Below are 115343 nucleotides of genomic sequence, written 5' to 3' on the forward strand. Positions count from 1 at the left end.
AAAAGAGCCAAACAACACCGCTCTTTCAACTCCTTCTGGGCTTCGATGAGCTGAAGCAACTCGCTGTCGAAAACTGCGTAACTCATTGTTTACCAAGGAGTTTTCCGTTTCGACTGCGCCGGAAGTGGGGCGAATTATAGACTTCCAGAATCTGCCGTCAACACCTAATTATGCTTTTCTTTCAGAAGGTGTCTTTTTAGCTATTAAACGCGGAATTCGACGAGCGACAGGCGGTAACCGCAACACCAATAGCAGTGCGCCTATAGAGGCATAGACAGCCCACTCCTTCAGATCGGCACGCACGATCCACAACATATGCAGCAAGCCAAGACCGAGAACACCATAAGCCAGTCGATGCAGCTTCTTCCAGCCAGCCCCCAGCCGACGTTGACTGTAGCGGTTGGAGGTTATCGCCAACGCCAGCAAACAAAGGAACCCCAGCACACCGACAATAATGTACGGCCGCTTGCGCAACTCGACACCCAGCTGCGACCAATCAAAGCCAAGAATGAACGCTATATAGCCACTCAGATGGAGAACTACATAAGCGAAGCACCACAAACCCAGCTGCCGTCGGACAGCAATCCACCCCGCCCAACCGGTGAGCTTCAGCAACGGCGTGAAGCTCAATGTAATAAGCAGCAGTACAAGCGTCCCCAACCCCAACCGATCAACCAGCACCTTGCCGGGATCCGGCCCCAGCACATCCGCCCAAGCCTGATAGAGCCAGAGCAGCGGCCATACCGCAGCAGCGATGAAGACACTCACTCGCCAGAACGGATATCGCATCAGTAGTTCTTCCGCAGATCGAGCCCTGTATATAGAGAAGCAACTTCGTCCGAGTAGCCGTTGAACATCTGCGTGTCACGCACATTGGGCTTGAACAGACCGCTTGGCAGCCGCCGCTCCCGAGCCTGCGTCCAGCGCGGATGATCGACTGTCGGATTTACGTTGGCATAGAAGCCGTACTCGTCCGCAGCAATGCTTTGCCAGGTGGTTTTCGGTTGCTCGCTGACCAGACTGATCCGCACGATGGATTTGACGCTCTTGAAGCCGTACTTCCACGGCACCACCAGGCGCAGAGGCGCGCCGTTCTGGTTAGGCAACTCACGCCCGTACATGCCCACTGCAAGAATCGCCAACGGATTCATCGCCTCGTCCAGACGCAGCCCTTCTACATAGGGCCAGTCGATCAGGGCAAAACCAGAGCGCTGCCCTGGCATGGTCTTAGGGTCCTGCAGCGTTTCGAAGCGAATGAATTTTGCCTTGGAGGTTGGCTCAACAACATTGAGCAACGCAGAGATGGGAAATCCGATCCATGGAATGACCATCGACCAGGCCTCTACACAGCGAAGACGATAGATGCGCTCCTCCAGCTGATAAGGCTTCATGAAGTCCTCCAGCGCATATCGCCCCGGCTTACCCACCTCCCCGTCCACCACCACGCTCCACGGTTCGGTTTTCAGAGAACCGGCGTTGGCGGCCGGATCACCCTTGTCGGTACCGAACTCATAGAAGTTGTTGTAGTGGGTCGCATCCTTGAACGGCGTGATCGCCTCATCCTTGACGGTGACCGCCCCCCACTTGGTAGAAGGGAGTTTTTCGGCAAACCAGGATGGCGCGTTGCCCGCCTCGACATCCGCGTATCGCGCGGCATCGTCAGCACTAGCCCAACGCGGCAAGCTGCTCACAGCCAAGCCGGCAACGGCGGCACCCAAGACATTACGACGAGATAGATAGAGGGATTCAGGCGTGACATCCGACTCATGGCAGTCGGATGACTTGGGGACTTTGATCAGCATGGCAACTCCGCAGCATTGGAGGACAGATGCACCAATAGACTGCGGAGTATGAGGGAAATTACACGCTTTTGTGCCGACGAAGACGTAACAGGTATTGAACCGGGCCAGACGCTGCATAGGCGAGGAAAACCAGCAGCAGGATGCGCGGCGGATCACTGAACACGACGGCAAACACCAGCACCACGGCAAGGATCGCCACGAAAGGTACACGTCCTTTCAGGTCCAGCTCCTTGAAGCTGTTGTACTTGATGTTGCTGACCATCAGCATGCCGGCGGCCGCAACCATCAGCGCTACCAGGAAAGACATCTTGGAACCCTGAATGCCGTAATCGCTGAACGCCCAGACAATACCCGCAACCACACCCGCCGCAGCCGGACTGGCCAGGCCGATGAAGTAGCGCTTGTCGGCGGTGCCCACCTGCGTGTTGAAGCGTGCCAGGCGCAACGCAGCGCCAGCGACATAAATAAAGGCGACCATCCAGCCGACCTTGCCCATATCGCCCAAGGCCCAACCAAATGCCAACAGTGCCGGCGCGACACCGAAGGCGACCATATCGGACAGCGAGTCGTACTCGGCACCGAAAGCACTCTGGGTGTTGGTCATACGGGCTACGCGACCGTCGAGACCGTCGAGCACCATGGCGACAAAAATGGCGATCGCGGCAAACGCAAAATACTTGCTCGCGCCAATCGCATCACCTGCACTCAAGGCACTCTGGGCACTCATTGAATTGATGATGGAATAGAACCCTGCGAACAGGTTCGCAGTGGTGAACAGATTCGGCAGAAGATAGATACCACGATGCCGGACTTTACGGCCTTCAGCGTCATGCCCTTCTTCGACGTGTTCATCGATGGGCAGCAGGCTTTCGGCGTCAGAAGCCTGGTTTGGCTCTTCGGGACGTTCGCTCATGGACATTACCTTGCAACGGGGTGGAAAGTTTCGACAGGTGTCTGGGACGACGGTTCGGCCACAAACGATGCAGCTTTATACCAGAACCGGCCTCCTAAACGAAAAAACGCGGCCTAGGCCGCGTTTTCCGTACAAGTGTGCGACTTAGTTTTTGGCTTTGTCGACGATCTTGTTGGCACCGATCCACGGCATCATGGAGCGCAGTTGCTCGCCGATGATTTCGATACCGTGAGCGGCGTTGTTACGACGCTTGGCGGTCATCGAAGGATAGCCGGTTGCGCCTTCGCTGATGAACATCTTGGCGTATTCGCCGTCCTGAATACGTTTCAGGGCGTTGCGCATGGCCTGACGGGATTCGGCGTTGATCACTTCCGGACCAGTCACGTACTCGCCGTATTCAGCGTTGTTGGAGATCGAGTAGTTCATGTTGGCGATACCGCCTTCGTACATGAGGTCAACGATCAGTTTCAGTTCGTGCAGGCATTCGAAGTAGGCCATTTCTGGCGCGTAGCCAGCTTCAACCAGGGTTTCAAAACCGGCTTTGACCAGTTCAACGGTACCACCGCACAGAACGGCTTGTTCGCCGAACAGGTCGGTTTCGGTCTCGTCCTTGAAAGTGGTTTCGATGATACCGGTACGACCGCCACCAACGCCGGCAGCGTAGGACAGTGCAACGTTTTTGGCGTTGCCGGAAGCATCCTGATAGATAGCGATCAGGTCAGGGATACCGCCGCCTTTGACGAACTCGGAACGCACGGTGTGGCCCGGTGCTTTCGGCGCGATCATGATCACGTCGAGGTCAGCGCGCGGAACAACCTGGTTGTAGTGGATCGCGAAGCCGTGGGAGAAGGCCAGGGTGGCGCCTTTCTTGATGTTCGGCTCGATTTCGTTTTTGTACAGGGAGGACTGGAACTCGTCCGGGGTCAGGATCATGACCAGGTCGGCAGCCGCAACAGCGGAAGCAACGTCGGTCACTTTCAGGCCGTGAGCTTCGGCTTTGGCAACGGTCGCCGAACCTTTACGCAGGCCAACAGTGACGTCAACGCCGGAGTCTTTCAGGTTGCACGCTTGAGCGTGGCCTTGGGAACCGTAACCGATGATGGCAACTTTCTTGCCCTGGATGATCGACAGGTCGCAGTCTTTATCGTAGAAAACTTTCATGAATTTCCCCTATATATCCAGGCCGTTCAGGCCATTCGCTAATTTGGTTTAGATGCTGAGTACTTTGTCGCCGCGAGCAATACCGGTTACGCCGCTGCGGACGGTTTCCAGGATCGACGCGGTGCCGATGGACTGAATGAAGCTGTCGAGCTTGTCGCTGGTACCGGTCAATTGAACGGTATACACGCTAGCGCTGACATCGACGATCTGCCCACGGTAAATATCGGTGGTGCGCTTGATCTCGGCGCGCTGGGCGCCGGTGGCCTTGACCTTGACCAGCATCAGTTCGCGCTCGATGTGAGCACTTTCCGACAGGTCGACCAGTTTGACCACTTCGATCAGCTTGTTCAGGTTCTTGGTGATCTGCTCGATGATCTCATCGTGACCAACGGTGGTCAGCGTCAGACGCGACAAGGTCGGGTCTTCGGTTGGCGCCACGGTCAGGCTTTCGATGTTGTAGTTGCGCTGCGAGAACAGGCCGACTACACGCGACAGAGCACCGGGTTCGTTTTCCAGAAGCAAGGAAATAATGTGCCGCATGATTAAGTACGCTCCGTCTTGCTCAGCCACATATCGCGCATGGAGCCGTCTTTGATCTGCATCGGATAGACGTGCTCGCTGGTGTCGACAGCAATATCGATGACCACCAGGCGATCCTTCATGGCGAATGCTTCTTCCATCTGCGACTTCAGATCTTTCGAGTCGGTGATGCGCACGCCGACATGGCCATAGGCCTCTGCCAGCTTGACGAAGTCAGGCAACGATTCCATGTAGGAGTGCGAGTGACGGCTACCGTAGCTCATGTCCTGCCACTGACGAACCATACCCAGAACGCCGTTGTTCAGGATGACGATTTTGACCGGCAAGCCATATTGCAGACAGGTGGACAGCTCCTGAATGTTCATCTGGATACTGCCCTCGCCCGTTACGCAGGCGACGTCGGCATCCGGAAAGCTCAACTTGATACCCATGGCCGCCGGGAAACCGAAGCCCATGGTGCCCAGGCCACCGGAGTTGATCCAGCGGTTCGGCTTGTTGAACTTGTAGTACTGCGCCGCGAACATTTGGTGCTGACCCACGTCGGAGGCAACAAAGGCATCGCCCTTGGTCACTTCGCACAGGGTTTCGATCACGGTCTGCGGCTTGATGACACTGCCGTCGCCCTTGTCGTAAGGGAACAGGCCGCGATCACCGCGCCACTCATCAACTTGCTTCCACCAGCTGGCAACGGACTCCTTGTTCGGGGTCTCGCCGATTTCCTTGAGGATCGCGACCATTTCGGTCAGGACGCTTTCCACCGGACCAACGATCGGCACGTCGGCCTTGATGGTCTTGGAGATCGAAGCCGGGTCGATGTCGATGTGAATGATCTTGGCATTCGGGCAGAACTTCGACGCGCCGTTGATGACACGATCGTCGAAGCGTGCGCCGACTGCGAGGATCACGTCAGCATGGTGCATCGCCAGGTTGGCGGTGTAGCTGCCGTGCATGCCGAGCATGCCGATGAACTGACGGTCGGTGCCAGGGTAGGCACCCAGACCCATCAGGGTATTGGTCACTGGCAGGTTGAGCATCTTCGCCAACTCGGTCAGCGGCGCGGAGCCACCACCAAGAATCACACCGCCGCCTGCGTACATCACAGGGCGCTTGGCCGCCAGGAGCATTTCGGCTGCCTTGCGGATTTGTCCGGAGTGACCGCGAACGGCCGGGCTGTAGGAACGCAGCTTGGCTTTTTTCGGGAAGATGTATTCGAACTTCTCGGCCGGGTTGGTCATGTCTTTCGGGATATCGACAACGACCGGACCAGGACGACCGGATTGCGCCAGGTAGAACGCTTTCTTCATGACTTCCGGGATTTCCGACGCGTGCTTGATCATGAAGCTGTGCTTCACGATCGGCCGGGAGATACCGATCATGTCGGTTTCCTGGAACGCATCGGTGCCAACCATGTTGCTAGGCACCTGGCCGGAAATGACCACCATCGGAATGGAGTCCATGTAGGCCGTGGCAATACCGGTAATGGCGTTGGTTGCGCCCGGGCCGGAGGTCACCAGCACCACACCGGCTTTACCGGTGGCACGGGCGTAGCCGTCAGCCATATGGGTCGCAGCCTGCTCGTGACGAACCAGGATGTGGGTCACTTCCGGTTCTTTGAACAGGGCATCGTAAACATGAAGAAGAGCACCACCCGGGTACCCGTAGATGTACTTGACGCCTTCGTCACGCAAAAAGCGGACGAGCATCTCACCGCCAGATAAAAGCTCCACGTTGTTCACCTCTAAAACGCCAGAATACCGCCCACATACAAGAGGACGGGTCTTAATAGGTTTACTTCTCGGCAGAGCATGAGCGACGGTGGTCGCCGACTACGTCAGCACTGACTGAGCAAGTATTGGGATCGTCCCAAGTGTTGCGGGGCTTTCCCACCCAGCGCGAGGTAACGCGTTGCGGGTGTAACAGGTCGGCGCGGATGTGCGCCTCATGATCTGCCGAGTGGGTCTGCTTCTGGCAGTCCCTCTACAGCGGACTTTGGATTCTTCTGTTTCGTCCCCTGCAAGTCAAGTCGTCAATGTGCTTTATTGAAGTAAGCACATGAGAAAGCAAGAAAAAACCGCTAAACAGCAACTGTGTTAGCTTCAATTGCGCAACCCAATACAAGGAAATGGCATGCGAACGTTTTTCCTGACCGCCAGCTTGCTGATCGCCATCAGCCCTTTGTGCATGGCCGCTCAGATTTACACGTGGGTCGATGAACAAGGCGTTACCCACTTCGATGCGCAACCGCCCCAGGGCCGGCAAGCCACGACCGTTGTCACGCCCTCCTCTGCGAACAAGCCGGCTACGCTGCCCCGCAGTAACGCCATTGGCGATCAACAGGCCATCGATAAGACCGTTAAAAAACAGGTCGCCGAGCAGCAAGCGCAGCTAAAGGTATTCTGCGAGCAGGCGCGGACGAACCTGGCTCAACTGCAGAACAATCCGCGGATACGGGAGGATGTCGAGGGTGAGATGCGCCGCCTGACCGACGAGCAACGTCAGGATCGAACTGCTGAAGCACAAAGACAGATCGCTGAAAACTGCCAGTAGATACCTGTAGGAGCAGAGCTTGCTCGCGAAGGCGGCGTAACATTCAACATATCTTTTGAATGTTACGCCGCCTTCGCGAGCAAGCTCTGCTCCTACAAGAAATCGGGGTCAGCGGGAGGCGGTGATCAGTTGGTCGAACTCTTTGAGCAGAACCTGCAACTGCCGATCCTTGCCCTGGACATTGCGGCCGGCGAAGACCATTTCCGCCATCTCCTGAATGCCCGAGGCATTGGGCAGCGGCAAATCCTGCTCGAGGATCGCTTTCATGCGCGGCAGGAAGATCCATTGCAGCCACTGCTCGAAATCCAGCGTATCGACCGAGAACGGCTCGACACTGGACAGCGCTTCAACCGATGGCGAGACCTCGTCCCACCACCCCTGAACCCGCAACTCGCGCTCGATCAACAGCAGCTGCTCGGCAATTTTCGGAAAGCGTGCGTCCATCACAGCGAAACCTTGGCCTTCTGACGGGCCAGTGCAGCGCCAGCGGAATCACCCTGCTTATCACGTGCCTGACCGATCAATTCCCACAGACTGGCCTGAAGTGCCGGACGCCCATTGGCGAGGGTCAGACCACGACGAGCGAACTGCTCGGCTTGTGCCGCATCACCTTGGGCCATGCGAACCTGCGCCAGACGATAAAGCACTTGCGGCTCACGCGGTGCAACACGCTGGGCGCGCTCCAGACTGGAAGAAGCACCGTTGAGGTCACCGCCAGCCTGTTGCTGCTGAGCAGTGGTCAGCAGCGCCAATACCGGACCGTCCAGTTGTTCATCGGCTGACAGGCCACCGACGCTCGACGAAGGAATCCCGCTCGGTGTCGATGGCATGCTGTAGCTGCCCTGATTGATCGGGGCCGACTGGACTGGCGAAGTGTCGATCGGACCCGAAGTGATCGGGCCTGGCGTAATCGGCGAAGTGCTGATCGGTGCCGATGCAACTGCACCGCCACCCGGCACCATCACCACGACGCCGGTGTCACCTTGCGGGATCGCCTGGGTCTGGGATTGCACAGGACGTTTAACCGTTGTTTGACGAAAACCGCCATTGGCCGAAACACGTTCACTGTTGGAAACGGCGCTGCCGGAATCCACAACCGGAATCGAACCACGCTGTACGCTGGAGCAACCGCTGAGCAAAGCCACGGCGGCAACCGCTGGAATCAACCATTTGTTCACTTGAAACCCTCTTTGCTTAATTCATCCAGCCCTTGACCCAATCCATCACCGTTTCACCGTTAATAGGGCTTTCGCCACCACAAGCAGCGCCGGGAGGCGGTTCGCTGCCGCGAATATACGGCATCTGCACGGCGCCTGGGCAGTTGGCATCAGAGCCTTGTCCGGTACGTGAATCGACCCAAGCCTGAACCACATTATCCGGCTGCGGCATGTCCAGCGGCAACGGATCGGCCTTGCGCATGAAACTGGTCCAGACCTGCAACGCGCCAGTGGCACCGGTAAACGGTGTCTTGCCGTTGTCATCGCGCCCCAGCCACACCACCGCCAGCAAGTCCTGACTGAAACCGGCGAACCAGCTGTCTCGCGAATCGTTACTCGTACCGGTCTTGCCCGCCAGCGTCAGGGTTTTCGGTAACACGTTGTAAACCGAACTGCCGGTGCCTTCGCGCATGACCCGCTGCATGGCACTCTGGATCAGGTAAATGGACGCCGGATCGAAACGCTGCTGAATCTGGAACGGATACCGCTTGAGCGGCTCGCCTTCCGCCGTCAGCACGCTACGAATCCCGCGCATCGGCGTATTGAAGCCACCGTTTGCGAGGGTCTGGTACATGGTCGCCACTTCGATCGGGGTCATGCCGCCGGCACCCAGCAGCATCGACGGGAATGCCGGAAACTCGCGACTCACCCCCAGGCGCGCCAGCGTCTTCAAGACATTCGGCACGCCCACCGCCAACCCGAGACGCGCGGTCGACAGGTTGTAGGAGTGCGCCAGGCCCTGATAAAGGAAAACAGTGCCATGGGAGCGGCGATCATAGTTTTGCGGTTTCCAGACCTGCCCGTCCGCGCCTTTTACCGAGAAGGATTCGTCTGACAGCCAACTGGTCAACGTGTACTGGCTAGGTTTCTCAAGGGCTGTCAGATAAACCGCCGGCTTGATCAACGAACCGATCGGTCGCACAGCATCCAGCGCCCGGTTGAACCCGGCGAAGCTTGCCTGGCGACTGCCGATCATGGCCTGGACTTCACCGGTTTCCGGGTTGGTCACGACCATCGCTGCTTCAACGTCATCGGAGCCTTTGCGACCGGACAAGCGCTTGAACGTATCGTTGACCGACGCTTCAGCTTTCATCTGCAAAATAGGATCGAAACTGGTGAAGATCCGCAGGCCTTCTTCGGTCAAGTCTTCGTCGCGATAGTCTTCGCGCAGTTGACGTTTAACCAGGTCGAGAAACCCAGGGAACGAACTGTCGGCCAGTTTGCCGCGCGTCGTCACGCCCAAAGGCATTTTCTTCGCCGCAGCGACCTGCTCGGCGGTGGCGACGCCTTGCTGCTCAAGCACATCGAGCACCAGGTTGCGCCGCTCGAGCGCCCGCTCTGGATTGCGACGCGGGTTGTAATAGGACGGTCCCTTGACCATGCCCACCAGCATCGCGACTTGATGCAGTTTCAGCTCGGACAACGGCTGCCCGAAGAAGAACTGGCTGGCGAGGCCGAAACCGTGCACCGCGCGCTGGCCATCCTGACCGACGAACACTTCATTGAGGTAGGCCTCAAGAATCTCCCGCTTGTCGTAATGCAGTTCAAGCAGCATCGCCATCATGGCTTCGGTGAGTTTGCGGCTCAGGCTGCGTTCGCTGGTCAGGTAGAAGTTCTTGACCAACTGTTGCGTCAGGGTACTACCGCCCTGGGTCATCTTGCCGCCAGAGGTGTTGACCCAGATGGCGCGGACAATCGACTTCGGCGACACGCCCCAGTGGCTATAGAAGTCCCGGTCTTCTACAGCGACCAGGGTCTCCAGCAGATACGGCGGCACCTGATCGATGTTGATCAGAATGCGGTCTTCGAGATTCTTCGGATAAATCCCGCCGATCAGCAGCGGTTCCAGCCGCACCACAGAAAGCTTCGAACCGTTGGTCGCCGAAAGTTCAGCCACGTAGTCGCCGGAGAAGCGCACGCGCACGGGCTGGGCGTTCTCCATGCCTTCATAGAACTGGAAACCACGGGTATTCAAGTCAACGGTGTTGCCGTTGACCGATGCTGCGCCGGGGCCGTTGCTCACGCTTTCGCGGCGATAGCCCAGGGCGTCGAGTTCGGTGAGGAAGTCTTCCTTGCTCAGCTTCTGGCCGGTGAACAGCTCGAGCGGGCGCGCATACACCTTGGCCGGGATAGTCCAGCGCTTGCCGGAGAACTTCTCCTGGACAATAGCGTCGAGGTAAACCGCGAACCCGGCGAGCACCACAAGGCCGACCAGACTGAGTTTAAGGGCCCAGCCCAGCCAAGGGCGCAGGCCCCTGGAAGGTGGTTTTTTGGGGGTACGGGGGGATCGAGTACGAGTCATGGCGCCGGATTATACGCACTTTATTCATACTCAACAGGAGCCCGCCGAGGTTTGCGTCGGGCGGACTTGCGGCCATAATGGCGGCCGTGAATTTTCCCAGACTCTGAAGGAACGCCTGTGAGCCAGTCCCTGATCGCCGCCCTGCAAAACCCGGCCCTCTACCCGCACCCGGTAGACGGGTTTCAGCTCATCGAAACCCACATCTCCTGGGTCATTCTCACAGGCGCTTTCGCTTATAAAGTGAAGAAGCCAGTCAACTTCGGCTTCCTCGACTTCACCAGCCTCGATGCCCGCGAGCATTTCTGTGGTGAAGAACTGCGCCTGAACCAGCGCCTGACCAATGATTTGTATCTCGAAGTGTTGCCAATTACCGGCAGCGCCGAAGCGCCACAACTGGGCGGCGACGGCCCGGTCATCGAATACGCGCTGAAAATGCGTCAGTTCCCACAGAGCCAACTGCTCAGCACGCTGCAAGCCAACGGCGAATTGACCACCGCGCACATCGACGAGATGGCCGCACAGATTGCGCAATTCCACCTCACCGCACCAAAGGTGCCTGCGGAACACGAAGCCGGCACGCCGGACAGCGTCATGGCGCCAGTGCGGCAAAACTTCGAGCAGATCCGCCCGTTCCTGAGTGACAAGGCGGACCTGCTGCAACTCGATGCCTTGCAAGCCTGGGCCGAAAGCAGCTTCGAACGCCTCAAGCCACTGTTTGCCCAGCGCAAGGCCGAGGGGTTCATCCGCGAGTGTCACGGTGACATCCACCTGGGCAACGCCACCGTGATCGATGGCAAGGTCGTGATCTTTGACTGCATCGAATTCAACGAGCCGTTCCGCTTCACCGACGTCTATGCCGACACCGGTTTCCTGGCGATGGACCTTGAAGACCGTGGCCTGAAGAGCCTGGCCCGTCGCTTTATCAGCCAGTACCTGGAGTTGACCGGCGATTATCAGGGCCTGGAACTGCTGAACTTCTATAAAGCCTACCGTGCGCTGGTTCGCGCCAAGGTCAGCCTGTTCAGCATGCCGGCCGAGGCCGACCCGGTGCAGCGCGCCACGACCCTGCGCCAGTACCGCAACTATGCAAACCTGGCGGAAAGCTACAGCACCATTCCTTCGCGCTTCATGGCCATCACCCACGGCGTTTCCGCTGTTGGCAAAAGCCACGTGGCCATGCGCCTGGTGGAAGCGCTGGGCGCAATTCGCCTGCGCTCCGACGTCGAACGCAAACGCCTGTTCGGCGAACAAACTGTCGCCAACGATCCGCAAGCCGGCATTTATAGCGCCGACGCCAGCGCCGCAACCTACACTCGCCTGCATGAAATCGCCGCGGTCATCCTGCGCGCCGGTTTCCCGGTGGTGGTCGATGCCACTTACCTCAAGCGCGACCAGCGTGACGGCGCGGCGAAAATTGCCGAAGCCACCGGCGCGCCGTTCCTGATCCTTGATTGCAACGCGCCACAAGCGGTGATCGAAAGCTGGCTGGCCCTGCGCCAGGCAGACAAAAAGGATCCATCCGACGCCAATCTGGCCGTTATCGAAGTGCAGCAAGCCAATCGTGAAGCCCTGACGCCAGAAGAGATTCTGTGCAGCAAACGCGTGCAGACCAATGAAAGCGGGACCCTCGACACCGTCGTTGCGCAAATTCGCCAACGCCTGCCGGGCCTGTAAGAAAGTATTTCAGCCGTGGAGCCTTCGCTGGCTTCACGGCTGTCAAATAGTGGCACTATACTGGCGTCATAAAACCAACAGGTGATGTGACATGAGCCAGCCGAAACTTCTCGACACCCCGCTTTATGCCTTACTGCACAAAGACGACATCACAGGTTTCAACAACGAACGTCCAAAAGACGGACCTATCGACATGGTCGGTGGTGACTTCCGAGGCCTGGACCTGCGTGAACTGAATGCCGACGGCATCGACTTTACCGATGCTTACTTCCGCTCTGCCGACTTGCGCGGCATCGATTTCAGCAACTCAAACCTGGAAGGCGCAAGCCTGGCCCACGCGCAGATCTCCGGCGCCTACTTTCCACGAGAGCTGAGTGCCGACGAAATTCTGATGTCGATGAATTTCGGTACACGCCTGCGTTATCGAACCCGTTAAAAACGACCGATAACTGACATGTCCAGTGCTCAGCCTTGGCGCCCCCCGCCTTGCGCTGGACTGTGGGTGTTTTCAGCTAGAGAACTTGACGCCCTTCCGCCTTTTCCTACCTTGCTCGCGTATTTTTACGCTGCACATCGGAGTCGCTTCTTAGAAGCATTTGCTCCGAAACCGACCAAACAATCACGCTTTTCCTACTGATGGCTACACTCCTCAGAAGCTTGCCCACGCACCGTTCGGCCGTCGCAAGGAGGCTTGATGAATGATGAACTGCAGCACCTGAAGAATCTTGGCAAGACATCGGCGCAGTGGCTGCATGCCGTGGGCATCCACAGCGCCTCGGACTTGCGTCGCCTGGGGGCTGTGGATGCCTATCGGGCTGTGCGCACGCGCGGGTTCCGGGCATCCAAGGTGTTGTTATATGCGATCGAAGGCGCGCTGATGGATGTGCATTGGAACGACATCCCCGCCGAGCGCAAGGAAGCCCTGAATAAACAGTTGGAAGCGATCTCGTCACGCCACAAGAATTGAACGGGAGCGAAGGAGAGTTTCTCAGCCTCACTCAAAGCAATCCGAAGATCACCTACAGCCTGATCGAGAGCGTGGACCGACGCATTGACCTGCTGAACAAGCACACCACGCAGCTGAGTTCATCAGGAATGTAGTCTGAAGCCCAATGATTACGGGGCCTCTCGCCAAGAAACTGACAATTTTCGAGGAAATGAAAAATCAGCGGTTGACTTGGTAATGAGAATCGCTATGATTATCACAACTGGTCGCGAGACTGGTCGATATTTGAAAAGCCCTTGGTTCGGACTCTCAGATATCTCCTCATCAGGCTAATCACGGTTATTTGACCCGGCTCTTGCCGGGTCTTTTTTTGCCTGTGAAAAAGTCCCCGGCAAAACCGATCCCCTGTAGGAGCCGGCTTGCTGGCGATGGCGGTGTATCAGTCAACGCATTTAGTGACTGAACCATCGCCATCGCCAGCAAGCCGGCTCCTACAGGGGGATCTGTTGCCGTTGTTTAGGGTTTTGATTCTGGCTGGCCCTTGCGCATCTCTGCACAGTAATCCGGCGCTGGCGTGGCAGGCGTGTACCAGACGTAATCGGCCATCGCCGCTGTGACTTCGCCGCCCTGCTGCGCCAGCATTAAAACCACGGGCGCTTCGGGCGCTCCCAGATCAAGTGCATGGATCGGCACGCCGACATCCTTTCGCGCGTGGTAAGCGCCGGCGAACAGCAATGCAGGAGTGGGTGCAGCCAACAGCCGCTCGGCCATGCGCCGGTCACGTTGCTGCTGGACGGCGAGCATCGCCGGCATTTGCGATTCGGGCAGCAGGCCGCAATGGGAACCGCTGATCTGTGCCAGCAACTCATCCTTGACCGACGTGGCATTGGAGCGAGCGCCGCTTAATGTCGGCGGCCGGGCGTAAAAAGCACGCACCTCGACTGTGTCCAGATTGGCAGCCAGCAGCGGATACGGTTGGGCCAGGGCGAAACGAACGATCGGCCCATACAGATTCCAGTCCCAGCCAGGTTGCCAGGCTAATGCACCTGGCAAATCCGAGGGCAGCGTCGAGGCGTGGCGAATGTCGTCGACGCGCAGCTGTTGATCCGGCGTGAGCATTTCCAACAGCAGACTGCCTTGCGGGCGCTGTTCTCCCAGCGCCTGCAATAACCAGCGTTGCAGTTCATGGTGATCGCGATTGTCATGCTGTTCCCCCACGATCAATCGCGACGGCTTGGCCAGACGCGCCAGCAGCTCCTGCGCCGTCAGCGTCTGACCACTGCGCAAGTCGCGAATCTCGCCGGTGACCGGCGGCGTCGAAACATGCTGACAAGCACTCAGCATCAGCACCGCCAGAATCACCATCACACGCATACCCACACCCTCTATCAATGACTCAGCGGGCGATGATCAGCGGATGCCCACGCTCCGGGTGCTGCTGCACCAAGACGTCCAGCCCGAATACCGCCTTGAGCGGTTCCGGACGCAACACTTGCTCCGGGGTATCGAGCGCGACCGGCCGCCCGCCTTCGAGCAGTAACAGGCGATCACAATAACGCGCCGCCAGGTTCAGATCATGCAGGATCACCAACACGGACGCGCCGCGATCTGCGAACTCGCGCACCGCTTGCAAGGTGGTGTGTTGATGCAGCGGATCAAGCATCGAAGTCGGCTCGTCGAGCAACAGCGTTTGCCCCGCCTCGCCCGGCCAGAGTTGCGCCAGCACCCGCGCCAGATGCACGCGCTGACGTTCGCCGCCGGACAACGCCAGATAGCTGCGACCACTCAAATGCCCGGCATCGGCGGCCTGCAATGCGGCGGCGACGATTTCGTCATCGCGGACCCGGCCGGTCTGGTGCGGCAAGCGCCCCATGCCGACGACTTCCTCGACGCGAAAGGCGAAGTTCAAGGTCGAGACTTGTGGCAATACCGCCAATCGTTGTGCTCGTTGCGCGCCGGTCCAGTCACGCAACTCGCGCTCATCGAGCCACACGCTGGCGTGATCAGCCTGCAACTCGCCGCACAAGGCGCCCAGCAACGTGCTTTTGCCCGCACCGTTAGGCCCCAACACGCCGAGGACCTCTCCCGGTTTGAGCTCAAGCGTAATATCCATCAGGACAATCTTGCGGCCTCGGCGGATGTGCAGATTTTGCGTTCGCAACATCAGGCACGCCCTCGCAGCAATAGATAAAGAAAGACCGGCGCACCGATCATCGCAGTGACGATTCCGATCGGCAGCTCCGCCGGCGCCAAGGCCAGTCGCGCCACCAGATCAGCGAACAACAGGAGACTGGCGCCCGCCAGCACCGAGGCCGGCAGCAAAACCCGATGATCGGGACCGGCCAGCAGACGCACCAGATGCGGCACCACCAGCCCGACAAAGCCGATCATCCCCGCCGCTGCCACCGCCGCGCCGACACCCAACGCCGTGCAAAGCACCAACTCACGCTTGAGCTTTTCGACGTCGATGCCCAGGTGTCCGGCCTCCGACTCGCCCAGCAACAACGCATTCAACGCCTTGGCGCGACGCGGCAACCACAGCGCCACGCAGGCACTGATCAACAGTAACGGCCAGAGTCGCGAATAACTGGCACCGTTCAGACTGCCCAGATTCCAAAAGGTCAGCGTTCGCAGTGTCGTGTCATCTGCCAGGTAGGTAAACAGCCCCACGATCGAGCCGGCCAGCGCCGTCAAAGCGAGACCCGCCAACAGCATGGTTGCGACATCGGTTTGCCCGTTGCGCCGACCCAGTCGATACACCATCGCTGTCACGCCGAGCCCGCCGAGAAACGCGCACAGCGATAAAAGGTACGGCCCGAGGAATTCCGGCAATCCACCAAACGCCGAGCCGCCGACAATTGCAATGGCCGCGCCCAATGCCGCGCCACCGGAAACGCCCACTAACCCCGGATCGGCCAATGGGTTGCGAAACAAGCCCTGCATCGCCACACCCGACAACGCCAGCACACCACCCACCGCCAATCCCAACAAGGTACGCGGCAAGCGAATCTGCCCGAGGATCAGCTCAGCCTGCTCCAGTCCGTCAGGCGCAAAAGGCAGGCCGATCATGCGTAACGCTGCACGCAAGGTATCGAGCAACGGCAGGCTCACCGGCCCGAGCGCCAACGACAACCAGATCGCCAGCAAACACAGCAGGCTCAGCCCGATGAACAACGCCCGGGGCTTTACCAGGACGGTCATTGAGCAACAGTGCCGGGATAGAAACCATCACTGATTTTTTTCAACGCCTCGGGCAATCGCGGGCCTAGCCCACCCACCAGCAGCGTTGGATCGAGCTCCATGACGCGCCCGTCCTTGGCGGCGCGGGTGGAAGACAGAATCGGGTTCTCCTTGAACAGCGCTGCGCGCGCCGCTTCACCGGTCAATGCGCGGTCGGCAAACACCAGCACCTCGGGGTCCAGGCTGATCAAGGATTCATTGGAAAAAGGTTTGTAACCGGTGTGCGTCGCCAGGTTGTGCCCACCGGCCTTCTGGATCAGCCAATCAGCAGCGGTGTCCTTGCCAGCGATAAGAGGCTTGCCGCCCGCATGACCGAGCAGCACCAGCACACCCGGTGAGGGCTGCGTCAGCTGCGCATTGGTGACCCGAACCTTTTGCTGATCGAGCTGCTGTTGATAGCCCTGGAACAGTTGCGCAGCCTTGTCCTCGGCGCCGAGCAATTTGCCCAACTGCTGCAAGTTCACGTGCAACGTCGGCAGATCAGGCTGAGCCGAAAACAGTTCGACTTGCACCCCCGCCGTGCGAATCTGCGAAATCACCGGCGGCGGCCCCATTTCTTCGGTGCCGACCAGGATCTGCGGGCGTAAGCTCAAGATGCCCTCCGCCGACAGCTGCCGCTGATAACCGATGCTCGGTAACGCCTTGAGCGATTCCGGGTGCTGGCTGGTGGTGTCGACACCGACCAGTTTCGATTCGCCGCCGAGCGCGCTGACCCACTCCGACAAGGCCCCACCGGCACTGACCCAGCGTTGTGGCAACTCGGCCGCTGCGGCGTGGTGGCTGACGAGAAGTCCGGCACAGAGCGCAGCAACGCGGGTACTCAGGCGCATAAACAGCTTCCTTTAATGGTTTTCCCAGGCATTGAAGTGACAGGCCAAGTATCCTCGGCATCCGGCACCTGCACCCGACGGGCGAAGCGGCCATTTGATAATTGTTTGCATTTGAACGTCAAGCTCGGACATATCCAGTCACGAGCCGCCGCACTTGAGGATAGACATGAAGTTTCTTTGCGCAGGCGCTGAGCTGGCCGAGTCCAGCAGCCGCGGTTTCGAGATCGACGGCGAGAAGCTATTCGCCGTACGCCGGAACGATCAGGTCTACGTGTATATCAACCGTTGCCCGCACCGTGGCGTCGGGCTGGAATGGACACCCGACCGGTTTCTCGACCCCAGCAACAGCCTGATCCAGTGCGCCACCCACGGCGCACTGTTCCTGATCGAAGACGGCGAGTGCGTCGCCGGCCCATGCGCCGGGCAATCCCTGACCACTGTTGAAAGTCGCGAAGACGCTCAAGGAATCTGGGTCAGCCTCTAACCGTTGAGCAACACCTCCAGACGCCGCTCGACCCGCATTTCCTCGTGGGTCAACCGCACGCCGTAAGCCAGGACTTCAACACCGCACGCCACCGCTTCTCGCAAAGCGGCCGCGTAGGCCGAATCGATTTCCTCAGCAGGACGCACGGCATCGATGCCGGTGAGGTTCACGCAATACAACTGCACCGCACGAATCCCATCCCGCGCCAGATGCGCCAGTTCCCGCAAATGCTTGGCACCACGCTGGGTGACCGCATCGGGAAACGCCGCCACCGATGAGCCATCGAAGCCCAACGTGACACTTTTGACTTCCACATACGCCGGCCCGCTCGGGTAATCGAGGCGAAAGTCGATGCGACTGTTCTCCTGCCCGTAGGCCACTTCGCGTTTCAGTTCAGTGAAGCCGTTGAGCTCAGCAATGACGCCGCCCCGCAGTGCTTCCTCAATCAAACCGTTGGCGCGCGCGGTGTTCACGCAGAACAAGCGACCTTGAGGGGTCTCGCCGATTTCCCAAGTGCCGGGTAATTTGCGCTTGGGATCATTGGAGCGACTGAACCAGACCTGCCCGCCCTCCACCTGACAATTGAGCATCGAGCCAGTGTTCGGGCAGTGAATGGTCAGCAACTCGCCGTGAACGGTTTCGATATCGGCGAGAAAACGCTTGTAACGTCGGATCAGTCGACCTTCTTCGAGGGGAGGATTGAACCGCATCAGCCTTGCCAGCTCTTCAAGCCGCGAGCGATGCGTTCGACCGCTTCCTGCAAACGCGGAAGGCTTTGGGTGTAGGCAAATCGCACGTGGTGGCCGGCCTGAAAACGCCCGAAGTCGAGGCCCGGCGTAATCGCCACGTGCTCGGTTTCAAGGAAATGCCGGCAGAATGCGAAGGCATCGCCGCCGAACTTGCTGATATCGGCATACAAATAGAATGCACCTTCGGGCTCAACGGCGATGCCGAAACCCAACTCTCGTAATGCAGGCAGCAGGAAATCCCGGCGCCGACCAAACTCGGCGCGACGCTCTTCAAGAATGGCGATGGTCGCAGGCTCGAAACAGGCCAGTGCGGCATGCTGGGCCATGCTCGGGGCGCTGATGTAGAGGTTCTGTGCGAGTTTTTCCAGTTCGCCGACCGCCGCTTCCGGCGCCACCAGCCAACCGAGTCGCCAGCCGGTCATGCCGAAATACTTTGAAAAACTATTCAGTACGAAGGCGCTGTCATCGACTTCCAGCACGCTGGTGGCATCGGTGCCGTAAGTCAGGCCGTGATAGATCTCGTCCACCACCAGATGACCATGCCGCGCCTTGATCGCGGTCGACAGGCCCGCCAGCTCATCGCGGGTCAGGAGGGTCCCGGTCGGGTTGGCCGGCGACGCCACCAGCGCGCCGACGCTGTCGTGATCCCAATGACGGTCGATCAAGTCCGGTGTCAGCTGGTAACGCACCTCCGGACCGACAGGAACAAGCTGCGCCGCGCCTTCCACCAACCGCAGGAAATGCCGGTTGCAGGGGTAACCCGGGTCCGCCAGCAGCCAGTGTTTGCCCGGATCCACCAGCAACGCACTGGCCAGCAGCAACGCGCCGGAACCGCCGGGGGTGATGAGGATTCGCCGCGGATCGATGTTCAAACCGTAACGCTGCTGATAGAAGCTGGATATGGCCTCACGCAGCTCGGGAATGCCACGGGCGGCGGTGTAACGGGTTTTCCCCGCCGTCAGCGCGGCCTGGCCGGCCTGGATGATCGGCTCGGCGGTGGTGAAATCCGGTTCGCCGATTTCCAGGTGGATCACATCGTGGCCGGCAGCTTGCAGTTCATTGGCCCGCGCCAGCAGCGCCATGACATGGAACGGTTCGATCGCGCGACTGCGGGCACTGTAGGACTGAGCCATGAGCCTTCCTTCAACAGGGTAAAAAAACCGATTCTACCCAAGCGCAGGAACGAGCGAGAACCTAAAGCGGTCAGACGCGTTAAGACCTTGGCCACAAACGACCCATGCGAGTGCGCAAGGTTTGACTAAAATCATTAATTGATCAGGTCTCCAGCACCACCGGTCAAGGCTTTGCAATCATTTGCAAGCCCTTCGGGCCACTACCTCGACATCCGGGAGTAGCGCGGCCCGATTTGATCTGGTAAGTTCGCCCGCTTGCAGCCGCAGGGCCGGCAGGTGTCGGTGATGGAGCAATCCTGCGCAGATGGATTACAAGAGTAGAGGCGGTCCATTTCATGCCCACCCAAGCAAAGCAGCAAAATCAGTCGATCAGCGGCTTCGAACCCTACAAAGAAGTAAAGGGCGAGGAGTACATGGGCAAACCCATGCGCGCTCACTTCACCAAGATCCTGAACAAGTGGAAACAGGACTTGATGCAGGAAGTCGACCGCACGGTTGATCACATGAAAGACGAGGCGGCCAACTTCCCTGACCCGGCAGACCGTGCCAGCCAGGAAGAAGAATTCAGCCTTGAATTGCGCGCCCGTGACCGCGAGCGCAAGTTGATCAAGAAGATCGACAAGACGCTGCAATTGATCGAAGACGAAGAATATGGCTGGTGCGAGTCCTGCGGCGTCGAGATCGGCGTCAAGCGACTGGAAGCACGCCCTACCGCCGACATGTGCGTTGACTGCAAGACCCTGGCGGAAATCAAGGAAAAGCAAGTCGGCAAGTAATTGCGACTTGAACGAAGAACGGAGCGTGCGAACGCTCCGTTTTTGTTTCTGATATTTGCTGATGTTTATTGCGTCTTCGGAATCGCCTTCGCGAGCAAGCTTCGCTCCTACAGGAGATTGCGCCGGCCTTTGTAGGAGCGAAGCTTGCTCGCGAAGGCGGCTTCAAGCCATGCTCGAAACGATTGGACAGCCTGAAATCGCCTTATGACCGCCATCGCCCCCGCCTATATCGGACGCTTCGCCCCCACGCCAAGCGGCCATCTGCATTTCGGTTCGCTGGTCGCAGCGCTGGCCTCGTACCTCGACGCGCGCTCGGTGGGCGGGCGCTGGTTGATGCGCATGGAAGACCTTGATCCGCCACGGGAAGAACCCGGTGCCCAAGCGGCCATTCTCAAGGCGCTGGAAAGCTACGGTTTCGAATGGGACGGCGAAATGGTCCGACAGAGCGACCGCCACGACGCCTACGCCGAAGTGCTGAATCGCCTGTTCAATCACGGCCTGGCCTACGCCTGCACGTGCTCGCGCAAACAACTGGAGCCGTATCACGGCATTTATCCGGGTTTGTGTCGCAATGCGGGCCATGGCACTGAAGATGCCGCCATTCGCTTGCGCGTGCCTGAGCTGGAGTACCACTTCATCGACCGCGTGCAGGGCGAGTACCGCCAACACCTGGGCCGGGACGTTGGTGATTTCGTGATCCGCCGCCGCGACGGGCTCTACGCCTATCAACTGGCGGTGGTGCTCGATGATGCCTGGCAAGGCATCACCGACATCGTCCGTGGCGCCGACCTGCTGGACTCCACGCCACGTCAGCTCTATCTGCAGGAACTGCTGGGTTTTTCGCAACCGCGCTATCTGCACATCCCGCTGATTACCCAGCCTGACGGCAACAAGCTCGGCAAGTCCTACCGTTCGCCGCCGCTGACCGAAGACCAGGCAACACCGTTGTTGCTGCGCGCATTGCGCGCACTCGGGCAAAATCCCGGCACAGAGCTGGCGTACGCCACACCACGGGAAGTGCTGAACTGGGGCATTGCCCACTGGGACGCGCTGAAGATCCCGCGCACACTCAACCTGCCCGAAGCGCAACTACAGTGATCAGACTTGCAGTGGCGCGCCCATCCGTTACCATCGCCGCACGTTTTCGGGCACGCGCATAAAAAAGAGAGGCCGGGATGTACATCTATCGCTTGGTCCTGCTCCTGGTAGTGGGGATTTACCTGTTTTCCCCGGCCATCATGGATTGGTGGATCGACGCCACTGGCGCCTGGTATCGCCCGTATCTGCTCTGGCTGATTCTGATCGTCGTGACCTTCATCCTGCAGAGCCAAAAAGATGCCGATGAGCTTTAGCCTGACCCAGATGATCCTGATCAGCGCCGCGTACCTGGCGGTGCTGTTCGGCGTCGCCTGGATCAGCGAACGGGGCATGATCCCCCGGGCGATCATTCGCCACCCCCTGACTTACACCCTGTCGCTGGGCGTTTACGCCAGCGCCTGGGCGTTTTACGGCACGGTGGGCCTGGCCTATCAGTACGGCTACGGCTTTCTCTCCAGCTACCTTGGGGTTTCCGGGGCATTTCTGCTCGCGCCGGTGTTGCTGTATCCGATCCTGAAGATCACTCGCACGTATCAACTGTCGTCGCTGGCCGACCTGTTCGCGTTTCGCTTTCGCAGTACCTGGGCCGGCGCACTGACCACGATCTTCATGCTGATCGGCGTGCTGCCGTTGCTGGCGTTGCAGATTCAGGCCGTGGCGGATTCCATCGGCATCCTCACCCGCGAACCGGTGCAACATCGCGTGGCCCTGAGCTTTTGCGCACTGATTACGCTGTTCACGATTTTCTTCGGCTCGCGCCACATCGCCACCCGCGAGAAACACGAAGGCCTGGTGTTTGCCATTGCCTTCGAGTCGGTGATCAAGCTGATCGCCATTGGCGGCGTTGGTTTGTATGCGCTGTACGGCGTATTCGACGGCCCGCAACAGCTGGAACTGTGGCTGCTGCAAAACCAGACCGCCCTCGCCGCGTTGCACACGCCATTGCAGGAAGGCCCGTGGCGCACGCTGTTGCTGGTGTTCTTCGCCTCGGCGATTGTGATGCCGCACATGTACCACATGACCTTTACCGAAAACCTCAACCCGCGCTCGCTGGTCAGCGCGAGTTGGGGCTTGCCGTTGTTCCTGCTGTTGATGAGTCTGGCGGTGCCGCTGATTCTCTGGGCCGGCCTGAAACTGGGGGCCACGACCAATCCGGAATACTTCACGCTGGGCATCGGTATCGCCGCCAACAGCAAAGCCTTGGCGCTGCTGGCATATGTCGGCGGGCTATCGGCCGCCAGCGGGCTGATCATCGTCACCACCCTGGCCCTGTCCGGGATGGCACTGAACCACCTGGTGCTGCCGCTCTATCAGCCTCCGGCCGAAGGCAACATCTACCGCTGGTTGAAGTGGACACGTCGGGCGCTGATCGTCGCGATCATCATGGCCGGTTACGGTTTCTATCTGCTGCTGGGCGCAGAGCAGGACCTGGCCAACCTCGGCATCGTCGCGTTTGTGGCGACGTTGCAGTTCCTGCCGGGCGTGCTGTCCGTCCTGTACTGGCCGACCGCCAACCGCCGTGGCTTCATCGCCGGTTTGCTGGCAGGGATTCTGGTGTGGCTGGTGACCATGCTGTTGCCGCTGGTCGGCAACCTGCAAGGGTTCTATATCCCGCTGTTGAACATGATCTACGTGCTGGACGACACCAGTTGGCACATGGCCGCAATCGCCTCGTTGGCCGCCAACGTGCTGATGTTCACCCTGATTTCGCTGTTCACCAACGCCAGCCCCGAAGAAGCCAGCGCCGCCGAAGCTTGCGCCGTGGACAACGTGCGTCGCCCGCAACGCCGGGAATTGCACGCCGCCTCGCCTCAGGAATTCGCCACGCAACTGGCCAAACCCTTGGGCGCCAAGGCTGCGCAGAAAGAAGTTGAACAAGCGCTGCGCGATCTCTACCTGCCATTCGACGAGCGCCGGCCTTACGCCTTGCGCCGCTTGCGCGACCGGATCGAAGCCAACCTCTCCGGCCTGATGGGCCCGAGCGTGGCGCAGGACATGGTCGAGACCTTCCTGCCTTATAAGGCCGGCGGCGAAAACTACGTCACCGAAGACATTCACTTCATCGAAAGCCGCCTCGAGGATTACCACTCGCGCCTGACCGGCCTCGCCGCTGAACTCGACGCCCTGCGCCGCTATCACCGCCAGACCCTGCAGGAATTGCCGATGGGCGTTTGCTCGCTGGCCAAGGATCAGGAAATCCTCATGTGGAACAAAGCCATGGAGGAGCTGACCGGAATTGCCGCGCAGCGCGTGGTCGGTTCGCGCCTGAGCACCATCGCCGATCCGTGGAAAGAGCTGCTGCAAGGCTTCATCAATCTGCCGGACGAGCATTTGCACAAGCAACATCTGGCCCTTGATGGCCAGACCCGCTGGCTGAACCTGCACAAAGCGGCGATCGACGAACCGCTCGCGCCGGGCAACAGTGGTTTGGTATTGCTGGTGGAAGACCTCACCGAAACGCAGATGCTCGAAGACAAGCTGGTGCACTCCGAGCGTCTGGCCAGCATTGGTCGACTGGCTGCCGGCGTGGCCCATGAAATCGGCAACCCGATCACCGGCATCGCTTGCCTGGCGCAGAACCTGCGCGAAGAACGCGAAGACGATGGCGAGCTGAAGGAAATCAGCGGGCAGATTCTGGAACAGACCAAACGCGTATCGCGCATCGTCCAGTCGCTGATGAGTTTCGCCCACGCAGGCAGTCATCAGCACAACGACGAGCCCGTCTGTCTGGCCGAAGTGGCCCAGGACGCCATTGGTTTGCTGGCCCTGAACCGACGCAATTTCGAAGTGCAGTTCTACAACCTGTGCGACCCCGATCACTGGGTCGAAGGCGATCCGCAGCGACTCGCCCAGGTACTGATCAACCTGCTCTCAAACGCCCGTGACGCCTCGCCTCCCGGCAGCGCGGTGCGGGTAAAAAGCGAAGCCGGCGAACACACGGTCGACCTGATCGTGGAAGACGAAGGCAGCGGTATTCCATCGAGCATCATGGATAGATTGTTCGAACCTTTCTTCACCACCAAGGATCCTGGCGAAGGCACCGGTCTGGGCCTTGCACTGGTCTATTCCATCGTTGAAGAGCATTATGGACAAATCACCATCGACAGCCCGGCTGATGTTCAAAGCCAACGCGGCACCCGTATCCGGGTGACCTTGCCGCGTCATGTCGAAGCGACGTCCGCTGTGAACTGAGACCGTCGAGAGTATCGAATCAATGCCGCACATTTTGATCGTCGAAGACGAAACAATTATCCGCTCCGCCTTGCGCCGCCTGCTGGAACGTAACCAGTACCAGGTCAGCGAAGCCGGTTCAGTGCAGGAAGCACAAGAACGCTTCACCATTCCCACGTTCGACCTGATCGTCAGCGACTTGCGTTTGCCTGGCGCGCCGGGCACCGAGTTGATCAAACTCGGCCAGGGCACGCCGGTGCTGATCATGACCAGCTACGCCAGCCTGCGCTCGGCGGTCGACTCCATGAAGATGGGCGCGGTGGATTACATCGCCAAGCCTTTCGACCACGACGAAATGCTCCAGGCCGTCGCACGCATCCTGCGTGACCGGCAATCGGTACAGGCCAGCGGTGAACCTGCCGTCGGCAAAACCGGCAATAGCGCGGCGAAACCGGGTGTCGACAACAGCAACGGCGAAATCGGCATCATCGGTTCGTGCCCGCCGATGCAGGATCTGTACAGCAAGATCCGCAAAGTCGCGCCGACCGATTCCAATGTCCTGATCCAGGGCGAGTCCGGCACCGGTAAAGAACTGGTGGCCCGCGCCCTGCACAACCTGTCCAGGCGCGCCAAGGCACCGATGATTTCGGTGAACTGCGCGGCGATTCCGGAAAGCCTGATCGAGTCCGAACTGTTCGGCCACGAAAAAGGCGCGTTCACCGGTGCCAGCGCCGGGCGTGCAGGCCTGGTGGAAGCGGCTGATGGCGGCACCTTGTTCCTCGACGAAATCGGCGAGCTGCCACTGGAAGCCCAGGCCCGCTTGCTGCGCGTGTTGCAGGAAGGCGAAATTCGTCGGGTCGGTTCGGTCCAGTCGCAGAAAGTCGATGTGCGCCTGATCGCCGCGACTCACCGGGACCTCAAGAGCCTGGCGAAGATCGGCCAGTTCCGTGAAGACTTGTATTACCGCCTCCACGTGATCGCCCTGAAACTGCCGGCCCTGCGTGAGCGCGGTGCCGACGTCAACGAAATCGCCAATGCCTTCCTGGCGCGGCAGAGCGCGCGGGTCAACCGCACCGACCTGAAGTTCGCCGCAGACGCCGAGCAGGCGATTCGTCATTACTCCTGGCCGGGCAACGTGCGCGAACTGGAAAACGCGGTGGAACGCGCGGTCATCCTGTGCGAGAGCCCGGAAATTTCCGCCGAGCTGCTGGGCATCGACATCGAGCTGAGCGACCTGGAAGACGATGAGTTCATCGGCCTGCCTCCGCAACAGGGCAACGGCGCCGGCAACAACAATCATGAGCCGACCGAAGACCTGTCACTGGAAGACTACTTCCAGCACTTCGTCCTCGAACACCAGGACCACATGACCGAAACCGAGCTGGCACGCAAACTGGGCGTCAGCCGTAAATGCCTGTGGGAACGCCGCCAACGCCTGGGCATTCCGCGGCGCAAGACCGGGGTGGCCAGCGAGAGCTGAGCGGGTAACACATGATTGTGTGAAGAAACTGTTACCCCAGTTTTTTCACGTAACAGAAACCGGGGCTTACGGTAACGAAGCCCCGGTTTTTTTTGGCCTCGAAAAAGCCCATCAAGTGACGTAACCCCTTGTTTTGCTAGGCTTCGCAAAAGTTGGCACGCACCCTGCTATATGTTTGGTACAAGAACAATAACAAGCAATGTACAAGACAATAAAAATAAGACGTATCGACTCACGCACAATAAAAACAAGACGGCATGAGGCGTAGCTAACTGATTCTTTTGGAGAGGCGTTGTATTTGGGGCTTGCCCCACGACCAGGCCGAGAACAACAAAAAACTGTCTTGAGACAGAGCCTGAACTGGTTGGATCGCAAGATCACTGCAGCACAGCGACCAAAGCAATCCGTTTGCTCTTGGCTCCCGATTGGGAGGGTCATGAAGGAAAACTTCATGACGCGGGCACTCAACAAAAACAAGAAGCCCGAAACCAATAACAAAAATAGAACATGCAACTACTTCTTGGGGAGCTTCGGCTCCCCTTGTAGTTTCTGGCGTTTACGCCCGTGCCAGACACGCCCTTCAAGCGCTTGCGCAGCTTCCTACACCATCCCCCGACTAAATGCTAGAATCCCCGCCCATCATGCGGTCATTCTTCGTTTTGGCCGAACATTCCTTCAAACAGTGCATCCCATGCTGAAGAAGCTGTTCCAGTCATTCCGTTCTCCCAAGCGTCATACGCAACACATCCGCAGCACGCCTGAAGTGCTTAACAGCGGCCAACACTCGCTGCAAAAGGCACAATTCAGCCGTTACGCGGTGAATATCGTCGAACGCCTGCAGAACGCCGGTTACCAGGCTTACCTGGTCGGCGGTTGTGTGCGTGACATGATGCTCGGCATCACACCGAAAGACTTTGACGTCGCCACCAGTGCCACCCCTGAACAGGTGCGCGCCGAATTCCGCAATGCGCGGATCATCGGCCGCCGCTTCAAACTGGTGCATATCCACTTTGGCCGCGAAATCATTGAAGTCGCGACCTTCCGCGCCAATCACCCGCAAAACGATGAAGAGGAAGACAGCAACCAGTCTTCCCGCAACGAGAGCGGGCGCATTCTGCGCGATAACGTCTACGGCACGCTGGAAGAGGACGCGCAACGCCGCGACTTCACCATCAACGCCCTGTATTACGATCCGGTCAGCGAGCGCATCCTCGACTACGCCAACGGCGTACACGACATCCGCAATCACCTGATCCGCCTGATCGGCGATCCGAAACAACGCTACCAGGAAGACCCGGTGCGGATGCTGCGCGCCGTGCGTTTCGCCGCCAAGCTGAATTTCGGCATCGAAAAACACAGCGCCCTGCCGATCCGCGACCTGGCACCGATGCTGCGCGAGATCCCGTCGGCCCGTCTGTTCGAAGAAGTGCTCAAGCTGTTCCTCTCCGGCCACGCCGCGGACACCTTCGAGATGCTGGTCGACCTGCAGCTGTTCGATCCGCTGTTCCCGGCCAGTGCCGAGGCGCTGGAATACAACCCGACGTACACCCACACCCTGATCAGCGAAGCGCTGATCAACACCGACCTGCGCATCAAGCAGAACAAACCGGTGACCCCGGCGTTCCTGTTTGCAGCCCTGTTGTGGCCTGCCCTGCCCGCCCGCGTGCTGCGCTTGCAGGAACGTGGCATGCCGCCGATTCCGGCGATGCAGGAAGCGGCGCACGAGCTGATTGCCGAACAGTGCCAGCGGATCGCGATTCCAAAACGCTTCACCATGCCGATCCGCGAGATCTGGGACATGCAGGAACGCCTGCCGCGCCGCAGCGGCAAACGCGCCGACCTGCTGCTGGACAACCCGCGTTTCCGCGCCGGTTACGACTTCCTGCTGCTGCGCGAAAGCGCTGGCGAACAGACCGATGGCCTGGGCGAATGGTGGACGGATTATCAGGACGCCAACGACAGCGAACGTCGTGACATGATCCGCGACCTCAGCGGCAAGGAAGACGGCACTGGCGCACCACGCAAACGTCGCCGCAGCGGCGGTGCCAAGCGCAAACGTGCAGCCGGCGCACCGAGCACCACGGGCGAGTAAGCATGGAACGCATCTACATCGGCATGGGCAGCAACCTGGCTGACCCCGCCGAACAATTGCGCAGCGCCGTCGAAGCGCTGGCGCGGTTGCCGCAGACCGAACTGGTCGGGGTTTCCGGGTTTTACCAGAGCGACTCGCTGCTGCCCGGCCAACCGCGTTACACCAACGCGGTCGCCGCCCTCGACAGCACGCTTGCCCCGCTGGAGCTGCTCGATGCGCTGCAAGCCATCGAGAACGGACAGGGCCGCGAACGTCTTGAGCGCTGGGGGCCACGCACGCTCGACCTCGACATCGTGCTGTTCGGTGATCGGCTGATCGACGAGCCACGCCTCAAAGTGCCCCACTACCATATGCAGGAACGCGCGTTCGTTCTGTACCCGCTGGCCGAGTTGGCGCCAGTGGACTTGCGGTTGGCGGATGGGCGTGCGCTGACTGATCTCCTTGCAGCCTGCCCGTTCGTCGGGTTGGAACGCTTGCCCTGACCTCCGCCATCCCCCTGTAGGAGCGAAGCTTGCTCGCGAAAGCGGTGTAACAGTCGACATAAATATTGAATGTCACACCGCTTTCGCGAGCAAGCTTCGCTCCTACAAAATCTAATGCCCCGCTAGATTGCGGCTGCTGAATCGCATCAGTTACTTCGGTAACACCCCACGCGTAACAATGCGGTAACACACGCAATTGACTTCCCGAGTTCTCCTCACGACTATAGGCGTCCCGCTGCCGCCAACACGGCGTTAAAGGGCGCAATCCAGGCCTTAAAAGCACGACAACAGACCGTGCGCCTGTATTTAACGAAGAATCACGCGCGTTACTCGCAGTAGTTTCCACAGCGCCTGAATGAGGAACTTTTCATGCCAGCCATCACCCTGACCACTCTGCAAGGTCTCAAGCAAAAAGGTGAAAAAATCACCATGCTGACCTGCTATGACGCGACCTTCGCCCACGCCTGCAATGAAGCTGGCGTCGAAGTGCTGCTGGTGGGCGACTCCCTCGGCATGGTTCTGCAAGGTCACGACAGCACCCTGCCGGTGACCACCGCCGAGATGGCTTACCACGTCGCCGCCGTCAAACGCGGTAACACCGACGCGTTTATCCTCGCCGACCTGCCCTTCATGGCCTACGCCACTATCGAACAAACCATGACCAACAGCGCCCAGTTGATGCAGGCCGGCGCACACATGGTCAAGGTCGAAGGTGCGCTGTGGCTGGCGGACTCGATCCGTCTGCTGGCCGAGCGCGGCATCCCGGTGTGCGCGCACATGGGCCTGACGCCGCAATCGGTGAACATTCTGGGCGGTTACAAAGTCCAGGGCCGTAGCGAGAACCAGGCACGGCAGATGCGCGCCGACGCCATCGCCCTGGAACAGGCCGGTGCCGCCATGCTGCTGCTCGAATGCGTGCCGAGCGAACTGGCTCAGGAAATCACCCAGGCAGTGGGGATTCCGGTGATCGGCATCGGCGCCGGCAGCGGTACCGACGGCCAGGTCCTGGTGCTGCACGACATGCTCGGCCTGTCGATCACTGGCCGAGTGCCAAAGTTCGTGAAGAACTTCATGAACGGCCAAACCAGCATTCACGCGGCCCTGAGCGCTTATGTCACTGAAGTCAAAGCGGCGACTTTCCCTGGTATCGAACACGGATTCTCTGCATGAACACCGTAAAAACCGTTCGCGAATTGCGGGCCGCCGTGGCCCGCGCCCGCAGTGAAGGCAAGCGTATCGCCTTCGTACCGACCATGGGCAACCTGCACAGCGGTCATATTGCGCTGATTACCAAGGCCTCCCAGCGGGCGGACTTCGTGGTCGCGAGTATTTTCGTCAACCCGCTGCAATTCGGCGCCGGCGAAGACCTCGACAAGTACCCGCGCACCCTGGCAGCGGACCAGGAACAACTGCTCGAGGCCGGTTGCCACTTGTTGTTCGCGCCCGCCGTAGAAGAAATGTACCCCGACGGCATGACCGGCCAGACCCGCGTCAGCGTTCCACAACTGTCCGAAGGCCTGTGCGGCGCCAGCCGTCCGGGGCATTTCGAAGGCGTGGCGACGGTGGTCAGCAAACTGTTCAACATGGTTCAGCCGGACCTGGCGATCTTTGGCCAGAAAGATTTCCAGCAACTGGCCGTGATTCGCGCGCTGGTGCATGACCTGAACATGCCGATCCAGATCATCGGCGAGCCGACGGTCCGTGCGGCCGATGGGCTGGCATTGTCATCGCGCAACGGCTTTCTCAGTGAAGAACAGCGGGCCGTGGCGCCGGTTGTGTATCGCACGCTGACCTCGATTGCTGATGCCATTAAACAGGGTGAGCGCGATTTTCCGGCGTTGATCGCCGCACAGACCAAACAGCTTGAAGCTGCGGGTTTGCGCACCGACTACCTGGAAATCCGCCATGCGCTGACCTTGCGCCCGGCGACGGCGGAAGATCGGGACCTGGTGATTCTGGTGGCAGCGTTCCTCGGCACCACGCGGTTGATCGACAACCTGCACCTGAACCTCGACACGCCCGCCTGAACACCTCAACTCCTCTGTAGGAGCGAAGCTTGCTCGCGAAGGCATCGCGTCATTCGACATCTGCATCGACTGACACGGCGCCTTCGCGAGCAAGCTTCGCTCCTACAGGGGGTTGCGTTGCCTCGCCGCTGTATTGCTGCCCACAATCGCTTCGGGCAAACTGCCCGCCGTTCGATTCCGACCTGGGAAAACACTCATGCACGCCATCATGCTCAAGGCCAAGCTGCATCGCGCCGAAGTCACCCACGCAGTACTCGATTACGAAGGTTCTTGCGCCATCGACGGCGAATGGCTGGACTTGTCCGGCATCCGTGAATACGAACAGATCCAGATCTACAACGTCGACAACGGCGAACGCTTCACCACCTACGCCATTCGTGGCGAAGAAGGCTCGCGCATGATCTCGGTCAATGGCGCCGCCGCCCACAAGGCCAAGGTCGGTGACCGTGTGATCATCTGTGCTTACGCTCACTACAGCGAAGCCGAGCTGCTCAACTTCAAGCCGCGCATGCTCTACATGGCACCGGGTAACGAGCTGAGCCACACCAGCAATGCCATTCCGGTTCAGGTCGCCTGACCGAACCTTCTCTTCCGTTTGTCGGACCGTTCCCTGCTTCATGTACAAAAAAGTACCGGGAACGGGTCAGACAAAGTCAAGACAGATCGCAGCGCGAGGTTTACTGTATTCGCCCTGTGCCATGAAATCGTGTCGACGCAGTTGACCGGACGCCCACCCACGGCGCTCCGGGATTTTTAGTGTTCAAAAGGCCGTTCAAGTAAAAAGGAAACCCGCAGCGATGGCGTACTACCGCACTCCTCAAGACGTGACCGCTCTGCCCGCCTGGCAGGCGCTGAATGACCACCGCCAAGCCATGCAGGATTTCAGCATGCGCGAAGCCTTCAATGCCGATCCGCAGCGCTTTACCCAATTCACCCTCAGCAGCTGCGGCCTGTTTCTCGACTACTCGAAGAACCTGATCAACGCCGAGACCCGCAATCTGCTGGTGGGCCTGGCCAATGAAGTCGACCTCAAGGGCGCGATCAAGGCGCTGTTCGAAGGCGAAATCGTCAACTCTTCCGAAGGACGCCCGGCCCTGCACACCGCGCTGCGCCGCCCAGTGGGCGAGAAGCTGTCGGTCAACGGCGTCAACGTGATGCCCGAAGTACACAAGGTCTTGAACAAGATCACCGACCTCGTGGGCCGTATCCACGACGGTCTGTGGCGCGGTTACACCGAGAAGCCGATCACCGACGTGGTGAACATCGGCATCGGTGGCTCGTTCCTCGGCCCAGAGCTGGTATCCGAAGCCCTGCTGTCCTACGCCCAGAAAGGCGTGCGCTGCCATTACCTGGCGAACATCGACGGCACCGAGCTTCATGAACTGACCATGAAGCTGCGCGCCGAGACCACGCTGTTTATCGTTTCGTCGAAGTCCTTCAACACCCTCGAAACCCTGAAAAACGCCCAGGCCGCTCGCGCCTGGTACCTGGCTCAGGGTGGTTCGGAAGCCGAGCTGTATCGTCACTTCATCGCGGTCTCGAGCAACAATGCCGCCGCCGTGGCGTTCGGTATCCGCGAAGAAAACATCTTCCCGATGTGGGATTGGGTTGGCGGCCGTTATTCGCTGTGGTCGGCCATCGGTTTGCCGATTGCCCTGGCCATCGGCATGTCGAACTTCAAGGAACTGCTGTCCGGTGCCTACACCATGGACCAGCATTTCCAGAGCGCGCCATTCGAACAGAACATGCCGGTGCTGCTGGCGTTGCTCGGTGTCTGGTACGGCAACTTCTGGGGCGCGCAGAGCCACGCGATCCTGCCGTACGACCACTACCTGCGCAACATCACCAAACACTTGCAACAGCTGGACATGGAATCCAACGGCAAGAGCGTGCGCCAGGACGGCACGCCGGTGTCCACTGATACCGGTCCGGTGATCTGGGGTGGCGTGGGCTGCAACGGTCAGCACGCATATCACCAGTTGCTGCACCAAGGCACCCAACTGATTCCGGCCGACTTCATTGTGCCGATCGTCAGCTTCAACCCGGTGTCCGATCACCACCAGTGGCTGTACGCCAACTGCCTGTCGCAAAGCCAGGCACTGATGCTCGGCAAGACCCGCGCCGAGGCCGAATCCGAGCTGCGTGACAAAGGCATGGCGGAAGCCGACGTGCAGAAACTCGCACCGCACAAGGTGATCCCGGGCAACCGTCCGAGCAACACCCTGGTGGTCGAACGCATCAGCCCGCGCCGTCTCGGCGCACTGGTGGCGATGTACGAACACAAAGTCTTCGTGCAAAGCGTGATCTGGGGCATCAACGCCTTCGACCAGTGGGGCGTGGAGCTGGGCAAAGAGCTGGGCAAAGGCGTCTACAACCGTCTGGTCGGCAGCGAAGAAACCCCGGCTGACGATGCTTCCACCCAAGGGCTGATCAACTATTTCCGCGGTCGTCACCGCGGTTAATCTGACGCCACTCCTACAGACGGTACTAACCTTGTAGGAGCCGGCTTGCTGGCGATAGCGGTGTGTCATTCAACATTTTTGTCGACTGATACGCCGCTATCGCCAGCAAGCCGGCTCCTACGAGGGTCGCGTAGCTCCCCTCTTGTCGCAAAAACAAGAAGAAGGAACCGTCATGTTCGATATCAGCACGTTCCCCAAAGCCGATGCCGTCCGCCGGGCCGCACACCTCAGTCAAGACGACTACAAGCGCCTGTACCGTCAATCCATCGAGCACCCCAGTGAATTCTGGGCTGAACAGGCCACACGCTTCCTCGACTGGAGCACACCGTGGAAAACCGTCCAGCGCTATGACCTGAAAACCGGCGAAGCCAGCTGGTTTGCCGGCGGAAAATTAAACGTCAGCTACAACTGCATCGACCGCCACCTGGAAAAACGCGGCGATCAGATCGCAATCCTCTGGGAAGGCGATGACCCCGCCGAATCGGCCCAAATCACTTACAAAAAACTGCATCACAACGTCTGCCGCCTGGCCAATGTGCTCAAAAACCGTGGCGTGAAGAAAGGCGACCGTGTGTGCATTTACATGCCAATGATCCCCGAAGCCGCCTACGCCATGCTCGCCTGCACGCGAATCGGTGCGGTGCATTCGGTGGTGTTTGGCGGTTTCTCTCCGGACTCGGTGCGCGACCGCATTCTCGATGCCGACTGCCGCACCGTGATCACCGCCGATGAAGGCGTGCGCGGCGGCAAATTCGTACAGCTCAAGCAGAAAGTCGACCAGGCGCTGAAAAGTTGCCCGAACGTCAGCACCGTGATCGTGGTCGAGCGCACCCAGGGCGATGTCGACTGGGTCGAAGGCCGCGACCTCTGGTATCACCAGGCCCTGCGCGACGTCGATGACAATTGCCCGCCGGAACCCATGGACGCCGAAGATCCGCTGTTCATCCTCTACACCTCCGGCAGCACCGGCAAACCCAAAGGCGTGTTGCACACCACCGGCGGTTACCTGCTGCAAGCGGCGATGACCTTCAAATACGTGCTCGACTACCGCGACAACGAAGTCTTCTGGTGCACCGCCGATGTCGGCTGGGTTACCGGCCACAGTTACATCGTCTACGGCCCGCTGGCCAACGGCGCGACCACGCTGATCTTCGAGGGCGTGCCGAGCTACCCGAGCAGCTCGCGCTTCTGGCAGGTGATCGACAAGCACCACGTGAACATCTTCTACACCGCCCCCACCGCCCTGCGCTCGCTGATGCGCGAAGGCCCCGAACCGCTGAAGGAAACGTCCCGCGCGAGCCTCAGATTACTCGGCAGCGTCGGTGAGCCGATCAACCCGGAAGCGTGGGATTGGTATTTCAACGTCGTCGGCGAACAGCGTTGCCCGATCGTTGACACCTGGTGGCAGACCGAAACCGGCGGCATCATGCTCAGCCCGCTGGTGAGCGCGCAGCGGATCAAACCCGGCTGCGCCACGCAACCGATGTTCGGGGTGCAGCCGGTGTTGCTCGACGAAGTGGGCAAGGAAATCAAAGGCGCCGGCAGCGGCGTGCTGGCGATCAAATCCAGCTGGCCGGCGCAGATCCGCAGTGTCTACGGCGATCCGCAACGGATGGTCGACACCTATTTCAAACCCTACCCTGGCTACTATTTCACCGGTGACGGCGCGCGGCGCGACGAGGACGGCGATTACTGGATCACCGGGCGCATTGACGACGTGATCAACGTTTCCGGCCACCGCATCGGCACCGCCGAAGTGGAAAGCGCCCTGGTGCTGCACGACAGCATCGCCGAAGCGGCGGTGGTCGGTTACCCTCACGACGTCAAAGGCCAGGGCATCTATGCCTTTGTCACGCCCATGAACGGCACCGATCCCACCGACGAACTGAAGAAGGAACTGCTGGCCCACGTCAGCAAGGAAATCGGCAGTTTCGCCAAACCGGACCTGATCCAGTGGGCACCGGCCTTGCCGAAAACCCGTTCGGGCAAGATCATGCGACGGATTCTGCGCAAGATCGCCTGCAATGAGCTGGACAGCCTGGGCGACACCTCGACGTTGGCCGATCCGAGTGTGGTTCAGGATCTGGTGGATAAACGCCTGAACCAATAACGTGTGCACGCCTTGCCCTTGTAGGAGCCGGCTTGCTGCGGGCGGCGTTCCGACGATTGCGGCGTATCAATCGACAAAAATGTTGAATGACACACCGCTATCGTCGGAACGCCGCCCGCAGCAAGCCGGCTCCTACAGGGGGACATTAGCGCTTCCCTTTTTTCACCATTGAGTTGCCATGGAATTCATCCGCAGCCGCATCGAAACCCAGGTCATGAGCCTCACCGGCCTGTCCCTCGGCAAGCTCGACCTGGAAAACCCCAAGGGTGATCCCGGCCTGTTCGGCCCTGATTCGGTCAGTTGGCAAGTTCACGGTGACTTCAGCAGCATGCTCATCGGCGGCATCAGCGCGTTGATGCTGCAAGCCCTGCACCCCTTGGCGCTGGCCGGGGTCTGGGACCATTCGAATTTTCGCGAGGACATGCTCGGTCGCCTGCGCCGCACCGGGCAGTTCATTTCCGGCACCACCTTCGGCTCGCGTAAAGATGCCGACTGGCTGATCGAGAAAGTCCGCACCATCCACCTGCAAGTGACCGGCACCGCGCCGGATGGCCGGCCTTATGCCGCCAGTGATCCCGACTTGTTGACCTGGGTGCACGTGGCCGAAGTCAGCAACTTCCTCGCGGCGCATTTGCGTTATCGCAACCCACACCTTTCGCTGGCCGATCAGGACCGTTACTACGATGAAATCGCCTTGGTCGCCGAACGCCTGGGCGCGCGGGACGTACCGCGTTCGCGACAGGAAACGGCCGAATACCTTGAGCGCATTCGTCCGCAATTGCTGTGCGACGAGCGCAGTCGCGAGGTGTTGCGACTGTTGTTGAACGCACCCTCCCCGAGCCGTCTGGCCAAGCCGTTCGGTGGGTTGATGATGCAGGCAGGCATTGATCTGCTGCCGGATTGGGCCAGCGACATGCTCGGCGTGCGCCAGAGCTCGCTGCAACGCAAACTCATCCGTGCCAGCGTCAACCGCAGCGCACCGATGCTGCGCTGGGCCGTGCGTAATGGCTCGGTGCATCGGGCGAAGCGACGGATGGGACTACCAACCTGATCCCCTTGTAGGAGCGAGGCTTGCCCGCGAAGAACGATAACGCGGTGTATCCGCCAGACCGTGCGGCATTCTTCGCGGGCAAGCCTCGCTCCTACAAGTCCTCTCGTGCGCAAGCTGTTAAACTCCCGCGCAAAATTCCCTCCCCTGCAAGGCGCCCAGCATGTCTTCCTTGAATCAGGCGCTGTGCGCCGCCCTCGAACATCGCCAGGACCTGCTTGCCGAACTGCATCAGCAAGGCACCGATTGCTATCGCCTGTTCCACGGCAGCCAGGAAGGCGCCGGCGGCCTGACCATCGACCGCTACGGCCCACAGTTGTTGGTGCAGAGCTTTCATCAGGCGCTGGAGCGCGACGCCCTGCTGCAAGTGCATGAAACGATCAACCAACATCTGGGCCTCGATACCCTGCTGGTCTACAACGACCGCTCCCGGGGCAACTCGCGCATAGACCGTGAAGACACGGTCTACCGTGCCGACGAAGCCGCCCTGCAAGACTTGGTCGGTCACGAATGGGGCCTGAATTACCGGGTCCGCGGCCGCCACGCCGGCCAGGATCCGCTGCTGTTTCTCGACCTGCGCAACACCCGCGGCTGGGTCAAGGATCACAGCAAGAACAAAAGCGTGCTGAACCTGTTTGCCTACACCTGCGGCGTCGGCCTGAGCGCTGCGGCCGGTGGCGCGAGCGAGGTGTGCAACCTGGACTTCGCCGAGGGCAACCTGGCGGTCGGCCGCGAAAACGGTCTGCTCAACCCGCAATTGCCGACCATGCAATTCATCCAGTCCGATTATTTCCCGGCCATTCGCCAACTCGCCGGCCTGCCCATCAGCCAGCGTCGCGGGCAGAAACTGCCGAGCTATCAACGCCTGGAACAACGTCAATACGATCTGGTTTTGCTGGACCCACCGGCCTGGGCCAAGAGCGCTTTCGGCACAGTGGACCTGCTGCGCGACTACCAGAGCCTGCTCAAACCCGCGCTGCTGACCACCGCCGACAATGGCGTGCTGATCTGCTGCAACAACCTGGCAAAAGTCAGCATGGACGACTGGCGCGAACAGGTTTTGCGCTGCGCCGAGAAGGCCGGCCGCCCGGTGCGCGAATGGACGGTGATGAAACCGGGCGCCGATTTCCCGTCCATGGATCAACAGCCGCCGCTGAAAACACTGATCCTGCAGCTCTGAATCACGTGAGATAAATCTGAAAAATCCTGGGCTGAGCGATTACTTCGGAACCGGATTGGCGTGCCATACTCCAAGGCACTCCGATTCAGACAGATGAAGCCGCACATGCCCAAAGGATTGATCCGCGCTATCGGCGCCTTGTTGACTGCTCTGGCCCTCTACAGCCTGCTGGGGTTTCTGATTTTACCGGGCATCGCATTGCGGGTGGCCAACCAGCAACTGGCCAACTACGCGACGACGCCCGCCACTATTCAGCGAATCGAACTCAACCCGTTCAGCCTTGAAGTCACCCTGTGGGGCCTGATCATCGGCGAACCGGGCAAGGAACAGGTCGGTTTCGAACGGCTTTACGCCAACCTGCAGATCGACAGCCTCTGGACCAAGGCGCTGCACCTGTCCGATATCGAACTGGACAAGCCGAAGACCGAAATCCTTTTCGGCAAGGACGGCAAACTCAATTTGCTTGGTCTGTTCAAACTGCCGGCGAGCGAGCCGACGCCGGCCGACCCGGACGCCAAACCGTTTCCGCTGCGCGTAGAGCGGATCAAACTGGCCGGTGGTGCCGTGCATTTCAAGGATGACCGTCCCAGCGAAGCCATCGAGTTCCTCTACGACAAACTCGATTTCGAGCTGAACAACCTCAGCACTCTGCCCGATGACAATGCCGACATGACCCTTGTGGCCATCGGCCCGAACGGTGGGCAGATCGACTGGACCGGTAACTTCAGCCTCATCCCGATCGCCTCCGAAGGTAAGCTGAAAATCACCGACGGACAGATGAAAACCTTTTGGCCCTATGTGCGTGATGCGCTGCCGCTGGTGCTGGAAAACGGCGTGCTGAACCTGAGCACCGACTACAAACTCAACCTGTCCAAAGAAACCGAGCTGCTGCTGAACAACGTCGCAGTGAGCGTGGCGCCCTTCGCCATCAAGGCTCCGGACGGTCGACCTCTGGCGAAACTCGCGCGACTGGACATCACCGACACCACGGTTGATCTGGCCAAACAACAAGTTGTCGTCGGCAAGATCCGCAGCAACAAACTGGAAACCTGGGCAGCACTGGAAGCCGACGGGCAACTCGACTGGCAGAAGCTGTTCGCCAGCCAACCGTCCAAGGCCGCCGCCAAAGCCAAAGCCGAACCGGCCAGCACGCCAGCGGCCGCCGACTCGCCGGAAACACCCGCCGCGCCAAGCAAACCTTGGCAAGTGCTGTTGAAAGATGTGCAGTTGCGCGATTACCAGGTACACCTGGCTGACCGCAAAACGCAACCCGCCGTGACGCTGGACCTGACCCCGCTGAACCTGGACCTGCAAAATTTCGACAGCCTCAATGGCTCGCCTTTTACCCTCAAGCTCGACACCGGGGTGGGCAAGCAAGGCAAGATCACCGCCGAGGGCGAGGTCAATCTCGCTCCCGTCAGCGCTAAATTGAACGTGCAGACCAAGGACATCGACCTGCGGGTCGCCCAGTCCTACATCACCCCGTTCATTCGCCTTGAACTGCGCAGCGGCATGCTCGGCAGCGATCTGGCGGTCAACCTGAAAAGTACCGAGCCGTTGGCGCTCAGCGTCACAGGACGGGCGCAGATCGATCAACTGCACACCCTCGACACCCTGAAAACCCGCGACTTTCTCAAGTGGCAGCAGGTGGTGGTCGAAGGCCTGAATTATCAGCACGGCGACAGCCTGTCCATCGACAAGGTCAACCTGTTCCAGCCCTACGTGCGTTTCATGATCAACGATGACCGCACCACCAACATCGATGACCTGCTGATCCCGCAACCGCCCGATTCCGGCGCCAAAACCGCTGCGGCCAAACCCGTCAGCCAGGACAAACCGCTGGGCATCCACATCGGTGGCATTGCCATCAATGACGGTTCGGCCAACTTCGCCGACTTCAGCCTGACCCCGAACTTCGCCACCGCCGTGCAACAGCTCAACGGCCAGATCGGCACCATCGACAGCCGTCAGGCGAAACCGGCGACCGTCGACATCAAGGGCAAGGTCGATCGCTACGCGCCAGTGACCATCAAAGGTTCGGTCAACCCGTTCGACCCGATGGCCAGCCTCGACATCGCCACCAGTTTCAAACGGGTGGAACTGACCACGCTGACGCCCTACTCCGGCAAGTTCGCCGGCTACCGTATCCGCAAGGGCCGACTCAATCTCGACCTGCATTACCTGATTACCAAAGGCCAGCTCAAGGCTGAAAACAAAGTGGTGGTCGAGCAATTGCAACTGGGTGAAAAGGTCGACAGCCCCGACGCTGTCAGCCTGCCGCTGAAACTGGCGATTGCCCTGCTCAAGGATGTCGACGGCAAGATTTCCATCGAGCTGCCAGTGAGCGGCGACCTCAACAATCCGCAGTTCAGCGTCATGCCGATTGTCTGGCAAACCCTGCGTAACCTGATCGTCAAAGCTGCTGCCGCACCGTTCAAAATGATTGGCGGGCTGGTCAGTGGTGGTTCGGAAGACTTGGGTACGGTGTCGTTCGCGCCGGGCTCGAGCGATCTGAGCAAGGACGCCGAGGGTTCGCTGGTCAAACTGTCCAATGCACTCAAGGAACGTCCGGCCCTGCGCCTGGAGATCGAAGGCACCGCTGCCGCCAGCAGCGATGGCCCGCTGATCGCCGAGCAACGCCTGGAACGGGAATACCAGTACAACTACTACAAAATGCTCCAGCGTCGCGGCGACAAAGTGCCGGCGCAGGCCTCGTTGCTGCAAGTACCGGACGGCGAGAAAGGCCCGTTGCTGGAAGGCATCTACCGCACCCGCCTGAAAACCCAGCCACCCGCCGAATGGAAGGACTTGGGCAAGGAAGAACGCACCGCCAAAATGCGCGCAGACGTGATCAAGTTCTGGAGCACCAGCGACGTGCTCTTGCGTCAGCTGGGCCAGGATCGCGCCAGCAGCATCAAGGATTATCTGGTCGACAAGGGGCAGTTGGCCGATGACCGCGTGTACTTCATCGATGCCAGCCTCGGCGAAGCAGAAAGTGACGGTCGGGTGGTAACGCCGTTGCACCTGGATGCCGAGTGATGATCAGTCGGTTGCTGATCAGCCTGACACTGGCAATGGCGGCCAGTCAGGCCTCAGCCGCCGATACCCTGCGCTGCGGCAGTCAGTTGGTCAGCGTCGGCGACCGGTCCAGCGAAGTCCTGCAGAAATGCGGTGAGCCGGTCAGTCGAGACCTGTTGGGCTACAAGCGCAGCGCCAACCGTCGGGAAGAATTCCAGGTCGAGGAATGGACCTACGGGCCCAACGGCGGGATGTATCAGTACCTGCGGTTTGAAGGCAATCGCTTGAAGCAGATCACCAGCAAACGCGGAAACTGACACACAGGCCCTCTGTAGGAGCCGCCCGCAGCAAGCCGGCTCCTACATTTTGGTTTTGTGGTGGCCCAGAATAGAACAGGCCCCGGACACGAATGTCAGGGGCCTGTAATGGCCACATCCTTGTGGCCGTCGCATGAACTCTCAAGTTGCGGCAGACGCATGACTCGGCTCGTCTACCGCGTCTTCTCCCGTTCAGGCGAGAAGTCTTGCCTTACTCGGCTTTCAGGCCGTCAGCGGAGACCGCCTGGACGCCTTTGATTTTCTTGGCGATGGCCACGGCGGTGGCTTTCTGAGCGTCAGTCACCGCGACGGTGGACGACAGGGATACAACACCTTTGTTGGTTTCAACCTTGATATCGGTACCAGGAATGCCTTTTTCGGTCACCAGGTCAGCTTTGACTTTGGTGGTGATCCAGGTATCGGAAGTGGCTTCTTTAGCCTTGGTCACTTCACCGGCAGCCAGCACCATTGGGGCTTGGGTAGCCTGGGTTTGAGCGAATGCAACGTTGGCCATGGTCAGGGTCAGCGCGGTAGCAGTAGCGGCAGCGATAGCGAACTTCTTCATACGAGTAACTCCTGTTTTTTCATAAAGTCTGCTGCGTGTCTTGTCAGCAGGGTTACTGGGTATAGTGCGAACGCTGTGCCAACTTTGAAACAGTTACTAACCCCTTATAAATCAACAACTTAAAAAATCGACTGATTTTCGGAATCATGCAAATTGCATGACTTCGACATTCTCTACATGCAAGTTGCAGGTTTTAACGTGGGCCTAAGGCCATGAATTTGTGAGGTTTTCCAAATCTCACCAAGATACGCAGCGAACTGGGAGTTTCCCCCCCCCCAAAAAAATGCCCCATCCGACGATGGGGCATTCTTCTATCTACTCGTTTTCAGCATTAAGTTGCAGAGGCTGTGCAACCAGGCGGTGCGTAATCGGCAGTCACGCCGGTCGCGCATGACCAGCCTGCAGTGGCACTGCGAGTCAGCGTGATGGTTTTACCTGCCACAGGGGCCGGTGCTTTCTGCAGGGTGCAGACAATGGTGCCAGCGCCTGAGGCAACCGTGCCGGTGACAGCAATTGCACAGTTCTGCGTTGTCGTGCCGGCGCCCGTCAGTGTGGTGGGTTCTGCAGTGCCGGCATTCATCAGGTCTTCAAACGAAACCTTCAATGCTGAAATTTCCGCCAACCCCGCCGTCACTTTCGCCCGAGCCTGATACTTCGAATAAGCCGGCAACGCAAACGTCGCCAGAATCCCGATGATCGCCACCACGATCAACAATTCGATAAGCGTAAAACCTTTCTGAGCACTCATAGACAAGCTCCATGCATGAGTCGAAATCTCATGATCTGAACCAGTCTCAGCACAGCCCATGCCAAGCCCGTTACCCCCTGTTAGCGGGGCGCGAGAACGACGCAAGGCCTTGTCCTGCCCTCAGGATCCGCACTATCTGACACTTTTTGTCACCAGAGCAGCGCTGGTTTGGCGTCACCGGTTGACTAGGCTATAAGTCATGAACTGTCTGTGTCCGGTATCCCCATGAATGACATCGCCCTTAGCGGTCTGGCCAAGCAATTGGTGCTTACCGAGCTGCTCACCGACCAAAGCGCGCAACAGGCGTATCAGCAAGCCCAACGTCATAAAATCTCCCTGGTCTGTTATCTGGTGCAGAACAAACTGGTGAAAAGCCGCCAGGTCGCCGAGATCGCCTCGGAGCATTTCGGCATGGCACTGCTCGACCTCAACTGCCTGGACAAGGAAACCCAACCCAAGGGCCTGGTCAGCGAAAAACTGGTTCGCCAGCACCACGCCCTGCCCCTCTGGCGGCGTGGCAACAAGTTGTTCGTGGGGGTTAGCGACCCGACCAATCACCAGGCCATCAACGACATCCAGTTCAGCACCGGGCTGAACACCGAAGCCATCCTGGTGGAGGACGACAAGCTCAGCGATGCCATCGAGAAGTTCTTCGACAGCCATGCCAGCGGACTGGAAGACATGGCCGACGTCGACCTCGATGGCATGGACATCGAGTCGGTCGATGACCACCAACAGGACGCCATCGCCGGACAGGATGCCGACGACGCGCCGGTGGTGCGCTTCGTTCACAAGATGCTGCTGGACGCGATCAGGAGTGGCTCTTCCGATCTGCATTTCGAGCCCTACGAAAAAACCTACCGCGTGCGGATGCGCACCGACGGCATGCTGCGTGAAGTCGCCAAGCCGCCGATTCAACTGGCCAACCGCATCGCCGCCCGCCTGAAAGTCATGGCCAGCCTCGACATCTCCGAGCGGCGCAAACCACAGGACGGGCGGATCAAGATGCGCCTGTCGAAGAGCAAGTCCATCGACTTCCGGGTCAACACCCTGCCGACCCTGTGGGGCGAGAAAGTGGTGATCCGGATCCTCGATCCGTCGAGCGCACAAATGGGCATCGACGCCCTCGGCTACGAGCCCGACCAGAAAGACCTCTACATGGCCGCGCTGAAGCAGCCGCAGGGGATGATTCTGGTGACGGGCCCCACGGGGTCAGGCAAGACCGTGTCGCTCTACACCGGCCTGAACATTCTCAACACCGTGGACATCAACATCTCCACCGCCGAAGACCCGGTGGAGATCAACATGGAAGGCATCAACCAGGTCAACGTCAACGCCAAGCAAGGTCTGGGTTTTGCCCAGGCGCTGCGTTCATTTTTGCGGCAGGACCCGGACGTGATCATGGTCGGCGAGATCCGCGACCTGGAAACCGCCGAAATTGCCATCAAGGCCGCCCAGACCGGGCATCTGGTGCTGTCGACCCTGCACACCAACAGCGCCGCTGAAACCCTGACCCGCCTGCACAACATGGGCATTCAAGGGTTCAACATCGCGACGTCCGTCAACCTGATCATCGCCCAGCGCCTGGCGCGCAAACTGTGCAGCCAGTGCAAGAAGCCCATCGATATTCCCCGCGAGGCATTGATCAAGGAAGGCTTCCCAGAGGAACGGATTGGCACATTCACGATCTATGAGCCGGTCGGTTGCGATCAGTGCAACGGCGGCTACAAGGGGCGCGTGGGGATTTATGAAGTGGTGAAGAACACAGCAGGCCTGCAACGGCTGATCATGGCCGAAGGCAATTCGCTGGAAATCGATATCCAGATGCGCAAGGACGGCTTCAACGACCTGCGTACTTCCGGGCTGATCAAGGCCATGCAAGGCATCACCAGCCTTGAAGAAATCAACCGGGTCACCAAGGACTGAACATGGCGGTCAAAGCAGCAAAAATCAGTGTGTACGCCTGGGAAGGCACCGATAAAAAAGGTACGAAAATAACCGGCGAACTCAGCGCTCAGAACCCGGCGCTGATCAAGGCGCAACTGCGCAAGCAAGGCATCAATCCCGGCAAGGTGCGCAAGAAATCCGCCTCGTTTTTCAGCCTCGGCCAACGCATCAAGGCGAATGACATTGCCCTCTTCACCCGGCAGATGGCGACCATGATGAAAGCCGGCGTGCCGCTGTTGCAATCGTTCGACATCATCGGCGAAGGCTTCGAAAACCCGGCCATGCGAAAACTGGTGGACGAGGTGAAACAGGAAGTCGCGGCGGGTAACAGCTTCGCGGCAGCCCTGCGCAAAAAGCCGCAGTATTTTGATGAGCTCTACTGCAATCTGGTGGATGCCGGCGAACAGGCCGGCGCGCTGGACACCCTGTTGGAGCGGGTCGCGACCTACAAGGAAAAGAGCGAAAGCCTCAAGGCCAAGATCAAGAAAGCCATGACTTATCCGCTGGCGGTGGTGTTCGTCGCGATCATCGTCACCGGGATTCTGCTGGTCAAGGTGGTGCCGCAGTTCGAGTCGGTGTTCAAAGGTTTTGGTGCGCAACTGCCGGCGTTCACGGTGATGGTCATCGGCCTGTCGCAGTTCATGCAGGATTGGTGGTGGCTGATGCTTGGCGTGCTGATCGCGGCGATATTCGGTGTGCGCCACGCCTTCAAGACATCGCAAGGTTTTCGGGACCGGACAGACACCTGGCTGCTGAAACTGCCGTTGATTGGCGCGTTGATGTACAAGTCCGCCGTGGCCCGTTACGCCCGTACGCTGTCGACCACTTTCGCCGCGGGTGTGCCGCTGGTCGAGGCGCTGGAGTCAGTGGCGGGCGCGACCGGCAACATCGTGTTCAAGCGGGCGGTGCTGCGTATCAAGCAGGACGTTTCGACGGGGATGCAGCTGAATTTCTCCATGCGCACCGCCGGCGTCTTTCCGAACATGGCGATCCAGATGACGGCCATTGGCGAAGAGTCCGGCGCACTGGACGACATGCTCGACAAGGTCGCCAGTTTCTATGAGGCGGAAGTCGACAATATGGTCGACAATCTCACCAGCCTGATGGAGCCATTCATCATGGTGGTGCTGGGTGTTATCGTCGGCGGCCTGGTGGTTGCGATGTACCTGCCCATTTTCCAACTCGGCAATGCGATCTGACATGCCCTTGAACGAAATCCTGACCGTGTACCCGTTGGCGTTTGTCGTCATTGCACTGCTGGTCGGCTTGCTGGTCGGCAGCTTCCTCAATGTGGTGATCTGGCGCCTGCCGAAAATGCTCGAGCGTGAGTGGCAATTGCAGGCCCGGGACATTCTCGGTTTGCCTGGCGAAACACCGCCGGCGACCTACAACCTGATGCTGCCCCACTCCGAGTGCCCGCAGTGTGGGCACCGAATTCGCGCCTGGGAAAACATCCCGCTGCTCAGTTACGTGTTTTTACGTGGACGATGCTCAAGCTGCGCAACGCCCATCAGTAAACGCTACCCGTTGACCGAACTGGCCTGCGGCCTGCTGTCGGCGTTCATTGCCTGGCACTTCGGTTTCGGCTGGCAAGCCGGGATGGTGCTGGTCCTGAGCTGGGGCCTGTTGGCCATGAGCCTGATCGACGCCGAGCATCAACTGTTGCCGGATGTGCTGGTGCTACCGCTGATGTGGCTGGGACTGGTCGTCAACAGCTTCGAATTGTTCGTGCCATTGCACGAGGCGCTGTGGGGCGCAATTGCGGGCTACATGGCGTTGTGGTCGGTGTTCTGGCTGTTCAAGCTGATCACCGGCAAGGAAGGCATCGGCCACGGCGATTTCAAGCTGTTGGCCATGCTGGGCGCCTGGGGCGGCTGGCAGATTTTGCCGCTGACCATTTTGTTGTCATCCCTGGTGGGCGCGATTATCGGCATGATTTTGCTGAGCCTACGCAATGCGAAAACCTCGACCCCGATCCCCTTCGGTCCCTATCTGGCGATTGCCGGCTGGATTGCATTGCTCTGGGGTGGTCAAATAACCGGCTTCTATTGGCAGTTTGTCGGTTTGAAATGAATACCCCTGTGGATAAACCCTGGATTCTCGGCCTGACCGGCGGCATCGGCAGCGGCAAAAGCGCGGCCGCCCAGCACTTCATCGACCTGGGCGTGCACGTGGTCGATGCCGATCATGCGGCGCGCTGGGTGGTGGAGCCGGGTCGCCCGGCGCTGGCACAGATCGCCGAACATTTTGGCCCCGGCGTGTTGCAAGCCGACGGGCAACTCGATCGCGCAGCGTTGCGCAAACTGATCTTCGAAGTGCCTGAGCAACGCCTCTGGCTCGAAGCGCTTTTGCATCCGCTGATCGCCAGGGAAATCGCCGATCACCTGGGCAAGGCACAATCGCCTTACGCGATTCTGGTTTCGCCGTTGCTGATCGAGTCCGGGCAGTACGCCATGACCCAGCGAGTGCTGGTGATCGATGCGCCCGAACAACTACAGATCGAACGCACCCTGCAGCGTGACCAGACCAGCGAACAACAGGTCCAGGCGATCCTCAAGGCGCAATCCAGTCGCCAGGATCGCGTGAGCCATGCCGACGATGTGGTGGTCAACGACCGCGACCTCGCCTGGCTGCACAGCGAGGTCGAACGCCTGCATCACTTTTACCTTACATTGCGTGGAGGCCAGTCATGAGCCAGATCCCAACCGTCGAATGCCCAACCTGCGGCGCCCCTGTGGAATGGACCCCGGAAAGCACATTCCGGCCGTTCTGTTCGGACCGCTGCAAACTGATCGACCTGGGGGCGTGGGCATCGGAAGAGCACAAGATTCCAGTGGCACCCGATGCCGAGGACGAGTTGTTCAGTGGTGATTTCGACCCACGTCACTAAGTGACGGTTCAGGGCCGCATGAAGCCGTAGTCCTGACCGTCATCGAGGTTCTCGGCGAGAAACTGCAACTCATCGGCCAGATCCTCGACACTGCGCACGGCCTTGCTCTGCTGCACCACCGCGCTGAGCAGGGCGCGCAGGCTCAACCCCGGATCAAACCCGACTTCCTGCGCTGCATCCAGACTGTGGCGCAACTCCTGCCTTGCCCATTCGTAGACACTCATTTTCGATGCTCCTGAAGGTTTTTCGGAGCATGGATTCGTCGACGTTTTTTGGATTTGATGTGGATCAAGATTTCGGATCGTCGTCCTTCCAGGGTGCCGATAGGTAGCGTGTGCGGTTGAAGGTCTCCAGCCATTCGGGGCTGAACACCACCAGTGCGCTGACGACCATGCCGTTGATGAAGGCTTCGGGAAAGATGATCAACCACAGGTAACCGACAAAATCTTCCAGCCAGTAAGGCATGACGAACAGCTCGTTGAACCACAGCAGCCACAGGGCCAGCAGCAGGCACAGCAGGGCCGATAGCGCCGCTGCGAAGAAACCGGAAACGAAGATATACACAAAGGGATTACGCGGCTGCGCGCGCTCGACCAGGATTGCGCAGCACTCGGTGACCAGCACGGGCAGCAGAATCAACAAGGCGCCGTTCACGCCGACGGCGGCGAGGTCCTGGCGTCCGAGCATTACCAGGCCTGCTTGTGCGACCAGTCCGCCGACGATCGCCAGGGGCCAGTCCAGGAGCAGGGTTACGGCGGTCATGCCGATGAAGTGATAGGACACGCCGGTGTCGAAATCCCGGCGTACCAGCCACAGCATGAACAGCGCGAACACGGTGCCGAACAACAGATGCTGGCGGCGGCTGTCGCTGAACAGCTCGACCCACGGGGCACGTGCGATGGCCCAGATCAGGGCTGGAATGTAGATCAGCCAGCCGACGGTGAGGGTTTCGGGGGACAGCAGCTCGGCGCCGATCATGGCTGGGTGGGCTCCCTTGTCTTTGCCGGAATAGGGTGGGGTATCAGTTTACACCGGTGTTTGGTTGGTCTTTGGTTGGGGGGCATATCCGTTTCTGTGGTTATGGCGGCTATTGGTTTCGCCCTTACGGCGAGTCACTTGGAAGAGCCCCAAGTAACCAAGGGCTCTTGCCCCTTTCGTTCGGTGCCTCGCCATGGCTCGGCATGTCCTCGCTCCGGTCCTGCTCCGTGGGCCCGCCGCCATCGGCCATCCCTGGCCGGGGGCGGCTAACCCGGCATCCATGCCGGGTTGCCCACTGCGCAGAACCTCCACTCGGCCTCTCGAGGGGGCGCTCAGATCAAAAGCTGAAGGCGAGCTAACGCTCGGCCTGATGAGTGGTGAAAATCAAAAGCGCACGCCGATCCCTGTAGGAGCCGGCTTGCTGGCGATAGCGGTGGATCAGTCACCTGTTTATTGATTGGACGGATGCCATCGCCAGCAAGCCGGCTCCTACAGGGGAATGCGTAAATGTCCGAAATTAGTGCGGCCACCACAATGCGAGAGCACGTGCACGACCGAAGAGCCAGGTCGGCTTTCAGGCCGCCTCGGCGGCTGTGGCGGTAGTCGCCCCCTCGAGAGGCCGAGCGCAGGTTCTGCGCAGTGGGCAACCCGGCATGGATGCCGGGTTAGCCGCGCACGGCCAGGGATGGCCGATCGCGGCGGGCCCACGGAGCAGGACCGGAGCGAGGGCATGGCGAGCATTAGCGAGGCACCGAACGAAAGGGGCAAGAGCGCTTTGGTTACTTTCGCGCTTTTCGAAAGTGACTCGCCGTAAGGGCGAAACCAATAGCCGCCATAACCACAGAAACGGATATGCCCCCCCATTGTTACGTTTCCTGCAAAGCTGAATCAGCCCCAGCCCCCTTTATCCATCACCACCAAGGACTAAACTTCAAGCATCAAAACCAACACCGAGCACACAAAAATGAAAACCCTGAGCACCCTGTTTCTGACCTTGATCGCCACCTCAGCCATGGCCGCCAGCGAGCCCGCCGCCACCCCGTACGACCCGGCGCAGCCGCTGGACATCGCCAAGGTGGTTTCCGTCACCGACACCGCAACCGCGTGCGACGTCGTGCCCGCAACCATGGTCTACATCGACCATCAGGGCCAGACCCATCGCGTGACCTACCAAGTCATGGGCAACTGCACAAGCAACCTGTAAAACCAGGCATCACACGATCAGCCGTTTCGCCTGCAACGCCAAATCATGCAGGCCAGCCAAACGCGCCATGATCCGTTCGACCACCTCGACCCTGGCCACCGCACCGCTTTGCAATTCCCCCATCGAATGCAAAGCCACTCCAGCCTTTTCCAGCCCCAGACGGGTGGAGCCGGATAACTGCTGAATCCCCTGGCGTGCATGCTCCGCCGACTGCTCCAGCCCCGTGGCGATTTGCCGGATCTGCGCACTGGAGTCCGCGGCCTGACGCGAGAGATTGCGCACCTCATCGGCGACCACCGCAAACCCTCGGCCATGACTGCCCGCCCTCGCCGCCTCGATTGCCGCGTTGAGCGCCAGCAAATTGGTCTGACGGGCGATGTCCTGAATGCTGCCGACAATCGCACCGATGCGCATCGACTGACTGCCGAGTTCATCGAACACCTGATCCAGACGCTGCATGTAGAGGTTCAGGTCCTCCAACACACTGGCCGAAGATTGCATGCTCTGCGCACTCGCCTTGACCCGATCGCCGGCCGTGCGCGCCAGTTGATTGGCAAAGCGCATGTCTTCCTCGGTTTGCAGCACCGACTCGGTCAATTGCTCCAGCTTGACCTGCAAGCCGATGTTGTAAGGCGGTTGTTCTTTTTCAATGGTCATAGCAGCGTCCAGGTGTAACTGAGGATCAGGCGGTTTTCGTCGATGTCACTGCGGTAGTTGGAACGGGCCATCACGTTGCGCACCCGGATCCCGAGGCCTTTGAGGCTACCGTTTTGCAGCACGTAGCCGAGGTCGAGATCACGCTCGCGATCCTTGCCCTCGAACCCTTGCCCTGTGTCGACGTTATTACCGGAAATGTAACGCACGGTGCTGGTCAGCCCCGGCACACCGAGGGCGGCGAAGTCGTAGTCGTAACGCGCCTGCCAGGAGCGTTCGTCGGTAAAGGCAAACTCGTAGGTCGGCACCTCGTTGCCCAGCGGCGAGATGTTGGCGAAGACACGCGGGAATGCGCTGTCACCGAACATCCCCTGATAACCGACATAAAACGTGTGACCACCGCGCTTGGCCGACAACAGCGAGAAGAACGCCTGGTTATCAATGTTGCCCAGCAGCTTTTTGCCATCCTCGCGCGAATCGTAATAACCAAGGTTGGCGCCCAAGGTCCAGTCGCCCATCGGCTGGCTGTGCTTGAGACCGAGAAAGCGCTGGTTGTAGATATCTTCCAGTTGCCCGAACCAGGCGCTGACCGAGCTGCGTTTATCGTTGAAGGCGTAATCGGCGCCGGCAAAGTTGAAGCCATCACTGCTGACCTGGCGCTGCGGCACATGGCCGAGCATGGCCTGCATTTTCTCGTCGCCCGCCTCGTTGCGCAGGCTGGTCGTGTTCAAGTGACCGCCTTGCAAGGTCAGGCCATTGATCTCACTGGAGCTGATGCTTGCACCTTGATAACTGGGCGGCAGCAGGCGGATATCACTGAACGCCAGCACTGGCAGGTTGGGTTGCAACTCCCCGACCTTCAGCTCGGTTTTGGAGTAACGCACCTTCAGCGCAGCTTCGAGACGGCTGTAATCATCTGCCGCGCGCCCGTCATCCTTGACCGGCAGCAAACCGGTATTGACCCGATCCGGGCTGCTGTCGAGTTTCAGGCCGAGCAGGCCAATCACATCCACACCAAACCCGACAGGGCCCTGGGTGTAGCCGGATTTGACGTTAAGGATGAAGCCCTGCGCCCACTCTTCGGCCTTCGATTGTTTGTTCGCCCCGACGATGTCGGAGAAGTCCCGGCTGAAGTAGTAATTGCGTGCCTGCAAGGTGGCCGTGGTGTCTTCGATAAAGCCGCCCTCAGCCGCCATCGCACCGGTGGAGAAACCCGAGACGAGCGCCATGGACAACACGGAACCGGTTGTTGGAAGAATCTGTTTCATCGTTTTTTCTCTTATTTTTATTGATCGACAGTTGGAAGTGCTTCAGCCGCCGCGCTTTCGCGACGGGCGTTTAACAACACATGGGTGACCATGCCGAAAATCAGTCCCCAAAAAGCCGCGGACAAACCCAACAACGACATGCCCGAAGCGGTGGTGAGAAAGGTCACCAGCGCGGCTTCGCGATCTGTCGGCACCGCCATTGCGCCGGCCAGCGCCCCGGCAATCGCGGCGAACAGCGCCAGCCCGGCCAACGCCGCGATCAGCTCTTTGGGGAACGCCGAAAACAGCGAAACCAGGGTGGCGCCGAAGATGCCCAGCAGCAGGTAACACAGCCCGCCGACCACCCCGGCCACGTAGCGCTTGCCGGGGTTTTCATGGGCCTCGCGACTGGTACAAATGGCTGCGGTGATCGCGGCCAGATTCAGCCCGTGGCAACCGAACGGTGCCAACAGCGCCGTGCCCAACGCACTGCTGGCGATGATCGGGCCGGACGGCGTCGCGTAACCGCTGGCCCGCAGCACTGCCATGCCGGGCACGAACTGGCCGGTCAGCGCCACCATCACCAGCGGCAAGGCAATGTTCAGCGTCGCGCTCAGGCTGAACACAGGCGTGATCCACACCGGCGTGGCCAACCCGATCACCAGCGCTTCGCTGTGCAAATCACCACCGAGAAACGCCATCGAGCAGCCCACCAGCAACACCATCACCACCGCATAACGTGGCATCAGCCGTTTGCAGATCAGGTACGTGGCAAACATCGCCAGCACCAGCAACGGTTTGCCCTGCAACGAGACAAACAACCCGGTGCCGAAACTGAACAGAATCCCCGCCAGCATCGCCGCCGCAACAGCCGCCGGCAGTTTGCCGATGATCCGGTCAAACGCCCCCGACACCCCGACCAGGAAAATGATCAGGCTGCTGACCAGGTACGCGCCCACCGCCTCCGGCATCGAGATCCCCGGCAACAGCGCCACCAACAATGCCGAGCCCGGCGCCGACCACGCGATGATCACCGGCACGCGGTAACGCAGGCTCAAACCGATGCCGAGCACCGCACTGCCGATGGAAATCGCCCAGACCCACGACGACAACACTTCCCGCGACAGGTGTGCGGTCTCGGCCGCCTGGAAAATAATCACCAACGGGCCGGCATAGGAAATCACCGTGGCGATAAATCCGGCGACGGCCGCCGACAGGGAAAAATCCCGGACAAACGTTTTCATGAAGCTTCGCCGACAGACCCGTCTGGCGAACCGTTGCGCAGGCCCGACAGCGCTTGCCTGTGACTGCGCTGACTGCTGATCGCAAACACGGTCATGGCAATCGCGGCCACCGCGCCGGGCAAGGCAAACGCCATGAAGTTGAGTTGCAGCGGCAGGCTGATCCCGAGCAAGGCACCACCCAGCAGCGGCCCGACAATCGCACCGTTGCGTCCGATGCCCGAGGCCCAGCCCAGACCGGTCGAGCGAATGGTCATGGAGTAGAACTGCGCGGCGCAGGCGTACAACAGAATCTGCGAGCCGATGGTGGTGGCGCCGGCGATGGCGATCAGCAGGTACAGCAGCGGCATCGGGCTGTTGAAACCGAGCAAGGTGATCGACACGGCGGCCACGGCGAAGAACACCGCCAACACCCGCGGCAGATTCAGTTTGTCACCCAGCACGCCGCCACCGACCGCACCGAAAATGGCGCCGAAGTTGAGCACCAGCAGGAACGACAGGCTCGAACCCAGGCTGTAACCGGCGTTGGCCATCAGTTTCGGCAGCCAGGAACTCAAGGCGTAAACCATCAGCAAGCAGCAGAAAAACGCCAGCCACAACATCAGCGTGCGCAGTGCGCGCCCCTCGCGAAACAGTTGCAGCACGGGGGTGCCGGTGCCCTTCACTTCGCTCATGTGCAGTTGATCGCCGGACTGCGCGACGTACCCCGGATCGACCCGTTGAAGAATGGCCCGCGCCTCTTCATTGCGCCCCTGACGCAGCATGAAACCCACCGACTCGGGCAGGAAGTACATGATCAGCGGCAACAACACCAACGGCAGCACCGCGACGTAAAACACCGACTGCCAGCCGAAGCTCGGGATCAGCACGATGCCCAGTCCCGCCGAGAGCATGCCGCCCACGGAGTAGCCGCTGAACATGATCGCCACCAGCGTGCTGCGGATTTTCTTCGGCGCGTACTCGTTCATCAGCGCCACGACGTTGGGCATCACCCCGCCAATGCCCAGGCCGGCGATGAACCGGCACAGGCCGAACTCGGTGGGGTTGCGGGCAAAACCGTTGAGCACGGTAAAACCGCTGAAGAGCATCACACAGATGGTGATGGCTTTCTTGCGGCCGATCTTGTCCGAGAGCGGGCCGAAAAACAGCGCGCCGAACATCATTCCAAACAATGCGTAACTTCCCAGCGCGCCGGCCTGCAAGGGACTGAGCCCCCACTCCTTCATCAGCATCGGCAACACCACGCCGTAAATCACCAGATCGTAACCGTCGAAAATGATGATCAGGGCACACCAGAACAGCACCATCCAGTGGAAGCGGTTGAATCGAGCGTTGTCGATAACCTCATGTACGTCGATCTTGCGCATGGCATTCATCTCTTGTTGTTGTTTTATTCAGAACGTCGGTAAAGCGGCTAACGTCCCGTAAAGCCGAGGGTAAAGCTGCCAGGCGCGGGGCAATATCCGCTTTGCGCAGATCGCTATCCGTTTTGTGCAGGGCCCTGAAACAGGCGCGGGATGGGGCAATGGCGTGACAGGCTTTTGCTCTTCTCCGACAAACTGTCTTCTTTGCGAACGCATTTGAACGCTAAGCTTGGGCCTATGGATGACTCAGATTACTTACGCCTGCTGACCATTGCGGCCGAGCAAGCCAACGCGTTTCTTTCCAATGCCCGCAAATGGGAGCGTGAGCGTTGGGTGTGCCAGCGCCTGCTGCAAGGGCTGAACATTCCTTACCGCACCGACGAATTCGCGCCCGCCGGGGAGCCGCCGGACGTGCTGTTTCGCGAGGCGAATTTCGAAGTGTTTTTCGTGCTCGACGAAGGCCGGCGTCTCAACGATGAGTGGCGCGATGAACTGCAACGCCGACGCAGTGCGTTTTCGCTGAGTTCGCTGGTGCGTCGCGAAGCCAAACCCAGGCGCATTCCGGCCAATGAATTCCTGCTGAGACTGGCACCGACCTTGCGCAAAAAAGCGCACAACTACAAAGAGCGCGGCATGGACCTGGGCGAGTTGGACATCATTGCCTTCGCCAGCCTCAAGCGCGAAGTGCTCGACCTCAATAGCCATTTCCCGCCGCCCACCGAATACTTGCGCCAGGGTTGGCGCTCGTTGTCGCTGGTGGGGCCGACCTTCGCCCGTGTTTTATTTGCGCATCCCGACGCCCCGGATTTCCTGCGCAGCAACCTCGGTCGCAGCATCGTCTTCGATGTCGGGATCAGCCTGTGAGTCCATTGCAGGAACTGATCGCTGAAGTCCCGCAAACCGGCCGCGTACGCTGGATCGGCGTGCGCCCGCAGCCACACGTGCCGATGATCGAACTGGAGGCCGTGGAGGCGCGACTCGAGGCCGGGCTGACCGGCGATCGCGCCCGCCCCGGTGTGCGCAATGCGCGGCAGGTGACGCTGATTCAGTGGGAGCATCTGGCGGTGATCAACTCGCTGATGGGCCGCTCGGAAGATAATCCGCTGTTGCCTAATGATTTGCGGCGCAACCTCGTTATCAGTGGGATCAACCTGTTCAGCCTCAAGGGTCGCCGTTTCAAAATCGGCCAGGCGATTTTCGAAACCACCGGTTGGTGTCAGCCCTGCGCGCGCCTGCAAAACAACCTCGGCCCTGGCACCTTTCAGGCCGTTCGCGGACATGGCGGAATCACCGCCCGAGTGTTACAAAGTGGAATCATTCGCCTGGACGATACGGTCAGCGTCGAGCCTGTTCCAGCGAGCGGCTATGCTCCGTTCAATGCGGGCTGATGTGTTACGCCGCCGCCCGCATGTAGCTTCCCCACATTCAGCAACGTCTACCCCTGACGAGGCCCGATATGACCAGCCGCCTGAACCCCGACGACCAAAAGCATGTCGAAGAGTACCTGCACCTGTCCCAGCACCAAGTCGAGCGCCGGCCTTTCCGGCCGTGGATGCTCCTGGTGGTGGTGCTGGCAGTGACTATTGGCCTGGGCCTGTTGAGCCGATTTATCAGTTACCTGACGCTATGAGCTGCATCGCGCTCGCTCGGGTAATTGCACCGATTTCTTTTAGCCTTGCGAGATATCCCCATGACTCATCGTATTGTCATCGTTGGCGGCGGCGCCGGCGGTCTGGAGTTGGCTACCCGTCTGGGTAAGACTCTGGGCAAGCGCGGCACGGCCAGTGTGATGCTGGTCGACGCGAACCTGACCCACATCTGGAAACCGCTGTTGCATGAAGTGGCGGCCGGTTCCCTGAACTCCTCCGAAGACGAACTCAACTATGTTGCCCAGGCAAAATGGAACCACTTCGAGTTCCAGCTGGGGCGCATGAGCGGGCTTGATCGGGCACAGAAGAAAATCCAGCTGGCCGCCACCTATGACGAAGCCGGTCTGGAACTGGTGCCGGCGCGTGAAGTGCCGTACGACTCGCTGGTAATCGCCGTCGGCAGCACCACCAACGATTTCGGCACCCAGGGCGCGGCGCAGCATTGCCTGTTCCTCGACACGCGCAAACAGGCCGAGCGTTTCCACCAGCAACTGCTCAACCATTATTTGCGCGCGCACGCCGGGCAGACGGACGTGGTGCAGCGGATCAGCGTGGCCATCGTCGGCGCTGGCGCCACGGGCGTCGAGCTGGCCGCCGAACTGCACAACGCCGCGCATGAACTGGCGGCTTACGGTCTGGACCGGATCAAACCGGAGAACATGCACATCACCTTGATCGAAGCCGGTCCACGGGTGCTGCCAGCATTGCCGGAACGCATTGGCGGGCCTGTGCATAAAACCCTGGAGAAACTCGGGGTCAATGTCATGACCAACGCGGCCGTTAGCGAAGTGACCGCCGACAGCCTGATCACCGCCGACGGCAAAGTGATCAACGCCAGCCTGAAAGTCTGGGCCGCCGGGATTCGTGCGCCGGGTTTCCTAAAGGACATCGACGGTCTGGAAACCAACCGCATCAACCAACTGCAAGTGCTGCCGACCCTGCAAACCACCCGCGACGAAAACATCTTCGCCTTCGGTGACTGCGCGGCCTGCCCGCAACCGGGCACCGATCGCAATGTGCCGCCGCGCGCCCAGGCGGCACATCAGCAGGCGTCGTTGCTGGCCAAATCGCTGAAGCTGCGGATCGAAGGCAAGGCTTTGCCTGTGTACAAGTACACCGACTACGGCTCGTTGATTTCGCTGTCGCGTTTTTCGGCTGTGGGTAACTTGATGGGCAACCTGACTGGCAGCGTGATGCTTGAGGGTTGGCTGGCGCGGATGTTTTATGTGTCGCTGTACCGCATGCACCAGATGGCGCTGTATGGCGCGTTCCGCACGGCGATGTTGATGCTGGGCAGCAAGATTGGCCGCGGAACTGAGCCGCGCCTCAAGCTGCACTAATAACCATCCCCTGTGGGAGCGAGCCTGCTCGCGATAGCGGTGTGTCAGTCACCACATGAGTTGGCTGACACACCGCTATCGCGAGCAGGCTCGCTCCCACATTTGATCTCCACTGATTTGGAGATCCGTGTCTTACTGTACCTCCCCCCGCGATTTTCCCCCTTCGCTTACAAACTCCCCCTTGCGCGACACAGCAGCGATACACCTCGCCCGTTAAATGGCCACATCCGAACAAGGCACCCGGGCGCGCTTCTCCACCGAGAGGTGCGGCTTTTTTCGTCTGGCGGTTTTACACCCGAAAACGCTGCACCATCCCCTGCAACGCATTGGCCAGTTTCGATAGCTCATGGCTGGAGGCACTGGTCTGATCCGCGCCGGTAGCGGAACGCACCGACAGATCACGAATGTTCACCAGATTGCGATCCACTTCCCGGGCCACTTGAGCCTGCTCTTCCGCTGCACTGGCAATCACCAGGTTGCGCTCGTGGATTTCGTGAACCGAGGCAGTGATCGTCTGCAATGCGTCACCCGCCCGCTTCGCCATCACCAGAGTTTCGGCAGCACGGGAAGCGCTGGCATTCATCGAGTCCAGCGCCAGGCTCGAACCATTGCGCATGCCCTGGACCATTTGCTCGATTTCCTGGGTCGATTGCTGGGTGCGATGCGCCAGTGCACGCACCTCATCGGCCACCACCGCAAAACCGCGCCCGCTTTCACCCGCACGCGCCGCTTCAATCGCAGCGTTGAGCGCCAACAGATTGGTTTGCTCGGCAATGGCCCGAATCACATCCAGCACCTTGCCGATGTCCTGGGACTGATTGGCCAGCGATTGCACCAACTCACCGGTGTGCTGCACATCATTGGCCAGGTCGCTGATAGCACTCGCGGTTTCGCTGACCCGCTCCTGCCCCAGATGCGCCGACTCGCTGGACTGGCGAGTGGCATCGGAGGTCGACACTGCGTTGCGCGCAACTTCTTCGACGGCGGAGGTCATTTCGTTGACCGCCGTGGCGGCTTGCTCAATCTCGTTGTTCTGTTGTTGCAGGCCCTGGGTGCTATCCAGGGTGACGGCGTTCAGCTCATCCGCCGCCGTGGCCAGCTGCGTCGCCGAGCCACTGATGGCTTGCAGGGTTTCCCGCAGGTTCTGCTGCATGGTCGCCAGCGCCTTGAGCAAACGGCTCACTTCGTCGTTGCCATGGGTCGCGATAGGTCGGGTCAAATCGCCCTGCGCCACGCTTTCCGCCGCACTCAGGGCTTCGTTCAGCGGACGGACGATACTGCGAGTCAGCAACATCGCCAGGCCGACGGTCGCCAGCGCCGCGAGTGCGATGAACAGGCTGACGATGGACCGCGAGGTTTCGTAGTGCGCTGCGGATTTCTGGCTTTCAACGGCGACCTGTTTGGCGAACAGTTCCGCCAGGTCATTGAGCTGCTTGCCGGAACCATCGACCACGGTTTTCATGTCGATCAACAGCAGTTTGGTCAGCTCGTCACGGCGACCTTGCTCGGCCAGGGTGAACGACTGGGCAATGCCGGTGCGATAGGCGGCGAAGGTGGTTTTGAACTGGTCGTACAAGGCCTGGCCTTCAGCGGTGTCGACCAACTTGTCGTAAGCCGCAATCTTCTCGCTCAGTTCCTTGTCGCGGGTGTCCATCTGGCCGCGGTAGGTTGGAATGTTCTTTGGGTCTTGATCCAGTGCCATGCGCAAGGAAATGGTACGGATGCGCAGCATCAGCTCGCGGATCTCGTCGCCACCACGGATGCTCGGCAGCCATTGCTTCTCCACCGCCACCTCGCTCTCGCGAATGCTCGACATCTGCCCCAGGGCAAATATTCCAAGCAACGCCACCAGCACGGCAATCAAGGCAAAACCCAGCGCAGCACGAGGGGCAATATTCAGCTGACGAAGAAACATAACGAGTGCCTTTCTTGTTGTTGGCCTGAATGGGAGGTCGCGAGTGCGCCCCGACAGCTCGTTATCGGCTAGTTGTACGATGACTTGAAAGGATTCGGCTTTTTCAAAGGCAAAAAAAAATCCCCGTATCTTTCGATACGAGGATTTTTAATATGGTCGGGGTAAGGGGATTCGAACTCCTGACATCCTGCTCCCAAAGCAGGCGCGCTACCGGACTGCGCTATACCCCGGTAAAAAAAAGGCACCTTTAAAAGGCGCCTTCTGCGAGCAGAGCTTTTGGCGTCTGATCTTAAGATTCGATTCCAGCGTTAACTGGTTTCAAAAATGGTGGGTCGTGTGGGATTCGAACCTACGACCAATTGGTTAAAAGCCAACTGCTCTACCAACTGAGCTAACGACCCAAAAATGGTCGGGGTAAGGGGATTCGAACTCCTGACATCCTGCTCCCAAAGCAGGCGCGCTACCGGACTGCGCTATACCCCGGTTTGAAATTGGCTCCGTGACCAGGACTCGAACCTGGGACCCAATGATTAACAGTCATTTGCTCTACCGACTGAGCTATCACGGAACTACATATTTCAATTTACAACGGTGAAGCTTTACTGCGTTCTCTTCGACCCGTTCGCATCGCTGCGTTCGTGTGTCTGAGGCGCGCTATTCTACAATCTTAAGCACCTCTGTCAACCCCCTAAATTGCATTCAAGTTAATGATTTGCAACTTATTTCAGATTCCTGCTTGGGGAGCAGAAACCCTTCCGGGTGACTTACTGCGGGGCGCACTTTACAAGCCTTTTCCTTTGAGTTCAACAACCTGACGAAAAAAAGGCCTCGCAATGCGAGGCCTCTTCAGTTTTGTTGCTAACGCGGATCAGGCGAAGACGATTTCGTCGTTTTCCACCACACCCTTGGCGGTATCGCCGGGCATGAAACGACCCGACAAAATCAGCTGCGCCAGCGGGTTTTCGATCCAGCGCTGAATCGCACGTTTCAGTGGCCGTGCGCCGTATACCGGGTCGTAGCCAACCGCGATCAGCTTGTCCATGGCCTCAGGGCTGAGTTCCAGTTTCAGTTCGCGCTCAGTCAGGCGACTGCGCAGACGACCCAACTGGATCTCGGTGATGCCCGCGATCTGATCCCGCGCCAATGGCTCGAAGATCACCACTTCGTCGACCCGGTTGATGAACTCCGGCCGGAAGTGCGTGGAAATCGCATCCATCACCGCTGCGCGCTGAGCCTCACGATCACCGACCAGTTCCTGGATCTGTACCGAGCCCAGGTTGGAGGTCATGACGATCACGGTGTTCTTGAAATCCACCGTGCGGCCATGGCTGTCGGTCAGGCGGCCATCTTCCAGCACTTGCAGCAAGATGTTGAACACGTCCGGGTGGGCCTTCTCGACCTCATCCAGCAGGATCACCGAATAAGGCTTGCGACGCACCGCCTCGGTCAGGTAGCCGCCCTCTTCATACCCTACGTAGCCTGGTGGCGCACCGATCAACCGGGCCACGGAATGTTTCTCCATGAACTCGGACATGTCGATCCGCACCATCGCCTCTTCGGTATCAAAGAGGAACTCGGCCAACGCCTTGCACAACTCGGTTTTACCGACACCGGTCGGGCCGAGGAACATGAACGAACCGCTCGGACGATTCGGGTCGGACAAACCGGCCCGCGAACGACGCACCGCGTTGGAAACCGCGATCACCGCTTCGTCCTGACCGATCACACGCTGGTGCAACAGGCCTTCCATCTTCATCAGCTTGTCGCGCTCGCCTTCGAGCATTTTCGACACGGGGATACCGGTCCACTTCGAGACGACTTCGGCGATTTCTTCCTCGGTCACCTTGCTGCGCAGCAACTGGTTTTCGCTTTTGCCATGCTGGTCGACCATTTGCAGGCTGCGCTCCAGGTCCGGGATCACCCCGTATTGCAGCTCGGCCATGCGGTTCAGGTCGCCTTTACGGCGTGCGGCTTCCAGTTCCTGGCGGGACTGCTCGATTTTCTGCTGGATCTGCGCAGAACCCTGGACTTCGGCTTTTTCCGAGTTCCAGATTTCTTCGAGGTCCGAATACTCACGCTCATGACGAACGATTTCTTCCTGGAGTTTCTCCAGACGCTTGATCGCCGCTTCGTCGCTCTCTTTCTTCAGCGCCTGGGATTCCACCTTCAGCTGAATCAGACGGCGCTCCAGACGGTCCAGCACTTCCGGCTTGGAGTCGATCTCCATGCGGATGCGGCTCGCGGCTTCGTCGATCAGGTCGATGGCCTTGTCCGGCAACTGACGATCGGTAATGTAGCGATGACTGAGCTTGGCCGCAGCGATGATCGCGCCGTCGGTGATCGCCACTTTGTGGTGAACTTCATAACGCTCTTTCAGGCCACGCAGAATGGCGATGGTGTCTTCTTCGCTCGGCTCATCCACCAACACTTTCTGGAAGCGTCGCTCAAGGGCCGCGTCCTTCTCTATATATTGGCGGTACTCGTTGAGCGTGGTCGCGCCGACGCAGTGCAACTCGCCACGGGCCAACGCAGGTTTGAGCATGTTGCCCGCATCCATCGAGCCTTCGCCTTTACCGGCGCCGACCATGGTGTGCAGTTCGTCGATGAACAGAATGATCTGCCCTTCCTGCTTCGACAGCTCGTTGAGCAGGGATTTCAGGCGTTCTTCGAACTCGCCACGGTACTTTGCACCGGCAATCAGCGCGCCCATGTCCAGGGACAGCAGGCGTTTGCCTTTCAGGCCATCCGGCACTTCGCCGTTGATGATGCGCTGGGCCAGGCCTTCGGCGATGGCGGTTTTACCCACGCCAGGCTCACCGATCAGCACCGGGTTGTTCTTGGTGCGGCGTTGCAGCACCTGAATGGTCCGGCGAATTTCGTCGTCACGACCGATTACCGGATCGAGCTTGCCGTCTTCGGCGCGCTTGGTCAGGTCGACGGTGTATTTATCCAGCGCCTGACGCGACTCTTCGTGGTTGGCGTCGTTGACCGCTTCGCCACCACGCAGGTTGTTGATCGCGTTTTCCAGGGCTTTTTTGCTGACGCCCTGACCGAGCAACAATTTGCCGAGTTTGCTGTTCTCGTCCATGGCGGCGAGCAGCACCAGCTCACTGGAAATGAACTGATCGCCCTTCTGCTGGGCCAGGCGATCCGCCTGGTTGAGCAGACGCGCCAAGTCCTGCGACATGTTGACGTCGCCGGTCGGGTTCTGGATTTTTGGCAGCTGGTCGAGCTCTTTGGTCAGCTCTTTACGCAGGCTGTTGACGTCAAAACCGACCTGCATCAACAGGGGTTTGATCGAACCACCCTGCTGTTCAAGCATGGCTTGCATCAAATGCGCCGGTTCAATACCGGGATGGTCGAGGCCGACGGCCAGCGATTGGGCGTCGGATAGAGCTAACTGCAATTTGCTGGTTAAACGATCTATACGCATGGGTCACCTTCCTTTTGAGCAGGCCGGACCTATAAAACATCCTGAATGAAGAAACCTGCCAGATACCGCTATAGATGTGGTCGATTCTGGGAGTTTCAAGCGTCGTACAGTTGACGCAGGTCAGAGGAGTTTAGCGTTCGAGCCAGATAAGGGAGGCAAACCGACCGGTGCGAGGGCTGCGGCGGTAAGAAAAGAAGCGGGGATCGGTCACGGTGCAGAAACCGCCACCATAAACAGCAGTGACACCACGAGCCGCCAGACGCAAACGCGCCAGCTCATAGATGTCAGCCATGAATTTGCCAGCGTTTTGGCTGGGCACGAAGGCTTTCGCGGATTCGGGCAATTGCTCGACGAAGGTAGCCCGCACTTCCGGGCCGACTTCAAAGGCTTGCGGGCCAATGGCCGGACCGAGCCAGACCAGCACGTCTTCCGAGGGCACGGCCAGCGCATCGAGCGTCGCTTCGAGCACACCCGCCGCCAACCCGCGCCAACCGGCGTGGGCCGCAGCGACGCGAGTGCCGGCACGGTCGCAAAACAACGCGGGCAGGCAATCAGCCGTCATCGCCGCGCAGGCAATGCCGGGCGTTGCCGTCCAGCTGGCGTCGGCGGTGGCCACAAGGCTTGGGTCCGCATGAGCCACGGCGATGCCGTGAACCTGCTTCAACCAGGCCGGCTGCATGGAGAAATGATCAGTGAGGCGACGGCGGTTTTCGGCAACAGCTTCGGGGCTGTCGTCGACGTGATCGCCGAGGTTGAGGCTGTCGAACGGCGCCAGACTGACGCCGCCCGCACGGGTGGTGACGCAGGCTTTCACCCCGGCAGGCGCAGGCCAGTCGGGAATCAGCCAGTCACTCATCCGATGAACGCCTCGCGGTCTTGCTTGAGCAGCGTCAGCAACCAGACGAAATCGTCCGGCAGTGGCGATTCCCAGCTCATGCGTTTACCGGTAGTCGGGTGATCCAGCTCCAGGAACCGCGCATGCAGCGCCTGACGCGGGAACGTCTTCAAGGAATCGACCATGGTCTGGCTGGCGGCTGGCGGGATACGGAAACGACCGCCGTAGGCAGGATCTCCGACCAACGGGTAGTTGATGTGCGCCATGTGCACGCGAATCTGGTGCGTACGACCGGTTTCCAGCTTCACCCGCACGTGAGTGTGGGAGCGGAAACGCTCAAGCACACGGTAATGGCTGACGGCTTGCTTGCCACCTTCCATCACGGCCATGCGCTGGCGTTGCTGGCCGTGACGACCGATCGGCGCGTTGATCTTGCCGCCCGCCGTCACCACGCCGATCACGATGCACTCGTAGATGCGGCTGACGCTGCGGCTCTGCAACTGTGTCACCAGCTGCGTCTGCGCTTGAATGGTCTTGGCCACCACCATCAGACCGGTGGTGTCCTTGTCCAGGCGATGCACGATACCGGCGCGGGGCACATTGATGATGTCCGGCACGTGGTGCAGCAAGGCGTTGAGCAAGGTGCCATCAGCGTGACCGGCAGCCGGGTGCACCACCAGGCCCGCAGGCTTGTTGATCACCAGGATGTCGTCGTCTTCATAGACGATGTCCAGCTCGATGTCTTGAGCGATCCATTCGCCCTGAGCTTCCTGCTCGGCAGTCAGTTCAAGAATGGCGCCACCGTGAACGATGTCTCGCGGGCGGATAACCGCCCCATCCACAGTCAGGCGGCCGTCTTTGATCCAGGCGGAAAGGCGCGAGCGCGAGTGCTCAGCGAATAATTGTGCGGCGACTTGATCGAGGCGTTGGCCGCCCAATTCGGACGGCACCTCTGCGCGAAGTTCAATTTTATCGGACATGCTCAGACTAGGCGTCGGCACAGCCTTTGGTTTCGGCTGCGCGCTTGTGGTTAAATACGGCGTCTTTTGCCCCGAGGCTATTCAACGGGGCGCTCATCATAACAGGACGGCCTCGCCCAAGACAGCGGCCGTCATAGGGACGCAAGCCGCCATGCAAGTGAAACACCTGCTGCTGATCGCCATCCTCGCATTGACCGCTGCTTGCTCATCGAAGGAAGTCGTAGACGAAAACCTTAGCGAAGTCGAGCTGTACCAGCAGGCTCAGCAAGATCTGGACAACAATAGCTACACCGCCGCCACAGCCAAGCTGAAGGCGCTGGAGTCGCGTTATCCGTTCGGTCGCTACGCCGATCAGGCTCAACTCGAGCTTATCTACGCCAACTACAAGAACACCGAGCCTGAGGCTGCGAAGTCTGCCGCCGAGCGTTTCATTCGTTTGCACCCTCAGCATCCGAACGTGGACTACGCCTATTACCTCAAGGGCCTGACCTCTTTCGACCAGGACGTCGGCTTGCTGTCGCGTTTCCTGCCGCTGGACATGACCAAGCGTGACCCGGGTGCTGCCCGCGACTCCTATAACGAGTTCGCCCAACTGACCAGCCGCTTCCCGAACAGCCGCTACTCGCCGGACGCCAAGCAGCGCATGATTTACCTGCGCAACCTGCTGGCGGCCTACGAAATTCACGTCGCCGACTACTACCTGACCCGTCAGGCCTACGTCGCTGCCGCGAACCGTGGTCGTTACGTGGTGGAAAACTTCCAGGAAACCCCATCGGTCGGCGACGGCCTGGCGGTGATGACTGAAGCCTACCAGCGTCTGCACCTGGACGATCTGGCAGCCACCAGCCTCGAAACCCTGAAGCTCAACTACCCGAACCACCCAACGCTGGTAGACGGTCAGTTCGTGCCATCGGTCGACGAAGCCGACAACCGTTCGTGGTTGAGCAAGGCGACTCTGGGCCTGATCGAATCCCGTCCACCGCTGCCGCCGGGCGAAACCCGCGCCAACCAGGACGTGCAGAGACAATTCCGGGACGCCAAAGAAGCGATTCCGAACGATCTCAAGCCTAAAGATGAAAATGGCGACGTGATCGAAGAAGAAAATCACGAAGCGGAAGGCAACAACAGCGACCGCTCGTGGTTCAGCTACATGACCTTCGGCGTGTTCGACTGATACGACCGGTAGTGCAAAAAGGAGCCTTTCGAGGCTCCTTTTTTTATGGCGGATTTTTATTGCAGCACTAACAGGCTGTGCGCCCGTCATGTCCTTGGCTAAACTGCTTAATCACTCGTCATAAAGCAGCTCATCATGCTTCGTTTACTGTTCTGGATCGCCCTGATTGCCGCTGCGGTATGGTTCTGGCGCAAGTTCAAGGGCCAGGCTTCTGCGCCCAAGTCCCCCGCCGAACTGGAAGCCGCGCCCATGGTCCGCTGCGCCCATTGCGGCGTACACCTGCCCCGCGACCGCGCGCTGAGCCTTCAACAACAGTGGTATTGCAGCCAGGCTCACCTCGAGCAAGGCCCGGGCTCCAGTGATCGCTGAGACGTCCAGTCCCGGCAGCAAACAGGCTCAGCGACTGCTGCGCCTTTATCACCTCTACCGCCTAAGCGTCGGCATCACCTTGGTGCTGCTGATCTCCAGCAACCTGGACAACCAGTTGCTGACGTTCGCCAATGACAGCCTGTTGCGCAGTGGCAGCTGGCTGTACCTGGTGCTGAACATCTTGCTGGTGGTCTTCTTCGAGAACACTCGCCGCCCGGCGCAATTGTTCGGCCTGGCGCTGATTGATGTCCTGCTGCTGTGTGGCTTGTTCTACGCCGCCGGCGGTGTCGCCAGCGCCATCGGCAACTTGCTGATCGTCTCGGTGGCCATCAGCAACACCTTGTTGCGAAGCCGCATCGGCCTGCTGATCGCCGCCGTGGGCGCGCTCGGCATCGTCGGGCTGAGCTTTCTCCTGAGTTTCAGCCATCCCGCCAGCCCCAACGATTACCTGCAAGCCGGCACCCTCGGTGTGTTGTGCTTTGCCGCGGCGTTGCTGGTGCAAGGCTTGATCCAGCGCCTGGAAGTCAGCGAAACCCTCGCCGAACAACGGGCCAGCGAAGTGGTGGGCCTCGAAGCCCTCAATGCATTGATCCTGCAACGCATGCGCACCGGCATCCTGGTGCTCGACGGCCAACTGCGGGTGCAATTGGCCAACCACAGCGCGCTGATCTTACTGGGCCGAGACAATCTCGAAGGCCAACGGATCGACGACTGCTCGCCCATTCTGGTCGAACGCCTGCAACTGTGGCAGAACAATCCGACGCTGCGCCCCCAGAGCCTGAAAATCGCCAACAGCGGCCTGGAACTGCAACCGAGCTTCATTGCCCTGGCCCAAAGCCCACACCACCAGACCCTGGTCTTCCTTGAAGATCTCGCACAAATCGCCCAACAGGCCCAACAACTGAAGCTCGCCGCTTTGGGTCGCCTGACGGCCGGTATCGCCCACGAAATTCGCAATCCTTTGGGCGCCATTAGTCATGCCGCTCAGCTATTGCAGGAATCGGAGGAACTGAACGGCGCGGATCGACGTCTGACCCAGATTATTCAAGACCACTCTCAGCGAATGAATCGGGTTATCGAAAACGTCCTGCAACTGTCCCGCCGCCAGCAAACCGTGCCGCAACGACTCGATCTGAAGCCGTGGCTGGAGCAGTTCGTTGCCGACAGTCGCGAAAGTGCGCTCGATCGTCAGCAGATTCACCTGCGCATCGGTTCAGGTGACTTCAAAACCCTGATGGACCCGAACCAGCTCACCCAGATTCTCGACAATTTGTTGCGCAACGCCTGGCGTCATAGCGCTCAGGTCCACGATCAGGCGCAGGTCTGGCTCGATTTGTTTGTCGACCCCGACAGCCAGTTGCCGATCATCGAGGTTCGGGACGATGGCCCCGGCGTGGCACCGGACCAGCAGGTGCATTTGTTCGAACCGTTCTATACCACCAGCGCCCAAGGCACAGGCCTGGGGCTGTATCTGTCCCGTGAGCTGTGCGAAAGCAATCAGGCCCGCCTAGACTTCAAGCCACGCCATGATGGCGGCTGCTTTCGCATCACCTTTGCTCACGGACGGAAACAAAGTTGAACATGTGCCCACGGCAAAAAGTCCTGATCGTCGACGACGAGCCGGATATCCGCGAACTCCTGGAAATCACCCTGGGACGGATGAAACTCGACACCTTCAGCGCCCGTAACCTCGGCGAAGCCCAGGCGCTGTTAAAGCGTGAGACCTTCGACCTGTGCCTGACCGACATGCGCCTGCCGGACGGCACCGGTCTTGAACTGGTGCAACATATCCAGCAACGCGCCCCAAACCTGCCGGTGGCCATGATTACCGCCTACGGCAGCCTCGAAACGGCGATCAACGCCCTCAAGGCCGGCGCCTTCGACTTCCTGACCAAACCGGTGGACCTCACGCGGCTGCGCGAACTGGTCACCAGCGCCCTGCGCATGCCGGCACCGGGCGCAGCCATCGACCGACGGTTGCTGGGCGACTCGCTGCCCATGCGCAGCCTGCGCAAACAAATCGACAAACTGGCGCGCAGTCAGGCGCCGGTCTACATCAGCGGCGAGTCCGGCAGCGGCAAGGAACTGGTCGCCCGACTGATCCACGAACAAGGACCGCGCGCCAACCAGCCGTTTGTCCCGGTCAATTGCGGCGCGATACCGTCGGAACTGATGGAAAGCGAGTTTTTCGGCCATCGCAAAGGCAGCTTCAGCGGCGCCATCGAAGACAAGCCCGGGCTGTTCCAGGCCGCTCAGGGTGGCACGCTGTTCCTCGACGAAGTGGCCGACTTGCCGCTGTCGATGCAGGTCAAACTGCTGCGGGCGATTCAGGAAAAAGCCGTTCGCAGCGTTGGCGGCCAGCAGGAAACCGTGGTCGATGTGCGGATCCTCTGCGCCACCCACAAAGACCTCGACGCTGAAGTCGCCGCTGAACGCTTTCGCCAGGATTTGTACTACCGGCTGAATGTGATCGAACTGCGGGTTCCGCCTTTGCGCGAGCGCCGCGACGACATCGAGTCATTGGCCGGTCATGTACTCAAGCGTCTGGCGGCAGCCAGCGGCCAACCCGCCCCGAAGCTCCACCCACAAGCGCTTGAGGCGCTGAAAAGCTATCGCTTTCCGGGCAATGTGCGGGAATTGGAGAACATGCTCGAACGCGCCCACACCCTGTGCGACAACAAGCAGATCGAAGCCAGCGACCTGCGACTGGCCGAAGGCAATTGCAGCGCCGACAGCGGTGTGCCGGACCTGACGCAGATTGACAATCTGGAAGACTATCTGGAAAACGTCGAACGCAAACTCATCCTCCAGGCCCTGGAGGAAACCCGCTGGAACCGCACGGCAGCGGCTCAGCGATTGAATTTGTCGTTTCGGTCGATGCGTTACAGGTTGAAGAAATTCGGGCTGGATTGAGGGCCCCTTCGCGGGCAAGCCTCGCTCCTACAGATGTCAATCGTCGTTGATCTTGTAGGAGCGAGCGGTGCGGCGACCCGACTTGCCCGCGAAAGCGTTCTGGAAGGCGACGAATGTTTCGCGTCTAGATCCGCCCGGCCGGCGCATACGGCGCCGGATCAATGATCGGCGTCCTGCCCAGCATCACATCCGCAAACAACTGGCACGACGCCGGCGCCAGCACCAACCCGTTACGGTAATGCCCGCAGTTGAGCCACAACCCCTCGAAGCCCGGCACCCGGCCGATGTAGGGAATGCCCTCCGGTGAGCCCGGTCGCAACCCCGCCCAATGCCCGACCACCTCGGCATCCGCCAGCGCTGGAATCAATTCCACCGCAGACGCTTTCAGGCTCTCAAGCGCAGAGCCGGTCGGCGTCTTGTCGAAGCCTTCATGTTCCAGCGTGCTGCCAATCAGAATGTGTCCATCCCGGCGAGGAATCGCATAACGCCCCTTGGCCAGCACCATGCTCGGCAGGAAGTCCGCCGCGCACTTGTAAAGAATCATCTGCCCTTTCACGGGTTCAACCGGCAACGCAAGGCCCAGGCTTTTGAGCAAATCACCGCTCCAGGCACCCGCCGTCAGCACCACCTGATCACCGAGGATCGCGCCCGCCGAAGTCTGCACGCCGACGACTTTTTCGCCTTCGCGAACGAACCCGCTGACTTCGCACTGCTCATGAATCGTCACGTTCGGCATCGCCAGCAAGGCAGCCTTGAGGGATTTCACCAGCCGCGGATTGCGCACATTGGCCACGTCGGCCATGTAGATCGCGCGGGTGAAACCGCCACCCAGGACCGGCACCGCATCGTGCGCCGCCGAGATATCCACAGCCCGCAGCGGACGGTTTTCCCGCTCGGCCCATGCCAGCGCCTCGGCTTCATCGTCCAGGTCCAGCCAGTACAGGCCGGTGGTGTGCACTTCGGGATCAACCCCGGTCGCGGCAAACAGGCGCTCACCCAGCTGTGGATAAAAGTCCTGAGACCAATGGGCCAGCGCGGTAACTGCCGGGCTGTAGCGCCACGGGTAGAGCGGCGAAACGATGCCGCCACCGGCCCAGGACGATTCCTGACCGACATTCGAACGGTCCAGCAGCACAACGCTCTGTACTTGCGACGCGAGATTGAACGCTGTCAGCAGGCCAATCACACCGCCGCCGACTATCACCACTTGCTGTTGCATGGTCATGTTCCGATCCAACCGTTAAAGAGACAGGAGGCGCAAAAGGCGCCCGAAAAAAAACTCAGCGACCCCAGCAATCTTTGGTGGTCAGTCCGGCCGTCGCATTGACCATGCTTCTGACACCGGTGTTGGTGATGGTGAAATCGCCACACTTGTCAGTCGCCATGCTGCCGGCCTTGCGTGTAGCGGTCAGCAGGAAGGTCTGGTCGGTCAGGGTCGGGGTGATGGTGTAATAGTCATTGCCGGCGCTCAGGCCGGTGGCACCGGTGTAAACATTACCCTTCGAGTAAAACCGTTCAAGAACCTGCGCCTGCTCGGAGAGCAGCCCGGCCACTTCAGCCCGGCGGCCCTTTTTCACGTATTCGGTGAGGCTCGGGTAGCCAATGGTGATGACGATCCCGATGATCGCAATCACGATCATGATTTCGATAAGGGTAAAACCTCGGTTGGATCTGCGCATGCCTCAACTCTCACTTACTGTATTTGTCGCCACATGATGCGGCGGCTGCCACCGCCGCCTTTTTCGGTCAGCTTGGTCACCGTTGAATCGGTACCGGTTAGGATCTTGCCTGTTCCGCTGTTGGTAACGGCGCTCAAGAATTGCATCCCGCTAGTGAAAATCACCCCGGCGGATATCGCGTCCGCGCTGTCGACCACCCCATCGCCAGTGGTATCGAGCACCGCGTAGTTGAGCATCTTACCGCTGAACGCATCCAGTTCGACCAGTTTGCTAGTGCCGAAACTGGCACAAGGATCGGTGGTATCCACAATGGCCGTGGTAAATACGATTCGCCCCAGCACCAGCGTCGCCTGGCTGATCACCCGCTCGCCGGTCAAAACACTGTTGTAGACCAGCGGCAAATACCAGCCTTTCTCTGCCGGATAGGTCACTTCGTTCTGGCTGGTGGTGATGAACTGCCCCGTACTTCCCGAGAACACGCCGGTCACCGATTGGGCCTGCAAACTGGACGTGGTGATCTGTCCAGAGCCGCCGTCAGCATCCCACACCGCATAGAACGCCTGCTGATCCTTGTTGGTCTTGTCGATCGTTTCATTGAATTTGCCGGTACCGAAAAACACCACTTTGCCGCCCAGTGAATTGTCCGCCAGCAACGGCTGCGCGGTGATTGGCTGGGTGGCGCCGCCCGCCGTCGTGAACAACGGTTTGCCGGAAAACGCCACGCCCCAGGTGTCCGTGGTGGCGCCGCTCAAATCAAACTTCCATAGACGCCCTTTCAGATCCCCGCCATAGGCGGCCTGCACCACATTCTGCGAGTTGACCTTGAGTTTCACCGACGACAAACCGTTGGTGGTTTCCGTGCTGTCGATGACGATTTTCTTGATCAGCGACCCATCGCGGATATCCACCACGTACAACGCCGCCACGCCCGAATTGCTGCCATAGCCGTTGGAGATGAATGCCGCCCAACGACCATCCGCCAAGCGTGCCACTTCCGGACGGGCGTAGGCATAACCCAGATCATTGAAAACGTTCGCCGTGTTTGCTGTGGCAGGTGCACTGATTTCCCACAACGCCTTGGTCACGTTGCCGGCCGAGGCGTCAAACAGCTGCAAGGCGTAGAACGTCTTGCCGCCCGCGCCTGTTCCGCCGAGCGCCAGGGTTTTCCAGGCACTGTTGAGTTGAGCATCAAAAACGCCGACCTGACCGTCGACCAGAAACTTGTGGCTGACGCCGTTGATGTAGGCGGTATCGGCGATATAGCGCAACGATGGCAAAACACTGGAGGGCATGTAGGCATAACGTCTGGCGCCGTTACCCGAGTTGATGACGCTGACAAAACCATCGTTGGCATTGACCACAAGGCTGGTGTTCATGTTGCTGGATTTGGTGGCCAGATAGGTGCTGTAGCTGGTGTCACTGACCAGATCGGATGCGGTTTTTTCCGTTGGCGAGGCCAGCACCAAAGGCGAGTTGATGATGTCGCCGAGCAACACGCTGCGTACTTTCAACCCGGTCTTGTTGGTGCCCTTGCTCCACTCCACCAGGTCGCTGCCCGTGATGCCGGTGGGCAGGCCTTGATTCAGCACCGTCTGCTGTGCCGGGGCGAAATTGGCGAAGGCCAGCGTGACGGGGGCATTGCTCACGTTGTTCCACGACTGGTAAATCGGCGCTGTGGCGCCGGGCACGATGGCCGTGTCAGTCGTCCAGAGCACCGTGGAGGTATTGACCGAGCCGGTGGCGGTGAACCCGTAAGACTTGATGGTGCCGCGCCAATCCTTGGGGTCGTAGCTGGTCTGGTAGTAAGCGGAACCGACCCCGACGATTGCGCTGCTGGTGGTGCCGCTCCCGCCGGAACCGGCTTTCGACGTGATGTCGCCCAGCGCTGATGACAACGCGGTATTCAGGCCGGCACTGTCCGTCGCCTGGTAGTACTTGCCCTGCCCGTAACCGGCGGAGTCCGACAACATCTGGTTCGCGGCGGTGAAGCCCACGGTGTAGGTGTTCATGTTCTGTTTGGGGAAATCTGCGGCGTTCCAGTTTTTGCCACCGGCATCGGTGCCGGTAGTGCGCATATCGATGTCGAAGGCGAATTTGGCGATGTCGTCCAGGTACAACGTGTCCCCCTCGCCATCACCGGAGAGGTTGTCGCCATCGTTCGCGCTGTTGCCGTCCCAGTTCGGCAAGCGGGCGCCACCGAGCGGATCGTTGGTCGGGAAGGTCCTATCGAACGTAGGCAGGCCATCGGTGATCACCACGCCATAGTTTTTTTGGCAGCGATACTGGATCGGGCTGGTGTAAGTGGTTGGCGTCGAGTTGTAGTACGGCGCCATGCCGCGCATGTACCGCGTGATCTCGTAATAGGTTTCCGCCAACGGGGTATTGGCGATTGCACTCAAGCCATTGATCGAAGAGATCAAGGCGTTGTAGTTGGTGTCCGCCTGGGCCTGGGAAACGCTACCACTGACGGGAGACAGATCACTGACCGCGCGCGCGATAAAACCGCCGGGGCCGGAGTTGCCACTGACAGAAGGGTTGAATGTCGCGAGGCCTATTCTCAATGAACGGTTGCTGGTGACCAGATTGGTAGACACATCCTGCGCAACGCTGATGCGGTAATCATTGGGGATCGCACCGGTACCGGTGGTGAAATCCCTGTTCGAACCGTTGGCCAGTGTGACCAGATAAGACAGATAGTTAGCCGTATAACGCGTGTTTTCGTTGCCCACCGGGTCGGGCAGCTTCAGGCATATCGATGACAGTCCCAGGAAGCCCCGATAAAAACCGTACCAGTTGCCATTGTTGGAGCAACCGCCGCGATTGAGGCTCGACAAGGCGATGTTGGTATCGTCCATGTCCAGGTTCTGACCAGTCAGACACGAGCTGTTCGAACTGCAATTGGCAATTTGCGGGCGACTGACCGTCGGATCGAATCCCGGCGCCCAAATGATGTTGTTCATGCTCCCCGAATCATCGATCAGCAGCATCACGTTGGGCGCAACCGCCGCAGCGCTCAACAGGGGCGAGTCTGAAGGCGTGAACGCGTACGCAGGCGCTGACAGGTACAGCGCCAATGCAATACCACTCAGAAACCGCCAGATCCCTGAGCATCTATTAGTATTTGGCATAGATGCTCTCCACCACACTGCGCACGTTGTTGCCCACGATGGCCACTGCCGTGACCCGATAAAGCGTCGCAGAGGTGTTGCTCGGCACATTCACGGCATTCAACGTGGTACCGATGTTCTGTACCCCATAGAAACCGTTGGCCGCCGCGATCCAGGTGACCCCCGAGGAGGAATTGAGACCGGCAGCCGTGAGGGTCGATGACTCGGCGGGCGGCAAACATTGATTGCCGCTGCAAACCGGCAATGTATAGGTATCGAGCTGAACCGCACTTTCGCCGATGCGCAACGCGGCTTCGGCGATCTGGAACGACTGATTGCGCAGGGTTACGCTACTGGCCATCTTTTCCTGCAGGGTTGCGTTCTGCATCGATGAAATGCCAATCAGCGTCAGCAACAGAAGGAACACCAGGCTGACCAGCAGCGCCATGCCGCGCTGGGCGTGAGAGGTAGCAGGAGAAAAACTCATCGGCCCGCGCCTCATGGCAAGCGGTTGCGCAAAGCGGCAACCACGTTGAAAGTTTGATCGCGGACCCGGCTGTTCGGATCTTTCAGTATCAGCGTCAGGCGCACACTACGGATTCGCGCAGGGTCGGACGGGTTGGTGCTGTAACTGGAAGCGGCCGTATCGGTGGCTGACGCTGCGAGACCGAAGCTCACGTCAAAGGCTTTGACGTTGTCGACGAGCACTGCCTGAGTCGGCGTGCCGATGCCGCTGCCCATCGTCAGTTGGCCGTTCTTGAGGCTGTAGATCAGTCGTCGAATCGGAAACGCCAATTGTCCTGTGGCGGGAGCCTGCACGTTGGAGTAAGCCGTCGCGGTATTTCGGCAATCCGAAACCACCGTCCAGGTCGGCGTACCGCCACCCGCGCCGACATCGGCGGTCACCAGGGTCAGCTTGAGGTTGGCATTGTCCCAACTGATCGGCGCTATCTGGCTGGCAGTAAAACTCGCCCCGGCGCTTGCATCAGTAATAGCCCCCAGACAACCAAACATCCCCACCATGCGGATTTCCTGAATCATTTTGCTCAGCACAAAACGCGCGTCTTCCTGCATGTTCGCCGCCGCGTTCTGGCTGACATAAGTGTTCTTGGCCGCTATGAAAATCTGCGCCACACCGAGCACCACGACCAGGCTCAACGCCAACGCGATCAACATTTCGATCAGGCCGAAACCTCTGTTGAGCCGGTTCATGGCGTCGCCACCGGATCGACGGCGGCGCGACTGGTCAGCACAAAGCTGCGACGGGAATTGGCGGCATTGGCAGCCCGCGAGTCGTCCCAGGTAATGGTGATGGTGTACACCCGCTGATTGAGGGTGACGCTGCCCGTAGCGGTGGCGCCGAGCATGCTGACGATATTGGAAGTGAAGTCGTAGAGGTCCTGATCCCGGGCAACGTTGAGGTTGCCCAACGTCGGCGGCGTGACGGTGTAATCGGCGCCGGCGTTGGCGCGGATGCGGTCCATCATGTCGTAGGCGATAAAGCTCGCCTGGCTGGTCATCCGGGAACTGTCGGTGTACTTCAGCGCATTGAGCTGGAACGCCGCCGCCCCCAACAGCCCCACGCTCAAAATCAACAACGCCACGAGAACCTCGATCAGCGTCATGCCCTCCTGTGCACGCTTGCTCCATCCCCTCATCCGCAACTTCCACCCAATAGAATTCGTCCGTTCAAACACACATTCAGCGTCCTGCTTTGCGCCCCCAGTACGTAGCTGATCACCACCGCCGTGGACGGTGCCGACAGACCGCCCAGATTGTTGAAATCGATGGCGGTCACGCCTGAGGTTAGCGTCAGAGTCGCGCCGCTGCTCATCGCGGGAACAACCCGCAATACATTGGCCACAGTGCCAGTACTGTCATAAACCGATAATTCTCCGGTCCAGGCGCTGCCACCCGCCGTCGGCCGCACCCGGGTGGTGATGCCGCGGTCGATGGCTTCAAGCCGGGCGAAATTCAAGGCGCGCTGCAGGTCGCCGATCTCGGTATCAGCCCTGGTGCCTTGCACCGAACGGGTAAACCCCGGCACTGCCAGGGTGATCAGAATCAAAAAGACCGCAAGCGCGACCAGCAACTCGATCAGCGTGAAACCTTTTGTACGATGATCCATCAATGCCCTCCGTTGCCGTCGGCTATACCTGCTGTTACACGCTAGAACAATCGACCCACAGGTGTCGGTTGTTTTGCCATTACTGCGCAAGGATTGCGCGGGCCACCGCACTCCAGGGAGGGAGATGTCATGCATCAGCAGGGTTTCAGTCTGATTGAACTGCTCATGGGACTGACGATTGTCGGGATTGTTCTGCATCTGGTCAGTCCGGCGTTCGCAGCGCTCACGGAATCGAACCATCAGGAGGAGGCAGCGAAGTCGCTTGTCAGTGGCATGCGCAGTGCCAGAAGCGAGGCGATCACGCGAAACCAGGCTGTCGTCATACACGGGATAAACGACGATTGGGGCCAAGGCTGGCGGATGATTCTGGATTTAAATGGCAAGGGACATGAGGACAGCAACAATCCGCTGCTGGTCGAGCGCCGAAGCGACACTCGGGTGCCGGTTGTCGGCAATCACTATGTCAGGACTTCAGTACGATTCAGCCATCTCGGCGAACCGCAGCACGGAGGCTTTCAAGCGGGGACATTGCATGTTTGCGCAAAACACGAGCCAGTGAGTCAGCACCAAGTGGTGCTGGCCCCGAGCGGTCGCGTCAGCCTGCGCAGCATCAAGGCTGTGCAGGCGTTGTGCGAGGAAGGAAAAAAATCAAAGCAGCGAACGAACGCGTAACTCTTTCGGCATGGAGAACGTGATGTTCTCCTCGCGACCCGCCAGTTCATCGGCACCAGTAGCGCCCCATGCCTGCAACTGCTGGATCACGCCACGCACCAGTACTTCCGGTGCAGAGGCCCCTGCGGTAATGCCGATGCGCTCGACACCGTCGAACCAGCTCTTTTGCAGGTCTTCAGCGCCGTCGATCAGGTAGGCCGGAGTGGCCATGCGTTCGGCCAGCTCACGCAGGCGATTGGAGTTGGAGCTGTTCGGGCTGCCGACAACCAGCACCACGTCGCATTCGTCAGCCAGCGTCTTGACGGCGTCCTGACGGTTTTGCGTGGCATAGCAGATGTCGTCCTTGCGCGGACCACCAATTGCCGGGAAGCGTGTACGCAGGGCGTCGATGACGCGGCTGGTATCGTCCATGGACAGGGTGGTCTGGGTCACGAACGCCAGTTTTTCGGGGTTGTTCACCTGCAAGGCGGCGACGTCTTTCTCGTCCTCGACCAGGTAAATCGCGCCGCCATTGCTGCCATCGTACTGGCCCATGGTGCCTTCGACTTCCGGGTGACCGGCGTGGCCGATGAGGATGCATTCACGGCCGTCGCGGCTGTAGCGCGCGACCTCGATGTGCACTTTGGTCACCAGCGGGCAGGTGGCGTCGAACACCTTCAGGCCACGGCCGGCGGCTTCGGTACGCACCGCCTGGGAAACGCCGTGGGCACTGAAGATCACGATGACGTCGTCCGGCACCTGATCCAGCTCTTCAACGAAGATCGCGCCGCGAGCGCGCAAGTCTTCGACGACGAATTTGTTGTGGACCACTTCGTGGCGCACATAGATCGGCGGCCCGAAAACTTCCAGGGCGCGGTTGACGATTTCGATCGCCCGGTCCACACCGGCGCAGAAGCCACGGGGGTTGGCGAGTTTGATTTGCATGCTGTGCCTCGTGTCTTGCGCGCAGGAAAATTAGAACATTACATCCTGTAGGAGCAGAGCTTGCTCGCGAAAGCGGTGTGCCAGTCAACATTGATGTTGAATGTGATGACGCCTTCGTCGGAACGCCGCCCGGAGCAAGCTCTGTTCCTACATTTGACCGCATTCAGTCAGTTACAGCGATTTGACGGTGATGATTTCCACGTCAAAGGTCAATGTCTTGCCGGCCAACGGATGGTTGAAGTCGATGGTCACTTGCTCGTCATCGAACTCTTTCACCACGCCAGGCAGCTCAGTATTCGCCGCATCGTTGAAGATCACCAGCAAACCCGGTGACAGGTCCATGTCCTTGAACTGCGAACGCGGGATGATCTGCACGTTTTGCGGGTTCGGCTGACCGAAAGCGTTTTCCGGCTGAATCGTCAACGTACGCTTGTCGCCGGCCTTGAAGCCGAACAGGGCCGCTTCGAAACCTGGCAACAGGTTACCGTCGCCGACCTGGAAGGTCGCCGGGGCTTTGTCGAAGGTGCTGTCGACGGTGTCGCCGTTCTCCAGGCGCAGTGCAAAGTGCAAGGTGACTTCCGTGTTCTGGCGGATGCGTTGCTCAGCCAATACCTGTTCAGTCATGAACTGCTTCTCCCGTCTTCTTTGATTTGAACATGTCCAGCGCCAGCATCACCGCACCCACAGTAATTGCACTGTCGGCGAAGTTGAACGCCGGGAAGTACCAGCGGTTCTGCCAATGCACCAGGATGAAATCGATCACATGACCCAAGGCTATGCGGTCGTACAGATTGCCCAGCGCACCACCCAGGACCAGCGCCAATGCGATGGCCAGCCAGGTTTCGTTGCGCCCCAGACGCTTGAGCCACACCACCAGCACCGCACTGACCACGACCGCGATCAGGGCGAACAACCAGCGCTGCCAGCCCGAGCTGTCCGCCAGGAAGCTGAACGCCGCGCCTGTGTTGTAGGCCAGGGTCCAGCTGAAGTAATCGGGGATCACTACAATCTGCTGGTACATCTCAAGCTTGCCTTCGAAGTAGAACTTGCTGGCCTGGTCGATGACCAGGACCAGCAAACTCAACCAGAGCCAGCCCAGCCGTCCGAAACGGCCAATGGCATTAGGCATAGTGACGAACCTCGCCAGTGCCGCTGATGTTATCGACGCAACGACCGCAGATTTCCGGATGTTCCGGGTTCACGCCGACGTCTTCACGGCAGTGCCAGCAACGGGCGCACTTGGCGAAGGCCGACTTGACGATTTTCAGCTTCAGGCCGCTGACTTCGGTGACCACTGCATCGGCCGGAGCCTGTACGAACGGCGCAACGCTGGCGGTCGAGGTGATCAGTACGAAGCGCAATTCGTTGCTCAGCTTGGCCAGGTCGGCGCTCAGGGCGTCTTCGGCGAACAGCGTCACTTCGGCCTGCAGGTTGCCACCGACGGCTTTGGCCGCGCGCTGGATTTCCATTTCTTTGTTCACAGCGACCTTCACCGCCATGATCCGCTCCCAGTAGGCGCGGCCCAGTTCGACGTTTTCCGGCAGTTCGGTCAGGCCTTCGTACCAGGTGTTGAGCATCACCGATTCGTTGCGCTCGCCCGGCAGGTATTCCCACAGTTCGTCGGCGGTGAACGCGAGGATCGGCGCGATCCAGCGCACCAGCGCTTCGGAGATGTGGTACAGCGCGGTTTGCGCCGAACGGCGGGCCTTGCTGTTGGCGCCAGTGGTGTACTGACGGTCCTTGATGATATCGAGGTAGAAACCGCCCAGCTCCTGCACGCAGAAGTTGTGGATCTTGGAGTAGACGTTCCAGAAGCGGTATTCGCCGTAGTGCTCTTGCAGCTCGCGTTGCAGCAGCAAGGTGCGATCCACGGCCCAACGGTCCAGCGCGAGCATTTCTTCGGCCGGCAGGATGTCGGTGGCCGGGTTGAAACCGGTCAGGTTGGAGAGCAGGAAGCGCGCGGTGTTACGGATACGCCGGTAGGCGTCCGCACTGCGTTGCAGGATCTGTTCGGAAACCGCCATTTCACCCGAATAGTCGGTGGATGCGACCCACAGACGCATGATGTCGGCGCCCAGAGTGTCGTTGACTTTTTGCGGCGCGATTACGTTGCCCAGCGACTTGGACATCTTGCGGCCAGACTCGTCGACGGTGAAGCCGTGGGTCAGCAGCTCGCGGTATGGCGCGTGGTCGTCGATGGCGCAACCGGTCAGCAGCGACGAATGGAACCAGCCACGGTGTTGGTCCGAGCCTTCCAGGTACAGGTCGGCGCGTGGACCGGTTTCGTGGCCCATCGGGTGCGAACCGCGCAGGACGTGCCAGTGCGTGGTGCCCGAATCGAACCAGACGTCCAGGGTGTCGCTGATCTTGTCGTACTGCGGCGCTTCGTCACCGAGTAGCTCGGCAGCGTCCATCTTGAACCAGGCTTCGATGCCTTCGACTTCGACGCGCTTGGCGACTTCTTCCATCAGCTCGGCGGTACGTGGGTGCAGCTCGCCGCTTTCCTTGTTCAGGAAGAACGGGATCGGCACACCCCAGTTGCGCTGACGGGAGATGCACCAGTCCGGACGGTTGGCGATCATCGAGTGCAGGCGCGCCTGGCCCCAGGCCGGAACGAACTGAGTTTCTTCGATGGCTTTAAGAGCGCGCTTGCGCAGGGTGTCGCCGCTGACAGGCTCTTTGTCCATGCCGATGAACCACTGCGCGGTGGCGCGGTAGATCAGCGGGGTCTTGTGACGCCAGCAATGCATGTAGCTGTGTTCGATGATGGTGGTGTGCAGCAGCGCACCGACTTCGGTCAGCTTGTCGACGATGGCCGGGTTGGCTTTCCAGATGAACTGGCCGCCAAAGAACTCCAGCGAAGTCGCGTAGACGCCGTTGCTTTGTACCGGGTTGAGGATGTCGTCGTTGACCATGCCGTATTTCTTGCAGGTCACGAAGTCGTCCACGCCGTAGGCCGGAGCGGAGTGAACCACACCGGTGCCAGCGCCCAGTTCAACGTAGTCGGCCAGGTAAACCGGCGACAGACGGTCGTAGAACGGGTGACGGAAGTTGATCAGTTCCAGTTCTTTACCGGTGGTGGTCGCGATGACCGAGCCTTCCAGGCTGTAACGGACCAGGCAGGATTCAACCAGCTCTTCAGCCAACACCAGCAACTTGTCGCCGACATCGACCAGGGCGTAGTTGAATTCCGGGTGAACGTTCAGCGCCTGGTTGGCCGGGATGGTCCACGGGGTGGTGGTCCAGATCACGATCGAAGCAGGTTTGCCCAGCGACGGCAGACCGAAAGCGGCAGCCAGCTTGGCTTCATCGGCAATCGGGAACGCCACGTCGATGGTCGAGGACTTTTTGTTCTCGTACTCGACTTCCGCTTCAGCCAGGGCCGAACCGCAGTCGAAGCACCAGTTCACAGGCTTCAGGCCCTTGAACACGAAACCGCCCTTGACGATTTCGGCGAGCGCGCGGATTTCACCGGCCTCGTTTTTGAAGTCCATGGTCTTGTACGGGTTGGCGAAGTCGCCCAACACGCCCAGACGGATGAATTCGGATTTCTGGCCTTCGATCTGCTCGGTGGCGTAGGCACGGCACAGTTCGCGGGTCTTGTCCGCGCCCAGGTTCTTGCCGTGGGTCACTTCGACTTTGTGCTCGATCGGCAGACCGTGGCAGTCCCAGCCCGGAACATAAGGCGCGTCGAAACCCGAGAGGGTTTTCGAGCGGATGATCATGTCCTTGAGGATCTTGTTCAGCGCATGACCGATGTGAATCGTGCCGTTGGCGTACGGAGGACCGTCGTGCAGAACGAACTTCGGACGATCCTTGCCAATCTCGCGCAACTTTCCGTACAGGCCAATACTGTCCCAGCGCTGCAGAATCTGCGGTTCGCGCTGTGGCAGGCCGGCCTTCATTGGGAAGGCGGTGTCCGGAAGGTTTAGCGTGGCTTTATAGTCGGTCATTTATGGCTCTTCATTAGCGATTGGCGCTAGGTGCGACAGGGCACGGGCGGCGGCGACATCCGCATTGATCGCCGTCTTAAGCGCCTCCAGAGAGGCGAAACGCTGCTCTTCACGCAGCTTGTGGTGGAAAACCACCGTCAAACGCCGGTCATACAGATCGCCGGCAAAATCTAAAAGATGTACTTCGAGGTGGGCTTTGCCATCCCCTTGGACCGTAGGACGCACGCCAATATTGGCGACGCCTGGACAGGTCTTGCCGTCGATGTCGACGTTGACCAGGTAAACCCCGGTGAGCGGCACGCGACGGCGCTTGAGTTGAATGTTGGCGGTTGGCGTACCCAACTGGCGCGCCAGTTTCTGGCCATGCAGGACTCGCCCGGTAATCTGGAACGGCCGACCGAGCAGACGCTCTGCCAAGGCGAAATCGGCAGCGGCCAGGGCATTTCGCACCTGGGTGCTGCTGACGCGAATGCCGTCCAGCTCAACGGTTTGCGCCGCTTCGACGGTGAAGCCCTGCATGACGCCGGCCTGTTGCAGGAAATCGAAATCCCCTACCCGGTCACAGCCGAAGCGGAAGTCGTCACCGACCTCAAGATGCTGCACGCCGAGACCGTCCACCAGAATGGTATCAACGAATTCGCTGGCGCTGAGCTTGCTCAGGCGCTGGTTGAAAGCCAGGCACAAGACCCGGTCGACGCCTTCGTCAGCCAGCAGCTGGAGTTTGTCACGCAGGCGCGCCAAGCGGGCCGGCGCTGTCTCCGGGGCGAAAAACTCCCGTGGCTGCGGCTCGAAAATCACCACGCAGCTGGGCACGCCCAACTCGAGCGCTCGCTCACGCAGCCTCGCCAGGATAGCCTGGTGGCCACGGTGAACACCGTCAAAGTTGCCAATAGTGGCGACACAGCCCCGATGCTGGGGGCGCAGGTTGTGGAGGCCTCGAACCAGCTGCATAACGCGCTTCTTGCTCATAAAGTGGTCGATTATAACCACACCCGGCGGCCGACGACAGGCAACACCGTAACCCAAAGTGATCGAACCGACAAAACCGCCGGCCCGCCCGTGTTTATCGAGGCAAAAGCCTCAGTTCAGCGCCTTGCGATTGAAGTCGCGCAAACGGAAGCCCATCAACAGCAACATGCCGAAATACGAGACCACGCCAGCCCCTACCAGAGCGCCCAGACGCAGGAATCGCTCAAGCATGTGGCCCTGATCCCAGGCCGGCATGAAATGCATCCCGGCCAGCAACACCGCGGACATCACCGTGACCGCTACCACCAGTTTGGCACCGAACTTCGCCCAGCCCGGCTGCGGCTGATACATCTGCTGTTTGCGCAGCTGATAGAACAACAACCCGGCGTTAAGGCAGGCACCAGCGCTGATCGCCAGAGCCAGACCGGCATGGGCCAGCGGCCCGATCAGCACCAGGTTGAACAACTGGGTAACCACCAGGGTGAAAATTGCGATTTTCACCGGCGTGCGAATGTTTTGTTGCGCATAAAAGCCCGGCGCCAGCACTTTGATCACGATAATGCCAAGCAACCCGACCGAATACGCAATGAGCGCCCGCTGAGTCATGGACGCATCGAAGGCGTTGAACTGGCCGTATTGAAACAGTGAGACCGTCAGTGGCTCAGCCAGGATCCCCAACGCCAGCGAGCACGGCAGCACCAGCACAAAGCACAGGCGCAGCCCCCAATCGAGAATCCGCGAATACTCTGCGCGATCCTTGCTGGCGTAGGTCTTGGCCAGGGTCGGCAACAGGATCGTGCCCAACGCCACGCCCAGCACGCCGGACGGTAATTCCATCAGGCGGTCGGCGTAATACATCCACGACACCGAACCGGCGACCAGGAACGAGGCAAAAATGGTGTTGATGATCAGCGAAATCTGGCTCACCGAAACGCCGAGAATCGCCGGCAGCATCTGTTTCATGACCCGCCACACGCCACTGTCACGCAGGTTCAGGCGTGGCAGCACCAGCATGCCGATCTTTTTCAGGTGCGGCAGCTGATAGAGCAACTGCGCCAGACCACCCGCCAGCACCGCCCAACCCAGCGCCATGACCGGCGGATCGAAATACGGTGTCAGGAACACCGCAAAGATGATCATGCTGACGTTGAGCAAGGTCGGCACGAAGGCCGGCACCGAGAAGCGGTTATAGGTGTTGAGGATCGCCCCGGCCAATGAAGACAGGGAGATCAGCAATATATAAGGGAATGTCACCCGCAACAGGCTGGAGGTCAGCTCGAATTTTTCCGGGGTATCGGTGAAACCGGGCGCGGTCACCCAGATGACCCACGGCGCAGCGAGCATGCCCAACGCAGTGACCACTGCCAGCGCCAGGGTCAGCAGTCCGGAGACGTAGGCAATAAAGGTTCGTGTCGCCTCTTCGCCTTGCTGGCTTTTATATTCAGCAAGAATCGGCACAAACGCCTGGGAAAACGCCCCTTCGGCGAAGATCCGGCGCAGCAGATTGGGCAGTTTGAAGGCGATAAAGAAGGCGTCGGTGGCCATTCCCGCACCAAAAATACGCGCAATGAGGGTGTCACGGACGAACCCCAGAATCCGGGAAAGCATCGTGATAGAGCTGACGGCGGCCAACGATTTGAGCAGATTCATTGAAAGAGTTTGTGCCTGTCGATAAACAGCAGGCGAACAAAGCGCCCACTTATGCGATACTCCGCGCCGCAGCAGCACAGAGCCAAAGCTCGCGAGTTTACAGGTCAAGCGCCGGAAATAAATATCCCGCCTCTTTATACCTACCACTTAGCGGAACGTCTCAACCGCCCTTGACAAGACATCAACTCATCGGCATGATTCGCGGCCTATTTTGTTTGCTATTTCCTAAAAAGTCTTTCGAGGAGCTCGACGGTGGCCAACACACCTTCCGCCAAAAAACGTGCAAAACAGGCTGAGAAGCGTCGCAGCCACAACGCCAGCCTGCGTTCCATGGTTCGTACCTACATCAAGAATGTAGTTAAAGCCATCGACGCAAAAGACGCTGAAAAAGCTCAAGCTGCTTACGTTCTGGCCGTGCCAGTTATCGACCGTATGGCCGATAAAGGCATCATCCACAAGAACAAGGCTGCTCGCCATAAGAGCCGCCTGAATGGCCACGTCAAGGCTCTGAACCTTGCTGCTGCCTAAGTAACACGCTTGTTAAAAAACCGACCTCAGGGTCGGTTTTTTATTGCCTGCGATTTGACCTCGTCACTCAACCCAACCCCACACCGGGAGCACACCCACCACGGGATGCACTCTCCGGACAAAGGCTACTCACCGAAATTGAACACCACCGGCTTCGGCGGAGGACAACCTTCTGGCGGCGGAAAATTCTGAACACCCGCCTCATCGTAACCGGTATAGCAACCGACCAGCTTGTCATCCTTGAAGTTGAATCGCCGCTTGATCACACCCGTCTGGTAATAGCAGACCATTTCTCCCTCACGCCTGGCATACGAATAATCCTTGTACTCTCGCCCCTCGACCGTGATCAGACGAAAGCCCTGTTTTGCCTCCGAACACTCCAACTGTCCATTGGAGTAGTAACTGTTGCGAGTCACATGATCATCAGGCCCCAGCAACACTTCGCGAACTTTTCGGCCATCCTGGACATGCCGGACACTTTGCTCATTGCCGAACAGATACTCAGCCTCAAAGTCGAACTGGCCGTTATTAAAGCCACCTCGCTGCTTGCCGCAGAGCTTGATACGGGTGTACTTCCCGTCCGCCACATGGCAATAGTTTTTATCCTCGACCAACACTCCAGCCTCATCAAATGACTGAAGATTGCCAATTGGCTCGCCCGCTTCGTAGGTAGCCACCCGATCGGGCCTCCCATTGGGATGAAAGTCTCGAAAAGCACCGTCTATCGAACCGTTACGCCAGGAGATATCCGAGCGCAACACAGCACCGTCCTCGCTGTAAGTCAGCGCACGCCCGTCAATCCGGCCATTGGCATAGTTGGCCGAATAGGTAAGCTTGCCATTGGCGGCATAGGTTTCTTTGAGCCCATCAAGAACGTCGGCACGATAATGCTCGACGAGGCGCAACACGCCTGCCGCATCAACTTCCCGCAACTCTCCCTGCTTCTTGCCGGCGACGAAATTGACAGTCTGCACACGCCCATCCTGAACGTTCAACTTCCAGGTGCCTTCGCGAACGCCCCACAGGTAACTGCCCTCGCCACTCCTGGTAATCCAGTAACCATGCTGCTGACTCTTTACGAAATCGCCGCGCTGGACGATCTCACCATGGCTCATGCGCTCGGTAGGACCGTCGAACTCACCGTGCTTGTAGGTATCAAACCCCGACAGCTCGCCCTCCCCCGATTGCGCACGAATGACCCAGCGCCCCTCATAAAAGTCATCGACGATCATGCCTTCTGAAACGGTATCCTCATCCTGAACAATCCAGCGCCCCTGGCGCAGCCCGTCCACGTAGGCACCGCTAGACTCACCCGACTCTTCGAAGATGACCCAGCTGCCAGACTGCTTACCCTGAACAAATGCACCACGCGCCAGTAGCCTGCCCTCACTCAACAACACCGATACACCGTCTTCCGATCCTCGATACTGCTTCGGATCAGTTTCCCAGGCCACTCTGCTAACCCTATAGGCAGAGCCGACATCGTCCTCCGAAGGATAGACACGTTCATAAGTGACCGTCAGCCAATGCCCGTCACGATTCTCGAAAGTCTTCTTATAGGTGTCACGATGACCATCCTCCGGTCCATGCACCGCAGAAGCCGGGACGCCATCAACGCCAAAATACCCCACCAGCGTTCCGCCAGCAGGATCGAGCGCATCGAATTCGACAATGCCGGTTCTCACCATGGGCCGACCGTAGTCATAAGGTGGCAACTTAACGAGTTCGCGCTGGACGAGGGCGGCATTGAGGGTTTTATGACCACTGGCAATTCGATCCAGAACCGACTGCAGGGTTTCGAGTCGGCGGTATCGGCCCGTCTGCGGGGAGAACCGGTAACCACGAAGCGCATATCGCCCCGAAGCCCGGGAAAGCACGATCAGCGTCTCAATGTCGCTGTCGAGGCTGGCATAGAACACCGACTCAATACTCGCATCACCGAAGTTATCCAGTAATTGTGGCGCCTCATCAGGCGACTCGCACAGACAGGTATAACCTTTCACCCCGCCCGCCTCACGGAGAAAGGCCAACGTAGCACCACTGTCCTGAGAGCCCTTTATCACTGGATGCGCCAGCGACTTTCCAACATAAAATGGCTCCGCCAATACCGAGCCGGACACCGAACAGCACAGCACAAACCACAGCAAAAACGACCGCATACGAATCCTTTCGCGCCTGAAGCACTTCAATTCCACCGAACAAAAAAATGGCGAGCCGAACGGCTCGCCAGTCAATCAACCATCCATTAACGCCACGGCAATATCGGAATCGCCGTCACCGCATTCTGCGGACTGCCTTCGATCAAGCGATCGCTGTACACCAGATACACCAGCGTATTGCGCTTCTTGTCGAGGAAACGCACCACCTGCATGGTCTTGAAGACTAGCGAAGTACGCTCCTTGAACACTTCTTCGCCATCCTTCAACTCACCCTTGAAGTTGATCGGACCGACCTGACGACACGCAATGGACGCTTCCGCCCGATCTTCAGCCAAGCCCAAACCACCCTTCACACCGCCCGTCTTGGCTCGGGACAGATAGCAGGTCACGCCTTCGACCTTCGGATCATCAAATGCCTCGACGACGATGCGGTCGTTCGGGCCGACGAACTTGAACACCGTCGACACCTGACCAATCTCCTCGGCCGAAGCCAGCAGCGGCATTGCCAACAGCAAGCCCAACAATCCTTTTGCCACGCGCATTCAAATATTCCTTCAGACCAGGATCAGGTTATCGCGATGAACCAGTTCCGGCTCCGCCATGTAACCCAACAGACCGACAATCGCCTCAGACGACTGACCGATGATTTTTTGTGCTTCCAGCGCACTGTAGTTGGCCAGGCCACGGGCGATTTCACGACCGTCCGGCGCCACGCACACCACCATTTCACCGCGACGGAAACTGCCCTGAACCAGTTTGACACCCACCGGCAGCAGGCTTTTATTGCCTTGGGACAAGGCCGTCACCGCACCAGCATCCAGCACCAGCGTGCCGCGAGTTTGCAGATGCCCGGCCAGCCATTGCTTGCGCGCCGCCAGCATGCCGCGCTCCGGCGACAGCAAGGTGCCGATGCGCTCGCCTGCCTTCAGGCGATCCAGCACACGCTCAAGGCGCCCACCGACGATGATGGTGTGCGCACCGGAACGCGCTGCCAAGCGCGCCGCACGCAACTTGGTCTGCATGCCGCCACGACCCAACGCACCACCGGTACCGCCTGCGACAGCATCCAGCGCCGGATCATCAGCACGAGCTTCGTAAATCAGCTTGGCATCGGGATTGTTGCGCGGATCGGCGTCGAACATGCCGTCGCGATCCGTCAGGATCACCAGCAAATCAGCCTCGACCAGGTTGGCCACCAGCGCCGCGAGCGTATCGTTGTCGCCGAAACGGATTTCGTCGGTGACCACGGTGTCGTTTTCGTTGATCACCGGGATCACTTTCAACTCGACCAAGGCACGCAAGGTGCTGCGGGCATTCAGGTAGCGCTTGCGGTCAGACAGATCGTCGTGAGTCAGAAGAATCTGCGCAGTGTGCCGGCCATGCTCGGCAAAGCTCGACTCCCACGCCTGAACCAGACCCATCTGACCGATGGCGGCAGCTGCCTGCAATTCGTGCATCGCACTGGGTCGCACGGTCCAGCCCAGACGGCTCATGCCCGCCGCTACCGCCCCGGAGGACACCAGCACCAGCTCGACGCCCGCCTCATGCAAGGCCACCATCTGTTCGACCCAGACACCCATTGCCGCGCGATCCAGGCCCTTGCCGTCCGCCGTCAGCAACGCGCTGCCGATTTTCACGACCCAACGCTGCGCACCTGTCACCTTGCTCCGCATCATCTTCAACCTTAGCTTGAGGGCAGCGCGACCCAGCGCTGCCCGTGACGTTAATCGTGGCTATTTGTTACCAACAATCGATTTCCAGATACTAAAACGCCGCTCCAGGGAGCGGCGTTCAAGTTTATCGCAACAGATCAGTCACGCACGTAAATGATTTCCGGACCGTCTTCGTCATCCACATCTTCTTCATCCCAATCATCGTCACCGATGTCATGGACCGACTTAACGCCGCTGCGACGCAGGGCACGCTGGTCATCCAGGGCCTGCAACTGAGCGCGCGCTTCGTCTTCGATGCGCTGATCGAGCTCGGCCAGCTCTTCCTTGTAGGCCGGATCGTTCGCCAGACGGTCAGCACGATCTTCCATGTAACGCATGATGTCGTGGCAAAGACGCTCGGTACCGAGCTTGGAGATGGCGGAGATCACGTAAACCGGACCGGTCCACTCCAGGCGATCAACGATTTCCTTGACGCGAGCATCGTGCTCTTCTTCAAGGATCTGGTCGCATTTGTTCAGTACCAGCCAGCGATCACGCTCAGCCAGGGACGGGCTGAACTTGGTCAGCTCACTGACGATCACTTCGGCCGCATCCGGGGCACTGGTGTCATCCAGTGGCGCCATGTCCACGAGGTGCAGCAGCAAACGGGTACGCGACAAGTGCTTGAGGAAGCGAATCCCCAGGCCAGCGCCGTCGGAAGCACCTTCGATCAGGCCCGGAATGTCCGCGACCACGAAGCTTTTCCAGCGATCGACGCTGACCACACCCAGGTTCGGCACCAGCGTGGTGAACGGGTAGTCGGCGACTTTCGGCTTGGCGGCCGATACCGAGCGAATGAAGGTACTTTTGCCAGCATTCGGCAAACCCAGCAGACCAACGTCCGCCAACACCTTCATTTCCAGCTTCAGGTCACGCGCCTCACCCGGCTTACCCGGAGTGGTCTGACGCGGAGCGCGGTTGGTACTGGATTTGAAACGGGTGTTACCCAGACCGTGCCAGCCGCCATGGGCCACCAGCAGCTTTTGACCAGCCTTGGTCAGGTCGCCGATCACTTCCTGAGTGGCAGCGTCGATGACCGTGGTGCCGACCGGCACACGCAGTACCAGCTCTTCACCCTTCTTACCGGTGCAGTCGGTGCTGCCGCCGTTGGAACCGCGCTCGGCATCGAAGTGCCGGGTGTAACGGTAGTCCACCAGGGTGTTGAGGTTTTCGTCGGCAATCATGTAGACCGAGCCGCCATCACCACCGTCGCCGCCGTTCGGGCCGCCGTTTTCGATGAATTTCTCGCGACGGAAGCTCATGCAACCGTTGCCGCCGTCACCGGCCTTTACTCGAATCGATACTTCATCAACAAACTTCATAACAAAACGCCTCTCGCCATACGGACGAGCCGAAAAAATCCAGACATAAGACTCTTGCAAAAATGAGCGCAGCGACCTCAATCAACGACCGCAAATCCAGCGCTGGAGCTCATTACAAACAGCTTTGCAAGAGACTCACCCCACAAACGAAAAAGCCCCGTCGCGAGACAGGGCTTTTCCAGCATCTACGTAATTATGCCGCGACGACTTCAGTCTTCGGGACAATGCTCACGTAACGGCGGTTGAAAGCGCCTTTTACTTCAAACTTGATCACGCCGTCGATTTTAGCGAACAGAGTGTGATCTTTACCCATGCCAACACCGTAACCGGCGTGGAATTGGGTGCCGCGCTGACGCACGATGATGTTGCCCGGAATGATAACCTGGCCGCCATACATCTTCACGCCAAGGCGTTTGGCTTCTGAGTCGCGACCGTTACGGGTACTACCACCAGCTTTTTTGTGTGCCATGAGTCAATTCTCCTAGTGAGGAATTAGGCTGAAATTAAGCCTGAATACCGGTGATTTTGATCTCGGTGTACCACTGGCGGTGGCCCATACGCTTCATGTGGTGCTTACGACGACGGAACTTGATGATGCGGACTTTATCGTGACGACCTTGGGAGATCACTTCAGCCACAACGGTAGCGCCAGCAACAACTGGAGCGCCGATGTTCACGTCATCGCCATTGGCGACCAACAGAACGCGATCAAAAGTAACGGATTCGCCGGTAGCGATTTCCAGTTTTTCGATCTTCAGGTATTCACCTGGGGCGACCTTGTATTGCTTGCCACCAGTAACAATTACTGCGTACGACATGGTATTTCTCCGATAATCCTGCTCACCCAGCTCTTTATAAGAAGAGGTATTGGCTGGCATGGCTGCATATGGCTGGAAGGCCAGTTTGCAATTGCGTAAGGCAGGTGCTGCCCAGGAAGTTCAGGGTGCGCGATTGTACGCAAGCTGCCGTGGCGTTGCAAGAGGCCGTCCATCGCGCCTTGACACCCGCCGACGTGGGTCCTAGCATGCCGCGCAACCCTTCTGGAGCGACTGTCGCTGATGCAACCCCAAGCTTTCTACCGCGCGGTGGCGGACGATTTTAGCGCCGTCGACGGCATCATCAAGAAGCAGCTGACTTCCCGAGTGCCGCTGGTATCGAAAATCGGCGATTACATTACCTCGGCCGGCGGTAAACGCCTGCGTCCTTTATTAGTGCTGCTGTGTGGCAAGGCCCTTGGCCGCGAAGGCGACGACCTGCGTCTGCTGGCCGCGACCATCGAGTTCCTGCACACCGCCACCCTGCTGCACGACGACGTGGTCGACATGTCCGGCATGCGCCGCGGCCGTTCGACCGCCAACGCCATGTGGGGCAACGCACCTAGCGTGCTGGTGGGCGACTTCCTGTACTCGCGCTCCTTCGAAATGATGGTCGAACTGGGCTCCATGCCGGTGATGAAGATCCTTTCGCAAGCCACGCGCATCATCGCCGAAGGCGAAGTGTTGCAGCTGTCCAAGGTTCGTGACGCGAGCACTACCGAAGAAACCTACATGGAAGTCATCCGCGGCAAGACCGCGATGCTTTTCGAGGCTTCGACCCACAGCGCCGCCGCCCTCTGCGAAGCCACGCCGGAACAGGCTGAAGCCCTGCGCACGTTTGGTGACCACCTGGGCGTAGCCTTCCAGCTGGTCGACGACCTGCTGGACTACAAAGGTGACGCAGAGACCCTGGGCAAGAACGTCGGTGACGATCTGGCCGAAGGCAAGCCGACCCTGCCGCTGATCTACACCATGCGCGAAGGCACGCCGGAGCAGGCTGCCCTGGTGCGCAAGGCGATCCAGAAAGGTGGCATCGAGGACCTGGAAAGCATTCGCGAGGCCGTTGATGCTTCCGGTTCGCTTGAGTACACCGCGCAACTGGCCCGCGACTACGTGGCCCGTGCGATCAAATGCCTCGACGCGCTGCCCGCCAGCGAATACCGCGATGCATTGGTCGAGCTGAGTGAATTCGCGGTCGCCCGCACTCACTGATCTGCTTTTCGTAGGAGCCGGCTTGCTGGCGATTGCATCACCGCGGTGCTTCTGGAGCACCGCGGCGACTGGATCGCCAGCAAGCCGGCTCCTACAGACCCCCTCCCGGCTAAAACCCTATATAATGTGCGCTTTTTAGCGATCCTGAATCCAAGGAGCTTTAGTGAGCACGTTGCCACCCTGCCCGAAATGCAATTCCGAATACACCTATGAAGACGGCGCGCAGCTGATCTGCCCGGAGTGCGCCCACGAATGGTCTGCCAGCGGCGAAGCTGAAGCGGCGTCCGATGACGCCGTGAAAAAGGATTCGGTGGGCAATGTCCTGCAAGACGGCGACACCATCACCGTGATCAAGGACCTCAAGGTCAAAGGCACATCGCTGGTGGTCAAGGTCGGCACCAAGGTCAAGAACATCCGCTTGTGCGATGGCGATCACGACATCGACTGCAAGATCGACGGCATCGGCCCGATGAAGCTCAAATCCGAGTTCGTCAGAAAAGTCTGAACCTGCTGTATTCCATCCCGCGCCCGGCGTGGGATGGTGCTTCGCCCTCCCCCGCTTCGCCCCGCATTCCCTCGCAATAGCCAAACGCCAGCCGCTTTGACCTTACGCAATCTTTACCCGGAAAAAATCACAAACCGCCAATAGGCCCTTGCTATTTGATGAATAAGAATTATTCTCATTGAAACCAATCAATGGAGATGAGACCCATGACTTATTTGATCGATGCCTGGCTGGACCGCCCACACCCCTACCTCAGGATCCTGCATCGGGAAACCGGGGAAGTCTGTGCGGTGCTTGAAGAAGAAGCCTTGAACGAGCTGCAGGATCAGGGTGACCTGGACGTCAACGGCTTGAGTTCCAGCGAGCCGGTGGTGCTCAAGGAACTGGTGCGCAATCTGTTTCTGTTCTGCTATGCCCGGGCGTTGCGCCCGTCGCATGAACTGCATCACAAGCTAGAAATATGAGAAACCCCACAAAACCTGTAGGAGCGAGGCTTGCCCGCGAACCCGACAACTCGGTTCCGACTTGAAACCGAGGTGATGCATTCGCGAGCAAGCTTCGCTCCTACAGGCTCATGTATTACAGAACGTCGAGCAGCTCGACGTCGAAGACCAGTACGCTGTGCGGCGGAATGCTGCCAACGCCTTGAGCGCCGTAAGCCAGTTCGCTCGGCACGTACAGACGCCATTTGCTGCCAGCGTTCATCAGTTGCAGGGCTTCGGTCCAGCCAGCGATCACGCCGCCTACCGGGAATTCTGCAGGCTGACCGCGCTCGTAGGAGCTGTCGAACACAGTGCCGTCGATCAGGGTGCCGTGGTAGTGAGTACGCACTTGGTCTTCACGGGTCGGCTTGGCGCCTTCACCGGCGGTCAGCACTTCGAATTGCAGACCGGAAGCCAGGGTGGTGATGCCATCGCGCTTGGCGTTTTCAGCCAGGAATGCCAGGCCTTCGCCAGCAGCCGCTTCAGCCTTGGCAGCTGCTTCGGCTTGCATGATTTCGCGGATAACCTTGAAGCTGGCGGACATTTCTTCCTGACCTACACGGCTTTCCTTACCGGCGAAAGCGTCAGTCAGGCCTGCCAGGATTGCGTCCAGGCTAACGCCCGGCGGCGGGTTGTCGCGCAGTTGGTCGCCCAACTGACGGCCAATGCCGTAGCTGACGCGGGTTTCGTCGGTGGACAGATTTACTTCGGACATGACACTGCTCCGCTGTGCGGACGGCCCTGGAACTTGCCGTGCGTGCACAGCGCGTCCCGGAACGCCCGGAACCAAAAGGGCCAGCAGACTAGCACAGATGTCGTTGCGCTGATGAGGGGGTGTCAGTGCTGCCAGGCAGAACCGAAGGCAATCGGCACCTTCAGGCTTTCCCCCGCACTCGCACCCAACCCGCACATTTCATCGTGAACCGATGTATGCACAAGGTTGAATGGCAAGGTGGGAAAGTTATGCAGCACTTCACGCGCATGCTCGACCGAGCGCAGGTGAACCATCTCGCCGTGAGCATCACTCAACGGGTAGGCGGCCCCGTGCATGCGCGCCTCCAACAGGTAGATTCCGCCTTCCATGGAGATCAGGTTCAGCTCATCGACTTTCCCTGCGATGGCATAAGCACGTAACTCTACGAAGTTCATGAACGCACCTCACGCAGCGGCGAGCCAGCATTCATACAGGCATAGGCCTCACAGCATCAAAGTACAAGCCATAAACGCCACCGCCCGTCTGTTTCACACCGTTCATGTAGGAGCGTGCGGTGCGGCGATCCGACTTGTCCGCGAAGAGGTCGTGTCAGTCGACATAAGTGTTGTCTGTCACGACGCCTTCGCGGGCAAGCCTCGCTCCTACAGTGCCTGGTGAGGATCAGTGCTTGGTGAGTTTATCCAGATACCCCATGGCAAACGCCGATACCACGAAGGTCATGTGGATGATCACGTACCACTTCAAATGCTCGGGATCGACGTTTTTGGCGTCCATGAAGATCCGCAGCAGGTGAATCGACGAAATCGCCACGATGGACGCCGCGACCTTCATCTTCAATGAAGACGAATCCATGGTGCCCAGCCAGTTGAGCTTTTCCTTGTTGTCATCGATATCCAGCTCGGAAACGAAGTTCTCGTAGCCGGAAATCATCACCATCACCAGCAAACCGCCTACCAGCGCCATGTCGATCAACGACAGCAGCACCAGAATCAGGTCCGATTCGGCCATCGAGAACACGTTAGGGATGACGTGGAAGACTTCCTGGAAGAATTTCAGCGCCAGGGCCAGCAGCCCGAGGGACAGACCGAAGTAGATCGGCGCCAGCAGCCAGCGGGAGGCGTACATTGCATTTTCGATAAAGCGTTCCATTGAATCTCACACGTGGGCTGGAAATGGCCGCGAGTATACCAGCCACCCGTTACAGCCAGAAACACTCGGAAAATCCGCCACCTGCGCGTGTGTGACAAGGTTTTTCTGCTAGTGTCCAAAGCATTGACACCTCTGCGACATCGGACAGGACGACGGGAAATGGATGTGCGATTGCCTTTAATGAGCGCCGGGATTTGTCTGGCCCTGCTGGTGAGCGGCTGTTCACCGGACGATGACAAACGCCAGGTCAGCCTTGAGGAAAAGACCGCGCAATTCGAAACGTCTCTCGACGCGATCCAGGACCCGAAACTCAAGGATGCCGTGGCCGAACTCGGTGGCTCCCTGCTGCTGCTCGAACGTGCGCAACTCAAACTCGACAGCAAACCGGTGGAAACCGAGTACGGCGCAGATGTCCTCGCCGTGCTCAAGCACTACCCCACGCCACAGGCGCTGGTCGACACGTACATTAACGGCCTGTTTGTGCTGCACAAGGATTCCAGCTCCGACTACCTGACCGATCTGCAACCGGTGTTCCCGTTCAACTTCAACATTCCGGCCGAGTTTCTCTTTCCCCACGGCCTGGAATGGCAGTCAGTGACCTTGAGCAACAAACGCGTGATCCCGTTCCAGCCGGAGTGGTCGGAAACCGATCCGGGCATTCAACTGAGCCCGTCGAGCTCCAACCTGACCAGCCCCGACGATCTCACGGTGACTTACCCCTTCATCGACGGCCTGGGCATGGAAATCAAGAACCAGCCGCAGCCCGTCAGCCTGCAAGGCAAGGTCGAAGTCATCGCCCCGCGCAGGCTCTATAGCTTCGACCTGACCAAAAAAGACGTCGGCCAGACTCGCAGCAATGACAACCTGAGCGTCACGCTGCTGAAGCTGACAAACAACTACGCCGAAATCGAGTTCAGCAACAGCGCGCCGCTGGCCCCGGAAGTCAGCGAGATACCCTTCAACCCGTCGGTCGTCCAGGCCAGGGACGCCACCGGGCAATTTCTCTCACGCTCGGGCTCGATCAACCAAACCGCCGCGCAAATTGCCTTCTACCAGAAACAACTGGCGAAAATGCAACAGCAGAAGAGCTGGAGCGAAGCCTTCGAAAGGCAGCTCGATGAAGAACAACGCGCGTTTGAGAAGCAACAAACCAGGCATTACTCCAAGGTGTATTTCAACGGCCCGATCGAGACCCTTGAAGTCAGCCTGCTGGACTTTTCGGCGGCCACGGTCACGCGCAAGGACCTGGACCTGCCGATCCGTCGCTTCGATCAACACACCACGGCAAAAACCATCCAGCCACTGACTTTACCCGTGGTCGTGTACGACGATCAGGCACCGACCTGGCTCAAAGGCGCAACGCTCAGCGAGGAACAACTGAAGAAGAGCGTCAGCATCCGGCAATCGGTGGACGACCCGAGCGCGGCGCGCATCGAGTTCGATCACACCCGAAGCTTCAACGATGAACTGCTCGGCACGTCCTTCAGCCCTGGCGATAGCCCGGTCAGTTTCTTTACCGAGGACAGCAGCGGTCAACGCGATGAGCCGATCGAACTGCCGCCCGAGGCTTATCAGGTCGATCCCCTGCGCGGCATCATCACTTATGACCTGAACCTGTTCGCGCAAACACCAGCGTTTGCGGTGGGTTCCATGCCGCTGTTCCTGGCCACCGTCGACAAGCAGACACTTGAAACAGACCGGCTGCCCAAAGGCCTGGAACTGAAAGGCAATGCACTGGTGGTTGATCTGAAGCTGTTCCCCGCCCAGGACTGGCGCTTTTTCGCCAGGGACGACAGCGGCCACTATCTCAAGGAGATTCTTTCGGTCATTCACGATGCAAGTGCGCAGGGCCCGGCGTTATTCAGCGTGCATTACTTCTACGGCCAGCCAGCGCAGCTGGAAACCTACCAGCGAACCGATCTCACCACGGTGCAATATGGATTCGAGGTCAAACTCGACAAGGCTGATACGTCCAGCCTCGCCCAATAGTCGTCTCAGTGATCGGGGCGGAACTCGAAGCCGCCCATGTTGCGGCAGCGCCCACCATTGATTTCCCGTAGCTGGGCTTGCAGGTGCAGGCACCAGATTTGCGGGTCATCGGCCAGTTCATAGCCGTGCAACGTCAGGCTTTCAACGATGGTGTCGAGGATCGATTCAGCCGCGAAGGGCCCAGGAAACGGACCTTGGGCTTTGATAGCTGAGGGTTGTTCGCCAGCCATTCCGGCGGCGAAAAGCAAAGTCCACATGCCCGTATCACCAGCCAATGGCTTGATGGCACATTCGATACGGGTCACAAGGCCCAGGCATTGACGGGTGAGGCAGAGGTTGCGCGACATGGCGGCGACCCTCGGTAGATCCGGTATTCAGCTCCCACGGGAGAACTGTCTCGATCCAGTGATTACTGTCGATGTCCTTGAGCTGAGAATAGAAGAAAAGTCAGACCCGCACGCCAACTGAGACCAGAAGGCGCCGAATGGTCATTGTGTGAATATTGACGTCAGAGTGATGGCACTTGTAGGAGCGAGCGGTGCGGCGATCCGACTTGCCCGCGAAAGCCATGACGCGGTTTGCCGGAATAACCGCGTTATCGTTCTTCGCGGGCAAGCCTCGCTCCTACAGGGACTCCTCTGTATCAGGCCGGCTTGGCTTCGACCAACGCTTCCTGTGCCGCTTCTTTCTCGGCTTCTTTCAGGTCTTCTTCGCTGATCATTTCCGCGATCACCCGCAAGCGCTCCACCACCCGCGCATTCACGCTGCCTTCAGGAAATTCGCCATTTTCATCCGGCGCACCGGCAGGCTCGCCGACCAACAGGCTCAGCGCTTCGTCAGCCTGGCGCACTGCGTAAACGTGGAATTGCCCTGCGCGCACCGCCGCCAGCACCTTCTCGTCCAACATCAGCGTCGCCACGTTGGCGTGAGGAATGATCGCCCCCTGCTCACCGGTCAGCCCGCGGGCTTCGCAGAGACGGAAGAAGCCTTCGATCTTCTCGTTGACCCCGCCCACCGCCTGCACTTCGCCGAACTGGTTGATCGAGCCGGTGATTGCAAAGCATTGCTTGAGCGGCGTTTTCGACAACGCCGAAATCAGCGTGCACGCCTCGCCCAACGACGCACTGTCGCCATCGACATAACCGTAGGACTGCTCCAGGGCGATACTCGCGGAAATCGCCAACGGGAATTCCTGAGCGTAACGGCTGCCCAGATACCCGGTGAGGATCATCACGCCTTTGGAGTGAATCGGCTGGCCGAGGTTGACCTCACGCTCGATGTCGACAATGCCGCTGCCACCCGGGTACACCGTGGCGGAAATCCGCGCCGGAACACCAAACGCCGAATCCCCGACTTCCAGCACCGTCAGCCCGTTGCACTTGCCCACGGCCGCGCCATCGGTGTCGATCAGGATGATCCCGGCCAGCATGTCATCGAGAATCCGCGCCGAAACGCGCCCGGTGCGGGTGGCCTTGGCCTTGAGCGCACGCTCGATGTGCCCGGCGTCGGTCATTTCATCGCTGGCCAGGTGACGAATGAAATCCGCCTCGCTGACCAGTTGGAACAAGTCACCGATCCGCGCCGACAAACGCCCCTGGTGCTCGGCCAGACGTGCACTGTAGGTCGCCAGACGCGCCACCGCATCGGCGGTCAGCGGTGCCATGCCTTCTTCGGAGGTACGGGTTTTGAGCAACTGGGCGAACTGCTCCAGGCTTTCGTCGACCATCGGGATGTCTTCGTCGAAGTCCACCAGAACGCGGAACATCTCCTGGAAGTCCGGATCGAGGTCTTGCAGCGTGTAATACAACTGCCGGGCACCGATGATGACGACTTTGACCTGCAACGGAATGTGTTGCGGTGTCAGGGTCACGGTGGCCAGACGCCCCAGCTCACCCAGCGGTGATTCCATTTTCAGTTTGCGCGATTGCAGGGCGCGCTTGAGCGCATCCCATACGAACGGCTCGCTGAGCATTTTTTCTGCTTCAAGGATCAGGAAACCGCCGTTCGCGCGGTGCAGCGCTCCCGGTCGCAACTGGCGATACGTGGTGTAGAGCGCGCCCTGATCGGTGCTGTATTCGATGCGGCCAAACAGGTTTTCGTAGGTCGGGTGCGGCTCGAACACCACCGGTGCACCGCCGCTGGCCGAGTGACCGACCACCAGGCTCGGCGCGTATTGCTCTTCCAGCATCTTGCGCGCCACCGCATCGACCTTGCTGTCGTCGACCAATTGCTCGACCACGGTTTTCAGCAAGTAAACCTGCATGGCTTGCAGGTAACCGCACACCGCCGCGTTCTCGGCGTATTTTTCCGACAACGGCGACAGCAACGGCTGCAAGGCCAGGGTGATGGTTTCTTCGTTGAGGTGGCGCAGCTGATTGCTCGACTCGCGCTTCCACTGCGGCAGGCTGGCGAGTTCTTCGTTCAGACGCTCTTCCAGACCGGAGATGTCTTCGTGGAAACGCTCGCGATCGGCTTCCGGCAACTGGGCGAATTCAGCTTCATCCAGCGCCTTGCCTTCGCTCATCGGGGTAAACGCGATGTTGCTCGCGTCACGGTACAGCGCGACTTCTTTTTCCAGCGCCAGGCGCTCGATGATGTCCAGCGCCTTGTCGTAGCGCTGGTTGAAGGCGCGGTCGATGGCGCTTTTTTTCTGCTGATAAGACGGATGTTCGAAGACCGCCGGGAAGGTCGCCAGCAGGTTGTCGATCAAAGCGTTGATATCACCGATGAACGCGCCGGCCGTGCCCGATGGCAATTCCAGGGCGCGCGGCTCGCGGGGTTCATCGAAATTGTTGACGTAGACCCAATCGGCCGGGGTCTGCAGGCGCTTGCCTTCGGCCTTCAGGTAGCGTTTGACGAACGAAAACCGGCCAGTGCCAGGCTCGCCCATGACGAATACGTTGTAACCGGGGCGTGGCATGGCCACACCAAACTGCAAGGCTTCGACCGCACGTTCCTGGCCAAGCACACCGCGGAAGGGCTCCAGATCATTGGTGGTAGAGAAGCTGAACTGTTCAGCGGAAAACGGACGGGTCAGCGCTTCGGGCGCTAGACGCAAGCTGGCAGCAACAGGATCAGGCATCGGGCTTCCTTACATCAGGCGGGGCAGATAGCGGCATTCTGGCGCTGCCCATACCCCACTTGCAAGGCGCGCCTTTCGCCAAAGCATAGCCAAACGGGCATCCCCAGGCGGGCCGGGTCTAAATCAATGTTTTCAACGAATGTTTCGTAAAAAGTAACGGAACCCTTGGAACGTGCCTAAACTCCAAGCTGCGCGGCTGGAACAATAACCGGCCCACTGGCGCCGTAGTGGTCTGTACGAAAACTCGCCGAGCGGCGATCAGGCAAGGCGAAAACAGACGAGGAAGCGGAGTGTGGGGGACCCACATGAGCATTCCGAGTCTGTTTTCAACGCAGCCTGATCGTCGCGCAGGCAGTTTTCGTACAGAGCCGGGCCAGAACCCTTGTCCATTGGTACGCACATAAAGAGAACAAAGCTATGAAACGGATTCTTCTCGGTACTCTCTTCACCGCTGTATCCATCAACGCTATGGCACAGGCGCCAGGCGGCCCGGATTGCGGGTGGGGCAACATGCTGTTCGAAGGTCAGCGTGGCACCCCGGCACACTTCCTGGCATCCACCACCAACGGCACTTCCGGCAACGCAACGTTCGGTATGACCTCTGGTACCAACGGTTGCGCGACTAATGCGTCGCTGACTTATGGCGGCAAATCCTGGTTTGCCATGAATGGCATGATGAACGAGCTGTCCGAAGACATGGCTAAAGGTAACGGCGAAGCGCTGACGACCTACGCCGTGGTACTGGGCGTGGCGCCGGAAGACCGTGCGCATTTCGCGGCTGTGACTCACGAGCACTTCCAGCAGATCTTCAGCAAGGCTGACGTGACTGCAGAAGATGTGCATACCAACACCCTGGCCGTTTTGAAGGCCGACCCTCGTCTGGCCAAGTACGCAACTCAAGCTTAAGCTCGACCCGCCCGCTCCTTTCGGGGAGCGGGTTTTATTTTTTGGACCTGCCCTCTTTCGGCCATATCGTTCAATTGTAGGAGCCGGCTTGCTGCGGGCGGCGTTCCGACGATGGCATCACCGCGGTGATTCAGAAACACCATGTCGATGCCATCGCCAGCAAGCCGGCTCCTACAAGGACGGATCTTCCGTACCGGGTCTTTATTTTTTTCGACTTAAGTTGCCCACTATGCTCAAACGCCTTGCCTGGCTGGCGCTCTGTGTCTGCGCCCCGCTGTCCGCCGCGCCTCACATCGACAATCAACGTTTGCAGCAACTGGCCAACGACCCCTTCTGGATTTCCCTGGGGCATTACGAAACCGCCAAACTCGGTGGCTGGCGCAGCTATGTCAGCGACAGGAAGTTCTTTCTGGCGCCCGATGGCAACGAACACCCCGACCACGAACTGGCGGCCACCGTGCAGGCGCTGTACGCCCCGGCCAGTGCCGGCGAAAAACATGCGCAATGCGTCTACCCGGCGCGTACCCGCTGGCTCAAGGCGCAACTCAACCTGACTGATTTGCCGGCCCTGGACTGTGCCGAATTCAAGCAATGGTTCAAGGATGTCTCGCCCCACAGCGCGGTAATGATTTTCCCGGCAGCCTACTTGAACAGTCCGTCATCGATGTTCGGCCACACGCTGCTGCGCATCGATCAGGCGGATGTGCAGAGCGACAAAACGTCATTGCTCAGCTACGCCATCAACTTCGGCGCCTACATCGAAGGTTCCGACAACAGCATTCTCTACGCCTGGAAAGGTTTGATGGGCGGCTACCCGGGCCTGTTTGCGCTGGTGCCGTATCAGGAAAAACTCTCGGAATACCGCAGCCTCGAAAACCGTGACCTGTGGGAATACCGGCTGAACCTGACACAGCAGGAAACCGAGCGCATGGTCGAGCACGTCTGGGAACTCAAGCAGATCCAGTTCGACTATTTCTTCTTCGACGAAAACTGCTCCTATCGCCTGCTGGAACTGCTGCAAGTGGCGCGTCCAAGCCTGCGCCTGACCGAACAATTCCCGCTGACCGCAATCCCCACCGACACGGTCAAAGCGGTAAAAGAAGCCGGCCTGGTGGAGTCCATTCAGTATCGGCCTTCCCGCGAACGCGAACTGCTTAGCCGCGCCGAACCGTTGAATCCTGAAGAGCAGCAGTGGGTACTGAAAGTCAGCGCCGACCAGAAACAGTTGCAGGAACCGGCGTTCAAGGCGCAACCGCGCGAACGTCAGGCGCTGATCATCGACGCGGCTTACCGGCTCGAACGCTACCGCGCCAACGGCCAGGAACGCGACCCGCAGCGAGCTCAGCGCAGTTTTGAGTTGCTGCGGGCGATCAACCAGAACCCGGCGCCGGAGCTGGACATCCCGCAACCGGGCTTGCCCGAAGATGGCCATGAATCGCGCACCTGGCAGGCCGGTCTCGGCACCCGGGGCGACAAGGCCTTTGGCGAATATGGCCTGCGCATGGCGTATCACGATCTCAACGACAACTCGGAAAGCTTTCCCCTCGGCGCGCAGATCGAAATCCTGCAAATGAAACTGCGCCAGTACGAAGGCAATCAGTGGCAGTTGCAGCAACTGGATCTGGCGACCATTCGCTCCCTGACCCCGCGCAACGAGCTGCTGCAACCGCTGTCGTGGCAGGTCACCGGCGGCCTGGAGCGGGTGCCGGGCAAACATGACGATGAAACCCTCGTCAGTCATGTCAACGGCGGTGGTGGCGGCACGTGGCAACTGGGCGACGACATGCTCGGTTTTGCCTTGGGCACCGTGCGCGTCGAGCACAACAACGACTTCGCCGGTTTCATCGCCCCGGCGGCGGGTTTCAACAGCGGTGTGCTATGGAAGAATCCGCTGGGGAATTTCAGCCTGGAGGCCAAGGGGGATTTCTTCACCAATGGCGAAGTGCGCCGTAGTTTGAGTCTGAACCAGCAGTGGGAATTGTCGCGTAACCTGGGTCTGCGTCTGAGCGCCCAACGCGAATTCAGCCATCTGGCCACACCTGAGAATGAAGTGATGCTTGAGCTGAAGTGGTATCACTACTGACCTGACACACCACCTTCCCTGTGGGAGCGGGCTTGCTCGCGAAGGCGTAGTGTCATTCAACACTGATGGTGACTGACAATACGCCTTCGCGAGCAAGCCCGCTCCCACATTGGATCTGTGTTGTTCAACGGATTCATCACAGGCCTTTCACGAAGGTCTCACGAATGCACTTCTAGACTTGAACCATAGGCCGTTGAACGGCCGGGAGTCCGAGATGTGGCGTTGCGTGGGTGTGGTGGGTGTGTTGCTGTTGTGCGCGGGTTGCCAGACGACTCACGAAGACCTGATTGCCAAGGGTTATCCTCCGGCATTCGCCGATGGTTTCGATGACGGCTGCAGCAGTGGTCGACAGGCCGCCGGGGCGATCACCGGTGAATTTCGCAAGAACGTGCCGCGGTATCTCAAGGACAAGCCATACGCCGAAGGCTGGAGCGATGGCTTCCGCCAATGCCAGGCCATGCGCGAAAGCGAAGACCGCGAGGACTATCGCAGCCATCACTGGGACGAACGTGAAAAAGCCTGGCAACAGCAGAAAGATCAGGACGCCGCCCGTGCGTTTCGCTCGCAATGAGTCGCTGACAGACATCCGCCGAAACTAAAAGCCTGTGACCATGGCCTAAACCTCATAACGGGAGGAAACCATGAGTCGCGCCTTCGTCAATGAAGATAACGCCGCCGCGCAAGTTGATCAGCCCGTCGAACGGCAGGTCAGCACGCAGCCCAATTACGTCACGCCCGCAGGCCTTGCCCAGTTGCAGGCAAAAGTCGCCGGGTTGCAACAATTGCACAATGAACAATCGGCCAAAGGCGAGCAGGCCGACAAGCAACGCCTGGTGGACCTTGAGCGGGATTTGCGCTACTTCAATCAGCGCCTGCAAAGCGCTCAAGTCGTGACCGCCGCCAGTTCAACGCAAAAGGTGCAGATCGGCAGCCGCGTGACCTTCGCCGACGAGCACAGCACCGAGCAAACCGTGCAACTGGTCGGTGAAGACCAGGCCGACGCGTCTGCGGGCCTGATCAACTGGGGTTCACCGCTGGGCCGGGCATTGCTTGGGGCGCAACTCGGCGACGAGGTGCTGTGGCAACGCCCGGCGGGCGATCAGACGATCGAAATCATCCGCATCGAACCGGCTTAAACCACGCCCTGGGCGAGCATGGCGTCGGCGACTTTGACGAAACCGGCAATGTTCGCGCCTTTGACGTAGTTGATGCGGCCGTTCTCTTCGCCGTAATGCACGCACGCATGGTGGATCGACTGCATGATCCCGTGGAGCTTGCTGTCCACTTCCCCGCCGGTCCACAGCAGACGCATGGCGTTCTGCGACATCTCCAGCCCGCTCACCGCGACACCGCCGGCGTTGGACGCCTTGCCCGGCGCGAACAGAATCCCGGCCTCGATAAACAGGTCCACGGCGTCCAGGGTGGTCGGCATGTTCGCGCCTTCCGCCACGCAGATGCAGCCGTTGCGCAGCAACGTGCGCGCGGCCTCGGCATCCAGTTCGTTTTGAGTGGCGCAGGGCAGCGCGATGTCGCACGCCAGATCCCACGGGCACTGACCCGCACGGAACTCCAGGCCGAAACGCGTGGCCAGTTCGCTGATCCGTCCACGCTTGACGTTTTTCAGCTCCAACAGCGCCAGCCACTGTTCTTCGGTCAAACCCGCCTCGCAGTACAGCGTGCCTTCGGAGTCCGAGAGCGAAATCACCTTGCCGCCCAGGTCCATGACCTTGCGCGCCGCGTACTGCGCAACGTTGCCGGAACCCGAGATCGCTACGCGCTTGCCTTCGACGGCTTCACCGCTGCGCTTGAGCATTTCCTCGGCGAAGTACACGCAGCCGAAACCGGTGGCTTCCGGACGAATCAGGCTGCCGCCATAGCTCGGGCCCTTGCCGGTCAGCACGCTGGTGAACTGGTTGCTCAGGCGCTTGTACTGGCCGAACAGGAAACCGATCTCGCGGGCACCGACGCCGATGTCGCCGGCCGGCACGTCAACGTCTGCACCGATGTGGCGGTACAACTCGCTCATGAAGGCCTGGCAGAAGCGCATGACTTCCGCGTCGCTTTTGCCTTTCGGGTCGAAGTCCGAGCCACCCTTGCCACCGCCCATGGGCAACGAGGTCAGGGAGTTTTTGAAGGTTTGTTCGAAGGCGAGGAATTTCAGTACGCCGAGGTTCACCGATGGATGGAAACGCAAGCCGCCCTTGTACGGACCGATCGCGCTGTTCATCTGGATGCGGAAACCGCGATTGACCTGCACCTTGCCGTGATCGTCGACCCAGGAAACACGGAACACAATCGCCCGCTCCGGCTCGCAGATCCGCTCCAGAATGCCGGAGGTCAGATAATGCGGATTGGCTTCGAGAAATGGCCACAGACTGCGCAGGACCTCTTCGACGGCCTGGTGGAATTCAGGTTGGTCCGGGTCGCGTTTTTTCAGTCGGGCAAGGAAGGTTTCGACGGATTCGATCATGGAAAAGTCTCGGCAAATTTATTGTCGTTGGAAGAGATTGGGCCGGACTTTAGCAAACGGAGTGCGCACAGTAATAGAGCAAAATGTCGCGTTTATGAAATTAAATGGTGCGCAGGATATAAATAAACTCCATTTTCAGGCTGATTTCGCACCTAAAAAGGGATTCACAAATTGGATCATGCACCAGTAGTGATTCCGCTTTCGCGAGCAAGCTTTGCTCCTACAGTTGATCGCGTCCCCTGTAGGAGCAAAGCTTGCTCGCGATGAGTTCGCCACGATGCCACTGAAAAAACGCATAAAAAAACGGAGCCCCGAAGGCTCCGTTTTTTCATGCAACCAACCCGAAATCAGGCCAGTTTCTTGTGCCGTACACGATGCGGCTGGGAAGCCGCTTCGCCGAGGCGTTTCTTACGGTCGGCTTCGTACTCGGTGTAGTTACCTTCGAAGAACACCGCTTGCGAATCGTCTTCATACGCCAGGATGTGCGTCGCAACGCGGTCAAGGAACCACCGATCGTGAGAGATCACAATGGCGGCGCCCGGGAAGTCCAGCAGGGCTTCTTCCAGGGAACGCAGGGTTTCAACGTCGAGGTCGTTGGACGGTTCGTCGAGCAGCAGGACGTTGCCGCCCTCTTTCAGGGTCAAGGCCAGGTGCAAGCGACCGCGCTCACCACCGGACAGGTCCTTGACGAACTTCTGCTGATCGCCGCCCTTGAAGTTGAAGCGACCGACGTAGGTACGCGACGGGATCTCGTAGTTGCCGATGCGGATCTGATCCGAACCGTCGGAAATTTGCTGGAACACAGTCTTGCTGCCGTCCAGGTCTTCGCGGCTCTGATCGACGCAGGCCAGTTGCACGGTTTCGCCGACTTCGATGCTGCCCGAATCCGGTTGTTCCTTGCCCATCAGCATCCGGAACAGCGTCGACTTACCGGCACCGTTACCGCCGATCACGCCAACGATGGCGCCTTTAGGCATGGAGAACGACAGGTTGTCGATCAGCACGCGATCGCCGTAGCCCTTGGAAACGTTCTTGAACTCGATGACCTTGTCGCCCAGGCGCGGACCGGCCGGGATGTAGATTTCGTTGGTTTCCGAACGCTTCTGGAATTCCTGCGATTGCATTTCTTCGAAACGTTGCAGACGTGCCTTGGATTTGGACTGGCGGGCCTTGGCGCCTTTGCGCACCCACTCCAGTTCTTCCTTCATGGCTTTTTCGTGGGCCGACTGCTGCTTGGATTCGGCAGCGAGACGATCGGACTTGGCTTCAAGCCAACCCGAATAGTTGCCCTCGTACGGGATACCGGCGCCGCGGTCGAGCTCGAGGATCCAGCCAGCAACGTTGTCCAGGAAGTAACGGTCGTGCGTGATCGCAACGACAGTGCCCGGGAAGTCGTGGAGGAAGTGTTCCAGCCAGGCGACGGAATCGGCGTCCAGGTGGTTGGTCGGTTCGTCGAGCAGCAGCATGTCCGGTGCGGACAGCAGCAGGCGGCACAGGGCCACACGACGCTTTTCACCACCGGAAAGGAATTCGACCTTGGCATCCCAGGCCGGCAGGCGCAGCGCATCGGCGGCGACTTCCAGTTGGCGATCCAGGTTGTGACCGTCGCTGGCTTGCAGGATGGCTTCGAGCTTGGCCTGTTCGGCGGCCAGTTTGTCGAAGTCGGCATCTTCATCAGCGTAAGCCGCGTAGACCTCGTCCAGGCGTGCCTGGGCGTTCTTGATCACGCTGACCGCTTCCTCGACCACTTCACGCACGGTCTTGGTCGGGTCCAGGATCGGTTCCTGTGGCAGGTAGCCGATGTTCAGCTCCGGCATCGGACGGGCTTCGCCCTCGAACTCGGTGTCGACGCCGGCCATGATTTTCAGCAGCGTGGATTTACCCGAACCGTTGAGGCCGAGCACGCCGATCTTAGCGCCGGGGAAGAAGGACAGCGAAATGTTTTTCAGGATTTCCCGCTTCGGCGGAACAACTTTGCCCAGCCGATGCATGGTGAAGACGTATTGAGCCATGGAGAACCTTGGGTCAGTGACAGATGAATGATTGGAGCGCAGGCGATGCCCGGCCAGGCCGTGCGCGTCGACGACTGATAGGTATCAATGCTGCGCGCTGAAAAAACCTGATTCTAGGAGCTGGAACGCTCCCGCGTAACCGGCAAAGCTACCTTATTGACAGAAGGCAGTCCAGCCGGGAGGGTCTGGCACTTTGCCACAACTCAAGGCATGCTAGCCGCCCTCCGGGCGTCCGGCTTATAGTGCACGTCGCGCCAGTCCAGCTAAATCGCAGGATTACAGTTTGTCTAATGTCACTCCGCCCTTGACCACCCGTGCACCGACTGCTGTGTCCGGTTCCCCCCTGCGCGGAACATTAAAGGGTGCGCTGGCGACACTCGTGCTTTTGCTGCTCGCGTTGCTGTTCTGGCAACTGCTGGATCAGCTGCGCGAAACCCAGAAAAACCAGCGCCAATACACCATCGACTACACCGCCGATCTGGCTGCGCAAGTCAGCCTGAACATGTCGCTCAATGCGCAGATCGCCCTCAACCTGCTACCGATCGTCGAACAGCCGCAAAGCGCCGACGAACAGCAGGAGCTGCTGCGCAAGCTGCAAAAGTCCTTGCCCGACCTGCGCAGCCTCGCGTTGTTGAGCCCCTCAGGGAAAGTCATCAGCGACACCACCGCCGACAGCGACGACGCCGACTACCTCGTCGAACTGGTACGCCGCAGCCGTACCCAGGCACATTATTTCAGCAACGCCGATAACGGTTCGGTGGTGCACCTGTTGCTGCATCAAGCCAGCGGCAGCTCTCGGGGCTATTGGGTCCTGCGCCTGACGCCGAGCTTTTTCTCGTCATTGACCAAACCAGGCGAGGCCGGTATCCGCCCAATGTGGCTGGTGGAAAACCGCGTCAATCACCAGGTCATCAGCCGCGATGATTCACAGCCCCTGGCCAAGCCGAGCGAGCTGACCGCAAATGATGTGGCCAACAGCGTGCTGACGGTCCCCCTGACCGGCAGCGACTGGCAACTGCGCGGGTTGTTCGACCGGCAACGTGTGATCGAAGAACTGCTGCCGGCGTTTATCGGTAAATGCCTGTTGGGGCTGGCGCTCTCTCTGCTGCCGCTGATCGCCCTGTTGAACATACGCCGTCGTCAGCGCCAGGTGAGTGAAGGTCGTCGGCGCTATCAGGATATTTTCGAAGGCACCGGCGTCGCCCTGTGCGTGCTCGACGTGTCTGGCCTCAAGAACGTCTTCGACAAAAACCAGTTGCTCAGCACTGAACACCTGCAAGCCTGGCTGGAAACCCCGGAACAGCGCCAGCAACTGTTGCAGGAACTGCGCATCACCGAGGTCAACCAGGTCGCCCTGCAACTGCTCAACGTCAATTCCTGTGAACAAGCCTGGAAGTTGCTGATCGACGGCAATCCGCTGGATGGCACCGCCATCGGCAATCAAGTGCTCGAAGCGGTACTCAACCAGCAGAAACAGTTCGAGCTGGAAATAAAACTGCAAGACGCCAATGGCCGCGATCAGCACCTGTGGCTGGTGATGCGCCTGCCGGAAAACCAGGACGACTATAAAGCGGTGATCCTGAGCATCAGCGACATCACCAGTCGCAAGCTCATCGAACTGTCGCTGCTTGAGCGCGAAGGGTTCTGGTCCGACGTGGTGCGCACCGTGCCGGATCATTTGTACGTCCAGGACGTGATCAGCCAGCGCATGATCTTCAGCAACCACCACCTGGGCCAGACACTCGGTTACAACCGCACCGAGCTGCACCAGATGGGCGAGTACTTCTGGGAAATCCTGCTGCACCCCGAAGATGCCGACCACTACCACCGCGCGCGACAGACCCAGCGGCACGCGGGCTATACGCAATTGCTGCAATGCCAACTGCGCTTCCGTCACCGCAACGGCAAATGGCGGCGTTTCGATATTCGTGAACAGGCGCTGGCGCGGGACAAACACGACCAGGTCACACGGATCATCGGCGTGGCCAAGGACATCACCGAGCAGATCGAGGCCAGTGAGTCCCTGCGCGACAGCGAGCAGCGCTACCGGATGCTCGCCGAAAGCATCAGCGACGTGATTTTCTCCACCGACAGCAAGCTCTCGCTCAACTACGTCAGCCCGTCGGTGCAAGCCGTGCTGGGCTACGACACCGACTGGATTTTCCAGAACGGCTGGCAGTCGACCATCGCCAACCCGCAACAGTTGACCGGCATCTACAACCTGATGGACCGCGTCAGCAAAGCGCTGGGCAAACCCGACCAACTGGCGCTGTTGCGCAGCCAGGTGCAGACCCAACTGTTCCTGTTCGACTGCCTGCGTGCCGATGGGCGCAAGATTCCGATCGAGTTGCGGCTGGTGCTGGTCTGGGACGAACACGGTGCCTTCGAAGGCGTGCTCGGTGTCGGTCGCGACATCAGCCAGCAACGCCGCGCCGAGAAAGACCTGCGCATGGCGGCCACGGTATTCGAACACTCGACGTCGGCGATCCTGATCACCGACCCGGCAGGCTACATCGTGCAGGCCAACGAAGCGTTCAGTCGCGTGAGCGGCTATGCGGTGGAGCAAGTGCTCGACCAGTTGCCGAACATGCTGACCGTCGACGAGCAGCAGGAAGCGCACCTGCGCTATGTGCTCAAGCAATTGAATCAGCACAGCACCTGGGAAGGCGAAGTCTGGCTCAGGCGTCGTAACGGCGAGCATTACCCGGCGTGGGTCGGTATCACGGCGGTGCTCGACGATGAAGGCGATCTGGCCAGTTACGTGTGTTTCTTCAGCGACATCAGCGAGCGCAAGGCCAGTGAACAACGGATTCACCGCCTCGCCTATTACGACGCCCTGACGCACCTGCCCAACCGCACGCTGTTCCAGGACCGCCTGCACACTGCGCTGCAATCGGCGGAACGGCAGAAGTCCTGGGTGGTGCTGATGTTCCTCGACCTCGACCGTTTCAAGCCGATCAACGACTCCCTGGGCCACGCCGCCGGCGATCGCATGCTCAAGGAAATGGCCACGCGCCTGCTCGGTTGCGTCGATGACGACGACACCGTGGCGCGTATGGGCGGCGACGAATTCACCTTGCTCCTGCAACCGCGGGCCAACCGTGAAATCGCCCTCAATCGGGCGATTCACGTGGCCGAACAGATTCTCGCCAGCCTGGTGAAACCGTTCGTGCTTGAAGGCCGCGAATTCTTCGTCACCGCCAGTATCGGCATCGCCCTGAGCCCGCAGGACGGCAACGAACTCAGTCAGCTGATGAAGAACGCCGACACCGCGATGTACCACGCCAAGGAACGCGGCAAGAACAACTTCCAGTTCTATCAGGCGGACATGAACGCCAGTGCCCTCGAGCGCCTGGAGCTGGAAAGCGACTTGCGTCACGCCCTGGAACAGAACGAATTCGTTCTGTACTACCAGCCGCAATTCAGCGGCGACGGCAAACGCCTGACCGGTGCCGAAGCCTTGCTGCGCTGGCGTCATCCGCGCCGTGGCCTGGTGCCGCCGGGGGATTTCATTCCGGTGCTCGAAGAACTGGGTCTGGTGGTGGACGTCGGCGACTGGGTGATCAGCGAGGCGTGCCGTCAGCTCAAGACCTGGCATCAGGCCAAGGTGCGGGTGCCGAAGGTATCGGTAAACATCTCTGCCCGGCAGTTCTCCGACGGCCAGCTCGGCACGCGTATCGCCACCATCCTCAAGGAAACAGGCCTGCCACCGGCGTGCCTGGAGCTGGAGCTGACCGAAAGTATCCTGATGCGCGAAGTCAGCGAGGCGATGCAGATTCTGGCCGGGCTGAAAAACCTCGGGCTGAGCATCGCGGTCGACGACTTCGGCACCGGTTATTCGTCGCTCAACTACCTCAAGCAGTTCCCGATCGACGTGCTGAAAATCGACCGCACCTTTGTCGATGGCTTGCCATCGGGTGAACAGGATGCGCAGATCGCCCGGGCGATCATCGCCATGGCCCACAGCCTCAACCTGGCGGTGATCGCCGAGGGCGTGGAAACCCATGAGCAGCTGGACTTCCTGCGTGAGCATGGTTGCGATGAGGTTCAGGGTTACCTGTTCGGGCGGCCGATGCCCGCGGGCCGGTTTGAAGCGCAGTTCAGTAATGATGCGTTGTTCATGTTCGACTGAAATTTGTAGTGCTGCAGATGACCCCTTCGCGGGCAAGCCTCGCTCCTACGGATATCACCGACTGTAGGAGCGAGGCTTGCCCGCGAAGAGGCCGGCACGATCGCTGCCGATTCCTGCATGAACACCACTTGTCTGCGACATGATGCCCTTTCATATGCCATCTAAATCCCATTGGGTTAGAATGCCCCCCTTTTCTGCCCCGATCCTTGAGGACCGCCATGTTCAGCCGTGATTTGACTATTGCCAAGTACGACGCCGATCTTTTTGCCGCCATGGAGCAAGAAGCTCAGCGCCAGGAAGAACACATCGAGCTGATCGCTTCGGAAAACTACACCAGCCCTGCGGTGATGGAAGCTCAAGGCTCGGTACTGACCAACAAGTACGCCGAAGGCTACCCGGGCAAGCGCTACTACGGTGGTTGCGAGTTCGTCGACGTCGTTGAGCAGCTGGCCATCGACCGTGCCAAAGAACTGTTCGGCGCCGATTACGCCAACGTTCAGCCGCACGCCGGTTCGCAAGCCAACAGCGCCGTTTACCTGGCCCTGCTGCAAGCTGGCGACACCATCCTGGGCATGAGCCTGGCTCACGGTGGTCACCTGACCCACGGTGCCAGCGTTTCGTCCTCCGGCAAGCTGTACAACGCCGTTCAGTACGGCATCGACGCCAATGGCCTGATCGACTACGACGAAGTCGAGCGCCTGGCCGTTGAGCACAAGCCGAAAATGATCGTGGCCGGTTTCTCTGCCTACTCGCAGATCCTCGACTTCCCGCGCTTCCGCGCAATCGCTGACAAGGTTGGCGCCTACCTGTTCGTCGACATGGCCCACGTGGCCGGTCTGGTCGCCGCTGGCGTCTACCCGAACCCGGTGCCATTCGCTGACGTCGTGACCACCACCACGCACAAGACCCTGCGCGGTCCACGTGGCGGCCTGATCCTGGCTCGCGCCAACGCCGACATCGAGAAGAAGCTGAACTCCGCAGTATTCCCGGGCGCCCAGGGTGGCCCGCTGGAGCACGTGATCGCTGCCAAAGCGATCTGCTTCAAGGAAGCGCTGCAGCCTGAGTTCAAGGCTTACCAGCAACAAGTGGTGAAAAACGCCCAGGCCATGGCCAGCGTCTTCATCGAGCGCGGTTTCGACGTGGTTTCCGGCGGTACTGAAAACCACCTGTTCCTGCTGTCGCTGATCAAGCAGGAAATCTCCGGTAAAGACGCTGACGCCGCTCTGGGCAAAGCATTCATCACCGTGAACAAGAACTCCGTGCCAAACGATCCACGCTCCCCGTTCGTCACCTCTGGCCTGCGCTTCGGCACTCCGGCAGTGACCACTCGCGGCTTCAAGGAAGCAGAGTGCAAAGAGCTGGCCGGCTGGATCTGCGACATCCTGGCTGACCTGAACAACGAAGCGGTGATCGACGCCGTTCGTGAGAAGGTCAAGGCCATCTGCAAGAAGCTGCCGGTGTACGGCGCTTAATCAGCCCGTTAAACCGTAGTTAGAAAAAACCGGCCAGTGATGGCCGGTTTTTTTTCGCCTGCGATTTGTGGGTGCCGGCTTGCTGGAGCGCTTGTTCTTGAGCCTTGCAGGGATCTTTCGGGCGCCATCGCCAGCAAGCCGGCTCCTACATACCCAGCTTCGCTGGTCAGACCGGTCATGCCAATTTTCAGGTTTTCACTTGTAATCGTAAAAAAATCCGGCGTAGACTGCGCCTGCACTGGACATACCGGTAAGACCACAATAATTAAGTCCTGAATCTGATGCGCGCAGCGCACGGCAGCCAGGACACCGACCAGGATTCCTCCCATGCTCAGATGGTGCTCGCGTTCAATCTTCCTTCAAGTGGTTCTCGGACTGGTGCTCGGCATCGTCTGCGGGCTGACCCTTCCCGAATACTCCGCCCAACTCAAACCCCTCGGCGACGGTTTCATCAAACTGATCAAGATGCTCATCGGCCTGATCGTGTTCTGCGTGGTGGTCAGCGGCATCAGCGGCGCCGGCGACCTGAAGAAGGTCGGGCGCATCGGCCTCAAATCGGTGATCTACTTCGAAGTGCTGACTACCATCGCCCTGGTGATTGGCCTGGTGTTCGCCTTCAGCACCGGCATCGGCAGCGGCGCGAACATTCATCTGGAGCAGCTGTCTGCCGCCGACATGGGCGACATCGCCCAGCGCGGCCAGCACATGCACACCACCACGCAGTTCCTGATGGACCTGATTCCGACTTCGGTGATCGGCGCCTTTGCCGACAACAACATTCTGCAGGTCCTGCTGTTTTCAGTGCTGTTCGGCAGCGCACTGAACCTGGTGGGCGAAGCCGCGTCGGGCATTTCCCGGCTGATCAATGAGCTGAGCCACGTGATTTTCCGCATCATGGGCATGATCGTGCGCCTGGCGCCGATCGGCGTGTTCGGCGCAATTGCCTTCACCACCAGCAAATATGGCCTGGACTCCCTGCAACACCTGGGCAGCCTGGTCGGTCTTTTCTACCTGACGTGTGTCGCGTTCGTGGCGCTGATTCTCGGCCTGGTGATGCGCCTGTCCGGCCTGCGCATGTGGCCACTGCTCAAATACCTGCGCGAAGAACTGATGATCGTCATGGGCACCGCGTCGTCCGACGCCGTGCTGCCGCAAATCATGCGCAAGCTCGAACATCTGGGCATCGGCAGTTCAACGGTCGGGCTGGTGATTCCCACCGGTTACTCGTTCAACCTCGACGGCTTTTCGATCTACCTGACATTGGCCATTGTGTTCATCGCCAATGCCACGGGCACGCCGTTGGCCATGACTGATTTGCTGACCATTTTGCTGGTGTCGCTGATCACCTCCAAAGGGGCTCACGGGATTCCCGGCTCGGCGCTGGTGATTCTGGCAGCGACACTGACGGCCATCCCGGCGATTCCGGTGGTCGGTCTGGTGCTGGTATTGGCGGTGGACTGGTTCATGGGCATCGGCCGCGCGCTGACCAACCTGATCGGCAACTGCGTCGCCACCGTGGCCATCGCCCGATGGGAAAAAGACATCGATATCCAACGCGCAAACAAGGTGCTTTCCGGTCAGGTGGGTTATACCTTCCAGCCTCGAAAACCGGTCGCGCCCGCGCACCAGCAGGAATTTTAAACAACGTGTGCCCGCCTATGGGCGGGCACATTATCGCGACTTGGAGCGAACAGTGATTACCTCGTCAACCGTCGTAAATTCAGTAGTGGAAAAACTTCGTGCCGCGCTGGCCCGTGGGCAATGGCGCTCCGGCGAGATGCTGCCGGGGCAACGTGAATTGGCCGAACAACTGGGCATCAGCCGTCCGAGCCTGCGCGAGGCGGTCATCGTCCTGGAAACCCTCGGCCTGGTGCGCTCGATGCCGGGCAAAGGCGTGGTGGTGCTCGATGCCCAACTGACAGACAGCCAAAGCCACGACAGTGCAGTGGCCGGTGCGAGCCTGGAAGACGTGCTGCAACTGCGCTACACCCTTGAGCCGTTTATCGTCGGCCTGGTGGCGCAATCGATCAGCAGCAAGGAAGTCGGGCAATTGCGCCTGACCCTGATGGACATGCGCGAAGCCCTGGAGGCGAACGACAGCGAAGCCGGGGTCAACGCCTACATCGCGTTCCACGAAGAGCTGTTCACGCTGACCTCGAACCCGATTTTCCAGAGCGTGGTACAGCAGACCAGCAACGCCCTCAAGCAAAGCGCCGAGGTGCTGCGCAACTCCCCCGAGCATCTGGCCGAACGCCTCGAAGAAAACGAAGCCGTGGTACGCGCGATCCGCAGCAAAAACAGCGCCCTGGCGAGTGCCGAAATGCGTCGGCACATTCTTCGCGAAGGCCAGCGGATGGGCATCGAATTGAATATCCCGGACGACAACCTCGGCAGTTGAACCCTCTTGGAACCGGAGACAGGCCATGAACAGCTTCGCTTCAGCGCAAACTCTTGTTGCCCTGCCCTTTCCCGCGCCGACGGATGATCTCTACTCGCGAGTCTTCGACGCCATTCTTGAACAGCGCATCGATGCGGCCAGTCGCTTTACCGAAGAAAGCCTGGCGCAGATGTTCGGCGCTCGCCGCAGTGACATGCGTGGGGTGCTGACGCAGTTGTCCCATCAGCAGATCATCGTGTTGCGCACTCACCATCGCCCCCGAGTCGCTGCGCTCGATCATGAGCAAGTCCGGCAGACGCTGCATGCGCGGCGGCTGACCGAAACCACGGTGGTGCGGCTGGCGTGCCAGCAGCCCCGTGCGCAGGACTTGAAGTGTCTGCGTGGGTTGATTGATCGCGAGCGCCAATGTGCCGCGCATGGCTCGGCGATCAGGTTGGCGGGGGCGTTTCATCTGCAGCTGGCCGAAATGGCGGGGAATGCACCGTTGGCGCATTTTCTGGGCAGCCTGGTGCCACTGACTTCACTGGCGATTGCGCAGTTTGATGTATCGGTGGAGGGTTATTGCGATTGGCGGGTGCATTCCGCGATTCTGGATGCGGTGGAGCGTGGGGATGCGGTGAAGGCGGTCTCGCTGCTAAGCGGGCACCTGGATGATCTTGAGGAAATATTGCTGAACTCAGGACTTGGGCTTAGTCAGGATCGTGTTGCTGGTTAGATCGCTTTCGCGGGCAAGCCTCGCTCCTACGGATATCACCGACTGTAGGAGCGAGGCTTGCCCGCGAAGGCGTTATCACTGACGAACGAAACGATTCAATCCGCCGCCACCCGCGCAAACCCCTCGCGGATCTTCTCTTCCGGCAATTCATCGGCAAT

At 59.5% G+C, this 115343-nt stretch carries 104 protein-coding genes, 4 tRNA genes and 2 pseudogenes (1 of these 110 running past the window's edge); 51 read left to right on the plus strand and 59 right to left on the minus strand.

The genetic code is table 11. The features are described from left to right. Nucleotides 1-168 precede the first annotated feature (168 nt). The 6 genes from msrQ to IB245_RS15110 all read right to left on the minus strand — a co-directional run bounded on the left by msrQ (nt 169) and on the right by IB245_RS15110 (nt 6143). Entirely contained in the window at nt 169-789 is a 621-nt protein-coding gene (gene msrQ / locus IB245_RS15085; protein ID WP_192227970.1) for a protein-methionine-sulfoxide reductase heme-binding subunit MsrQ, read from the minus strand. After that, the gene (msrP, locus tag IB245_RS15090; RefSeq protein ID WP_192227971.1) at nt 789-1802 is read right to left on the minus strand and encodes a protein-methionine-sulfoxide reductase catalytic subunit MsrP; all 1014 of its coding nucleotides are present in this window, start codon (nt 1800-1802) and stop codon (nt 789-791) included. Before msrP ends, msrQ begins: the two co-directional genes overlap by 1 nt. A 58-nt stretch (nt 1803-1860) precedes the next feature. After that, a complete protein-coding gene (gene pssA, locus IB245_RS15095) occupies nt 1861-2715 on the minus strand; it encodes a CDP-diacylglycerol--serine O-phosphatidyltransferase (RefSeq protein ID WP_008033154.1) in 855 nt (284 codons plus the stop codon). A 144-nt stretch (nt 2716-2859) separates the two neighbouring features. Continuing rightward, on the minus strand, nt 2860-3876 hold the full coding sequence (gene ilvC / locus IB245_RS15100) for a ketol-acid reductoisomerase (RefSeq protein WP_003228216.1): 1017 nt from the start codon (nt 3874-3876) through the stop codon (nt 2860-2862). A 48-nt stretch (nt 3877-3924) separates the two neighbouring features. Then, on the minus strand, nt 3925-4416 hold the full coding sequence (gene ilvN / locus IB245_RS15105) for an acetolactate synthase small subunit (protein ID WP_003205610.1): 492 nt from the start codon (nt 4414-4416) through the stop codon (nt 3925-3927). A gap of 2 nt (nt 4417-4418) precedes the next feature. Continuing rightward, nucleotides 4419-6143 (minus strand): acetolactate synthase 3 large subunit, encoded by a 1725-nt coding sequence (locus IB245_RS15110; RefSeq protein ID WP_192227972.1) that lies wholly within the window; start codon nt 6141-6143, stop codon nt 4419-4421. A 400-nt stretch (nt 6144-6543) separates the two neighbouring features. Here IB245_RS15110 and IB245_RS15115 point away from each other — a divergent pair, with 400 nt between their 5' ends. Continuing rightward, nucleotides 6544-6963 carry a DUF4124 domain-containing protein gene (locus IB245_RS15115; protein ID WP_192227973.1) on the plus strand — a complete coding sequence of 140 codons (420 nt, stop codon included), beginning with the start codon at nt 6544-6546 and terminating at the stop codon, nt 6961-6963. Between the two features lie 108 nt (nt 6964-7071). On the opposite strand, the gene IB245_RS15120 is transcribed toward IB245_RS15115, so the two are convergent. Genes IB245_RS15120 through mrcB form a run of 3 tightly spaced genes read right to left on the minus strand, consistent with a single transcriptional unit; the run spans nt 7072 to nt 10482 of the window. Then, nucleotides 7072-7407 (minus strand): YqcC family protein, encoded by a 336-nt coding sequence (locus IB245_RS15120; protein ID WP_192227974.1) that lies wholly within the window; start codon nt 7405-7407, stop codon nt 7072-7074. Continuing rightward, nucleotides 7407-8141 (minus strand): hypothetical protein, encoded by a 735-nt coding sequence (locus tag IB245_RS15125; protein WP_192227975.1) that lies wholly within the window; start codon nt 8139-8141, stop codon nt 7407-7409. The genes IB245_RS15120 and IB245_RS15125 overlap by 1 nt, the downstream gene beginning before the upstream one ends. 16 nt (nt 8142-8157) lie before the next feature. Next, nucleotides 8158-10482, minus strand: a complete 2325-nt coding sequence (mrcB, locus tag IB245_RS15130; protein ID WP_192227976.1) for a penicillin-binding protein 1B — start codon at nt 10480-10482, stop codon at nt 8158-8160. Between the two features lie 117 nt (nt 10483-10599). Here mrcB and IB245_RS15135 point away from each other — a divergent pair, with 117 nt between their 5' ends. From IB245_RS15135 to IB245_RS29085, 4 genes and pseudogenes are all read left to right on the plus strand, one after another. Next, complete coding sequence (locus tag IB245_RS15135; protein WP_192227977.1) at nt 10600-12156, plus strand: AAA family ATPase; 1557 nt, start codon at nt 10600-10602, stop codon at nt 12154-12156. 91 nt (nt 12157-12247) lie between these two features. Further along, the gene (locus IB245_RS15140; RefSeq protein ID WP_008033166.1) at nt 12248-12592 is read left to right on the plus strand and encodes a pentapeptide repeat-containing protein; all 345 of its coding nucleotides are present in this window, start codon (nt 12248-12250) and stop codon (nt 12590-12592) included. Between the two features lie 258 nt (nt 12593-12850). Beyond that, a complete protein-coding gene (locus IB245_RS15145; RefSeq protein WP_007971093.1) occupies nt 12851-13123 on the plus strand; it encodes a TfoX/Sxy family protein in 273 nt (90 codons plus the stop codon). Nucleotides 13124-13137: 14 nt separating this feature from the next. Then, nucleotides 13138-13257: pseudogene (locus tag IB245_RS29085) on the plus strand (cAMP-binding protein); the annotation flags it as partial. A gap of 361 nt (nt 13258-13618) precedes the next feature. On the opposite strand, the gene IB245_RS15150 reads toward IB245_RS29085, so the two are convergent. From IB245_RS15150 to IB245_RS15165, 4 genes are read right to left on the minus strand one after another with little or no spacing between them, the layout of a single operon-like run. Beyond that, nucleotides 13619-14476, minus strand: a complete 858-nt coding sequence (locus IB245_RS15150) for a ChaN family lipoprotein (protein ID WP_192227978.1) — start codon at nt 14474-14476, stop codon at nt 13619-13621. 22 nt (nt 14477-14498) lie between these two features. Then, nucleotides 14499-15266, minus strand: a complete 768-nt coding sequence (locus IB245_RS15155; protein WP_008036387.1) for a heme ABC transporter ATP-binding protein — start codon at nt 15264-15266, stop codon at nt 14499-14501. Further along, complete coding sequence (locus IB245_RS15160; RefSeq protein ID WP_192228091.1) at nt 15266-16249, minus strand: FecCD family ABC transporter permease; 984 nt, start codon at nt 16247-16249, stop codon at nt 15266-15268. Before IB245_RS15160 ends, IB245_RS15155 begins: the two co-directional genes overlap by 1 nt. Before the next feature lie 50 nt (nt 16250-16299). After that, the gene (locus tag IB245_RS15165; protein ID WP_192227979.1) at nt 16300-17172 is read right to left on the minus strand and encodes a heme/hemin ABC transporter substrate-binding protein; all 873 of its coding nucleotides are present in this window, start codon (nt 17170-17172) and stop codon (nt 16300-16302) included. Nucleotides 17173-17338: 166 nt separating this feature from the next. Here IB245_RS15165 and IB245_RS15170 point away from each other — a divergent pair, with 166 nt between their 5' ends. After that, nucleotides 17339-17656, plus strand: a complete 318-nt coding sequence (locus IB245_RS15170; protein ID WP_192227980.1) for a Rieske (2Fe-2S) protein — start codon at nt 17339-17341, stop codon at nt 17654-17656. On the opposite strand, the gene sfsA is transcribed toward IB245_RS15170, so the two are convergent. Next, nucleotides 17653-18366, minus strand: a complete 714-nt coding sequence (sfsA, locus tag IB245_RS15175) for a DNA/RNA nuclease SfsA (RefSeq protein ID WP_192227981.1) — start codon at nt 18364-18366, stop codon at nt 17653-17655. The genes IB245_RS15170 and sfsA overlap by 4 nt on opposite strands. Next, nucleotides 18366-19538 (minus strand): pyridoxal phosphate-dependent aminotransferase, encoded by a 1173-nt coding sequence (locus tag IB245_RS15180; protein ID WP_192227982.1) that lies wholly within the window; start codon nt 19536-19538, stop codon nt 18366-18368. The genes sfsA and IB245_RS15180 overlap by 1 nt, the downstream gene beginning before the upstream one ends. A gap of 335 nt (nt 19539-19873) precedes the next feature. Between IB245_RS15180 and dksA the strand changes: the two genes are divergently transcribed. The 16 genes from dksA (at nt 19874) to IB245_RS15260 (ending at nt 40799) form a co-directional block, all read left to right on the plus strand. Further along, nucleotides 19874-20314 (plus strand): RNA polymerase-binding protein DksA, encoded by a 441-nt coding sequence (gene dksA, locus IB245_RS15185; protein ID WP_007902025.1) that lies wholly within the window; start codon nt 19874-19876, stop codon nt 20312-20314. A gap of 204 nt (nt 20315-20518) precedes the next feature. After that, nucleotides 20519-21412: a tRNA glutamyl-Q(34) synthetase GluQRS gene (gene gluQRS / locus IB245_RS15190; protein ID WP_008036380.1), complete on the plus strand. Its 894-nt coding sequence runs from the start codon at nt 20519-20521 to the stop codon at nt 21410-21412. Between the two features lie 77 nt (nt 21413-21489). Next, a complete protein-coding gene (locus IB245_RS15195) occupies nt 21490-21666 on the plus strand; it encodes a hypothetical protein (protein ID WP_003176118.1) in 177 nt (58 codons plus the stop codon). Further along, nucleotides 21650-24604 (plus strand): sensor histidine kinase, encoded by a 2955-nt coding sequence (locus tag IB245_RS15200; protein ID WP_008033180.1) that lies wholly within the window; start codon nt 21650-21652, stop codon nt 24602-24604. Before IB245_RS15195 ends, IB245_RS15200 begins: the two co-directional genes overlap by 17 nt. A gap of 22 nt (nt 24605-24626) precedes the next feature. After that, nucleotides 24627-26063 carry a sigma-54-dependent transcriptional regulator gene (locus tag IB245_RS15205; RefSeq protein ID WP_192227983.1) on the plus strand — a complete coding sequence of 479 codons (1437 nt, stop codon included), beginning with the start codon at nt 24627-24629 and terminating at the stop codon, nt 26061-26063. Nucleotides 26064-26754: 691 nt separating this feature from the next. Further along, the gene (locus IB245_RS15210) at nt 26755-28155 is read left to right on the plus strand and encodes a polynucleotide adenylyltransferase PcnB (RefSeq protein WP_008033187.1); all 1401 of its coding nucleotides are present in this window, start codon (nt 26755-26757) and stop codon (nt 28153-28155) included. A 2-nt stretch (nt 28156-28157) separates the two neighbouring features. Beyond that, the gene (folK, locus tag IB245_RS15215) at nt 28158-28637 is read left to right on the plus strand and encodes a 2-amino-4-hydroxy-6-hydroxymethyldihydropteridine diphosphokinase (RefSeq protein WP_192227984.1); all 480 of its coding nucleotides are present in this window, start codon (nt 28158-28160) and stop codon (nt 28635-28637) included. 369 nt (nt 28638-29006) lie between these two features. Next, a complete protein-coding gene (gene panB, locus IB245_RS15220) occupies nt 29007-29807 on the plus strand; it encodes a 3-methyl-2-oxobutanoate hydroxymethyltransferase (protein WP_008033189.1) in 801 nt (266 codons plus the stop codon). Beyond that, nucleotides 29804-30664 (plus strand): pantoate--beta-alanine ligase, encoded by an 861-nt coding sequence (panC, locus tag IB245_RS15225; RefSeq protein WP_008036375.1) that lies wholly within the window; start codon nt 29804-29806, stop codon nt 30662-30664. Before panB ends, panC begins: the two co-directional genes overlap by 4 nt. A 196-nt stretch (nt 30665-30860) precedes the next feature. After that, nucleotides 30861-31241 carry an aspartate 1-decarboxylase gene (gene panD, locus IB245_RS15230; protein WP_003228271.1) on the plus strand — a complete coding sequence of 127 codons (381 nt, stop codon included), beginning with the start codon at nt 30861-30863 and terminating at the stop codon, nt 31239-31241. Nucleotides 31242-31461: 220 nt separating this feature from the next. Continuing rightward, the gene (pgi, locus tag IB245_RS15235; RefSeq protein ID WP_008033191.1) at nt 31462-33126 is read left to right on the plus strand and encodes a glucose-6-phosphate isomerase; all 1665 of its coding nucleotides are present in this window, start codon (nt 31462-31464) and stop codon (nt 33124-33126) included. A gap of 172 nt (nt 33127-33298) precedes the next feature. After that, nucleotides 33299-35236, plus strand: a complete 1938-nt coding sequence (acs, locus tag IB245_RS15240) for an acetate--CoA ligase (RefSeq protein ID WP_008042826.1) — start codon at nt 33299-33301, stop codon at nt 35234-35236. A gap of 178 nt (nt 35237-35414) precedes the next feature. Continuing rightward, nucleotides 35415-36287 (plus strand): oxygenase MpaB family protein, encoded by an 873-nt coding sequence (locus IB245_RS15245; RefSeq protein ID WP_192227985.1) that lies wholly within the window; start codon nt 35415-35417, stop codon nt 36285-36287. Between the two features lie 160 nt (nt 36288-36447). Further along, nucleotides 36448-37464 carry a class I SAM-dependent rRNA methyltransferase gene (locus IB245_RS15250; protein ID WP_008033195.1) on the plus strand — a complete coding sequence of 339 codons (1017 nt, stop codon included), beginning with the start codon at nt 36448-36450 and terminating at the stop codon, nt 37462-37464. Between the two features lie 93 nt (nt 37465-37557). After that, entirely contained in the window at nt 37558-40503 is a 2946-nt protein-coding gene (locus IB245_RS15255; RefSeq protein ID WP_192227986.1) for a DUF748 domain-containing protein, read from the plus strand. Beyond that, entirely contained in the window at nt 40503-40799 is a 297-nt protein-coding gene (locus tag IB245_RS15260) for a DUF2845 domain-containing protein (RefSeq protein ID WP_008033199.1), read from the plus strand. The genes IB245_RS15255 and IB245_RS15260 overlap by 1 nt, the downstream gene beginning before the upstream one ends. Before the next feature lie 211 nt (nt 40800-41010). On the opposite strand, the gene IB245_RS15265 is transcribed toward IB245_RS15260, so the two are convergent. Together IB245_RS15265 and IB245_RS15270 are read right to left on the minus strand one after the other, a co-directional pair. Then, nucleotides 41011-41364 (minus strand): BON domain-containing protein, encoded by a 354-nt coding sequence (locus tag IB245_RS15265; protein ID WP_008042835.1) that lies wholly within the window; start codon nt 41362-41364, stop codon nt 41011-41013. A 331-nt stretch (nt 41365-41695) separates the two neighbouring features. Further along, on the minus strand, nt 41696-42112 hold the full coding sequence (locus IB245_RS15270; protein WP_008033203.1) for a pilin: 417 nt from the start codon (nt 42110-42112) through the stop codon (nt 41696-41698). A gap of 225 nt (nt 42113-42337) precedes the next feature. Between IB245_RS15270 and pilB the strand changes: the two genes are divergently transcribed. Genes pilB through yacG form a run of 5 tightly spaced genes read left to right on the plus strand, consistent with a single transcriptional unit; the run spans nt 42338 to nt 46949 of the window. Next, complete coding sequence (pilB, locus tag IB245_RS15275) at nt 42338-44038, plus strand: type IV-A pilus assembly ATPase PilB (RefSeq protein WP_192227987.1); 1701 nt, start codon at nt 42338-42340, stop codon at nt 44036-44038. Between the two features lie 2 nt (nt 44039-44040). Further along, nucleotides 44041-45258 (plus strand): type II secretion system F family protein, encoded by a 1218-nt coding sequence (locus tag IB245_RS15280; RefSeq protein WP_192227988.1) that lies wholly within the window; start codon nt 44041-44043, stop codon nt 45256-45258. A 1-nt stretch (nt 45259) separates the two neighbouring features. After that, on the plus strand, nt 45260-46132 hold the full coding sequence (locus IB245_RS15285; RefSeq protein WP_192227989.1) for a prepilin peptidase: 873 nt from the start codon (nt 45260-45262) through the stop codon (nt 46130-46132). Then, complete coding sequence (coaE, locus tag IB245_RS15290; protein ID WP_008033209.1) at nt 46129-46752, plus strand: dephospho-CoA kinase; 624 nt, start codon at nt 46129-46131, stop codon at nt 46750-46752. Before IB245_RS15285 ends, coaE begins: the two co-directional genes overlap by 4 nt. After that, a complete protein-coding gene (gene yacG / locus IB245_RS15295) occupies nt 46749-46949 on the plus strand; it encodes a DNA gyrase inhibitor YacG (RefSeq protein ID WP_008033210.1) in 201 nt (66 codons plus the stop codon). Before coaE ends, yacG begins: the two co-directional genes overlap by 4 nt. 8 nt (nt 46950-46957) lie before the next feature. Here yacG and IB245_RS15300 read toward each other — a convergent pair whose 3' ends face one another. Further along, the gene (locus IB245_RS15300; protein WP_008033212.1) at nt 46958-47173 is read right to left on the minus strand and encodes a hypothetical protein; all 216 of its coding nucleotides are present in this window, start codon (nt 47171-47173) and stop codon (nt 46958-46960) included. 64 nt (nt 47174-47237) lie between these two features. Then, nucleotides 47238-47927, minus strand: a complete 690-nt coding sequence (locus IB245_RS15305) for an energy-coupling factor ABC transporter permease (RefSeq protein WP_192227990.1) — start codon at nt 47925-47927, stop codon at nt 47238-47240. Between the two features lie 964 nt (nt 47928-48891). Between IB245_RS15305 and IB245_RS15310 the strand changes: the two genes are divergently transcribed. Further along, a complete protein-coding gene (locus IB245_RS15310) occupies nt 48892-49131 on the plus strand; it encodes a DUF2790 domain-containing protein (protein WP_008028718.1) in 240 nt (79 codons plus the stop codon). 9 nt (nt 49132-49140) lie between these two features. On the opposite strand, the pseudogene IB245_RS29380 reads toward IB245_RS15310, so the two are convergent. The 4 genes and pseudogenes from IB245_RS29380 to IB245_RS15330 all read right to left on the minus strand — a co-directional run. Continuing rightward, nucleotides 49141-49542 (minus strand): annotated as a pseudogene (locus tag IB245_RS29380) (methyl-accepting chemotaxis protein); the annotation flags it as partial. A gap of 242 nt (nt 49543-49784) precedes the next feature. Further along, complete coding sequence (locus tag IB245_RS15320) at nt 49785-51053, minus strand: OprD family porin (RefSeq protein ID WP_192227991.1); 1269 nt, start codon at nt 51051-51053, stop codon at nt 49785-49787. 17 nt (nt 51054-51070) lie between these two features. Beyond that, entirely contained in the window at nt 51071-52276 is a 1206-nt protein-coding gene (locus IB245_RS15325; protein ID WP_192227992.1) for a benzoate/H(+) symporter BenE family transporter, read from the minus strand. Then, a complete protein-coding gene (locus tag IB245_RS15330; RefSeq protein ID WP_192227993.1) occupies nt 52273-53640 on the minus strand; it encodes an aromatic acid/H+ symport family MFS transporter in 1368 nt (455 codons plus the stop codon). Before IB245_RS15330 ends, IB245_RS15325 begins: the two co-directional genes overlap by 4 nt. Nucleotides 53641-53874: 234 nt before the next feature. On the opposite strand from IB245_RS15330, the gene IB245_RS15335 reads away from it, so the two are divergent. From IB245_RS15335 to IB245_RS15350, 4 genes are all read left to right on the plus strand, one after another. Beyond that, a complete protein-coding gene (locus IB245_RS15335) occupies nt 53875-54501 on the plus strand; it encodes a DUF1780 domain-containing protein (RefSeq protein WP_032828736.1) in 627 nt (208 codons plus the stop codon). Continuing rightward, the gene (locus tag IB245_RS15340) at nt 54498-55025 is read left to right on the plus strand and encodes an MOSC domain-containing protein (protein WP_008028728.1); all 528 of its coding nucleotides are present in this window, start codon (nt 54498-54500) and stop codon (nt 55023-55025) included. Before IB245_RS15335 ends, IB245_RS15340 begins: the two co-directional genes overlap by 4 nt. A 68-nt stretch (nt 55026-55093) precedes the next feature. Then, nucleotides 55094-55267 (plus strand): DUF3094 domain-containing protein, encoded by a 174-nt coding sequence (locus IB245_RS15345; RefSeq protein WP_032833555.1) that lies wholly within the window; start codon nt 55094-55096, stop codon nt 55265-55267. 60 nt (nt 55268-55327) lie between these two features. Next, nucleotides 55328-56626 (plus strand): NAD(P)/FAD-dependent oxidoreductase, encoded by a 1299-nt coding sequence (locus IB245_RS15350; protein ID WP_192227994.1) that lies wholly within the window; start codon nt 55328-55330, stop codon nt 56624-56626. Between the two features lie 289 nt (nt 56627-56915). Here the strand turns inward: IB245_RS15350 and IB245_RS15355 are convergent, their stop codons facing one another. The 8 genes from IB245_RS15355 to rluD form a co-directional block, all read right to left on the minus strand. Beyond that, entirely contained in the window at nt 56916-58541 is a 1626-nt protein-coding gene (locus IB245_RS15355; RefSeq protein WP_008037880.1) for a methyl-accepting chemotaxis protein, read from the minus strand. Nucleotides 58542-58694: 153 nt separating this feature from the next. After that, nucleotides 58695-58771, minus strand: a tRNA-Pro gene (locus IB245_RS15360). Nucleotides 58772-58866: 95 nt separating this feature from the next. Then, nucleotides 58867-58942: transfer RNA gene (locus IB245_RS15365), tRNA-Lys, on the minus strand. A 5-nt stretch (nt 58943-58947) separates the two neighbouring features. Then, nucleotides 58948-59024: transfer RNA gene (locus IB245_RS15370), tRNA-Pro, on the minus strand. Nucleotides 59025-59033: 9 nt separating this feature from the next. Then, nucleotides 59034-59109 (minus strand) — tRNA-Asn (locus IB245_RS15375). A gap of 300 nt (nt 59110-59409) precedes the next feature. Then, nucleotides 59410-61974: an ATP-dependent chaperone ClpB gene (gene clpB, locus IB245_RS15380; RefSeq protein WP_008037881.1), complete on the minus strand. Its 2565-nt coding sequence runs from the start codon at nt 61972-61974 to the stop codon at nt 59410-59412. Nucleotides 61975-62104: 130 nt separating this feature from the next. Continuing rightward, entirely contained in the window at nt 62105-62830 is a 726-nt protein-coding gene (pgeF, locus tag IB245_RS15385) for a peptidoglycan editing factor PgeF (RefSeq protein ID WP_192227995.1), read from the minus strand. Beyond that, nucleotides 62827-63789 carry a 23S rRNA pseudouridine(1911/1915/1917) synthase RluD gene (gene rluD, locus IB245_RS15390; protein ID WP_008028788.1) on the minus strand — a complete coding sequence of 321 codons (963 nt, stop codon included), beginning with the start codon at nt 63787-63789 and terminating at the stop codon, nt 62827-62829. Before rluD ends, pgeF begins: the two co-directional genes overlap by 4 nt. Nucleotides 63790-63940: 151 nt before the next feature. On the opposite strand from rluD, the gene IB245_RS15395 reads away from it, so the two are divergent. From IB245_RS15395 to IB245_RS15410, 4 genes are all read left to right on the plus strand, one after another. After that, a complete protein-coding gene (locus tag IB245_RS15395) occupies nt 63941-64963 on the plus strand; it encodes an outer membrane protein assembly factor BamD (protein ID WP_008028792.1) in 1023 nt (340 codons plus the stop codon). 135 nt (nt 64964-65098) lie between these two features. Then, on the plus strand, nt 65099-65332 hold the full coding sequence (locus IB245_RS15400) for a PP0621 family protein (protein WP_008028794.1): 234 nt from the start codon (nt 65099-65101) through the stop codon (nt 65330-65332). Next, nucleotides 65322-66911: a sensor histidine kinase gene (locus tag IB245_RS15405; RefSeq protein ID WP_192227996.1), complete on the plus strand. Its 1590-nt coding sequence runs from the start codon at nt 65322-65324 to the stop codon at nt 66909-66911. The genes IB245_RS15400 and IB245_RS15405 overlap by 11 nt, the downstream gene beginning before the upstream one ends. Before the next feature lie 2 nt (nt 66912-66913). Beyond that, nucleotides 66914-68245, plus strand: coding sequence for a sigma-54-dependent transcriptional regulator (locus IB245_RS15410; RefSeq protein WP_192227997.1), 1332 nt, complete (start codon nt 66914-66916; stop codon nt 68243-68245). A gap of 124 nt (nt 68246-68369) precedes the next feature. Here IB245_RS15410 and thiO read toward each other — a convergent pair whose 3' ends face one another. From thiO to IB245_RS15445, 7 genes are read right to left on the minus strand one after another with little or no spacing between them, the layout of a single operon-like run. Next, nucleotides 68370-69470, minus strand: a complete 1101-nt coding sequence (gene thiO / locus IB245_RS15415; protein ID WP_008037886.1) for a glycine oxidase ThiO — start codon at nt 69468-69470, stop codon at nt 68370-68372. Between the two features lie 55 nt (nt 69471-69525). After that, nucleotides 69526-69924, minus strand: coding sequence for a type IV pilin protein (locus IB245_RS15420; protein WP_008028801.1), 399 nt, complete (start codon nt 69922-69924; stop codon nt 69526-69528). Nucleotides 69925-69938: 14 nt separating this feature from the next. Next, entirely contained in the window at nt 69939-73052 is a 3114-nt protein-coding gene (locus tag IB245_RS15425; RefSeq protein WP_192227998.1) for a pilus assembly protein, read from the minus strand. Then, on the minus strand, nt 73039-73518 hold the full coding sequence (locus IB245_RS15430) for a PilX N-terminal domain-containing pilus assembly protein (RefSeq protein WP_192227999.1): 480 nt from the start codon (nt 73516-73518) through the stop codon (nt 73039-73041). Before IB245_RS15430 ends, IB245_RS15425 begins: the two co-directional genes overlap by 14 nt. A gap of 11 nt (nt 73519-73529) precedes the next feature. Next, the gene (locus tag IB245_RS15435; RefSeq protein ID WP_192228000.1) at nt 73530-74243 is read right to left on the minus strand and encodes a PilW family protein; all 714 of its coding nucleotides are present in this window, start codon (nt 74241-74243) and stop codon (nt 73530-73532) included. Beyond that, nucleotides 74240-74689 (minus strand): type IV pilus modification protein PilV, encoded by a 450-nt coding sequence (pilV, locus tag IB245_RS15440; RefSeq protein WP_192228001.1) that lies wholly within the window; start codon nt 74687-74689, stop codon nt 74240-74242. The genes IB245_RS15435 and pilV overlap by 4 nt, the downstream gene beginning before the upstream one ends. Beyond that, nucleotides 74686-75159, minus strand: a complete 474-nt coding sequence (locus IB245_RS15445; protein WP_192228002.1) for a GspH/FimT family pseudopilin — start codon at nt 75157-75159, stop codon at nt 74686-74688. The genes pilV and IB245_RS15445 overlap by 4 nt, the downstream gene beginning before the upstream one ends. A gap of 129 nt (nt 75160-75288) precedes the next feature. On the opposite strand from IB245_RS15445, the gene IB245_RS15450 reads away from it, so the two are divergent. Continuing rightward, a complete protein-coding gene (locus tag IB245_RS15450) occupies nt 75289-75831 on the plus strand; it encodes a GspH/FimT family pseudopilin (protein WP_192228003.1) in 543 nt (180 codons plus the stop codon). On the opposite strand, the gene ispH is transcribed toward IB245_RS15450, so the two are convergent. The 6 genes from ispH to murJ all read right to left on the minus strand — a co-directional run bounded on the left by ispH (nt 75808) and on the right by murJ (nt 83327). After that, entirely contained in the window at nt 75808-76755 is a 948-nt protein-coding gene (gene ispH, locus IB245_RS15455) for a 4-hydroxy-3-methylbut-2-enyl diphosphate reductase (protein ID WP_008028815.1), read from the minus strand. The genes IB245_RS15450 and ispH overlap by 24 nt on opposite strands. A gap of 171 nt (nt 76756-76926) precedes the next feature. After that, nucleotides 76927-77364 (minus strand): FKBP-type peptidyl-prolyl cis-trans isomerase, encoded by a 438-nt coding sequence (gene fkpB, locus IB245_RS15460; protein ID WP_177318884.1) that lies wholly within the window; start codon nt 77362-77364, stop codon nt 76927-76929. A 7-nt stretch (nt 77365-77371) separates the two neighbouring features. Next, a complete protein-coding gene (gene lspA, locus IB245_RS15465; RefSeq protein ID WP_008028819.1) occupies nt 77372-77884 on the minus strand; it encodes a signal peptidase II in 513 nt (170 codons plus the stop codon). Next, a complete protein-coding gene (ileS, locus tag IB245_RS15470; protein WP_008028820.1) occupies nt 77877-80708 on the minus strand; it encodes an isoleucine--tRNA ligase in 2832 nt (943 codons plus the stop codon). Before ileS ends, lspA begins: the two co-directional genes overlap by 8 nt. Next, nucleotides 80709-81659 carry a bifunctional riboflavin kinase/FAD synthetase gene (gene ribF / locus IB245_RS15475; protein WP_008028822.1) on the minus strand — a complete coding sequence of 317 codons (951 nt, stop codon included), beginning with the start codon at nt 81657-81659 and terminating at the stop codon, nt 80709-80711. 129 nt (nt 81660-81788) lie between these two features. Further along, a complete protein-coding gene (gene murJ, locus IB245_RS15480) occupies nt 81789-83327 on the minus strand; it encodes a murein biosynthesis integral membrane protein MurJ (protein ID WP_008037902.1) in 1539 nt (512 codons plus the stop codon). Between the two features lie 252 nt (nt 83328-83579). Between murJ and rpsT the strand changes: the two genes are divergently transcribed. Beyond that, a complete protein-coding gene (rpsT, locus tag IB245_RS15485) occupies nt 83580-83855 on the plus strand; it encodes a 30S ribosomal protein S20 (RefSeq protein WP_008028826.1) in 276 nt (91 codons plus the stop codon). A gap of 125 nt (nt 83856-83980) precedes the next feature. Here rpsT and IB245_RS15490 read toward each other — a convergent pair whose 3' ends face one another. The 6 genes from IB245_RS15490 to rplU all read right to left on the minus strand — a co-directional run bounded on the left by IB245_RS15490 (nt 83981) and on the right by rplU (nt 89866). Then, nucleotides 83981-86089 carry a toxin-antitoxin system YwqK family antitoxin gene (locus tag IB245_RS15490; protein WP_192228004.1) on the minus strand — a complete coding sequence of 703 codons (2109 nt, stop codon included), beginning with the start codon at nt 86087-86089 and terminating at the stop codon, nt 83981-83983. Between the two features lie 11 nt (nt 86090-86100). Continuing rightward, entirely contained in the window at nt 86101-86556 is a 456-nt protein-coding gene (locus tag IB245_RS15495; RefSeq protein WP_192228005.1) for a CreA family protein, read from the minus strand. 12 nt (nt 86557-86568) lie between these two features. Continuing rightward, a complete protein-coding gene (gene proB, locus IB245_RS15500) occupies nt 86569-87687 on the minus strand; it encodes a glutamate 5-kinase (protein ID WP_017340857.1) in 1119 nt (372 codons plus the stop codon). Nucleotides 87688-87824: 137 nt separating this feature from the next. Further along, nucleotides 87825-89048 (minus strand): Obg family GTPase CgtA, encoded by a 1224-nt coding sequence (gene cgtA, locus IB245_RS15505; protein ID WP_008037904.1) that lies wholly within the window; start codon nt 89046-89048, stop codon nt 87825-87827. Between the two features lie 193 nt (nt 89049-89241). Continuing rightward, a complete protein-coding gene (gene rpmA / locus IB245_RS15510) occupies nt 89242-89517 on the minus strand; it encodes a 50S ribosomal protein L27 (protein ID WP_003215862.1) in 276 nt (91 codons plus the stop codon). Between the two features lie 34 nt (nt 89518-89551). Continuing rightward, nucleotides 89552-89866 (minus strand): 50S ribosomal protein L21, encoded by a 315-nt coding sequence (rplU, locus tag IB245_RS15515; protein ID WP_003176051.1) that lies wholly within the window; start codon nt 89864-89866, stop codon nt 89552-89554. Nucleotides 89867-90106: 240 nt separating this feature from the next. Here rplU and IB245_RS15520 point away from each other — a divergent pair, with 240 nt between their 5' ends. The 3 genes from IB245_RS15520 (at nt 90107) to IB245_RS15530 (ending at nt 92044) form a co-directional block, all read left to right on the plus strand. Then, nucleotides 90107-91075, plus strand: coding sequence for a polyprenyl synthetase family protein (locus IB245_RS15520; RefSeq protein WP_008028837.1), 969 nt, complete (start codon nt 90107-90109; stop codon nt 91073-91075). Nucleotides 91076-91238: 163 nt separating this feature from the next. Further along, nucleotides 91239-91580, plus strand: coding sequence for a zinc ribbon domain-containing protein YjdM (locus IB245_RS15525; RefSeq protein WP_008028840.1), 342 nt, complete (start codon nt 91239-91241; stop codon nt 91578-91580). Between the two features lie 206 nt (nt 91581-91786). Next, nucleotides 91787-92044, plus strand: a complete 258-nt coding sequence (locus tag IB245_RS15530) for a hypothetical protein (protein ID WP_008028843.1) — start codon at nt 91787-91789, stop codon at nt 92042-92044. Nucleotides 92045-92159: 115 nt separating this feature from the next. Here the strand turns inward: IB245_RS15530 and IB245_RS15535 are convergent, their stop codons facing one another. From IB245_RS15535 to IB245_RS15545, 3 genes are all read right to left on the minus strand, one after another. Then, on the minus strand, nt 92160-92777 hold the full coding sequence (locus IB245_RS15535) for an FKBP-type peptidyl-prolyl cis-trans isomerase (protein ID WP_008028844.1): 618 nt from the start codon (nt 92775-92777) through the stop codon (nt 92160-92162). A gap of 122 nt (nt 92778-92899) precedes the next feature. Continuing rightward, the gene (locus tag IB245_RS15540) at nt 92900-93211 is read right to left on the minus strand and encodes a DUF6482 family protein (protein ID WP_008028846.1); all 312 of its coding nucleotides are present in this window, start codon (nt 93209-93211) and stop codon (nt 92900-92902) included. A gap of 226 nt (nt 93212-93437) precedes the next feature. Further along, nucleotides 93438-93926 (minus strand): TIGR00645 family protein, encoded by a 489-nt coding sequence (locus IB245_RS15545; RefSeq protein ID WP_008037914.1) that lies wholly within the window; start codon nt 93924-93926, stop codon nt 93438-93440. Between the two features lie 159 nt (nt 93927-94085). Here IB245_RS15545 and IB245_RS15550 point away from each other — a divergent pair, with 159 nt between their 5' ends. After that, the gene (locus tag IB245_RS15550; protein WP_192228006.1) at nt 94086-95915 is read left to right on the plus strand and encodes a hypothetical protein; all 1830 of its coding nucleotides are present in this window, start codon (nt 94086-94088) and stop codon (nt 95913-95915) included. Between the two features lie 5 nt (nt 95916-95920). On the opposite strand, the gene IB245_RS15555 is transcribed toward IB245_RS15550, so the two are convergent. Beyond that, the gene (locus IB245_RS15555; RefSeq protein ID WP_008028851.1) at nt 95921-96262 is read right to left on the minus strand and encodes a hypothetical protein; all 342 of its coding nucleotides are present in this window, start codon (nt 96260-96262) and stop codon (nt 95921-95923) included. A 296-nt stretch (nt 96263-96558) separates the two neighbouring features. Continuing rightward, nucleotides 96559-98997, minus strand: coding sequence for a Lon protease family protein (locus IB245_RS15560; RefSeq protein WP_192228007.1), 2439 nt, complete (start codon nt 98995-98997; stop codon nt 96559-96561). A gap of 417 nt (nt 98998-99414) precedes the next feature. Between IB245_RS15560 and IB245_RS15565 the strand changes: the two genes are divergently transcribed. The 4 genes from IB245_RS15565 (at nt 99415) to IB245_RS15580 (ending at nt 103122) form a co-directional block, all read left to right on the plus strand. Continuing rightward, a complete protein-coding gene (locus IB245_RS15565) occupies nt 99415-99903 on the plus strand; it encodes a DUF3015 domain-containing protein (RefSeq protein ID WP_008028855.1) in 489 nt (162 codons plus the stop codon). Between the two features lie 229 nt (nt 99904-100132). After that, complete coding sequence (locus tag IB245_RS15570; protein ID WP_192228008.1) at nt 100133-101986, plus strand: DUF4105 domain-containing protein; 1854 nt, start codon at nt 100133-100135, stop codon at nt 101984-101986. A 214-nt stretch (nt 101987-102200) separates the two neighbouring features. Then, nucleotides 102201-102557: a hypothetical protein gene (locus tag IB245_RS15575; protein WP_008028859.1), complete on the plus strand. Its 357-nt coding sequence runs from the start codon at nt 102201-102203 to the stop codon at nt 102555-102557. A 70-nt stretch (nt 102558-102627) separates the two neighbouring features. Continuing rightward, nucleotides 102628-103122, plus strand: coding sequence for a GreA/GreB family elongation factor (locus tag IB245_RS15580; protein WP_008037922.1), 495 nt, complete (start codon nt 102628-102630; stop codon nt 103120-103122). Here the strand turns inward: IB245_RS15580 and gdhA are convergent. Both gdhA and ettA read right to left on the minus strand, forming a co-directional pair. Next, the gene (gene gdhA, locus IB245_RS15585; RefSeq protein WP_192228009.1) at nt 103119-104456 is read right to left on the minus strand and encodes an NADP-specific glutamate dehydrogenase; all 1338 of its coding nucleotides are present in this window, start codon (nt 104454-104456) and stop codon (nt 103119-103121) included. The genes IB245_RS15580 and gdhA overlap by 4 nt on opposite strands. 347 nt (nt 104457-104803) lie before the next feature. Then, nucleotides 104804-106468, minus strand: coding sequence for an energy-dependent translational throttle protein EttA (gene ettA, locus IB245_RS15590; protein WP_008028865.1), 1665 nt, complete (start codon nt 106466-106468; stop codon nt 104804-104806). Nucleotides 106469-106751: 283 nt separating this feature from the next. Here ettA and IB245_RS15595 point away from each other — a divergent pair, with 283 nt between their 5' ends. Further along, on the plus strand, nt 106752-110600 hold the full coding sequence (locus IB245_RS15595; protein WP_192228010.1) for a bifunctional diguanylate cyclase/phosphodiesterase: 3849 nt from the start codon (nt 106752-106754) through the stop codon (nt 110598-110600). 218 nt (nt 110601-110818) lie between these two features. After that, complete coding sequence (gene glyA / locus IB245_RS15600) at nt 110819-112072, plus strand: serine hydroxymethyltransferase (RefSeq protein WP_008028869.1); 1254 nt, start codon at nt 110819-110821, stop codon at nt 112070-112072. Between the two features lie 8 nt (nt 112073-112080). Here the strand turns inward: glyA and IB245_RS15605 are convergent, their stop codons facing one another. Next, nucleotides 112081-112401, minus strand: coding sequence for a hypothetical protein (locus IB245_RS15605; RefSeq protein ID WP_192228095.1), 321 nt, complete (start codon nt 112399-112401; stop codon nt 112081-112083). Here IB245_RS15605 and IB245_RS15610 point away from each other — a divergent pair. Genes IB245_RS15610 through IB245_RS15620 form a run of 3 tightly spaced genes read left to right on the plus strand, consistent with a single transcriptional unit; the run spans nt 112400 to nt 115185 of the window. Continuing rightward, entirely contained in the window at nt 112400-113713 is a 1314-nt protein-coding gene (locus IB245_RS15610; RefSeq protein WP_008040326.1) for a C4-dicarboxylate transporter DctA, read from the plus strand. The two genes, IB245_RS15605 and IB245_RS15610, sit on opposite strands and share 2 nt — an antisense overlap. 52 nt (nt 113714-113765) lie before the next feature. Then, a complete protein-coding gene (locus IB245_RS15615) occupies nt 113766-114470 on the plus strand; it encodes a FadR/GntR family transcriptional regulator (protein WP_008040325.1) in 705 nt (234 codons plus the stop codon). A 25-nt stretch (nt 114471-114495) separates the two neighbouring features. After that, nucleotides 114496-115185, plus strand: a complete 690-nt coding sequence (locus IB245_RS15620) for a GntR family transcriptional regulator (protein ID WP_192228011.1) — start codon at nt 114496-114498, stop codon at nt 115183-115185. A gap of 95 nt (nt 115186-115280) precedes the next feature. Here the strand turns inward: IB245_RS15620 and yjiA are convergent, their stop codons facing one another. Then, nucleotides 115281-115343 carry the end of a GTPase gene (gene yjiA / locus IB245_RS15625; RefSeq protein WP_192228012.1) on the minus strand. It continues 909 nt past the right edge of the window, so the window shows 63 of its 972 coding nt (coding positions 910-972); its start codon lies off the right edge, out of view; its stop codon occupies nt 115281-115283.

The sequence above is a fragment of the Pseudomonas sp. PDM02 genome, assembly GCF_014852285.1.
Lineage (GTDB): Bacteria > Pseudomonadota > Gammaproteobacteria > Pseudomonadales > Pseudomonadaceae > Aquipseudomonas > Aquipseudomonas migulae.

Coding starts and splice junctions, on each gene's coding strand:
- IB245_RS15265 (WP_008042835.1), bottom strand. CDS start 41,364: ATGAAGAAGTTCGCTATCGCTGCCGCTACTGCTACCGCGCTGACCCTG.
- IB245_RS15310 (WP_008028718.1), top strand. CDS start 48,892: ATGAAAACCCTGAGCACCCTGTTTCTGACCTTGATCGCCACCTCAGCC.
- IB245_RS15165 (WP_192227979.1), bottom strand. CDS start 17,172: ATGCGCCTGAGTACCCGCGTTGCTGCGCTCTGTGCCGGACTTCTCGTC.
- IB245_RS15610 (WP_008040326.1), top strand. CDS start 112,400: ATGCTCAGATGGTGCTCGCGTTCAATCTTCCTTCAAGTGGTTCTCGGA.
- IB245_RS15400 (WP_008028794.1), top strand. CDS start 65,099: ATGCTTCGTTTACTGTTCTGGATCGCCCTGATTGCCGCTGCGGTATGG.
- lspA (WP_008028819.1), bottom strand. CDS start 77,884: ATGCCTAATGCCATTGGCCGTTTCGGACGGCTGGGCTGGCTCTGGTTG.
- IB245_RS15540 (WP_008028846.1), bottom strand. CDS start 93,211: ATGAACTTCGTAGAGTTACGTGCTTATGCCATCGCAGGGAAAGTCGAT.
- IB245_RS15560 (WP_192228007.1), bottom strand. CDS start 98,997: ATGCCTGATCCTGTTGCTGCCAGCTTGCGTCTAGCGCCCGAAGCGCTG.
- panC (WP_008036375.1), top strand. CDS start 29,804: ATGAACACCGTAAAAACCGTTCGCGAATTGCGGGCCGCCGTGGCCCGC.
- IB245_RS15545 (WP_008037914.1), bottom strand. CDS start 93,926: ATGGAACGCTTTATCGAAAATGCAATGTACGCCTCCCGCTGGCTGCTG.
- IB245_RS15285 (WP_192227989.1), top strand. CDS start 45,260: ATGCCCTTGAACGAAATCCTGACCGTGTACCCGTTGGCGTTTGTCGTC.
- coaE (WP_008033209.1), top strand. CDS start 46,129: ATGAATACCCCTGTGGATAAACCCTGGATTCTCGGCCTGACCGGCGGC.
- IB245_RS15255 (WP_192227986.1), top strand. CDS start 37,558: ATGAAGCCGCACATGCCCAAAGGATTGATCCGCGCTATCGGCGCCTTG.
- clpB (WP_008037881.1), bottom strand. CDS start 61,974: ATGCGTATAGATCGTTTAACCAGCAAATTGCAGTTAGCTCTATCCGAC.
- IB245_RS15145 (WP_007971093.1), top strand. CDS start 12,851: ATGAATGATGAACTGCAGCACCTGAAGAATCTTGGCAAGACATCGGCG.
- IB245_RS15430 (WP_192227999.1), bottom strand. CDS start 73,518: ATGAGTTTTTCTCCTGCTACCTCTCACGCCCAGCGCGGCATGGCGCTG.
- mrcB (WP_192227976.1), bottom strand. CDS start 10,482: ATGACTCGTACTCGATCCCCCCGTACCCCCAAAAAACCACCTTCCAGG.
- IB245_RS15195 (WP_003176118.1), top strand. CDS start 21,490: ATGTACATCTATCGCTTGGTCCTGCTCCTGGTAGTGGGGATTTACCTG.
- glyA (WP_008028869.1), top strand. CDS start 110,819: ATGTTCAGCCGTGATTTGACTATTGCCAAGTACGACGCCGATCTTTTT.
- ettA (WP_008028865.1), bottom strand. CDS start 106,468: ATGGCTCAATACGTCTTCACCATGCATCGGCTGGGCAAAGTTGTTCCG.
- IB245_RS15425 (WP_192227998.1), bottom strand. CDS start 73,052: ATGCCAAATACTAATAGATGCTCAGGGATCTGGCGGTTTCTGAGTGGT.
- rpmA (WP_003215862.1), bottom strand. CDS start 89,517: ATGGCACACAAAAAAGCTGGTGGTAGTACCCGTAACGGTCGCGACTCA.
- ribF (WP_008028822.1), bottom strand. CDS start 81,659: ATGCAGCTGGTTCGAGGCCTCCACAACCTGCGCCCCCAGCATCGGGGC.
- cgtA (WP_008037904.1), bottom strand. CDS start 89,048: ATGAAGTTTGTTGATGAAGTATCGATTCGAGTAAAGGCCGGTGACGGC.
- IB245_RS15355 (WP_008037880.1), bottom strand. CDS start 58,541: ATGTTTCTTCGTCAGCTGAATATTGCCCCTCGTGCTGCGCTGGGTTTT.
- IB245_RS15325 (WP_192227992.1), bottom strand. CDS start 52,276: ATGAAAACGTTTGTCCGGGATTTTTCCCTGTCGGCGGCCGTCGCCGGA.
- ispH (WP_008028815.1), bottom strand. CDS start 76,755: ATGCAAATCAAACTCGCCAACCCCCGTGGCTTCTGCGCCGGTGTGGAC.
- pgi (WP_008033191.1), top strand. CDS start 31,462: ATGGCGTACTACCGCACTCCTCAAGACGTGACCGCTCTGCCCGCCTGG.
- IB245_RS15575 (WP_008028859.1), top strand. CDS start 102,201: ATGTGGCGTTGCGTGGGTGTGGTGGGTGTGTTGCTGTTGTGCGCGGGT.
- IB245_RS15420 (WP_008028801.1), bottom strand. CDS start 69,924: ATGCGCAGATCCAACCGAGGTTTTACCCTTATCGAAATCATGATCGTG.
- IB245_RS15250 (WP_008033195.1), top strand. CDS start 36,448: ATGTCTTCCTTGAATCAGGCGCTGTGCGCCGCCCTCGAACATCGCCAG.
- gdhA (WP_192228009.1), bottom strand. CDS start 104,456: ATGATCGAATCCGTCGAAACCTTCCTTGCCCGACTGAAAAAACGCGAC.
- IB245_RS15565 (WP_008028855.1), top strand. CDS start 99,415: ATGAAACGGATTCTTCTCGGTACTCTCTTCACCGCTGTATCCATCAAC.
- pssA (WP_008033154.1), bottom strand. CDS start 2,715: ATGAGCGAACGTCCCGAAGAGCCAAACCAGGCTTCTGACGCCGAAAGC.
- proB (WP_017340857.1), bottom strand. CDS start 87,687: ATGCGGAGCAAGGTGACAGGTGCGCAGCGTTGGGTCGTGAAAATCGGC.
- pilV (WP_192228001.1), bottom strand. CDS start 74,689: ATGAGGGGATGGAGCAAGCGTGCACAGGAGGGCATGACGCTGATCGAG.
- IB245_RS15445 (WP_192228002.1), bottom strand. CDS start 75,159: ATGGATCATCGTACAAAAGGTTTCACGCTGATCGAGTTGCTGGTCGCG.
- IB245_RS15495 (WP_192228005.1), bottom strand. CDS start 86,556: ATGCGCGTGGCAAAAGGATTGTTGGGCTTGCTGTTGGCAATGCCGCTG.
- IB245_RS15605 (WP_192228095.1), bottom strand. CDS start 112,401: ATGGGAGGAATCCTGGTCGGTGTCCTGGCTGCCGTGCGCTGCGCGCAT.
- thiO (WP_008037886.1), bottom strand. CDS start 69,470: ATGACCATGCAACAGCAAGTGGTGATAGTCGGCGGCGGTGTGATTGGC.
- IB245_RS15530 (WP_008028843.1), top strand. CDS start 91,787: ATGACTTATTTGATCGATGCCTGGCTGGACCGCCCACACCCCTACCTC.
- IB245_RS15140 (WP_008033166.1), top strand. CDS start 12,248: ATGAGCCAGCCGAAACTTCTCGACACCCCGCTTTATGCCTTACTGCAC.
- rplU (WP_003176051.1), bottom strand. CDS start 89,866: ATGTCGTACGCAGTAATTGTTACTGGTGGCAAGCAATACAAGGTCGCC.
- IB245_RS15170 (WP_192227980.1), top strand. CDS start 17,339: ATGAAGTTTCTTTGCGCAGGCGCTGAGCTGGCCGAGTCCAGCAGCCGC.
- IB245_RS15115 (WP_192227973.1), top strand. CDS start 6,544: ATGCGAACGTTTTTCCTGACCGCCAGCTTGCTGATCGCCATCAGCCCT.
- rluD (WP_008028788.1), bottom strand. CDS start 63,789: ATGTCCGATAAAATTGAACTTCGCGCAGAGGTGCCGTCCGAATTGGGC.
- IB245_RS15280 (WP_192227988.1), top strand. CDS start 44,041: ATGGCGGTCAAAGCAGCAAAAATCAGTGTGTACGCCTGGGAAGGCACC.
- ilvC (WP_003228216.1), bottom strand. CDS start 3,876: ATGAAAGTTTTCTACGATAAAGACTGCGACCTGTCGATCATCCAGGGC.
- IB245_RS15260 (WP_008033199.1), top strand. CDS start 40,503: ATGATCAGTCGGTTGCTGATCAGCCTGACACTGGCAATGGCGGCCAGT.
- IB245_RS15620 (WP_192228011.1), top strand. CDS start 114,496: ATGAACAGCTTCGCTTCAGCGCAAACTCTTGTTGCCCTGCCCTTTCCC.
- msrP (WP_192227971.1), bottom strand. CDS start 1,802: ATGCTGATCAAAGTCCCCAAGTCATCCGACTGCCATGAGTCGGATGTC.
- panD (WP_003228271.1), top strand. CDS start 30,861: ATGCACGCCATCATGCTCAAGGCCAAGCTGCATCGCGCCGAAGTCACC.
- IB245_RS15200 (WP_008033180.1), top strand. CDS start 21,650: ATGCCGATGAGCTTTAGCCTGACCCAGATGATCCTGATCAGCGCCGCG.
- murJ (WP_008037902.1), bottom strand. CDS start 83,327: ATGAATCTGCTCAAATCGTTGGCCGCCGTCAGCTCTATCACGATGCTT.
- IB245_RS15210 (WP_008033187.1), top strand. CDS start 26,755: ATGCTGAAGAAGCTGTTCCAGTCATTCCGTTCTCCCAAGCGTCATACG.
- IB245_RS15245 (WP_192227985.1), top strand. CDS start 35,415: ATGGAATTCATCCGCAGCCGCATCGAAACCCAGGTCATGAGCCTCACC.
- IB245_RS15550 (WP_192228006.1), top strand. CDS start 94,086: ATGGATGTGCGATTGCCTTTAATGAGCGCCGGGATTTGTCTGGCCCTG.
- gluQRS (WP_008036380.1), top strand. CDS start 20,519: ATGACCGCCATCGCCCCCGCCTATATCGGACGCTTCGCCCCCACGCCA.
- msrQ (WP_192227970.1), bottom strand. CDS start 789: ATGCGATATCCGTTCTGGCGAGTGAGTGTCTTCATCGCTGCTGCGGTA.
- IB245_RS15410 (WP_192227997.1), top strand. CDS start 66,914: ATGTGCCCACGGCAAAAAGTCCTGATCGTCGACGACGAGCCGGATATC.
- IB245_RS15350 (WP_192227994.1), top strand. CDS start 55,328: ATGACTCATCGTATTGTCATCGTTGGCGGCGGCGCCGGCGGTCTGGAG.
- ileS (WP_008028820.1), bottom strand. CDS start 80,708: ATGACCGACTATAAAGCCACGCTAAACCTTCCGGACACCGCCTTCCCA.
- IB245_RS15180 (WP_192227982.1), bottom strand. CDS start 19,538: ATGGCTCAGTCCTACAGTGCCCGCAGTCGCGCGATCGAACCGTTCCAT.
- yacG (WP_008033210.1), top strand. CDS start 46,749: ATGAGCCAGATCCCAACCGTCGAATGCCCAACCTGCGGCGCCCCTGTG.
- panB (WP_008033189.1), top strand. CDS start 29,007: ATGCCAGCCATCACCCTGACCACTCTGCAAGGTCTCAAGCAAAAAGGT.
- IB245_RS15395 (WP_008028792.1), top strand. CDS start 63,941: ATGCAAGTGAAACACCTGCTGCTGATCGCCATCCTCGCATTGACCGCT.
- IB245_RS15580 (WP_008037922.1), top strand. CDS start 102,628: ATGAGTCGCGCCTTCGTCAATGAAGATAACGCCGCCGCGCAAGTTGAT.
- IB245_RS15520 (WP_008028837.1), top strand. CDS start 90,107: ATGCAACCCCAAGCTTTCTACCGCGCGGTGGCGGACGATTTTAGCGCC.
- dksA (WP_007902025.1), top strand. CDS start 19,874: ATGCCCACCCAAGCAAAGCAGCAAAATCAGTCGATCAGCGGCTTCGAA.
- IB245_RS15450 (WP_192228003.1), top strand. CDS start 75,289: ATGCATCAGCAGGGTTTCAGTCTGATTGAACTGCTCATGGGACTGACG.
- folK (WP_192227984.1), top strand. CDS start 28,158: ATGGAACGCATCTACATCGGCATGGGCAGCAACCTGGCTGACCCCGCC.
- IB245_RS15205 (WP_192227983.1), top strand. CDS start 24,627: ATGCCGCACATTTTGATCGTCGAAGACGAAACAATTATCCGCTCCGCC.
- IB245_RS15335 (WP_032828736.1), top strand. CDS start 53,875: ATGGATGACTCAGATTACTTACGCCTGCTGACCATTGCGGCCGAGCAA.
- IB245_RS15305 (WP_192227990.1), bottom strand. CDS start 47,927: ATGATCGGCGCCGAGCTGCTGTCCCCCGAAACCCTCACCGTCGGCTGG.
- IB245_RS15150 (WP_192227978.1), bottom strand. CDS start 14,476: ATGCGTGTGATGGTGATTCTGGCGGTGCTGATGCTGAGTGCTTGTCAG.
- IB245_RS15570 (WP_192228008.1), top strand. CDS start 100,133: ATGCTCAAACGCCTTGCCTGGCTGGCGCTCTGTGTCTGCGCCCCGCTG.
- IB245_RS15155 (WP_008036387.1), bottom strand. CDS start 15,266: ATGTTGCGAACGCAAAATCTGCACATCCGCCGAGGCCGCAAGATTGTC.
- pilB (WP_192227987.1), top strand. CDS start 42,338: ATGAATGACATCGCCCTTAGCGGTCTGGCCAAGCAATTGGTGCTTACC.
- IB245_RS15300 (WP_008033212.1), bottom strand. CDS start 47,173: ATGAGTGTCTACGAATGGGCAAGGCAGGAGTTGCGCCACAGTCTGGAT.
- IB245_RS15320 (WP_192227991.1), bottom strand. CDS start 51,053: ATGAAACAGATTCTTCCAACAACCGGTTCCGTGTTGTCCATGGCGCTC.
- IB245_RS15435 (WP_192228000.1), bottom strand. CDS start 74,243: ATGAACCGGCTCAACAGAGGTTTCGGCCTGATCGAAATGTTGATCGCG.
- IB245_RS15330 (WP_192227993.1), bottom strand. CDS start 53,640: ATGCGCAAGATCGACGTACATGAGGTTATCGACAACGCTCGATTCAAC.
- IB245_RS15345 (WP_032833555.1), top strand. CDS start 55,094: ATGACCAGCCGCCTGAACCCCGACGACCAAAAGCATGTCGAAGAGTAC.
- IB245_RS15270 (WP_008033203.1), bottom strand. CDS start 42,112: ATGAGTGCTCAGAAAGGTTTTACGCTTATCGAATTGTTGATCGTGGTG.
- sfsA (WP_192227981.1), bottom strand. CDS start 18,366: ATGCGGTTCAATCCTCCCCTCGAAGAAGGTCGACTGATCCGACGTTAC.
- pgeF (WP_192227995.1), bottom strand. CDS start 62,830: ATGAGTGACTGGCTGATTCCCGACTGGCCTGCGCCTGCCGGGGTGAAA.
- IB245_RS15555 (WP_008028851.1), bottom strand. CDS start 96,262: ATGTCGCGCAACCTCTGCCTCACCCGTCAATGCCTGGGCCTTGTGACC.
- ilvN (WP_003205610.1), bottom strand. CDS start 4,416: ATGCGGCACATTATTTCCTTGCTTCTGGAAAACGAACCCGGTGCTCTG.
- acs (WP_008042826.1), top strand. CDS start 33,299: ATGTTCGATATCAGCACGTTCCCCAAAGCCGATGCCGTCCGCCGGGCC.
- IB245_RS15535 (WP_008028844.1), bottom strand. CDS start 92,777: ATGTCCGAAGTAAATCTGTCCACCGACGAAACCCGCGTCAGCTACGGC.
- IB245_RS15120 (WP_192227974.1), bottom strand. CDS start 7,407: ATGGACGCACGCTTTCCGAAAATTGCCGAGCAGCTGCTGTTGATCGAG.